The organism is Pseudomonas sp. KH_046_2, from assembly GCF_057838985.1.
On record NZ_CM174480.1, the window covers coordinates 397,522 to 511,846 of the forward strand.

Below are 114,325 nucleotides of genomic sequence, written 5' to 3' on the forward strand. Positions count from 1 at the left end.
TGATCCGTCGCCGCACCTGGTCCGGTCGTCAGCCAGTGACTGCTGCTCGCTTGATCCACCCCGGTTCCCGTCATCGTCTGGAAGGTCGGTTTCATAAATGAATCAGTTGAAGGTTTTACGCGCCAAAGATTACCCGCGCATGCCGTGGAAAAACGGCGGCGGCAGCACCGAAGAAATCACCCGTGATGCCGGCACCGGCCTGGATGGCTTTGGCTGGCGCCTGTCGATTGCCGATATTGGTGAGTCGGGCGGGTTTTCCATCTTTGCCGGTTACGAGCGGATCATCACCGTGCTGCAAGGCGAGGGCATGACCCTGACGGTTGACGGCCAGGTTACGCGGCCACTGTTACCGCTGGACCCGTTTGCCTTCAGCGGTGAAAGCAAGGTTTCCTGCACATTGCTCGGCGGTCCGATTCGCGATTTCAACCTGATTTACGCGCCGCAGCGTTACGCTGCGCGGTTGCAGTGGTTGAGTGGCGAGCAGCGGTTCTTCAGCTCGGCGGGTACGGTGTTAGTGTTCAGCATCAGCGAAGCACTGGAAGTGAAGGTCGGTGACAGCGCTTCAAAGCTTGGTCGCCATGATTGCCTGCAACTCGACGGTAACACTGGCCTGCTGGAAGTCTCCGGTAACGGGCCATGCTGTGTGATTGAACTGTCCGCACACTGATTATCAGGCCAATGAGCCTCTCTGTGGCGAGGGGGCTTGCCCCCGTTGGGCCGCGAAGCGGCCCCAAAGCCTGCGGCCGAGTGTTTTCAGATACACCGCACAAGTCGGTTTTGCGACTGCTTCGCAGTCGAACGGGGGCAAGCCCCCTCGCCACAAAAAAGCAGTAACTCTTCGTTTCCCATCGCGCACCAACTTGTTACCGAACGCCCCAGTGTGGCGCAAAACCACGCTCCAGTAACAACATCCCACCGTCACAAAAAAATCCCCGCGAAAAATTTCATCTTCGCCAGAACCCTTGTTCCAGGCGCTCTCCAGCCGTTTCAGAATTTTTCTTGAATGCTCATCCAGCAAGTTGGCCGCTTGATTGCATATTCTTGTATGTACAAGTAAAGACGTATGCGTATGAGTCACGAGGACTCAACCATCGTCCACTGATTCGCCGGTGTGCATTGATGCCCATTGGCTTGCTCGCCCACTGCCTGGGTTGGTTTGGATTGATTGCTGAGGAGTCTTTTTCGTGACTGACATTAAACCTACGAAGTTTCGTGACGTTGAAATCCGTGCCGCACGCGGTAACAAGCTGACCGCCAAGAGCTGGCTGACCGAAGCGCCGCTGCGCATGCTGATGAACAACCTCGACCCTGAAGTCGCCGAGAACCCTAAAGAACTGGTGGTTTACGGTGGTATCGGTCGTGCGGCGCGTAACTGGGAATGCTACGACAAGATCGTCGAAAGCCTGACCAACCTGAACGACGACGAGACCCTGCTGGTGCAATCCGGCAAGCCGGTCGGCGTGTTCAAGACCCACAGCAACGCCCCGCGTGTACTGATCGCCAACTCCAACCTGGTGCCACACTGGGCGAGCTGGGAACACTTCAACGAACTGGACGCCAAAGGCCTGGCCATGTACGGCCAGATGACCGCCGGCAGCTGGATCTACATCGGCAGCCAGGGCATCGTCCAGGGCACCTACGAAACCTTCGTCGAAGCCGGTCGCCAACACTACAACGATGACCTCAAAGGCAAGTGGGTACTGACCGCTGGCCTGGGCGGCATGGGTGGCGCACAGCCGCTGGCTGCAACCCTGGCCGGCGCGTGCTCGCTGAACATCGAATGCCAGCAGGTCAGCATCGATTTCCGTCTGAAAAGCCGCTACGTCGATGAGCAGGCTACCGACCTCGACGACGCTCTGGCCCGCATCGCCAAATACACCAAAGAAGGCAAGGCGATTTCCATCGCCCTGCTGGGCAACGCGGCTGAAATCCTGCCGGAACTGGTCAAGCGCGGCGTGCGCCCGGACATGGTCACCGACCAGACCAGCGCCCACGACCCTCTCAACGGTTACCTGCCGGCCGGCTGGACCTGGGACCAGTACCGCGCTCGCGCCAAGACTGAACCAGCCGCTGTGATCAAGGCTGCCAAGCAATCGATGGCAGTGCACGTCAAAGCGATGTTGGACTTCCAGAAAATGGGCGTACCGACCTTCGACTACGGCAACAACATCCGTCAGATGGCGCAAGAAGAAGGCGTGGAAAACGCATTCGACTTCCCGGGCTTCGTACCGGCCTACATCCGTCCGCTGTTCTGCCGTGGCATCGGCCCGTTCCGTTGGGCTGCACTGTCGGGCAACGCCGAAGACATCTACAAGACCGACGCCAAGGTCAAAGAGCTGATCCCGGACGACGCCCACCTGCACAACTGGCTGGACATGGCCCGCGAGCGCATCAGCTTCCAGGGTCTGCCGGCCCGTATCTGCTGGGTTGGCCTGGGCCTGCGCGCCAAGCTGGGTCTGGCGTTCAACGAAATGGTGCGCAGCGGTGAGTTGTCCGCGCCCATCGTGATCGGCCGCGACCACCTGGACTCCGGTTCGGTTGCCAGCCCTAACCGCGAAACCGAATCGATGCAGGACGGTTCCGACGCAGTGTCCGATTGGCCACTGCTCAACGCCCTGCTCAACACCGCGAGCGGCGCGACCTGGGTTTCCCTGCACCACGGTGGCGGTGTCGGCATGGGTTTCTCCCAGCACTCGGGCATGGTGATTGTCTGCGACGGCACTGACGAAGCGGCCGAGCGTATCGCTCGCGTGCTGCACAACGACCCGGCGACCGGCGTCATGCGTCACGCCGATGCCGGTTATCAGATCGCCATCGACTGCGCCAAGGAACAAGGGCTGAACCTGCCGATGATTACCGGCAAGTAATGCTTGCCCTGTAGGAGCGAGCCCGCTCGCGATGATGGCGACACATTCAGCACTTTTGCTGACTGACACGCCGCCATCGCGAGCAGGCTCACTCCTACAAGAGCCAACAACAAAAACAAACAATCCATAGAGGTTGAACCATGGCTGTTAACAGCGAACGTGCAGGCAACAAACCGTTGATCGAGAAACGCTCGATCGACTACATCCCGGAAGCGGAGAGACACGGTCGTCTGTTGAGTCAGTTCACTCTGTGGATGGGTGCCAACCTGCAAATCACCGCGATTGTCACCGGGGCTTTGGCCGTGGTGCTGGGCGGTGATGTGTTCTGGTCGTTGATCGGTCTGTTGATCGGTCAATTGCTCGGTGGTGGCGTGATGGCGCTGCATGCCGCGCAAGGCCCCAAGCTGGGTCTGCCGCAGATGATCTCCAGTCGCGTGCAGTTCGGCGTTTATGGCGCGGCCATCCCGATCGTGCTGGTGTGCCTGATGTACCTGGGTTTCACCGCAACGGGCACGGTACTTTCCGGCCAAGCGCTGGGCCAGTTGTTTGGCGTCAGCGACACCGTCGGTATCCTCCTTTTCGCCAGTGTCATCGTGCTGGTCACGGTGCTCGGTTATCGGGTGATCCATTGGATCGGCCGTGTTGCCAGTGTCATTGGCGTGATTGCCTTTGTTTATCTGTTCAGCCGCCTGATGAGCCAGGTTGACGTTGGCGCCCTGTTGGAAATTCGCCACTTCAGCTGGAGCAGTTTCCTGCTCGCGGTCTCGCTCGCGGCGTCCTGGCAGATCGCCTTCGGCCCTTACGTGGCTGACTATTCCCGTTACCTGCCGAGCAAGATTTCCTCGGTGAAAACCTTTTTTGCCGCTGGCGCAGGTTCGGTCATTGGTGCACAGGTGGCGATGGTCCTGGGCGTGTTCGCTGCCGCTTCGGCCAACGGGCAATACGCCGGCCACGAAGTGGCCTACATCGTTGGTCTGGGTGGTACCGGTGCCACCGCTGCGCTGCTGTACTTCAGCATCGCGTTCGGCAAGGTCACCATCTCCACGCTGAACTCCTACGGCAGCTTCATGTGCATCGCGACCATCATCAGCGGTTTCCGTGGTGACCTGAAGGTAACGCGCTTGCAGCGTCTGGTGTTCGTGCTGGTCATCGTCGGTGCTGCGACCCTGATGGCGTTGCTCGGTCAACACTCATTCCTCGGTGCGTTCAAGTCCTTCATCCTGTTCCTGCTGGCGTTCTTTACGCCATGGAGCGCGATCAACCTGGTGGACTACTACTGCATCACCCGCGAACGCTATGACGTGCCGGCGCTGGCCGATCCGAACGGTCGCTACGGCCGCTGGAACATTCTCGGGATCAGCGTCTATGTTTTTGGTGTGTTGGTGCAGCTGCCGTTCATCTCCTCCAAGTTCTATACCGGTCCGCTGGTGGATGCCCTGGGGGGGGTGGATATTTCCTGGATCATCGGTCTGGTGCTTCCCGCAGCCCTGTATTACCTGTGTGCGAAAAAATGGCACGGCACAGTGCCTGATCATTTGATCCTGCCGATCGAGCAGGACGCCGTCATCGAACAAGAGCTGAGTACCGGTCGCGCTGCGGCGCAGGCCTGACTGGACGTGGACAGGGCTGGATGCCTTTTTGACTGCCGTAAGCCAATTCATGATTAGGAGCGTCACAACAATGAAATCGAACAAGACCCTGCTGACCACATTGCTTTCCATGGGCCTGCTGGCCAGCGCTGGCGCCACTCAGGCGGCGGGTTGGTGCGAGTCGGGCAAACCGGTGAAATTCGCCGGTTTGAACTGGGAAAGCGCCATGCTGCTGACCGATGTGATGCAAGTCGTGTTGGAGAAAGGCTACGACTGCAAGACTGACAGCCTGCCGGGCAACTCCATCACCATGGAAAACGCCCTGAGCAGCAACGATATTCAAGTGTTTGCCGAAGAATGGGTCGGCCGCAGCGAAGTCTGGAACAAGGCCGAGAAGGCCGGCAAGGTTGTCGGTGTTGGCGCTCCGGTCGTTGGCGCGATCGAAGGCTGGTACGTGCCGCGTTACGTGATCGAAGGCGACGCCAAGCGTAAGCTGGAGCCTAAAGCCCCGGACCTGAAAGCGATCGCCGATCTGGGCAAATACGCTGCAGTGTTCAAGGATCAGGAAGAGCCATCCAAGGGCCGTTTCTACAACTGCCCGGCCGGCTGGACCTGTGAGCTCGACAACAGCGAAATGCTGAAAAGCTACGGCCTGGAAAGCACCTACACCAACTTCCGTCCGGGCACCGGTCCGGCACTGGATGCTGCGGTGCTGTCGAGCTACAAGCGTGGCGAGCCGATCCTGTTCTACTACTGGTCGCCAACCCCGCTGATGGGACAGGTTGATCTGGTGAAACTCGAAGAGAAACCAGGCGTGGACAAGAGCGTGACCATCAAGGTCGGCCTGTCCAAGACCTTCCACGAGCAAGCCCCGGAACTGGTGGCGGTGCTGGAGAAGGTCAACCTGCCAATCGACTTGCTTAACCAGAACCTCGGGCGCATGGCCAAAGAGCGGATCGAATCACCAAAACTGGCCAAGATCTTCCTGAAGGAACATCCTGAAGTCTGGCACGCGTGGGTGAGCGAAGACGCAGCCAAGAAAATCGACGCGGCCTTGTAGGTTGAGCCTCTCTGACTGCCCTGAGCGGCAGTCGGATGCTTGATCGCAACCCCTTGATTGAGAGTCTCTTATGTTTCCCGAAAGCTTTACCTTTTCCATCGCCGACTGGGTCAACGGTTGGGTCGATTCGCTGGTGACCAACTACGGCGACGTTTTCCGCAGCATCTCCGACACCTTGCTGTGGGCCATCGTCAATCTTGAAGGCCTGCTGCGCGCTGCACCCTGGTGGCTGATGCTGGCGATCGTGGCCGGTGTGGCCTGGCACGCGACCCGCAAGGTCGTGACCACCGCCGTCATCGTCGGTTTGCTGTTCCTGGTGGGTGCGGTCGGCCTCTGGGACAAGCTGATGCAGACCCTGGCGCTGATGATGGTGGCGACGATCATTTCGGTGTTGATCGGCATTCCGCTGGGCATCCTCTCGGCCCGCAGCAACCGCCTGCGCTCGATACTGATGCCGTTGCTGGACATCATGCAGACCATGCCGAGCTTCGTGTACCTGATCCCGGTGCTGATGCTGTTTGGCCTGGGCAAGGTCCCGGCGATTTTCGCCACGGTGATCTACGCCGCGCCGCCGCTGATCCGCCTGACCGATCTGGGCATTCGCCAGGTCGACGGCGAAGTGATGGAAGCGATCAACGCCTTCGGTGCCAACCGCTGGCAGCAACTGTTCGGCGTGCAACTGCCGCTGGCCCTGCCGAGCATCATGGCCGGGATCAACCAGACCACCATGATGGCCCTGTCGATGGTGGTGATCGCCTCGATGATCGGTGCCCGTGGCCTGGGTGAAGACGTGCTGGTGGGGATTCAGACCCTCAACGTCGGACGTGGCCTTGAAGCCGGTCTGGCGATCGTGATTCTGGCTGTGGTGATCGACCGTATTACGCAAGCGTATGGTCGGGCGCGGCATGAGGTGAGCAAATGAACGACGCAACCGTGAGCAAGATCGAAGTCAAGAACGTCTTCAAGATATTCGGCAACCGTGCCAAGGACGCGCTGGCCATGGTCGGCCAGGGCAAGACCAAGGACCAGGTGCTGGCCGAAACCGGCTGCGTGGTCGGCGTGAACGACCTGTCGCTGAGCATCGGCAGCGGCGAGATCTTCGTGATCATGGGCCTGTCGGGTTCCGGCAAGTCGACCCTGGTCCGCCACTTCAACCGCTTGATCGACCCGACCAGCGGCGCGATCCTGGTGGACGGCGTGGACATCCTGCAATACGACATGGAAGCCCTGCGCGAATTTCGTCGACGCAAGATCAGCATGGTGTTCCAGAGCTTCGGCCTGTTGCCGCACAAGAGCGTGCTGGACAACGTTGCCTACGGCCTGAAAATCCGTGGCGAAACCAAAGCCATGTGCGCCGAGCGTGCGCTGCACTGGATCAACACCGTGGGCCTCAAGGGCTACGAAAACAAATACCCGCACCAGCTCTCCGGCGGCATGCGTCAGCGTGTGGGCCTGGCCCGCGCCCTGGCGGCGGACACCGACATCATCCTGATGGACGAAGCCTTCAGTGCCCTCGACCCACTGATTCGCGCCGAGATGCAGGACCAGTTGCTGGAACTGCAAAAGACCCTGCACAAGACCATCGTCTTCATCACCCACGACCTCGACGAGGCCGTGCGCATTGGCAACCGCATCGCGATCCTCAAGGACGGCCGCCTGATCCAGGTCGGCACGCCGAGAGAGATCCTGCATTCGCCGGCGGATGAGTATGTCGACCGCTTTGTGCAGCGTCGGGCGGCGGTGGTTTAAGAGAATTGTGGTGGCTGGGCCGGCCCCTTCGCGGGCAAGCCCGCTCCCACAGGTTCAGCGCTATCCCTTGTGGGAGCGGGCTTGCCCGCGAAGGCGCCAGTGAAGCTGCATCAATATTCAGGTTTGTACGCAGAGGTTGAAGATGTCCCAGGCTGAAAAAATCGTTATCACCGAAGCGCAGGTCACTTGGCAGGACGTGGTCGCCGTGGCCCGCGATGGCGCACAGCTTGAGCTGTCGGCGCCGATCTGGGCACGCATCGAAAACGCGCAGGCCATCGTCCAGCGCATCGTCACCAGCGGCGAACGTGCCTACGGCATCAACACCGGCCTGGGCGCGCTGTGCAACGTGTCGCTGCAGGACGAACAACTCAGCCAGTTGTCGCGCAACACCTTGCTCAGCCACGCCTGTGGCGTTGGCGCGCCACTGACCAACGGGCAGACCCGCTCGATCATGTGTGCCGCCGTCGTCAACTACAGCCATGGCAAATCCGGCCTGCACCGTCAGGTCGTCGAAGCACTGCTGGCGTTGCTCAACCGTGGCATCACCCCGCAAGTGCCGTCCCAGGGATCCGTGGGTTACCTGACCCACATGGCCCACATCGGCATCGCGCTGCTGGGTGTCGGCAATGTCAGCTATCGCGGGCAGATCGTTTCCGCGCAGCAAGCCCTGGCCGAAGAAGGCCTGCAACCAGTCAAGCTCGGCGCCAAGGACGGTTTGTGCCTGGTCAACGGTACGCCGTGCATGACAGGCCTGAGCTGCCTGGCGATTGCCGACGCCACCCGTTTGCTGGAATGGGCCGACGTGATCGGTGCCATGAGCTTCGAAGCCCAGCGCGGGCAGATCGACGCCTTCGATGCCGAGATCATCGCGCTCAAGCCGCACCCGGGCATGCAACAGGTCGGGATCAACCTGCGGGCCTTGCTCGACGGCAGCGAAGTGATTGCCCAGAGCAAAGGCATCCGTACCCAGGACGCCCTGAGCATTCGCTCGATCCCGCAGGTGCACGGTGCCGCTCGTGACCAATTGGTACATGCGATCAAGCAAATTGAAACCGAACTCAACGGCGCCACCGACAACCCGCTGGTGCTGGGCACCGCGGACAATTACCGCGTGGTGTCCCAGGCCAACCCCCACGGCCAGTCCGTGGCGATGGCTGCGGACCTGCTGGCGATTGCCATGGCGGAAATCGGCTCCATCGCCGAGCGTCGCCTGGACCGCTTGATCAACCCGCACGTCAGCGGCCTGCCGGCGTTTCTGGTGGCCAATCCGGGGGTGAACTCCGGGATGATGATCGTGCAGTACGTCGCCGCTTCGCTGTGCGCGGAAAACCGCCAATTGGCGCAACCGGCAGTGCTGGATAACTACGTGACTTCCGGTCTACAGGAAGACCACCTGAGCCTGGGCACCAACGCGGCGTTGAAGCTGCACCGCGCGCTGGAAAACTGCACGCAGATCCTCGCCATCGAGTACTTGCTGGCGGCCCAGGCGTTTGAGTTTTTGAAAGAACAACGCTTCGGCGCGGGCACCGATGCTGCCTGGCGTCTGCTGCGCGAGCACGTTGCCCCCTACGACCAGGATCGCTGGTTGGCACCGGACATCGCCGCCGCTGCCGCGGTGTTGAAAGACCCGATTTTGCTGCACAACGCTTTTCCTGACCTGAACTGATTTCAACAACACCAGCGTGCCAAGGCGCGTCTCCCCAAAAGGCAGACGCGACGGACAACGGACATCTCCGGAGCGTCTGGTGAGTTAATAACTAACTCTCAAAAGGAGCACAAAATGACTGCGCTAAACCTGATCCCAGGCCAACTGACCCTCGCCCAACTGCGTGACGTCTATCAGCAGCCGGTTAAAGTCACCCTCGACCACAGCGCCTCGGCCCAGATCGAAGCCAGCGTTGCCTGCGTGGAACAGATCCTCGCCGAGAACCGCACCGCCTATGGCATCAACACCGGTTTCGGCCTGCTGGCCTCGACCCGCATCGCCAGCGAAGACCTGGAAAACCTGCAGCGCTCGCTGGTGCTGTCCCACGCTGCCGGTGTCGGCCAGCCGATCAGCGATGAGCTGGTGCGTCTGGTCATGGTGCTCAAGGTCAACAGCCTGAGCCGTGGTTTCTCTGGCATCCGCCGTGTGGTGATCGACGCGCTGATCGCCCTGATCAACGCCGAGGTCTACCCGCACATTCCATTGAAAGGCTCGGTCGGTGCTTCCGGTGACCTGGCGCCTCTGGCCCACATGTCGCTGGTGCTGCTGGGCGAAGGCAAGGCGCGCTACAAAGGCGAGTGGATGGAAGCCACCGAAGCGCTGAAAGTTGCTGGTCTGGCCCCGCTGACCCTGGCCGCGAAAGAAGGCCTGGCGCTGCTCAACGGCACTCAGGTGTCCACTGCGTTTGCCCTGCGCGGCCTGTTCGAAGGTGAAGACCTGTTCGCCGGTGCCTTGGCACTGGGCGGCCTGACCGTGGAAGCGGTCCTGGGCTCGCGCTCGCCGTTCGACGCCCGCATCCACGCTGCCCGTGGCCAGAAAGGCCAGATCGACGCCGCCGCCGCTTACCGCGATCTGCTGGGTGAGCGCAGCGAAGTCTCCGACTCCCACGAAAACTGCGAGAAGGTACAAGACCCGTACTCCCTGCGCTGCCAGCCACAAGTCATGGGCGCCTGCCTGACCCAGTTCCGTCAGGCCGCCGAAGTATTGGCGATCGAAGCCAACGCCGTATCGGACAACCCGCTGGTGTTCGCCGCTGAAGGCGACGTGATTTCCGGCGGCAACTTCCACGCCGAGCCGGTGGCCATGGCCGCTGACAACATGGCTTTGGCCATCGCTGAAATCGGTTCCCTGAGCGAACGCCGTATCTCGCTGATGATGGACAAGCACATGTCGCAACTGCCGCCGTTCCTGGTGGCCAACGGTGGCGTGAACTCCGGCTTCATGATCGCCCAGGTGACCGCAGCGGCACTGGCCAGCGAGAACAAGGCGTTGTCCCATCCGCACTCGGTGGACAGCCTGCCGACTTCCGCCAACCAGGAAGACCACGTATCGATGGCTCCGGCGGCTGGCAAGCGTCTGTGGGAAATGGCCGAGAACACCCGTGGGATTCTCGCCGTTGAATGGCTGGCGGCAGTGCAGGGCCTGGACCTGCGCAACGGCCTGAAGACTTCGCCAAAACTGGAAAAGGCCCGTGCCATTCTGCGTAACGAAGTGCCTTTCTATGAGAAAGACCGCTTCTTCGCGCCGGACATCAATGCGGCGTCTGAATTGTTGGCCTCGCGCTGCCTGAACGAGCTGGTGACGACGAAGTTGCTGCCTAGCCTGTAATGGCCCCTTCGCGAGCAGGCTCGCTCCCACAGGGTGCATGCACTCCAGCATGGGGGCGAGTTCGCTCGCGATTCGATTTTGCGTCGAATAACAATAATTAGGGACGAGAAATGCAACAGCCAGAAAAAGGTTTGAAACGCGGGCTCTCTGCCCGACATATTCGCTTCATGGCGCTGGGGTCGGCGATCGGCACCGGGCTGTTTTATGGATCTGCCTCGGCCATTCAAATGGCCGGGCCTGCGGTACTGCTCGCTTACCTGATCGGTGGCGCGGCCGTGTTCATGGTCATGCGCGCCCTCGGTGAGATGGCGGTGCACAACCCGGTGACCGGCTCTTTCGGCCAGTACGCCAGCACCTACCTGGGGCCGATGGCGGGCTTCATCCTCGGTTGGACCTACGCATTCGAAATGGTCATCGTCGGCATGGCCGACGTCACTGCATTCGGTATCTACATGGGCTTCTGGTTCCCGGAGGTTTCCCGCTGGATCTGGGTGCTGGGTGTCGTTTCCATCGTTGGCGGCCTGAACCTGTGCAGCGTCAAAGTCTTCGGTGAAATGGAGTTCTGGCTGTCGCTGCTCAAGGTCGCGGCCATCGTCGCGATGATCCTGGGCGGTTTCGGCATCATGTGGTTCGGCATCAGCTCGGCCCCAGGGCAAGCGACCGACATCAGCAACCTCTGGAGCCACGGCGGTTTCATGCCCAATGGGATGGGCGGTCTGATTGCTTCGTTCGCGGTGGTGATGTTTGCGTTTGGCGGTATTGAAATCATCGGCGTAACGGCAGGTGAAGCCAAGGACCCGCAGCACGTGCTGCCCCGGGCGATCAATGCCGTACCGTTGCGGATCCTGCTGTTCTACGTGCTGACGATGCTGGTGCTGATGTCGATCTTTCCATGGCAGCAGATCGGCAGCCAGGGCAGCCCGTTCGTGCAGATTTTCGACAAGCTGGGAATCAGCTCGGCGGCCACCATCCTCAATATCGTGGTGATCACGGCGGCGATTTCGGCGATCAACAGTGACATCTTCGGCGCTGGCCGCATGATGTTCGGCCTGGCCCAGCAAGGGCATGCACCCAAGGGCTTCGCCCGCCTGTCGCGCAATGGCGTGCCATGGATGACGGTGGTGGTGATGAGTGCCGCGCTATTGCTGGGCGTGTTGCTGAACTACCTGATCCCGGAAAACGTGTTCCTGTTGATCGCTTCCATCGCGACCTTTGCCACGGTGTGGGTCTGGCTGATGATTCTGGTGACCCAAGTGGCCATGCGCCGCTCCATGAGCGCCGAGCAGGTTGCACAACTGAAATTCCCGGTGCCGCTCTGGCCCTATGCGCCGGCGGCGGCGATTGCCTTCATGCTGTTCATCTTCGGCGTGCTGGGCTATTTCCCGGACACCCAGGCAGCGCTGATCGTCGGCGTGGTCTGGATCGTGTTGCTGGTGCTGGCTTACCTGACGTGGGTGAAACCGGCGGCGGGCCAGGCAGCCCTGGTGACGCAGGATCCTACTTTTTCTCATCGATAACCTAATGGAGGCCAAGGATGAAAACTCTCTGGCAACACTGTCACGTCGCAACCATGGCACAAGGCGTCTACTCGATCATCGAGGACGCGGCCATCGTGACGTCAGGAGCGCACATTGAGTGGATCGGCCCGCGCGGTGAGTTGCCGGCGGGCGAGTACCCGGCCGTCAATGATTTGAACGGGGCCTGGGTCACGCCGGGCCTGATCGACTGCCACACTCACACGGTGTTCGGCGGTAACCGCAGCGGTGAATTCGAACAGCGCCTGCAAGGTGTCAGCTACGCGCAAATCGCCGCCAGCGGTGGCGGCATCGCCAGCACCGTGCGCGCCACCCGCGCAGCCAGCGAAGACGAGTTGTTCGCCAGTGCCGCCAAGCGCCTGACAAGCCTGATGCGCGATGGCGTCACCAGCATCGAAATCAAGTCCGGCTACGGCCTGGACCTGGCCAACGAACGCAAGATGCTGCGCGTGGCCCGTCGCCTCGGCGCCGAACTGCCGGTCAGCGTGCGTAGCACCTGCCTGGCGGCTCACGCCTTGCCGCCGGAATACGCCGATCGCGCCGACGACTACATCGATCACATCTGCGCCGACATGCTCCCGGCCCTGGCTGCCGAAGGGCTGGTCGACGCGGTGGATGCATTCTGCGAGTACCTGGCGTTCTCCCCGGCGCAGGTCGAGCGGGTGTTCATTACCGCCCGGAAACTGGGCCTGCCAGTGAAGCTGCACGCCGAGCAATTGTCGTCGCTGCACGGCTCGAGCCTGGCGGCGCGTTATCATGCGTTGTCCGCCGATCACCTGGAGTTCATGACCGAGGACGACGCCATTGCCATGGCCAAGTCCGGCACGGTTGCGGTGCTGTTGCCCGGCGCCTTTTACTTCCTGCGCGAAACCCAATTGCCGCCGATGGAAGCCCTGCGCAAGCACGGCGTGAAAATCGCCATCGCCAGCGACCTCAACCCGGGCACCTCACCGGCACTGTCGTTGCGCCTGATGCTGAACATGGCCTGCACCTGCTTCCGCATGACTCCGGAAGAAGCCCTGGCCGGCGCGACGATTCACGCCGCCACCGCGCTGGGCATGGCCGACACCCATGGTTCGCTGGAGGCCGGCAAGGTCGCGGACTTCGTGGCCTGGCAAATCGATCGTCCGGCCGACCTGTGTTACTGGCTGGGCGGCGACCTGGAAAAACGCGTCGTGCGCCACGGCGTCGAATCAAGTCTGTAGGAGATCTGTTGTGGATAAGGTTCTGAACTTCAAACAAGGCCGCGTACCGCTGCTGATCAGCATGCCCCACGCTGGCGTGCGCCTGACCCCGGCAGTCGAAGCCGGGTTGATCCCTGACGCGAAAAGCCTGCCGGACACCGACTGGCACATCCCGCAGCTGTACGACTTCGCCGCTGAACTGGGCGCCAGCACCCTGGCGGCCGAGTATTCGCGGTTTGTCATTGACCTGAACCGGCCTTCCGATGACAAACCGTTGTACGTGGGTGCGACCACTGGTCTGTACCCGGCCACACTGTTCGACGGCATACCGTTGTTCCGTGAAGGGTTGGAGCCGTCTGCCGATGAGCGCGCGACTTATCTGGAGCAGATCTGGACGCCGTACCACAGCACCTTGCAGCAGGAACTTGCGCGACTGAAGGCCGAGTTCGGCTACGCGCTGCTGTTCGATGCCCACTCGATCCGCTCGATCATCCCGCACCTGTTCGACGGCAAGCTGCCGGACTTCAACCTCGGCACCTTCAACGGCGCCAGTTGCGATCCACAGCTTGCGACCCGACTGGAAGCGATCTGCGCGCTTCACGACAACTACACCCATGTGCTGAACGGGCGCTTCAAGGGCGGGCACATTACCCGTCATTACGGCAACCCGGCAGAAAACATTCATGCGGTGCAACTGGAGCTGGGGCAGTGCACCTACATGGAAGAGTTCGAGCCGTTCCGCTATCGCCCGGACCTGGCGGAGCCGACGCGGGTGGTGTTGAAGGAGTTGCTGCAAGGGTTGTTGGCCTGGGGTGAGAAGCACTACGGGCATTAAGGCTTGGTGCGGTCTCTGTAGGAGCGAGCTTGCTCGCGAAAAACCAGAGAATGTCGCGGGGTGTCTGACTGGGCGCGTTACCGTTCACGACCATCGCGAGCAAGCTCGCTCCTACAGGTTAGGCTGACAGTCGCCACCGTGCAAAACACGGTCGCCACAGTTCGCTTTCACCGCTCGTCTGCTGCGTAATGTTCTGCCCACGGTGCGCAAAGACACCGGCCGACAATAATCCGCTGCCGCACGAGAATGCTCTCTATGACAAGCCCCAAAGGTCTGTTCACCCGCTGTCTCTCAATCTTCTGCGGCACCGCTCTGTTGAGCGCCGGCGCCATGGCCGCGGACGATGCCTCCTGCAAAGCCGTGCGCATGGGCGTGGTCAACTGGACCGACGTGATCGCCACCAGTGGCATGGCCGATGTGCTGCTCAACGGTCTTGGCTACGAAAGCAAGCAAACCAGCGCCGTGCAGCAAATCATCTTCGCCGGCATCCGCGACAAGCGCCTGGACATCTTCCTCGGCTACTGGAAACCGGCGATGGATAAAAACATCGCACCGTTCGTGGCTGCCAATCAGGTGAAGGTCATGGACAAGCCGAGCCTGGCCGATGCCCAGGCCACCCTCGCTGTCCCGGACTATGTGGCAGCGGCCGGTCTGAAAACCTTCGCCGACATCGCCAGGTTCAAGGATCAGCTCGGCGGCAAGATCTACGGCATCGAGCCGGGCAGCGGCGCCAACACCACGATCAAGACCATGATCGAAACCAATCACTTCGGCCTGAAGGATTTCAAACTGATCGAGTCCGGTGAGGCCGGGATGCTGGCGGCCGTGCAGCGGGCGGTGAATCGCAAGGAATTCGTGGTGTTCGTCGGCTGGACCCCGCACCCGATGAACATCAACATGAAAATCGCCTACCTGACCGGTAGCGAAGATGTCTACGGGCCGAATGAAGGTGCGGCGACCGTTTCCACCGTAACCGCACCGGATTACGCCCAGCGCTGCCCGAACGTCAATCGCCTGCTGGAAAACCTGACTTTCAGCGCCGCCCAGGAAAGTCAGTTGATGGTGCCGATCATGGAGCGCCAGACGGCTCAGGACGTCGCGAAAAAATGGCTGCGTGACCATCCGGAGGACTTGCAGCGCTGGCTGGCGGGTGTCAGCAGTTTCGATGGCAAGGATGGCGTAGCCACGGTTCAGGCCAGTCTGAATCACTGACAGTAAAACCTGTAGGAGCGAGCCTGCTCGCGATAGCGGTAGGACATTCAGAATTGATGTCGACTGACACGCCGCCATCGCGAGCAGGCTCGCTCCTACAGGGGATCTCACCCACTTTCCTGAACGAGCACCAGGCTCATGGCTCCATACCCGCTTTCCAAACAGATGACGGCGTTCGTCGACAAAACCCTGAGTTTCAACAGCACCGACAGCAGTATCACCGGGTTGCGCCAGGCCTACAGCGAGATGTGCCGGGCGTTTACCCCGGCACGCCCCGCCGGGTTGCACGTGGTCGATTTCGAGTTGGCCGGTGTTGCTGTTCGTTCCTATCAGCCACCGGCCAGCGGCGCGACGTGCATCGTTTATCTGCATGGCGGCGGCTGGGTGGTGGGGGACCTCGATTCCCACGATTTCATCTGCGCCGAATGGGCATCGACACTCGGTGTACGGGTGATCGCCGTCGATTACCGACTGGCACCGGAGCATCCGTTTCCCGCCGCGTTCGATGACTGCCTGAAGGTCTGGCGAGCACTGCGCACCGGACCGTTCAAACTCGACCCTGCGCGTACGCTGGTGGCCGGCGACAGTGCCGGTGGCAACCTGGCGGCGGCGTTGTGCCTGGCGCTGCGCGATGCCGGCGAGCCGGTGCCGTGTGCGCAGGTTCTGATCTATCCCGGGTTGGGCGGCGATCACCGGTTGCCGTCGCGCAGTGAGTGCATCGACGCGCCGTTACTCGGCAGCAGTGACGTCGATTGCTATCACGCGCTTTACCTGCAAGGTACCCGCCATCCGAACGCCTATGCCATGCCATTGCTCGCTACGGATTTCAGCGGACTGCCACCGGCATTGATCGCCGTGGCGCAATTCGACCCGTTGCGTGATGACGGCGTGCTGTATGCCGAGCGACTGAATGCCGCGGGCGTTGCTGCCACACTGTATGTCGGCGAGGGTTTGGTCCATGGCTGTTTGCGGGCCCGAGGGCAGGCGGCCGAGGTCGATGCGCTGTACGAAACCTTGTTCGGATATCTGTTGGCAAAACTCTGACTCTGCATGGGCATGCTCATTGACGTAATTCGGGTTTATGATGCCGGACGGCAGAATAATAGAAGTCCCCCCAGGGATGACCTCGACCCCTTACGGAGTGCGCAATGCAGACTTTGTACCCGCAGATCAAACCCCACGCCCGGCACGATCTGGCCGTCGACGAGACTCACACGCTGTATGTCGACGAAAGCGGTTCACCGGAAGGTTTGCCGGTGGTGTTCATCCACGGTGGCCCCGGTGCCGGATGTGATGCCCAGAGTCGTTGCTTCTTCGATCCCAACCTTTATCGCATTGTCACCTTCGATCAGCGCGGATGTGGTCGCTCCACGCCCCATGCCAGCCTGGAAAACAATACCACCTGGGATCTGGTCGCCGACCTCGAGCGGATTCGCCAGCACCTGGGCATCGACAAATGGGTGCTGTTTGGCGGCTCCTGGGGTTCGACCCTGGCGCTGGCCTACGCACAAACCCATCCTGAGCGGGTACACGGTCTGATCCTGCGTGGGATCTTTCTCTGCCGTCCGCAGGAAATCGAATGGTTCTACCAGGCCGGCGCCAGCCGCCTGTTCCCCGATTACTGGCAGGACTACATCGCGCCGATCCCGCTGGACGAGCGCGACGACTTGCTCACCGCATTTCACAAACGCCTGGTTGGCAACGACCAGATCGCCCAGATGCATGCGGCCAAGGCCTGGTCCACCTGGGAGGGCCGCACTGCGACCCTGCGTCCCAACCCGCTGGTGGTCGATCGCTTCTCCGAACCACAACGTGCGTTATCGATTGCTCGCATCGAATGCCACTACTTCAGCAACCACGCCTTCCTGGAGCAGAACCAGTTGATCCGGGACATGGGCAAGATCGCCCATTTGCCTGGTGTGATCATCCATGGTCGCTATGACGTGATCTGCCCACTGGATAACGCCTGGGAATTGCATCAAGCCTGGCCGAACAGCGAACTGCAGGTCATCCGCGATGCCGGTCATGCCGCTTCCGAACCGGGCATCACCGACGCGCTGGTACGCGCCGCCAATCAGATGGCCCGGCGTCTGCTCGACCTGCCGCCTGAAGAAGCATGAAGGGGCTGCTGCAACGGGTGCGCGGCGCGCGAGTCGAGGTCGCGGGCGAGATCGTGGGTGCCGTCGATCAGGGATTGCTGGTCCTGGTAGCCGTCGAGCCCGACGACACGCGGGCCAGCGCCGACAAACTGCTTAATAAACTGCTTAACTATCGGGTGTTCAGTGACGCTGAGGGCAAGATGAATCTGTCCTTGGCGGATGTGGGCGGCGGGCTGCTGCTGGTCTCTCAGTTCACCCTGGCTGCCGATACCAAAAGCGGGCTGCGTCCGGGTTTCTCGACCGCTGCCCCTCCGGCATTGGGCGAGGAGTTGTTCGACTATCTATTAAGCAAAGCGAAACAGGTGCATGGCACTGTGGCATCAGGTAGATTCGGCGCGGATATGCAGGTGCACCTGGTCAATGATGGCCCGGTAACCTTCCTGTTACAGACCTGAAAGCGCTTGAAACAAGTTTTTACGCTCATTTCGACTGAAAACAGGGCTTTTACGCGATAAATACTTTGTTACCCCTGATGCGTTGTAACGCTGCCTACTAGATAATCCCGCGCTACGGGGATCAGCGTTCGTTGGTCCATTTTGACTTAGGTAGAGACTTGTCCGGATCCGATTGGGGAATCATTTCGCCCCAGCGGAGTCGGAACAATGCTCGCCAACTTGGCAAGAGTGGTTTGCAAGGACGGTTTTTTCATACCGTACACCGTGCAGGCCCTTTAACTGGCCGTTGGTTTTTTGATCTGTTTTCGGCGAGGGTTGCTCGTGATTGTTAGTCCCTGTAACGCACCAAAATTGTCTGCCAAACGGTTACGCAGCGCCCTGGTAGCGGGCTCTGCACTGCTCTGCCTGCTCAGCGCCGGTCAGCTTTGGGCATTCAGTCTGGATGATGTATCGGCCAAGGCAAAAGAGCTGGCCGCGCAGAAATACGAAGCGCCGCGCAGTAACCTGCCGAACGAGTTCCGCGACATGAAATTCGCGGACTATCAGAAAATTCGTTTTCTGACGGAAAAAGCCGAGTGGGCTGATCAGAAGACGCCGTTCAAGCTGTCCTTCTATCACCAGGGCATGCATTTCGATACGCCGGTGAAAATCAACGAAATCACCGCGAACACCGTCGAAGAGATCAAATACGACCCGAGTCGTTTCGACTTCGGCGACATGCAGTTCGATCCCAAGGCCACCGAACAACTGGGTTATGCCGGTTTCCGTGTGCTGTACCCGATCAACAAGGCCGACAAGCAAGACGAAATCATGACCATGCTCGGCGCGAGCTACTTCCGCGTCGTCGGCAAAGGGCACGTCTATGGTTTGTCCGCTCGCGGCATGGCGCTGGATACCGCATTGCCGTCCGGCGAAGAATTCCCGCGTTTCCGCGAGTTCTGGATTCAGCAGCCCAAGCCAGGCGACAAGCACCTGGTGATCTTCGCCCTGCTGGACTCTCCTCGTGCCACTGGCGCCTATCGCCTGACCCTGCGTCCGGGCAGCGACACCATCGTCGACGTCAAGGCGCAGATGTTCCTGCGTGACAAGGTCGGCAAACTGGGCATCGCTCCGTTGACCAGCATGTTCCTGTTCGGCGCCAACCAGCCGTCGAAAGTACTGAACTACCGTCGTGAGCTGCACGACTCCAGCGGTCTGGCGATCCATGCCGGCAACGGCGAGTGGATCTGGCGTCCGCTGAACAATCCGAAGCACCTGGCCGTGAGCAACTTCAGCGTAGAAAATCCGCGCGGCTTCGGTCTGCTGCAACGTGGCCGCGACTTCAGCCACTATGAAGATCTCGACGACCGCTACGACAAGCGCCCAAGCGCCTGGATCGAGCCGAAGGGTGACTGGGGCAAGGGCACCGTCGACCTGGTCGAGATTCCGACCGCCGACGAAACCAACGACAACATCGTTGCCTTCTGGAACCCGGAAAAATTGCCGGAACCTGGCCAGCCGCTCGATGTCGCTTATCGTATGCACTGGACCATGGATGAAGCCTCGATTCACGCGCCGGACAGCGCCTGGGTCAAACAGACCCTGCGTTCCACCGGTGACGTCAAGCAGTCCAACCTGATTCGTCAGCCGGACGGCAGCGTTGCCTACCTGGTGGACTTCGAAGGCCCGTCCCTGGCGGCATTGCCGGCCGATGCGGAAGTTCGCAGCCAGGTCAGCGTCGGCGACAACGCCGAGCTGGTGGAAAACAGCGTGCGCTATAACCCTGAAACCAAGGGCTGGCGCCTGACCCTGCGGATGAAGATCAAGGATCCGAGCAAGTCCACCGAGATGCGTGCCGCACTGGTGCAGAACATCGTGCCGGCGGACCTGGCCAAGACTTCGATTGCGTCGTCGAACTCGTCGGTTGCCAAGGCCGACAAGGTTGCCGCCAAGCAACAAGAGAAGGCGGACAAGGAAGCCAGGCAAGCGGAGGCCAAACAGGCCGAAGCCAAGCCTGTTGCAGATGCCAAGGACAAGGCCAATAAAGACGCCAAGCAGCCTGTCGCTGCCGACGCGGCCCCAGCCACACCGGAATCGGCCCCGACTGAAGAAGTCCTGACCGAGACCTGGAGCTATCAGTTGCCTGCCGATGAGTAACTCTCAAGTACGGCCAGAAACTCTTTCCGAGTATCTGGCGCATCTGCCGATGACCGACGAGCAGCGCGCGGAACTCGCGGGCTGCCAGTCTTTCAGCGAATTGCATGAACGCCTGTCGTCATCGACGTTCGACGCCCCGACCGAGGCCGCCCAGGCTTCGGTCGGCAAACGCCTGACCCTGAGCACTGCCGAAGAGCTGCAGGACGCGGAAATGCTGGTGCTCGACGCCAACGGCCGGGTCTGCCTCAAGGCGACCCCGCCGATCCGGCGGACCAAGGTCGTGCCGGAGCCGTGGCGCACCAACATTCTGGTGCGTGGCTGGCGTCGGATGACCGGTCGGACCAACCCGCCGAAGCCGCCGAAGGACGAACGTGTCCTGCCGGCGGCGCGCTGGCGCACGGTCGGTTCGATCCGTCGCTACATTCTGTTGCTGCTGATGCTCGGCCAGACCATCGTCGCCGGCTGGTACATGAAAGGCATCATGCCGTACCAGGGCTGGTCGTTCGTCGACCTCAACGAAGTGCTGCACCAACCGCTGCTGCAAACCGCCACGCAAGTGCTGCCGTATGCCTTGCAGACCAGCATCCTGATCCTGTTCGGGATTCTGTTCTGCTGGGTATCGGCCGGTTTCTGGACCGCGCTGATGGGCTTCCTGGAGTTGCTGACCGGCCACGATAAATACCGTATCTCCGGTAAAAGTGCCGGCAACGAGCCGATACCGAAGGATGCGCGCACCGCCCTGGTGATGCCGATCTGCAACGAAGACGTGCCACGGGTATTCGCCGGTCTGCGGGCGACCTTCGAGTCGGTGGCGGCCACGGGTAACCTGGACCGCTTCGACTTCTTCGTCCTCAGCGACAGTAACGACGCCGATATCTGTGTCGCCGAGCAACAGGCCTGGCTGGACGTCTGCCGTGAAGCCGGAGGCTTCGGCAAGATCTTCTATCGCCGTCGCCGCCGTCGCGTTAAGCGTAAAAGCGGCAACCTCGACGACTTCTGCCGTCGCTGGGGCGGTGACTACAAGTACATGGTCGTACTCGACGCCGACTCCGTGATGAGCGGCGAGTGCCTGACCAGTCTGGTACGCCTGATGGAAGCCACGCCGGACGCCGGGATCATCCAGACCGCGCCACGGGCGTCGGGCATGGACACCCTGTATGCGCGCATGCAGCAGTTCGCGACCCGCGTGTACGGCCCGCTGTTCACCGCCGGCCTGCACTTCTGGCAACTGGGCGAGTCGCACTACTGGGGCCACAACGCGATCATCCGCATGAAGCCGTTCATCGACCACTGCGCCCTGGCGCCGTTACCCGGTAAAGGCGCGTTCTCCGGCTCGATCCTGTCCCACGACTTCGTTGAAGCCGCGTTGATGCGCCGTGCAGGCTGGGGCGTGTGGATTGCCTACGACTTGCCAGGCAGCTATGAAGAACTGCCGCCAAACCTGCTGGACGAACTCAAGCGTGACCGTCGCTGGTGCCACGGCAACCTGATGAACTTCCGGCTGTTCCTGGTCAAGGGCATGCACCCGGTGCACCGCGCGGTGTTCCTGACCGGCGTGATGTCTTACCTGTCGGCGCCGTTGTGGTTCTTCTTCCTGGTGCTGTCGACCGCGCTGCTGGCGGTCAACACGCTGATGGAGCCGCAGTACTTCCTCGAGCCGCGCCAGCTCTATCCGCTGTGGCCTCAATGGCACCCGGACAAGGCGATTGCGCTGTTCTCGACCACCATCGTGCTGCTGTTCCTGCCGAAGCTGCTGAGCATCATCCTGATCTGGGCCAAGGGCGCGAAAGAGTTCGGCGGCAAGTTCAAGGTGACCCTGTCGATGCTGCTGGAGATGCTGTTCTCCATGCTGCTGGCGCCGGTGCGGATGATCTTCCACACCCGTTTCGTCCTCGCCGCGTTCCTCGGCTGGGCCGCGACCTGGAACTCGCCACAGCGTGACGACGACTCCACGCCGTGGAGCGAAGCGGTCAAACGCCACGGCCCGCAAACCCTGCTGGGCTTCTTCTGGGCGATGCTGGTGATCTGGCTGAACCCGAGCTTCCTGTGGTGGCTGGTGCCGATCGTCGGTTCGTTGATGCTGTCGATTCCGGTATCGGTGATCTCCAGCCGCGTCGGCCTGGGCCTGAAGTCCCGCGACGAGAGCCTGTTCCTGATCCCTGAGGAATACAATCCGCCGCAGGCCTTGCTGGCCACCGACCAGTACACCCACGAAAACCGCTGGCACGCGCTGAACGACGGCTTCGTCCGTTCGGTGGTCGATCCACAGCAGAACGCCCTGGCGTGCTCGCTGGCGACCTCCCGGCACAATCAGGCCGAGCCGATTGAGTGGCTGCGGATCGAGCGGGTTCGCCATGCGATGAAGGTCGGTCCGCAAGGGCTGACCAACAACGAGAAGGTGCAACTGCTGAGCGACCCGGTGGCATTGGCCCGCTTGCATGAGCAGGTCTGGAGCGAAGGTCACCCTGAGTGGCTGGGCGCCTGGCGCAAGTCGGTCAAGGCCGACCCCCACGCGCCGCTGCTGCCGCTCAAGCCATTGAGCGTGCAGGCCCAGCCGGCCTGATGAAAGCCCCCCGCTCCGACTCTGGGGCGGGGGTGTTGATCAAGAAAGATCGCGGTCTTCGGTCGCTCCTGCAGGTGTACGCAAACCCTGCAGGAACAGCCGAAGGCCGCGATTTTTTGCTTTGTACCCCTCAAGTCAAAGAACGCTGCAGCAGTGTGCCCGCTGCTTACTGACCAGACCTGGCCAGGTTCAACGCAATGCATTGCTCAACAATGCCCGTATCCTGAAAGAAGTCGGCGTTGATGATGTTGAACACCTGATGTTGCGGGTGGAACACCTCTGCCCACACCCTGGCATCACGCTTGAGGCGTACGGGCCCTCCGGTGGGGTCGTAAACGGTAGCCGACAGGGATGTCATGGCTGAGGTCGAGACCTCTTTCCTGGCGGTGTTCACAATAAAACTTTCGAGGTCTGACCGGAGCGTGATGTTTTTGCCGGTCCACAAATGCCTGATGTTGTTCCAGTAGGCTCCGCCGTTCCAACAAATGATTACATTCTTGTTGGGATAATTCCGCTTGATTTCGGCCAGGGTAAGTTGGCTGGCGGCCGGAGGAATAAGCAAATGATTGAGTTGGCTTAACTTGTTTTTGAAACGTTCCAGGCTGTTTTTCAAATTTCTGCCTGTGTCGAAACGGTGGATGTCGAGTATCACCAGTTCACCGCGATTGTTTTCTGCGAAAGAGCGGACAGCTGAAATGCATTGGTCGATATTTCTGCCGTCGAGTACATGATTGCATTGAAATAATTCAGTGAATTTGTAGCTCGGCATTTTTCCTCCGCCAGTATCCTTGTTGTAGCTATTGTCGACAATGCGCAAATCCAGAACGCGGGCGCCCTGGTTGAGTTGAGTCAGGAAAATATTATCCTGGCAGGCCGCCCAATGCCCGCCAATGGGGTCCACCGAACCGCGGTCCACGCCGGAATTATGCGCGGAAGGTAATGCGAGTTGATGAACCCGCATGTTTTTGATTTTTTCGTAAATGGATGTCATCCAGGCGTTGTTGGGGATGTTGTTGGAGACGCTGGGGTAGATGTTCATGTTTCACTCCTTGTGAAATAAATCGATCATGCCCGCTGCTGGTTAGTTGGTTAGTTGGTTAGTTGTCAGTCGGGATAAAGAGTCAGATCGATGTTTTTAGTTGAGGAGTTAACTTGGCATGCAGATATTGGTGTTGTGAGATGGTTAGTTTTTCTTAATGTTTGAGTGGCGGTTTTTTGTGGTGCTAAAAGAGTGTTGCGAAGAAATTTATAGAAGTTCGAGTTTAAAGTCGATGCGTTTGTGCGGAACTTGCGGATAGGGTCAGGAGTCCTGTTGTGGCGGGATTTACAACTATCCGGGTCGTTAGTTGTAAAGGATAGTTGTGCCGGGTGGTTATCTGGTTGGACATGGCAAATTTGACTTGTGGTCTGGAAAGTCTATTTATCCGTCTATACACATTTAAAAAACGGCCGGCGCGGGGAGCGCCGACCGGCTCATATCAATACGTGGCGAAGCTGCAAGGTTTTTAAACCTTGAACCGCCCTACCAGCATCTGCAAATGCGTCCCCAACCGTGCCAGTTCAACGCTGGAAGCCGCGGTCTCTTCACTCGCCGCCGAAGTCTGATCCGACACATCCCGCACGTTCAGCACACTACGGTTGATCTCCTCAGCCACAGCACTTTGCTGCTCGGCAGCCGCAGCAATCTGCTGGTTCATCGCCTGGATCGCCGACACCGTGCGGGTGATGCTTTCCAGTGAACCACCGGCGCGGCGGGTTAGTTCGACGCTGCTGTCGGTCAGGGTGCGGCTGTTGTCCATGATGGTCGCCACTTGCTGGGTGCCGTTTTGCAGGCCGACGATCAGCTCTTCGATCTCTTCGGTGGACTTCTGGGTGCACTGGGCCAGGCTGCGGACTTCGTCGGCGACCACGGCAAAGCCACGCCCGGCTTCACCGGCGCGGGCGGCTTCGATGGCGGCGTTGAGGGCCAGCAGGTTGGTTTGCTGGGCCACGGACTTGATCACGTCGAGCACGCTGCCGATCTTGTCGCTTTCGCGTTTGAGCTCGCCCATGGCCTCGGTGGAGTGAGCGACTTCCGCGGCCAGGCGTTCGATCTGGGCGATGGCTTCACCGACCACCTTGTCGCCTTCGCGGGCCTGTTGGTCGGCGGCGACGGCGGCTTCGGAGGCTTCTTCGGCGTTGCGCGCAACTTCCTGCACGGTGGCGGCCATTTCGTTCATGGCGGTGGCAACCTGATCGGTCTCGACCTTCTGGCTGTTGACCCCGGCGCTGGTCTGCTCGGTGACGGCAGACAGTTCTTCGGCGGCGCTGGCGATCTGCGTAACGCCATCGCTGATGCCGCCGATCAGTTCGCGCAGGCCCTGGGTCATGCTCTGCATGGCACGCTGCAACTGGCCGAGTTCGTCGTGGCGCTGCGACGTCAGGTTGTGGGTCAGGTCGCCACTGGCGACGCGCTCAGCGACAGCCAGGGTCTGGTTCAACGGAATGATGATCTGCCGGGTGATTGCCCAGGCGGCCAGCAGGCCGAAAGCGATGGCCAGCACAGTGGCGAGGGTCAGCATGTTCTTGGCGTTGGCGGCAACGGTGTCACGCACGACGGTTTGCGAGACGGTGAGTTTCTGGCTCATGTCCAACAGGATTTCGCCTTGGGCAGACATGCGTACCAGGGCCTTGGCGCTGGCCATCTGGGAGTCGCGGAACTGGCTGACAGCGGCGCGGTAAGCCTTCAGCGAATCAGTCGCCTGTTGCAGGCTGGCGATGTGTTCTTCAGGCAGTTTGGCCGGCAGGCTCTGGAGGTTCTTCAGTGCGTTGTCGATCGCGTCGAGGGCCGGCTGTTCGGCTTCGCTCTTGCCGCTGTAGGTGTAGCCGCGAACCTGGAAACGCGCCTGCTGGATCAGTTTACTCAGGTCGATCACGCTGTTGAACGCTGCCACGCTGTCACCTTGCAGCATTGATTTTTCCACTTCGGCGACGCGGGCTACGGCGTTGTCGGCGGTGGCGCCGAGTTTGCTGCGGGCGTCTTCACGCTGGGCGCCGGCCTGGGTCATGTCGTTGAAGGCGCGACGGTATTCGGCGACAGCGGCCAGTTGTTGATCGACCATGGCTGTATCGGCCGGTTGCTCGATCAGGCCGCGGGCGGTCTGCAGTCCGCTTTCGAGTTTGCCCAATAGATCGTTGACGGCGCCGGGGCCTTGTTCGCCGCGACGCATCTCGTAATCGAGGCGTGCAATGCGCAGGTCTTTGGTCAGGTCGTTGAGACTGGCAATGAACCCCAGTTTATCGCCACGGCTGGTCACACCGCTCAGGCCGTTCCAGCCGGTGAAGGTGATCAGCAGGGTGAGTAACAGCACCAGGCCGAAGCCGATCCCCAGCTTGCGTTTGACGCTGACATTTCCCAGATTCTCGGCTAGCCATTGGTACATGCTGAAACTCCCCGGACCACTATTTGGTTTTATGGGGGGTGTATCGGCAGGGGAGCCTGAATCTGTAGGCACTACTCGACGTACGGCCAGGCAAAAAATCCTGTGGCGAGGGAGCTTGCTCCCGCTCGGCTGCGAAGCAGTCGTAAAAACGCCGGACGCAGTCTTGCGGGTAAAAGCGGTGGCCGCTGCGCGCCCAAGCGGGAGCAAGCTCCCTAGCCACAGAAGCGGTACAGAGTGTTAGAAAAGTCGTGCCAGCAGCGCGGTCACGGCGGTTTCGACGCGCAGGATGCGCTCGCCCAGTTGTACCGGTTGCAGGCCGGACTTGCCCAGCAGGTCGATTTCGTAGGGAATCCAGCCACCCTCGGGGCCGATGGCCAGGGTCACCGGTTCGCTGAGTGCGCGAGGGCAGGGCGGGTAATTGCCGGGATGTCCCACCAGGCCGAGGGTACCGTCGGTGATTGCCGGCAAACGGTCTTCGACGAACGGTTTGAAGCGCTTTTCGATGACGACTTCCGGCAGCACGCTGTCCCGGGCCTGTTCGAGGCCTAGGATCAACTGCTCGCGAATCGCCTCAGGCTCCAGGAACGGGGTCTGCCAGAAGCTCTTCTCGACGCGATAGCTGTTGACCAGCACGATCCGTGGCACACCCATGGCCGCCACGGTCTGGAACACCCTGCGCAGCATCTTGGGGCGTGGCAGGGCCAATATCAGGGTCAGTGGCAGCTTGGCGGGCGGCGGTTGGTCGAGGGTGACGCGCAATTCCGCTTCATCGGCGTCCAGGCGCAGCACTTCGGCCGAGCCCATCAGCCCGCCGATCCGTCCGACGCGCATGCTGTCACCGACTTCGCAGCGGTGGACTTCCTGCATGTGCGTGAACCGGCGATCGCGCAGGATCACCCGGTCGGCCGCAATGAAGTCGGCCTCTTCGAGGAGCAGCAGGTTCACGCTTGAGTCGCTGGCGGCTGGTCGTTGTGATCGTCAGCCGGTTGATCGTCCGGGTGTTCGCCACGCTTGCTGATCAGGCTGCCAAACAGGATGCCGACTTCGAACAGCAACCACATCGGTATGGCCAGCAGGGTCTGCGAGAAGATGTCCGGCGGCGTCAGGATCATGCCGACCACGAAGCAGCCGATGATCACGTACGGGCGGATCTTCTTCAGGTATTTGACGTCGACCACGCCGATCCACACCAGCAACACCACGGCCACCGGAATTTCGAACGCCACGCCGAACGCAAAGAACAGCGTCATGACGAAATCGAGGTAGCTGGTGATATCGGTCATCATTTCCACGCCGGCCGGGGTGGCGGCGGCGAAGAACTTGAAGATCAGCGGGAACACCAGGAAATAGGCGAACGCCATGCCGGCGTAGAACAGAAAGATGCTGGAGACCAGCAAGGGCACGGCGATGCGCTTTTCATGCTTGTACAGGCCCGGGGCGATGAAACCCCAGATCTGGTGCAGGATCACCGGGATGGCCAGGAACAGCGAGACCATCATGGTCAGCTTCAGTGGCGTCAGGAACGGCGACGACACGTCGGTGGCAATCATCGTCGCGCCAGCGGGCAGGTAAGCGCGCAGCGGCGTCGAGACGAAGGTGTAGATCTGCTGGGTGAAGGCGAACAGCCCGGCAAAGATGATGAAGATCGCCGCTACGCAGCGCAGCAGGCGGGTACGCAACTCGGTGAGGTGCGAAACCAGCGGCATGTGCTGGTCGTTTTCAGGAAGATCGCTCATGGGGCTCGCGGCGGCAGTGATGGGTCATGAGGGGCCGGCGCAACGGGCGCAGCCGCGGGTGTAACGGGTTCAACCGGAGTGGCTGCAACAACAGGCGCAGGTTCGACAGGCGCGACAACGGGAGCAGGTGTCGAGTCGACGGCAGCGGCAGGCGCATGAATCGTCTGCGCTCCTACATGCTCCACCGGCGTCGGCTCCTGCTGGGTCGGCGTGAAGATCTTCCGCGCTTCCTGCTCAAGCGACAGGATGTGCTCGTTGTGCAGTTGCCGACGGATTTCGTCGGCACCGATTTCACGTTCAACTTCCTGTTTGATTGCGTTGAAGCTGCGCTTCAGACGCCCGACCCACAGGCCAGCGGTGCGCGCAGCGCCCGGCAGGCGCTCGGGACCCAGCACCAGCAGGGCAACGAGGCCGACGAGCAGCAGTTCAGAGAAGCTGATACCAAACATTAGTCAGTGCTCACACGTCTTTGCGGATCGGCTCTTCGACTTTCTGTGCCTGCACGTCGATGGTGTGCGGCTGGTTTACAGAGGCCTGAGGCTGTACCGGAGGAACCGGTTGGGCCGGGGCGGCATTCGGATCGGCCGGCTTTTCGTCGTCGTTCATGGCTTTCTTGAAGCCCTTGATCGATTCGCCGACGTCGGTGCCGAGGTTTTTCAGCTTCTTGGTGCCGAATACCAGTACCACGACCACCAGGATGACGATCCAGTGTTTCCAGTCAAAAATGCCCATGCTGCTGCTCCTCTCTAATAGTTATTCAGGCGGACGGGCGCGAGGCTTTCTCGGCGTGTCCGGAGAGACCGAAACGACGGTCCAGTTCATCGAGTACAGCCTGCGGATGCTGCCCCAATTGGGCGAGCATGACCATGCTGTGGAACCACAGATCGGCGGTTTCGTAGATCACATCGCTGCAGTCGCCGCTGATGGCGGCGTCCTTGGCGGCAATGATGGTTTCGACCGACTCTTCGCCGACTTTTTCCAGAATCTTGTTCAAGCCCTTGTGGTACAGGCTGGCGACGTACGAGCTGTCGGCGGCGGCGCCTTTGCGCTCCTCCAGTACCTCGGCGAGGCGGGTGAGAGTGTCACTCATGTTTGTGCCCTGCGGAATAGATGGCGTGCGGATCTTTCAGGACCGGGTCGACGGTTGTCCAGTCGCCGTTCTCATAGACGCGGTAGAAGCAGCTCTGGCGGCCGGTATGGCAGGCGATGTCGCCGATCTGCTCGACCATCAGGATGATGACGTCGGCATCGCAGTCCAGGCGCATCTCGTGCAGGGTTTGCACATGGCCGGACTCTTCGCCCTTGCGCCACAGCTTGCCACGGGAGCGTGACCAGTAAATGGCACGGTTCTCTGCAGCGGTCAGTTCCAGTGCTTCGCGGTTCATCCAGGCCATCATCAGGACGCGCCCGGTCTTGTGATCCTGGGCGATGGCCGGCACCAGGCCGTCAGCGTCCCACTTGATCTCGTCCAGCCAGTTTTTCATCTTCGACTCCGACAGCGGGCTCGACACTTCATTAGCCGAGCTCAGGCGTTCAAACAGTGTGCCAGTCGTTCACACAACTGGCTATCGGCGCACGACCAGATACAAACCGACCGCCATCATGATTCCCGCCGGCCAATAGGCCAACTGGTTCAGCGGTCCTCCAGCGGCAAGGACGGCGCCACCGGCCAGATGGGCCGTACCGAGCAGGCGCAGGAACCAGTCGTCACGGCGTCGGTGCCACGCAGACGGCGGGTTGAGGGCATGGGGTTGGGACATGCGCTCGAGCAGGTCGCGGGCCATGTTGGCCAGGTGCGGGATCTGCTCGAACTGGCTGTGCACGTTGCCGAGCAGGGCTTTGGGGCTGACCCGCTCGCGCATCCAGCGTTCGAGGAACGGCTGCGCGGTGTTCCACAGATCGAGGTCCGGGTACAGCTGGCGGCCCAGGCCTTCGATGTTCAACAGGGTTTTTTGCAGCAGGACCAACTGTGGCTGCACTTCCATGTTGAAGCGGCGTGCAGTCTGGAACAGGCGCATCAGCACCTGGCCGAAGGAAATATCTTTTAACGGTTTTTCGAAGATCGGCTCGCACACGGTACGGATCGCTGCTTCGAATTCGTTGAGTTTGGTTTCCGCCGGCACCCAGCCCGAATCGATGTGCAATTGCGCCACTCGACGGTAATCGCGCTTGAAGAAGGCGAACAGGTTGCGTGCCAGGTAGTCCTGGTCTTCCGGGGTCAGGCTACCGACGATGCCGCAGTCGATCGCAATGTACTGCGGGCTCCACGGATTCACGGTGCTGACGAAAATGTTGCCGGGGTGCATGTCGGCGTGGAAGAAGCTGTCGCGGAACACCTGGGTGAAGAAAATCTCCACGCCACGCTCGGCGAGCATTTTCATGTCGGTGCGCTGGTCGGCCAGGGTCGCCAGATCGGTGACCTGAATGCCGTAGATGCGCTCCATCACCAGCACTTTCGGGCGGCACCAGTCCCAATAGACTTGCGGCACATACAGCAGCGGCGAGCCGTCGAAGTTGCGCTTCAACTGGCTGGCGTTGGCCGCCTCGCGCAACAGGTCGAGTTCGTCGTAGATGGTTTTTTCGTAATCGCTGACCACGTCCACCGGGTGCAGCAGGCGCGCATCGGCCGAGAGTTTTTCGGCGGCGCGGGCGAGGATGAACAGCCACGCCAGGTCCTGGGCGATCACCGGCTTGAGGCCCGGGCGGATCACCTTGACCACCACTTCTTCGCCGGTTTTCAGTTGCGCGGCATGCACCTGCGCCACCGACGCCGAGGCCAGTGGTTCGACGTCGAAACGGCTGAACACTTCGCTGATTTTCTTGCCCAGCTGTTCTTCGATCAGCTTGACCGAAACCTGCGAGTCGAACGGCGGCACGCGGTCCTGCAACTTCATCAGTTCGTCGGCGATGTCTTCGGGCAGTAGGTCGCGACGGGTGGACAGGATCTGCCCGAACTTGATGAAGATCGGCCCCAGGTCCTGCAATGCCAGGCGCAAACGCGCGCCACGGCTCAGGTCCAGGGTCTTACGCGGGAACCAGCGCCACGGCAAGGCATAACGCAGCGCCCGCAAGAACCAGGGCAGCGGCAGGGCGAACAGCAGGTCATCGAGGCGGTAGCGGATCACGACGCGCTGGATGCGCAACAAACGGCGGACGGCAAGCAGCTTCATGCGTTATCGCTTGGGTCGAGGGATCGGGAAAGGCGCTCGAATCGCGCCTCGAGACGTTCCAGATCGAGCTTGATCTGGTCCAGTTCACTGAATCGGGCTTCGGCTTCGCGCTGACCGACGAGGGTGCGCGATTCTTCGGCCAGGTACTCGCCCAGGTTCTGGCCCAGGCTGGCGAAGCCTTGCTGATACCAGCGGGCGCGGCTGCGCAGGTGACCGCCGACCAGTTGCGTGGCCACCGGCCCCAGCCAGCGCGAGAGTTCATACTCCCAGTCCAGCTCAAGGTCCTGGAGGATCGCCGCCAGCTCCAGCAGCACGCCGCTGTCGCCGTCGAGTTCGACTTCAGGGCTGTGCAGGATCGAGGTCTTGTCCTTGCTCATGGCCAGTTTCAGCAGGCTCGAAGCCGGTGCACGCAAGGTGCAGTCGGCGCCGGTTTCCCACTGGGAGGCGAGCATCAGGCCTTCGTCGCTGGGCAGGATGAACAGTTGCAGCGCCGGGCTGCGGCAATCGACGGCAATCACTTTGCCGGTCAAATGCGCCAGCCGCGGCAGCGCCGTGCTGTCGAGACGCAGCACCCGGTTCAGGCCGAGTTCAACGCTGGCGAGCAGGCCGGCGAGCAGCATCAGGGCTTGATGCCGCGGTGCAGGGCAACGATGCCTGCGGTCATGTTGTGATAGGTCACGCGGTCGAAGCCGGCCTCGACCATCATCGACTTCAGGGTTTCCTGGTTCGGGTGCATGCGGATCGATTCGGCCAGGTAGCGGTAGCTTTCCGAGTCGTTGGTGATCAGCTTGCCCATCAGCGGCATGAAGGCGAACGAGTAGGCGTCGTAGGCCTTGGACATCAGCGAGTTGGTCGGCTTGGAAAACTCCAGCACCAGCAAGCGGCCGCCAGGCTTGAGCACACGCAGCATCGAGCGCAGGGCATCTTCCTTGTGGGTCACGTTACGCAGGCCGAAAGCGATGGTCACGCAGTCGAAATGGTTGTCCGGGAACGGCAGTTTTTCCGCATCGGCCTGGACGAATTCGACGTTGCCGGCCACACCGAGGTCCAGCAGGCGGTCACGACCGACCTTGAGCATGGATTCGTTGATGTCGGCCAACACGACCTGGCCGGTCGGGCCTACCAGGTGCGAGAACTTGCGGGTCAGATCGCCGGTACCGCCGGCGATGTCCAGCACGCGGTTGCCGGTGCGCACGCCCGACAGTTCGATCGCAAAACGCTTCCACAGACGGTGCATGCCGCCCGACAGAAGGTCGTTCATCAGGTCGTACTTGGCGGCTACCGAGTGGAAAACCTCAGCGACTTTTTCCGCTTTCTGGCTTTCCGGAACGTTTTTGAAGCCGAAGTGAGTGGTGGGTTCGGCATCGCTGCCTTTGCGCTGATCAGTCATATCGCTGTCACCAAAAGAGAATGCGCGACATTCTAATCCCCAAGGCATGCTTTGTCTTGGCAAGGCTGAAGGTAAGATGGGCAACCATCGGGACGTTTTGACGCAGCAGAGGTCAAGATGCCTCGGGAAAGCATCCATAAAGCAGGAGTCATTCGATGGCCCGTATTAGTGTTGAACGTGCCCACGGCCTGGGTAAGGAAGCGGCTCGCGAAAAGGCCGACAAGCTGGCGCAGAAACTTTCCGACCAGTATGGCCTGGAGCCGCAGTGGTCCGGCGACACCCTGAACCTCAAGCGTTCGGGCGTGAAGGGCGCGGTGCATGTCAGTGAAGATTCGATCAAGGTCGATGTGGAGCTGGGCCTGATGATGTCGGCCATGAGCGGCATGATCAAGGCGGAAATCGAGAAGGCGCTGGATAAAGCGTTGGTCTGATTTCCGATTGAAATCACATCCCTTGTAGGAGTGAGCCTGCTCGCGATAGCGGTTAAACAGACAACATTGATGTTGGCTGACACTCCGTCATCGCGAGCAGGCTCACTCCTACATTTTTTATGTGGCGCGCCCGACGATTTATGTCAGTTGTTAGGGTGCCGTTTCTAATTTTTCACCCTACTTTGTGCCAGAGCCCGACACTTACCCGGGCAGTTCCTCAAACCTTCTGCGCGTGAGGTGCACCATGGCCAAAGTTATTTTGAAGAAAAAAATCGACCCGTCGACCGGCACGCTGGGCGACGTCAAATCCTATGCCCGCAAGATCTGGCTGGCAGGCCTGGGTGCCTACACCAAGGTCGGCCAAGAGGGCAGCGAATACTTTCAAGAACTGATCAAGGCTGGTCAGGTTGTTGAAAAGAAAGGCAAAAAGGTAGTTGCCGAGAAACTTGAAGCGGCCAATGCCGAGATCGATGAAGCCAAGAGTGAAGTCAGCACTTTCAAAGGCCGCGTCGAAGTTCAACTCGACAAGGTCGAGAAGGCGTTCGACACGCGTGTCGCAAGTGCCTTGAATCGTATCGGCATTCCGTCTAAACATGACGTTGAGGCACTCTCTGCTAAGCTCGATGAGCTGACGGCATTGCTCGAACGTGTCGCGCGTAAATCTTAAGGAGAACGGGATGGCTGTTAAAAAGAAAACCGAAAAAGAAGGCAGCTCGTGGATCGGGAAGGTTGAAGATTACTCCCGAAAAATCTGGCTGGCTGGTTTAGGCGTGTACTCGAAGATCGACACTGACGGCAGCAAACTCTTCGATGCATTGGTCAAGGACGGCGAGAAAGCCGAGAAGCTCACCAAGAGCGCTGTTGGCAAGACTGTCGACGCCGCCAAGGACTCCGCTTCTTCGGCCAAATCGCGCATCAGCGAAGTGAAAGATCGCGCACTGGGCAAGTGGGATGAGCTGGAAGGTGCTTTCGACAAGCGTCTGAACAGCGCCATTTCGCGTCTGGGCGTACCGAGCCGCAACGAAGTCAAGGCACTGCACAGCAAGGTCGAAACCCTGACCAAGCAAATCGAAAAACTGACCGGTGCCAAGGTTGCGCCTGTTGCGGCGAAAACCGCGGCGGCCAAGCCTGCTGCCAAACCGGCCGCCAAAACCGCAGCCAAGCCACTGGCAAAAGCAGCGGCTAAACCTGCTGCCAAGCCTGCGGCTAAAACTGCTGCCGCCAAACCGGCAGCGGCCAAACCCGCGGCCAAACCGGTTGCTGCAAAAGCCGCCGCTAAACCAGCGGCTAAACCGGCCGCCAAGCCTGCAGCGAAAACTGCAGCGGCCAAGCCAGCAGCCAAACCTGCTGCTGCGAAAAAACCAGCGGTGAAAAAGCCGGCAGCCCCAAAAGCCGCCGCGCCAAAACCAGCAGTAGCAGCTGCCAAACCGGTAACCCCGGCAGCAGCTCCGGTCAGCGCATCGAACTCCGCGACCGCGCCAACCCCTGCTGTCACCCCGACTGCCGCGCCAGCTCCATCGACGCCAACCAGTCAGTCCTGATTTTCAGGGCTCAAAAAAACGCCCGGCCTGTGAAGGTCGGGCGTTTTTGTTTGTGCGCGAATCTCTGAGCGACGCAGACCCACTGTAGGAGCGAGCTTGCTCGCGATGGTATTGCAGGCGCTGAGTAGCGTCGGCTGTACCTTTTTCGCGAGCAAGCTCGCTCCTACAGGGGGGCGTTGTGGCCAGAGTTATTCGTGGTCTTCCAGATACTCCATCGCCATCTGTTCGGTCGCCGCCTTCATCGACGGCAGCAGGTGCGGCGCCACCAGCATCATGATCTGGTAAACCACCAAGCGCACCTCGCCCTGACGATCAAGAATCCGCTGGTAATCCAGTGAGAACAGCAGCGTCATGGTGATCTGCTCCACCAGTTGCCCCAGTGCCTGGGTATCGCTGACCAGTAGCCCTTGTGCCTTCAGTCGTGCCAGCAGCGACGCCAGTGTGCGCTTGAGTGCGTTGAGCAGATTGCGAATGCCCTTGGCCAGTTTCGGCAGGCGTCCGGCGAGGTTCGACAGGTCCTGGAACAGAAACCGGTAGTGGGACAGGCGTTCGACGATCAGGTGCAGGAACAGCCAGTATTCTTCGGGCGCCAGTTCGGCATCGGCCGGTGGATCGAGCAAGGGTGCCAGCTCGCCCTGGAAGCGTTCGAACAGCCCGAGAATCAGCGGTTCCTTGCCGTGGAAGTGGTAGTAGAGGTTGCCGGGGCTGATGCCCATTTCATTGGCAACTTCCATGGTGGAGACATTCGGTTCGCCCTTTTGATTGAACAACTGCAGGGCACATTCGAGGATCCGGTCGCGGGTTTTCATCCAGTCTTCTTAATGATCGGGTCTTGCCACAGCCGACAGCGGCCGTGGCTCGTTGAACGTCAGCGCACGCGCACGTAAGTACCGGGTGCTGCCTCCATCGGTGGATAGTTCTGGTTGCCGAGCGCCATGTGGGTTTCCTTCTGCGCGCCGGAGCGTTCCTGAATCCAGCCCAGCCACTGGGTCCACCAACTGCCGTCGACATGCTTGGCGTCGTAGTACCAGGCGCGGGGGTCGCTGCTCAGTTTGCCGTTCTCGACGTAGTTGGCTTTCGGGTTGCTCGGCGGGTTGAGGATGCTCTGCACATGACCGCTGTTGGACAGCACGAAGCGGCGCTCGCCACCGAGCAGCAGCGTCGAGCGATACACTGCGTCCCACGGCGTGATGTGATCGTTGATGCCGGCGACGCTGAAGCTGTCGACGGTGACCTTCTGCAAATCGATCGGTGTGCCACACACTTCCAGCCCGCCCGGGTGGGTCAGCGGGTTGTGCTTGAAGAAGTCCAGCAGGTCGCCATGCAGGGCGGCCGGCAGGCGCGTGTTGTCGTTGTTCCAGTAGAGGATGTCGAACGCCGGTGGCTCCTTGCCCAACAGGTAGTTGTTGACGAAGTAGCTCCAGATCAAATCGTTGGGGCGCATCCAGGCGAAGACCTTGGCCATGTCGCGGCCGTCCAGTACTCCCCGCTGATAGGAGCGGCGCTTGGCGGCTTCGAGGGTCTGTTCGTCGGCGAAGAGCGAGGCCGGACTGTCCAGCTGGCTGTCGAGCAGGCTCACCAGATACGTCGCGCTGGACACCCTGCGCAGCTGCCGTTTGGCCTGCAAGTGGCCTTGCAGCGCGGCAATGGTCAGCCCGCCGGCGCAGGCGCCCATCAAGTTGACCTCCCGTGCGCCGGTTATCGCCCGGCAGACATTCATGGCCTCTTCCACGGCCTCCACGTAGGTCGATAGCCCCCATTCGCGGTGACGCACATCCGGGTTGCGCCAGCTGATCATGAAGGTTTGCAGGCCGTTTTTAAGGGCGTACTGGACGAAGCTGTTGTGGGGGCTGAGGTCGAAAATGTAGTACTTGTTGATTTGCGGCGGCACCACCAGCAGGGGCTTGGAATACTGCTTTTCGTTCATCGGCTTGTACTGGATCAACTCCAGCAGCTCGTTGCGAAACACCACTGCACCGGTGGTAGTGGCGACTGTCTTGCCGACCTCGAACGCTTGCTTGGTGACTTGTCGGGGCAGGCCATCGTTGTGCAGCAGATCGTCCACCAAATGGCTGATGCCACGCACCAGGCTGTTGCCACCGGAGTTGAAAATCTCCTTGACCGCCATTGGATTGAGCAAGGTGTTGGAGGGCGACACGGCGTCGTTGAGCAAGGTGAATGCGAAGTGGGCGCGGGCACGGTCGTCCGGGCTCATGTTGCTCTCGTCGATCCAGCTTTTGACTTGTTTCTGCCAGCTCAGATAGGCCTGCAGGCTGCGCCGATAAAACGGGTTGAGGCTCCATGCCGGGTCGGCGAAGCGGGCGTCGTGCGGGTTGGTCGGGTGCAGGGTTTCGCCCAGTAGCACACGGCCAAGCTGACCACCGAGTTTGAGGGCATGTCGGGCGCTGTGCACCGGATTGCGCAAGCCATGGGCGGCCACACTGCGCAGGGTCGACAACAGATCCCGGCCGCGCAGGCCGGTAATCGCACTCTGTGCATTGATGAACGCGGCGGGAGTCGGTAAGGAATCCCTCGCTGGTTTCTCGCGCATGAGTCAACACTCCTTCGTCTTCAGGCTAAAAACAAACATACCGAACCAGAACACCATAGACGCTCTAACGGGTTGTTGCGCGGCGTGGCGTCCTGCCGACCGCTGATGCAGCGGTCTAGCCGCCCAATGGCGCCGGACGCGGATGCATCACCGCGCGTTGGCGCTCCTCTTCCAGGAATTTCATGATGATCGGGGCCACAGCTTCGGCCCGGGTAATCAGGAACAGATGCCCGTCATCGATGATGTGCAACTGGGCGTTGGGAATCCGCCAGGCCAGCAAGCGCATGTTGACCAACGGGATCAGTGGGTCATCGTCACCGGCCAGTACCAGGGTCGGCTGGCGGATCTTGTGCAACCAGTGAATGCTGGTCCATCCGAGACCGGCGAACAGCTGCCAGTAGTAACCGAGCTTGCCCGCTGAACGCACCTTGGCCGCATGGCTGGCGGCCAGCGTCGGGTCGCGACGGAAAGCACCGCCGTAGATCATCGGCGCAATGCGAATCACGTGGGATGGCTGGATGTAGCGCCGAGGGCTGGCCATCATCCACAGCACCTTCGGCTTGCCCGGCACCATCACCGCACCCGCTGCCGTCGCGGCCAGCACGAGTTTCTTGCAGCGCTCCGGATAGTCATAGGCAAACTGCTGGGCCAGGGCGCCCCCCCAGGACACACCGATGACGTTGACCTGCCCGTAGTCGAGATAGTCGAGCATGCGTGCCGTGAGTTTCGCCAAGCCCGGAAAGCGATACGGCCTGTTCGGTGTCGACGAACCGCCGACGCCGGGTACGTCGAAGGCGATGACTTCCAGGTCCGGGTCCAGTGCCGCGATGAACGGGAACACCAGCTCCAGGTTGGCGCCGATGCCATTGAAAATCAGCAGGGGCGTCAAGTGAGGCTTGCCGGGGCGTACCGCCGTGCGGAGCGTCTGGCCATCCAGATCGACGGTACGGAATATGAAGGGTTGCGGCATGCTTCTGGCCCTGTGGGTCGCTTTCTCAAATTCTTCCCCGATCCCCTGTAGGAGCGAGCTTGCTCGCGAAAAACGTGAGGGCAACGCGTTATCCAGGTAGTACGCGTTATCGTTGACGTCCATCGCGAGCAAGCTCGCTCCTACAAGGGGCGAGGTGTGTCAGTTACCGCTCGTGTACATAAGTGCCCGGTGCGGCTTCCCCCGCTGGATAGGCCTTGTTGCCCAATTTCAACGGAGCTTTTTTCAGGTTACCCGAACGCTGTGCCTGCCACGCCTGCCAGTGCAGCCACCAGGAGTCGGCGTGCTTGGTCGACTCTTCCTGCCAGTCATCAGCATTGGCGGGCATTTCGGTGCTGGTCATGTAGCGCGATTTCGGATTGCCCGGCGGGTTCAGAATGCTCTGGATGTGCCCGCTGCTGGACAGCACGAATTCAACGTTGCCGCCGAACAGTTGCGCCGACTTGTAGCAGGAGCGCCATGGAGTGATGTGGTCAGTGGTACCGGCCAGCGAGAAGATGTCGGCGGTGACCTTCTTCAGGTCGATCGGCGTGCCGCACACTTCCAGTGCATCGGCACGGGTCAACGGATTACTTTTGAACATCTCGATCAGGTCGCCATGGAACGCGGCGGGCAACCGGGTGGTGTCGTTGTTCCAGAACAGGATGTCGAATACCGGCGGCTCGTTGCCCAGCAGGTAGTTGTTGACCCAGTAGTTCCAGATCAGATCGTTGGGGCGCATCCAGGCGAAGACTTTCGCCATGTCGCGGCCTTCCAGCACACCGGCCTGGTAGGACTGGCGCTTGGCGGCTTCCAGGGTTTGCTCGTCGACGAACAGGGCCACATCGCTGTCCAGGGTGGTGTCGAGCACGCTGACCAGCAGGGTCAGGGCGTTGACCTTGTTCTCGCCGATTGCAGCGTAGTGGCCCAGCAGCGCGGTGCAGGTGATGCCGCCGGAGCAGGCGCCCAGCATGTTCACGTCTTTACTGCCGGTAATGGCGGTGACCACATCGACCGCTTCCTTGAGTGCTTCGATATAGGTCGACAGGCCCCACTCGCGCTGCTCCTTGGTCGGGTTGCGCCAGCTGACGATGAAGGTCTGCATGTTGTTGCGCAGGCAGAACCGCGCCAGGCTTTTTTCCGGGCTCAGGTCGAAAACGTAGAACTTGTTGATCTGCGGCGGTACCACCAGCAGCGGGCGTTCATGCACCTGCTCGGTGATCGGCTTGTACTGGATCAGCTCCAGCACGTCGTTGCGAAAGACCACCGCACCCTCGGTCACGCCAAGCGTCTTGCCGACCTCGAATGCGCCCATGTTGACCTGGCTCGGCATGCCGCCGTTATGCACCAGGTCCTTGGCCAGATGCGAGAGGCCATCGAGCAGGCTCTTGCCACCGGTTTCGAAGAAGCGCTTGACCGCCGCCGGGTTGGCCGCCGTGTTGGTCGGGGCGAAGGCCTCGGTCATGAGGTTGATCACGAAGTGCCCGCGGCTGACGTCCTTGGCCGGCAGGTTACTGTCGTCGATCCAGTCGTGGAGTTCCTTGCGCCACGCCAGGTAGGTTTGCAGATAACGTTTGTAGAGCGGGTTCTGGCTCCAGGCCGGATCCGCGAAGCGACGGTCATCGCTGGTCGGTAGCAGCTCGGATTTGCCGAGCAGCACGTTCTTGAGTTCAAGGCCGAAATGAGCGACATGCCTGGCGCTGTGAATCGGTTGTTTGATGGCCTGCCTGAGCACCATGCGAGCAGAAGCCAGTAGATCCTTTCCACGCAGTCCAACGACAGGATTCAGCCCCAAGGTGTTTTCCGAGGCTTGACTCTTCAAGTCATCGTTATTCTTGTTACTCATCTACGACGCTCCATTGTCCTGAGACGAGTACCGGGTCCTGCTGTGTAGTCACACAGCCAATGCCAGGTACTGCTGCTCGGGGTGACCGTTAATACTGCATCGCTGCTTTTTTAATGCAGAGAGCACTGCAGGGAACTTGCCAGTTCCATTGGTTACCCGAGTTTAATTTTTTTCGCAAGCAGGCCAATCGGCGGCCCTGGAGCGGAGCATTCAAACAGATGAAATTAGAAAATGCCCTCTAAAGAGCAAGAGGCTCGGATTAGAGCATCAGCCTGACGACGGATTCGTTCGGATCGCGGGTTTTTCCGGCGGCTTTTAGCTCGGCCAGATAATCATCCCAGAGTGCGTCATAACGTCGCCCCAGTTCGTACAGATATTCCCAGGTGAACAAGCCGCTGTCGTGGCCGTCGTCGAAGGTCAGTTTCAGTGCGTACTGACCGGCCGGTTCTACCTTGGTCAGTCCTACGTTGATCTTGCCAAATTGCAGGATGGGTTTGCCGTGGCCCTGGACCTCGGCGGAGGGAGAGTGCACGCGCAGGAACTCGGCGGGCAGGGTGTATTCCTCGCCGGACGCGTATTTGAGCGACAGGGTTTTCGAGGCTTTGTGCAGTTTGATGTCGGTGGGAAGTTGGGTCATGGCCTGAGTTCCGTTATGGGTGGAACCCTGTAGGAGTGAGCCTGCTCGCGATGGTGTGTCAGGCAACATCAATGTGACTGACCGACCATCGCGAGCAAGCTCGCTCCTACAAGTATGGCTTACAGGATATAACGGGACAGGTCTTCGTTCTGCGCCAATTCGCCCAGGTGGCTGTTGACGTAGTCGGCGTCGATCTGGATCACCTTGTCATCATGGGCGCTGGCCAGGTCGCCGGCGCTGAACGACACCTCTTCGAGCAGGCGCTCGAGCAGGGTGTGCAGGCGACGGGCGCCGATGTTTTCGGTTTTTTCGTTGACCTGCCAGGCGATCTCCGCGATGCGCTTGATGCCGCTCGGCTGGAACTCGATGCCCAGGCCTTCGGTTTTCAGCAGTGCGCAGTATTGCTCGGTGAGCGAGGCGTGAGGCTCGCTGAGGATGCGTTCGAAGTCCTCAGGGCTCAGGGCCTTGAGTTCGACACGAATCGGCAGACGGCCTTGCAGCTCGGGCACCAGGTCGCTCGGCTTGCTCAGGTGGAACGCACCGGAAGCAATGAACAGGATGTGGTCGGTCTTGACCATGCCCAGCTTGGTGTTGACGGTGCAGCCTTCGATCAGCGGCAGCAGGTCGCGCTGCACGCCTTCGCGGGACACGTCGACGCCACCGGAGTTACCACGCTTGGCCACCTTGTCGATTTCGTCGATGAACACGATTCCGTGCTGCTCGACCGCTTCCAGGGCCTTGGCCTTCAACTCTTCATCGTTGACCAGGCGGCTGGCTTCTTCGTCGCGTACCAGCTTGAGCGCTTCCTTGACCTTGAGCTTGCGGGCTTTCTTCTTGCCCTTGCCCATGTTGGCAAACAGGCTTTGCAACTGGTTGGTCATTTCTTCCATGCCCGGTGGCGCGGAGATGTCGACACCGGCCATTTCGGCGACTTCGATTTCGATCTCCTTGTCATCCAGCTGACCTTCGCGCAGGCGCTTGCGGAACAGCTGGCGGGTGTTGGAGTCGGCCGTCGGGGCATCGTCGTTGCTGAAGCCCATGCGCGCCGGTGGCAGCAGGGCATCGAGGATGCGCTCTTCGGCGGCGTCTTCGGCGCGGTGGCGAACCTTGACGATTTCCTGCTCGCGCAACAGCTTGATCGCGGCATCGGCCAAATCACGAATGATCGATTCGACGTCGCGGCCGACATAGCCGACTTCGGTGAACTTGGTCGCTTCGACCTTGATGAACGGCGCATTGGCCAGTTTCGCCAGGCGACGGGCGATCTCGGTTTTGCCGACACCGGTCGGGCCGATCATCAGGATGTTCTTTGGCGTTACTTCAACGCGCAGCTCTTCTGGCAGCTGCATGCGGCGCCAGCGGTTGCGCAGGGCAATGGCGACGGCGCGCTTTGCATCGTCCTGGCCGATGATGTGGCGGTTGAGTTCGTGGACGATTTCACGGGGAGTCATGGACATAATATTCAGTGGACCTCAAGCAAGAATGAGCCGTGGTGCGGTGGCTGCACGGGCTTACTCGGCGCAGTCCTGCTCCTCAATGGTCTGAGTGTGATTGGTGAATACGCAGATGTCGGCGGCGATGCCGAGGGCGGTTTCGACGATTTCCCGGGCCGACAGATCGGTTTTCTTCAGCAGCGCGCTGGCAGCGGCCTGGGCGTAACCGCCGCCGGAACCCATGGCGATCAGGCCTTCTTCGGGTTCAACCACATCGCCGTTGCCGGTGATGATCAGGGACGCGTCTTTGTTGGCCACCGCGAGCATGGCTTCAAGGCGGCTCAGGGAGCGGTCGGTGCGCCATTCTTTGGCGAGTTCGACGGCGGCGCGCACCAGGTGGCCCTGGTGTTTTTCAAGTTGGCCTTCGAAACGTTCGAAGAGGGTAAAGGCGTCGGCGGTGGCACCGGCAAAACCGGCAATGACCTGACCGTGGTACAGGCGGCGAACTTTTTTCGCGTTGCCTTTCATCACGGTATTACCAAGGGAAACCTGGCCGTCGCCGCCCATGACGACTTTGCCGTGGCGGCGAACTGAAACGATGGTGGTCAAGGGAAGAGTCTCCACGCAGCGGGGCGAAAATGCCTTATGCCCATTCATATGGGGGTGCTGGAGTGGATTTCAACTGTAGGACAGGAGAGGGGACGAGTGGTGTGTTTGACTGATGCAAATCACTGTGGCGAGGGAGCTTGCTCCCGCTGGGCTGCGAAGCAGCCCCAAAGCCTGATGTCTCGGTGAGTCAGGTGAACCCGATTGCCGGGTTTTGGGAGTGCTGCGCACTCCAGCGGGAGCAAGCTCCCTCGCCACAGGGAGCGTTATCGGCTTTGGCGTTGTTGTAACAGCAAGTTGCTAAAGCCTGCGCCCGCCAATTGTTTCTGCGCGGTGGTCAGTTGCTCACGGTTGCTGAACGGTCCGACCAATACCCGATACCAGGTTTCGTCCTTCACCGTACCGGACTCGACCGCCACAGCCTGGCCCAGCAGGATTATCTGCGCCCGCACCTTGTCCGCATCGGTCTCTTTGCGGAACGAACCCGCCTGCAGGAAAAACTTTGTCACAGGCGCAGCCTTGACCGGTGGCGCAGGAGGCGGAGTAATCCCGGCCAAAGCAGCCTGGGCACGCGCGGTGTCGATCTTCGCCGCTTCGGCCGGGGTGACCGGCGTGGTCGGGATGGCCGGCACTTGCGGCGTCGGCAGGGTTTTCTCCGGCACGGCATCCGGTGGCACGATGACTTCCGATTCCGGCAGCAAGGTGTAGAAGTCGTATTTCGGCTTCACCGGTTGCGTCGGGCTCGGCGGGGTCTTGTTGGCCTCGGCGATCTTGCTGGCTTTCTGCTGTTGCTCGACTTTCTCACGCTTGACCGTGTCGCTGCCCTTGCCCGGCTCCAGTTTCATCAAAAACACAAGGAAGGCGCCGACCGTGAGGCCGATGACCATCCACAACCAACCCGGAATCGGTTGCTTTGCAGGGGCTTGGTAACGGCTGGCGCCACGCTTGGGTGCAGGTTTTTTCTTGGCAGCCAACTTACATACGCTCCAGAGTTTCCAGGCCCAATAGTTCCAGGCCTTGCTTGAGGGTGCGTCCGGTCAGCGCGGCGAGGCGCAGGCGGCTCTGCATTTGTGCCGGGGTATCGGCGGCGAGGATCGGGCAGTTCTCGTAGAAGCTGGAGAACAGGCCGGCGACGTCGTACAGGTAAGTGCAGAGGATGTGCGGGGTGCCCTTCTCGGACACGTTGTTCAGGATTTCACCGAACTGCGCGAGCTTCGCCGCCAGTTCGTGTTCGTGCGCCGCTTCGAGCACGATCTGGCCGTCGACTTCGCTGAAGTCCTTGCCGAGCTTGCGGAACACGCCGGCCACGCGGGTGTAGGCGTACAGCAGGTACGGTGCGGTGTTGCCTTCGAAGTTGAGCATCAGGTCGAAGTTGAAGCTGTAGTCACTGGTGCGGTGCTTGGACAGGTCGGCGTACTTCACTGCGCCGATGCCCACCACCTTGGCGATGTTGCGCAACTCGGCTTCGGCAAGTTCCGGGTTCTTGTCCTTGACCAGGGTGTAGGCGCGCTCCTGGGCTTCGGTCAGCAGGTCGATCAGCTTCACGGTGCCGCCATCACGGGTCTTGAACGGACGGCCGTCAGCACCGTTCATGGTGCCGAAGCCCATGTGTTCCATTTCCATCGGATGGGTCACGAAACCGGCCTTGCGCGCCACGGCGAACACTTGCTGGAAGTGCAGGGCCTGACGCTGGTCGACGAAGTACAGCGCGCGATCGGCCTTGAGCTTGCCGCTGCGGTAGCGCACGGCCGCCAGGTCGGTGGTGGCGTAGAGGTAGCCGCCGTCGGCCTTGACGATGATCACCGGCAGCGGGTCGCCGTCGGCATTCTTGAATTCGTCGAGGAACACGCACTGGGCGCCGTTGCTCTCGACCAGCATGCCCGCGGCCTTCAAGTCGTTGACCACGTTGATCAGGTCGTCGTTGTAGGCGCTTTCGCCCATCACGTCGGCCATGGTCAGTTTGACGTTGAGCAGTTCGTAGATCTTCTGGCAGTGAGACAGCGAGATGTCCTTGAACTTGGTCCACAGCGCCAGGCAATCGGCGTCGCCGGCCTGCAACTTGACTACCAGGCCACGGGCGCGGTCGGCGAACTCTGCGGATTCGTCGAAGCGTTGCTTGGCGGCGCGGTAGAAGTTTTCCAGGTCCGACAGCTCGTCGCTGGTGATCGGGTTTTCCTGCAGGTAAGCCATCAGCATGCCGAACTGGGTGCCCCAGTCGCCGACGTGGTTCTGACGGATCACGGTGTCGCCGAGGAACTCCAGCACGCGGGCCACGCCGTCGCCGATGATGGTCGAGCGCAAGTGGCCGACGTGCATCTCCTTGGCCAGGTTCGGTGCCGACAGGTCGACCACGGTGCGCTGTACCGGGCCGGTCTTGCGTACGCCGATGTGGGCGTCGGCCAGGGCAGCGTCCAGGCGGGTCGCCAGGGCGTCGGTGTTCTGGAAGAAGTTCAGGAAGCCCGGGCCGGCGATTTCCGTCTTGGCGACGTTTTCGTCAGCCGGCAACGCGGCGATGATTTTTTCCGCCAGATCGCGAGGTTTCATGCCGGCTGGCTTGGCCAGCATCATGGCGATGTTGCTGGCGAAATCGCCGTTCTTCTTGTCGCGGGAGTTTTCCACCTGGATCGCCGGCGACAGGCCTTCAGGCAACACACCTTCGTTGACGAGTTGGGTGATGGCTTGTTGGATCAGCTGGCGAATGGTGTCTTTCATGGTCTTCTCTTTCGACCGCAGGCGCGGCGGCGCATCATGCGCTGGTGGAAAAACTGGGCATTATCCGTTGCGAAGACGGGCTTGCCAACCTTAGCAGGCAGGATGTGGATGTGTGGTGACAATTCGACCGCTTTCGCGAGCAGGCTCGCTCCCACAATGGTTCAGCTGTGTTCACACATTTTGCTATCGACACAAAACTCCTGTGGGAGCGAGCCTGCTCGCGAAGGCGATCTTCAGATCAATATAAATCTACGGGATCTACATCCAAAGACCAGCGCACCGCCCGCCCGCTCGGCATCTGCTCCAGCACCAGCAACCAACTGGCCAGCAATCGATGCAAGGGGGCTCGCGCCGTGGCCTGCAACAACAACTGAGCACGATAACGCCCGGCCCGGCGCTCCATTGGTGCCGGGACCGGTCCCAATAACTCGATCCCGGTCAGATTCTGCTCGGCCAGCAAACGTTCCGCCTCGCTGCAGGCCTCATCGAGGAAGCCTTCGGCCTGACCCGGTTTGTGCGCCTCGGCCCGTAGTAGCGCCAGATGCGCAAACGGCGGCAATCCGGCCGCACGGCGTTCGCTCAAGGCCTGTTCGGCGAAAGCGAAATAGCCTTGCTCGGTCAATTGCACCAGCAGCGGATGGTCGGCCAGGTGCGTCTGGATAATCACCTTGCCCGGCTCTTCGGCGCGACCGGCGCGGCCGGCGACCTGGACGATCAGTTGAGCCATGCGCTCGCTGGCGCGGAAGTCGCCGGAGAACAGGCCGCCGTCGGCGTCGAGGATCGACACCAGTGTCACCCGTGGAAAGTGGTGACCTTTGGCAAGCATCTGCGTGCCGATCAGGATGCACGGCTGGCCTTTTTGAATGGTCGCGAACAATTGGTTCATCGCATCCTTGCGCGATGTGCTGTCGCGGTCGACCCGCAGTACCGGATAGTCCGGGAACAGAATCGCCAGGCGCTCCTCGGCCCGTTCGGTGCCGGCGCCAACGGGGCGCAGATCGACCTTGTTGCACTTCGGGCACTGGCGCGGTACGCGTTCGACGTAGCCGCAATGGTGGCAGCGTAATTCACCGTGGCGCTGGTGCACGGTCATCCGCGCATCACAGCGCTGGCATTCGGACATCCAGCCACAGTCATGGCACAGCAGGGTCGGGGCGAAGCCGCGGCGGTTGAGGAACACCAGTACCTGCTGCCCGGCGGCCAGGGTCTGGCCGATGGCTTGTTGCATCGGCCCGGAAATGCCGCTGTCCAGCGGGCGGCTTTTGACATCCAGACGCAGGAAGCGCGGCTGCTTGGCACCGCCGGCACGCTCGTTCAAGCGCAGCAGCCCGTAGCGGCCGGTGTAGGCGTTGTGCAGGCTTTCCAGCGAAGGGGTGGCGGAGCCGAGGACAATCGGGATGTTTTCCTGTCGCGCCCGCACCAATGCCAGATCGCGGGCGTGGTAGCGCAAACCTTCCTGCTGTTTATAGGAGCCGTCGTGCTCTTCGTCGATGATGATCAGGCCGGGGTTCTTCATCGGTGTGAACAGGGCCGAGCGGGTGCCGATGATGATGTCGGCCTCACCGTCCCGGGCGGCCAGCCAGGCCTCGAGACGTTCGCGGTCATTGACCGCCGAATGGATCAGCGCGATACGGGCATTGAAACGCTGCTCGAAGCGCGCCAGGGTCTGCGGGCCGAGGTTGATTTCCGGGATCAGCACCAGCGCCTGCTTGCCGGCCTCGAGGGTTTCGCGGATCAACTGCAGATAGACTTCGGTCTTGCCGCTGCCGGTGACACCGGCCAGCAGGAACGCGTGATAACTGTCGAAGCCGGCGCGAATCGCCTCATAGGCGGCGCGCTGCTCCGGGTTCAGCGGGAGTTCCGGTTGCGCCAGCCAGTGTTCGTGGCGTGCACCCGGGGCGTGCCGGCGGATCTCGACCTGCACCAGATCCTTGGCCAGCAGCAAATCCAGGCTGTCCTTGCTCAGCATCAGTTTGCTCAGCAATTGATGGGCGACGCCGTGGGGATGCTGGGCCAGCGTGGCCAGGGCTTCACGCTGGCGCGGGGCGCGGGCGATGCGCGGATCATCGAGGCTGGCCCCCGGCGCGGCGGACCAGAAACGCTCCTGGCGCGCTTCGGCCAGTTCGCCCTGGCGCAGCAAGACCGGCAGCGCCCAGCTCAAGGTGTCGCCGAGGCTGTGCTGGTAGTACTGGGAGGTCCACAGGCACAGCTTGAACAGCGCGGGAGGCAGCGGGGGTGTAGCGTCAAGCAGGGCCAGGGCCGGCTTGAGCTTCTCGACCGGCACTTCGCTGGTGTCGGTGACTTCCACCAGAATCCCGATCATCTCGCGTCGGCCGAATGGTACCCGCAGGCGCATGCCAGGGTGCAGATGGGCGCGCAGGACGCCGGCCGGAGCGCGGTAGTCGAACAGGCGGCGCAGCGGCGAAGGCAGGGCGAGGCGCAGAATGGCGTCGGGCACGCGGGGATCTCGATCAACAAACAATAGGGGGCGTGACATATAACCTGTAGGAGTGAGCCTGCTCGCGATAGCAATCTTGCAGTCAACATTGCGGCGACTGGCAGACCGCTATCGCGAGCAGGCTCACTCCTACAGGGGATCGCGTATTGGGCCGGGAGCCTAGCAGACGGTCGGTCTCAGGGACAGCTTGCGTGAATGGGATTGTCTGGTAGAATCCGCGGCCTAATTACGTGCGGTATTCAACAATAGTGTTGGGTGGCGGCACGCTAGCCTGAGGAAGACACCATGAAAGCTGATATCCATCCAGAATACCCAGCAGTTGCTGTTACCTGCAGCTGCGGCAACAAGTTCGAAACCCGTTCGACCTTCGGCAAAGCCCTGGCGATCGACGTTTGCAACGAGTGCCACCCGTTCTACACCGGTAAGCAGAAGACTCTGGACACTGGCGGCCGCGTTCAGCGCTTCGCCGACCGTTTCGGTGCTTTCGGCGCGAAAAAGGCCTAAGGCCGATCAACTTGGGAAGCCGTTCCGGTTTTTCCATGCTGATGAAAAAGGCGTCCCTCGCGGGCGCCTTTTTTATGTCCGCGATTTGGCTATCCGGCGCCCAGGCGTTTTGCCCGGCACCCAGCGGCCTGGCGTCCGTCGCGGTGCAGCGGGTGGTGGACGGCGACACCCTGCGCCTGAGCGATGGCCGCAGCGTGCGCATGATCGGCTTGAACACGCCGGAACTGGGCAAGAATGGTCGTTCCGACGAACCGTTCGCCGTGGTCGCACGCAAGCGACTCGAAACCCTGGTGGCGGCGAGTGACGGGCAGGTTGGTTTGCTGCCAGGCAAAGAAAGCAAAGACCATTACGGTCGCACCCTGGCCCATGTCTACGGTGCCGATGGCGCCAACCTCGAAGCGCAAATGCTCGCCGAAGGCCTGGGGTTTCAGGTGGCGGTGGCACCGAATGTCGATCTGGTCGCCTGTCAGCAAGCCGCAGAAAACAGCGCTCGGCAGGCCGGGCTCGGTGTGTGGCGCCAGTCGCCTGTACTGAAGGCGGAGCAGATCAGCACTTCCGGCTTTGCCGTGCTCAGCGGTCGTGTGAGCAAGGTGCAACGCAATCGTGGCGGGGTTTGGATCGAATTGCAGGATTCGGTTGTATTGAAGGTTGCGCCCAATCTCCTGGGACGGTTCGATGCGGCCTCGCTGGAACGGCTCGAAGGCAAGCAGATCGAGGCGCGCGGCTGGGTCCTGGATCGTTCGCGACGTGGCGGACTGAAAGAAGGTCAGGCGCGCTGGATGTTGCCCTTGACCGACCCGGCGATGTTACAAGTCGTGCAGTGATAAATAATTGTAGACATTTTTTCTGCCGATTGTGAACAGTATAACCCTTGTGTGCCGTGGCTCTTGGCCCAAAGTCGTAGGGCCGGGCGCTTGACAGGGGTGACCGGTCAGTCTTGTGGGGACTTTGCGAGGCGCGTATCCTCGCTGACCAGTCTGTCCAACAGTAAAAGCGGAATGCCAAAATGTCTGATCTGAAAACTGCCGCTCTCGAATATCATGCCAATCCTCGTCCAGGGAAGCTGAGTGTCGAGCTCACCAAGGCCACTGCTACCGCTCGCGACCTGTCGCTGGCGTACAGCCCGGGCGTAGCCGAACCAGTACGCGAGATCGCCCGCGATCCTGAACTGGCCTACAAGTACACCGGCAAAGGCAACCTGGTTGCAGTCATTTCCGATGGCACCGCGATTCTCGGCCTGGGTAACCTCGGCCCATTGGCTTCCAAGCCAGTGATGGAAGGTAAAGGCGTACTGTTCAAGCGCTTCGCCGGCATCGACGTTTTCGACATCGAAGTCGACTCCGAAAGCCCGCAAGCCTTCATCGACACCGTCAAGCGCATCTCCATCACCTTCGGTGGCATCAACCTGGAAGACATCAAGGCGCCAGAGTGCTTTGAAATCGAACGCGCTCTGATCGAGCAGTGCGATATTCCGGTATTCCACGATGACCAGCACGGCACCGCTATCGTGACCGCCGCCGGCATGATCAACGCCCTGGAAATCGCTGGCAAAACCCTGCCGCAAGCCAAGATCGTCTGCCTGGGTGCCGGCGCTGCCGCTATCTCCTGCATGAAGTTGCTGGTGAGCATGGGCGCCAACATCGAAAACATCTACATGGTCGACCGTACCGGCGTGATCCACTCCGGCCGTGACGACCTGAACCAGTACAAGGCTGTGTTTGCTCACGCGACCGACAAGCGCACCCTGGCTGACGCTCTGAAAGGCGCTGACGTGTTCGTTGGCCTGTCCGGCCCGAACCTGCTGAGCGCTGAAGGCCTGCTGTCGATGGCGCCGAACCCTATCGTGTTCGCCTGCTCCAACCCTGATCCGGAAATCTCCCCGGAACTGGCGCACGCTACCCGTAGCGACGTGATCATGGCCACCGGTCGTTCCGACTACCCGAACCAGGTCAACAACGTACTGGGCTTCCCGTTCATCTTCCGCGGTGCCCTGGACGTTCGCGCCAAGCGCATCAACGAAGAAATGAAAGTGGCTGCGGCCAACGCCCTGCGTGAACTGGCCAAGCTGCCAGTACCTCAGGAAGTGTGCGACGCCTATGGCGGCATCAAGCTGGAATTCGGTCGTGAGTACATCATTCCGAAGCCAATGGATGCCCGTCTGATCACCCTGATCTCCGATGCCGTGGCTAAAGCCGCCATCGAGACCGGCGTGGCAACCCTGCCGTATCCGAAGAACTACCCGCTCAAAAGCGTGGATGACGTGTTCAACGGCTAAGCCGTTGTAGCGCTTCAACGAAAAGCCCCGGCTTGTGAGAGTCGGGGCTTTTTTTGTGCCTGAGGGTTTTGGGCTGGCTTTCAGGTTGCTATCGCGAGCAGTCTCGCTCCTACGTTGGAATGCGTACCCCTGTAGGAGCGAGCCTGCTCGCGATGGCGGTGTTACAAGAAACCCGGATATCAAAAAGCCCCGCCTTCCAAAGAAGAGCGGGGCTTTTTGCCTTGCGTCCGATCAGAACAAATCGATCGGTGCCGCTTCATCCGCTGGCAGCGGGCTGCCAGGTGCCAGGCCGTTGCCCAGTTCGTTCCCCGACGGTGGCGTATCTTCGACCTTGAACAGTTCGAAGTAGGCCCCCGGGGTGCCCGGGCTGGCCGCGCGGCCGCTGATCGGATCGACTCGCAGGCTGAGGATGCCTTCGGGCTCCGATTGCGTATGCGGCGGTTTGCCTTTGAGCGCGGCGCCCATGTAGTTCATCCAGATCGGTAGCGCGACGGTGCCGCCGAACTCCTTGCGACCCAGGCTTTCCGGTTGATCGAAACCGGTCCACACGGTCGTCACGTAATCGGCGTTGTAGCCGGAGAACCAGGCGTCCTTGGATTCGTTGGTCGTACCGGTCTTGCCGGCAATGTCAGGGCGGCCCAGGGCCAGTGCGCGGCGACCGGTGCCGAGCTTGATCACGTCCTCAAGCATGCTGTTGAGGATGTACGTGGTGCGCCCGTCAACGATGCGTTCGGCCACGGCGGGGGCTTGTGGCGTAGGCGTAGTGCCCGGGGTATCGCCTGCCGTCGCGTTGACGGTGAAGGCTTGAGGGACAGCTGGCGCGGCAATGCCATCGCTGGCCGCGCCGCCCTGAGGCACGCTCGGCGGGTTGGCGACGAACAGCGTATCGCCGTTGCGGCTTTCGATCTTGTCGATGATGAACGGGGTGATCTTGTAGCCGCCGTTGGCAAAGGTGCTCCAGCCGGTGGCGATTTCCATTGGCGTCAGGGTCGCGGTACCCAGCGCCAGGGACAGGTTGGGCGGCAGGTCCTGTTTGTTGAAGCCGAAGCGCGTGATGTAGTCGATGGTCTTGCCGACGCCCATCGCCTGCAGCAAGCGGATCGACACCAGGTTGCGCGACTTGTACAGGGCTTCACGCAGGCGAATCGGGCCGAGGAAGGTGTTGGTGTCGTTCTTCGGGCGCCAGACCTTGTCCAGGTACTCGTCGACGAACACGATCGGTGCATCGTTCACCAGACTGGAGGCGGTGTAGCCGCTATCCAGTGCGGCGGCGTAGACGAAAGGTTTGAAGCTCGAGCCCGGCTGGCGCTTGGCCTGCAATGCGCGGTTGTAGTTGCTCTGCTCGAAGGCGAAACCGCCGACCAGCGAACGAATGGCGCCGTTCTGTGGGTCCAGGGACACCAGCGCGCCCTGGGCCTGCGGGATCTGGCTGAATTTCAGCGAATTGTCCGGCTGACGCTGCACGCGAATCAGATCGCCGACCTGGGCCACGTCCGAGGGTTGTTTCGGGTTGGCGCCCATGCTGTTGGTGTTCAGGAACGGACGGGCCCATTTCATGGTGTCCCAGTTCACGTGTTCCTGGCCGGTGCGGGTCAGCACTTGCAGACCGCTCTTGTCGACCAGAGTCACGATGGCCGGTTCCAGGCCGCTGATGGTGCGTTGTTTGGTCAGCTCGGTTGCCCAGGCTTCGCGAGTCTTGCCCGGCAGCCGCGACTCTGGCCCGCGATAGCCGTGGCGCTGATCGTAGGTCATCAAGCCTTCGTGGACCGCATTGTTGGCCATTTCCTGAAGGTCGCTCGGCACCGTGGTGGTGACGCGGAAGCCTTCGGTATACGCGTCGCTACCGTAACGCCCGACCATTTCGGCACGGGCCATTTCGGCGATGTACGGGGCACTCACTTCCGGAGTCGGCACGTGATAGCTGGCGTTCAGCGGCTCGTTGACCGCAGTGGTGTAGTCGGCCTCGCTGATTTTTCCGAGCTTGTACATGCGCCCCAGGATCCAGTCGCGACGCTCCTTGCTGCGCGCCGGGTTGGCCAGCGGGTTGAAGCGCGACGGCGCCTTGGGCAGGCCGGCAATCATCGCCATCTGCGCCAGCGTGACGTCGCGGATCGATTTGCCGTAATAGACCTGCGCTGCCGCCTCGATGCCATAGGCGCGGTTACCCAGGTAGATCTTGTTGACGTACAGCTCGAGGATCTCGTCCTTGGTCAGCTGGCGTTCGATCTGCAGGGCCAGGAGGATCTCGGTGGTCTTGCGCGAAAAGCTGCGTTCGCTGGTCAGGAAGAAGTTCTTCGCCACCTGCATGGTGATCGTGCTGCCGCCGGACTGGATGTGTCCGCTTTTGACCAGTTGGGTCGCGGCGCGCATCAGGCTGCTCGGATCGACACCGTAGTGGTTGGCGAAATTGTCGTCTTCAGCACTTAGTAACGCATTGATGAAATTGGGGGGAATGTCGGCGAAACGGATCGGTGTACGGCGCATTTCGCCAAATTCTGCGATCAACTTGTTATCGCTGCTGTAGACCCGCAAAGGGATCTGCAACTGGATGCTTCTCAGCGCCTCCACGGACGGAAGTCCGGGACTAAGGTAGAGGTACGCCCCGCTCAGACCCAGAAGGAGTCCGCAGAAAACCGCGACGATGGACCAACCGAAAAACTTCAGCAGACGAATCAAGGCTTTTGGATATCCAGGGCAAAAATGAATTGGGCAACAGGGTTCAGGCTATATGAGAACGACCCGCGCTTGAGCAAATGCGGAAAAAAACGCTGGGCATTATAAGCATTTTTCTGATCGGGAGCGTGGCTGGCGCTGCTGTCAAGACGGGCGGATTGAACGCAATGGACATTGCAGAGTCCGTAACTCACGGAAAGTCATAGGGAATTGGTAGTGCCAGGACTCTTCAACAAAAAATCCAATACGCTGCTGGGAATCGATATCAGCTCCACCTCGGTGAAACTTCTTGAGTTGAGCCGTCAAGGTGGGCGTTTTCGAGTCGAGGCCTATGCGGTCGAACCGTTGCCGGTCGGCGCGGTGGTCGAAAAGAATATCGCCGAGCTCGAAGGCGTGGGGTTGGCCCTTGCGCGTGCGCTGGCCAAGGCCAGAACCGGCCAGAAGAACGTGGCCGTGGCCGTGGCAGGCTCGGCGGTGATCACCAAGACCATCGAGATGGAGGCCGGTCTTTCCGAGGACGAGATGGAAAGCCAGCTGAAGATCGAGGCCGATCAGTACATTCCTTATCCCCTGGACGAAGTCGCGATCGACTTTGAAGTCCAGGGCACCTGCGGGCGCAATCCCGAGCGCGTCAACGTGCTGCTCGCCGCTTGTCGCAAGGAAAACGTCGAAGTCCGCGAGGCCGCCCTGGCCCTGGCGGGGCTGACCGCCCGCGTGGTCGATGTCGAGGCCTACGCGCTGGAGCGTTCATTCGAATTGCTGGCCAGCCGGCTCGCGGTTTCCGGGGGGGCTTCGACGGTCGCAGTGGTGGACATCGGCGCCACCATGACCACCCTGAGCGTGCTGCACAACGGGCGGACCATCTACACCCGCGAACAACTGTTCGGCGGTCGGCAACTGACCGAGGAAATCCAGCGGCGCTATGGCCTGACGCTGGAGCAGGCGGGGTTGGCGCAAAAGAAGGGTGGTTTGCCGGATGGCTATGTCGGTGAGGTCTTGCAGCCATTTCGCGAAGCGCTGGTGCAGCAGGTGTCGCGCTCGTTGCATTTTTTCTTTGCTTCCGGCCAGTACAGTGCCGTCGACCATGTCCTGCTGGCCGGCGGTACGGCGTCGATCCCGGGGCTGGACCGTTTGATCGAGCAGCAATTGGGTACGCCGACCCAGGTCGCGAACCCTTTTTGCGAAATGACTCTGGGCAGCAAGATCAATGGTGCTGCCCTGGCGAGTGATGCGCCGGCGTTGATGATCGCCTGTGGTCTGGCCCTCAGGAGCTTCGACTGATGGCGCGGATCAACCTTTTACCCTGGCGCGAGGAGCGGCGTGAAGTCCGTCGCAAGCGCTTCCTGCTGGTCCTGGTGGCCGTGATGGTGGGCACGATGGGCGCGGTGCTGTTCGCCAACCAGGTCATCAGCGGCGCCATCGACCGGCAAGTCGCCCGTAACGATTACATCGGCAAGCAAGTCGCCGTGGTCGATGAGCGGATCACACAGATCAATGATCTCAAGGCGCGCCGTGAGCAACTGGTCGAGCGCATGCGCATCATCCAGGACCTGCAGGGCAATCGCCAAATCAGCGGGCGAGTATTTGACCAGTTGGCGCGTGCCTTGCCCGACGGCGTGTATTTCACCGAAGTGAAAATGTCCGCAAAGACTTTGTCCATCACCGGCGCTGCGCAATCCAACAACCGTGTTTCAGAATTGATGCGCAGCCTCGAGGCATCAGACTGGTTCGATGCGCCGAGCCTGACCGAAGTCAAGGCCACGGCTGCCGGGCAGGTGGCGCAAGCCAACGTCTTCCAGTTGACCGTTCGCCAGACTCAACCCGCAGCACCGGAGCAGGGTAAATGAGTCCATCCAAATGGTTCGAAGGGCTGCGCAGGATCGACATCAATGAGCTCGATACCAGCAACATGGGTTCATGGCCGCCGGCGATCAAGTTCCTGGTGGCCGGTTTGCTCATGCTTCTGGTACTGGCCCTGGGCTACAACTTTTCCACCCGCGACCTTGTGAGCCAGCTCGATCTCAAGCGCGAGGAAGAGTCGACACTCAAGGAACAGTTCGCTGGCAAAGCCCGCATGGCGGTGAACCTGGATCTATACACCCGGCAGTTGGAGGAGATGGAGAATTCCTTCGGTGTGCTGCTGCGGCAACTGCCCGGCGACACCGAAGTCCCCGGCTTGCTGGAAGACATCACGCGTACGGGCCTGGGCAGCGGCCTGGAGTTCGAAGAGATCAAGCTGCTGGCGGAGGTCGCCCAGCCGTTCTACATCGAACTGCCGATCCAGATCACGGTCACCGGGGATTACCACGACCTGGCGACCTTCGTCAGTGGTGTGGCCGGATTGCCGCGAATCGTTACTTTGCACGATTTCGATCTTGTCCCCGTCAGCCCCGAGGGTGGTCCGAAGCTGCGCTTGACCATCCTCGCCAAGACCTACCGCTACAGCGACAAGGGGCAGCATCAATGAGTTCGGCACGTTGTTTTTCGGTGGTGGTGTTGCTGTCTGCCCTGTCCGGTTGTGGCGCAGGCGATGACTACACCGATCTGGACGCGTTCATGAACGAAATGCGCCTGCGCGGGCCGGGGAGGATTGAACCAACGCCGGTATTCCGGTCTTACCCGGCATTCACTTACAACGCGGCGAATCTGCGCAGCCCGTTTTCACCGCAGATCAGCACTGATCTGGCGGCCCGGCGGCGGGGTTCGCATAACGTCAAGCCCGACCCGGGTCGGGTCAGGCACTACCTCGAAGGCTTCAACATCGAGCAGTTTGAAATGGTCGGTACCCTTTCCAATGCAACGGGCTCCTATGCCTTGCTGCGCGGGGCGGGTGGGGTGCACCGGCTGAAAGTCGGCGATTACCTGGGGCGTAACGACGGACGGATCGTTGCGATCAGCGGCTCGCAAGTCGATGTGGTTGAAATTATCCCTGATGGTCAGGGTGCTTGGCTGGAGCGTCCCCGAATCATTCCTTTGAAAGAGCACTCATAGTGGAACTCCAATAATGAACAGGATTCTCTCCACCGTCGGCCTTTCGCTATGGATAGCGTTGTTGTCGCCGATGGTACAAGCGGCCAATCTCAAGGCGCTGGATGTCGCTGCGCTGCCAGGAGACCGTGTCGAGTTGAAGTTGTCGTTCGATGCGCCGCCCCCGGCGCCCCACGGCTATACGACGGATTCACCGGCCCGGATTGCCCTGGATTTGCCGGGCGTCACCAGTCAGCTGGCCAGCAAGACCCGCGATCTCGGCAGTGGAAATGCCCGCAGTGCAACGGTGGTGGAGGCCCGGGACCGTACGCGACTGGTCATCAACCTGACCCAGCCGGCCCCGTACGACTCGCGAATTGAAGGCAATAATTTGCTGGTTGTTGTCGGGCAGGGGGTAAAGCCGTCGACATCCCGGCCGGCGGCTACAGCAACGCCGGTTCCGGCACGAGCCGCCGCGACGGCAGGCAAGGCCATTCGGGGTGTGGATTTCCAGCGGGGAACCCAGGGTGAAGGCAACGTGGTGATCGACTTGTCGGATCCATCGATTGCGCCGGACATACAAGAGCGTGAGGGCCGGATCATCGTTGGGTTCGCCAAAACCCGATTGCCCGAACCGTTGCGCGTGCGTCTGGACGTGAAGGATTTCGCCACGCCCGTGCAGTTCGTCAATGCCAGTGTGAGTGGTGATCGAGCCGTCATCAGCATTGAGCCCGGCGGCACGTTCGATTACTCGACCTATCAGACTGACAATAAGCTCACGGTCAGCGTTCGCCCGGCGACGGTCGACGAGCTGCAAAAGCGCAATGCCGGGCAACAGGCCTACAGCGGCGAGAAGCTATCGCTGAATTTCCAGGACATCGATGTGCGCTCGGTGCTGCAACTGATCGCCGATTTCACCAACCTCAACCTGGTGGCCAGCGACACGGTCCAGGGGGGGATTACCCTGCGCCTGCAGAACGTGCCATGGGATCAGGCGCTGGATCTGGTGCTGAAAACCAAGGGGCTGGATAAGCGAAAGGTTGGCAATGTCCTGCTTGTTGCGCCGGCCGATGAAATTGCTGCCCGTGAGCGTCAGGAGCTCGAATCGCAGAAGCAGATTGCCGATCTGGCGCCATTGCGCCGGGAGCTGTTGCAGGTCAATTACGCCAAGGCGGCGGACATCGCCAAGCTCTTCCAGTCGGTGACCAGTGCCGAAGCGAAACCCGACGAACGGGGGTCGATCACCGTCGATGAGCGCACCAACAACATCATTGCCTACCAGACCCAGGACCGGCTGGACGAGCTGCGCAGGATCGTCACGCAGCTGGATATCCCTGTGCGTCAGGTGATGATCGAGGCGCGCATTGTCGAAGCCAACGTCGACTATGACAAAAGCCTCGGGGTGCGCTGGGGCGGTTCGATACAGAACAAGGGCAACTGGAACACCTCCGGTGTCAGCAACGGACTCAATGGGTCATCGACCATCGGCACGCCCGGCAGTACCAGCACCAACTCACCGTTCGTCGACATGGGCGTAGCCAACAACACCTCGGGAATCGGCATCGCGTTCATCACCGATAACGTCTTGCTGGACCTGGAGCTGACGGCCATGGAGAAAACCGGCAACGGGGAAATCGTCTCGCAGCCCAAGGTGGTCACGTCCGACAAGGAAACCGCGAAAATCCTCAAGGGCACCGAGATTCCCTATCAGGAAGCCAGCTCCAGCGGTGCGACTTCGGTGTCGTTCAAGGAGGCTTCGCTGTCGCTGGAGGTGACGCCGCAGATCACGCCGGACAACCGGATCATCATGGAGGTCAAGGTCACCAAGGACGAGCCGGACTATCTGAACAAGGTCCAGGATGTACCGCCCATCAAGAAAAACGAAGTCAACGCCAAGGTCCTGGTCAACGATGGCGAGACCATCGTCATTGGCGGTGTTTTCTCAAATACTCAGAGCAAGGTTGTAGATAAGGTGCCATTTCTTGGCGATGTGCCGTATCTTGGCCGCCTTTTCCGGCGTGACGTGGTTTCGGAGAAAAAATCCGAGCTGTTGGTATTCCTCACTCCGCGTATCATGAATAATCGGGCGATTGCTGTGAGTCATTGATTCTGTGCGAAATTTGATTCTTGTTGGACCGATGGGCGCTGGAAAAAGCACCATCGGCCGGTTGCTGGCCAAAGAGCTGCGCCTGCCATTCAAAGATTCCGATAAGGAAATTGAATTGCGTACGGGCGCCAATATCCCTTGGATCTTCGATAAGGAAGGCGAACCGGGCTTTCGTGATCGCGAGCAGGCAATGATTGCCGAGCTGTGCGATTGCGACGGTGTGGTGCTGGCGACAGGCGGCGGCGCGGTCATGCGTGAGGCCAATCGTCGGGCACTGCATGCCGGTGGGCGTGTGGTTTATCTGCACGCGTCGGTCGAGCAGCAGGTCGGCCGCACGTCCCGCGACCGCAATCGGCCATTGTTGCGTACTGCCGATCCGGCCAAGACCCTTCGGGATCTGCTGGCGATCCGCGATCCGCTTTATCGGGAAATTGCCGACCTGGTGGTCGAAACCGATGAGCGGCCGCCACGAATGGTCGTACTCGACATTCTGGAGCGTCTGCAGCAGCTGCCACCCCGTTAAAGCGCCGCGCGAAATGCGCTATTCTCGGCGTCCCGCCATGACCACTCTAGGTTGTGGCGGATGGCTACCGAACGGCGTCACACCAGCTGAGGCCGTGGATATTCGTTAACTCAGGGCAGAACGCCTGATTCCATCTTCACTGTGGGGACACATGCAGACACTCAAGGTCGATCTAGGCGAGCGCAGCTACCCGATTCATATTGGCGAAGGTTTGTTGGATCAGCCTGAGCTGCTGGCCCCGCACATTCGCGGACGGCAAGTAGCGATCATCTCCAACGAGACTGTTGCGCCGCTCTATCTCGAGCGTCTGACCCGCAGCCTGGCGCAGTTCTCGGTGATTTCCGTGGTACTGCCCGACGGTGAAGCCTTCAAGACTTGGGAAACCCTGCAACTGATTTTCGACGGTCTGCTGACTGCTCGGCATGACCGCCGTACCACGGTGATCGCCCTCGGTGGCGGTGTGATCGGTGACATGGCCGGCTTCGCCGCCGCCTGCTACCAGCGCGGCGTCGATTTCATCCAGGTTCCGACCACGCTGCTGTCGCAGGTCGACTCCTCGGTGGGCGGCAAGACCGGGATCAACCATCCGATGGGCAAGAACATGGTCGGCGCCTTCTATCAGCCGAACGTGGTGCTGATCGATACCGCCAGCCTCAATACCCTTCCGGCACGCGAGCTGTCCGCCGGGCTGGCCGAAGTCATCAAGTACGGGCTGATCTGTGATGAGCCGTTCCTGACCTGGCTCGAAGACAACGTCGACCGCCTGCGCAATCTGGACCAGCAAGCCCTGACCTATGCCATCGAGCGTTCCTGCGCGGCCAAGGCGGCGGTAGTCGGTGCCGATGAGAAAGAGACGGGCGTTCGTGCCACCTTGAACCTGGGCCACACGTTTGGCCACGCCATCGAAACCCACATGGGCTATGGTGTATGGCTTCATGGTGAGGCAGTGGCTGCTGGCACCGTAATGGCGCTGGAAATGTCCGCGCGACTCGGCTGGATCAGCGAACAGGAGCGCGATCGCGGCATTCGTCTGTTCCAACGTGCGGGGCTGCCGGTCATTCCGCCAGAAGAGATGACAGAAGCCGATTTCCTCGAACATATGTCCATTGATAAAAAAGTGATCGACGGTCGTTTGCGCCTGGTGCTGCTGCGCCACATGGGCGAAGCGGTGGTGACCGACGATTATCCGAAAGAGGTTCTACAGGCCACGCTGGGGGCAGACTACCGCGCCCTGGCCCAGCTTAAAGGTTAATAAGAACACGATGACTAGTTTGCATGCCGACGAGGCTTTCCTCGGCCATTACCAGTTGAGTCATGACCCTTTTGCTCCACGGGTGCCTGGCTTCAAATTTTTCCCGGCCCAGCGCAAGCCCGTGCTGGGGCAACTGCATCACCTGGCCCGCTACAGCCAGTTGCTGCTGGTGGTCACCGGCCCCGAGGGCAGTGGCAAGACCCTGTTGCGTCAGGCCCTGGTCGCCAGCACCAACAAGCAATCGGTACAAAGTGTGGTGGTTTCTGCCCGCGGCGCCGGCGATGCGGCCGGTGTGCTGCGCCAGGTGGCCCAGGCGCTGAACGTCGGCCAGGCTGATGCCGACGCGATTCTGGCCCAGGTGGTGCAGCTTGCACTGACCGGGCAAGAAGTCTATTTGCTGGTCGATGACGCCGAACAACTCGACGAGTCCGCCCTTGAGGCTCTGATGGTCCTGGCTGCCGGCGCGCCGGAAGGCCGCCCGCATGTGTTCCTGTTCGGTGAGACCTCGCTGATCGGTCAGCTTGAGGCTTTGCATCTCGAGGAAGAACGCTTCCACGTCATCGAGTTGCAGCCCTACACCGAAGAAGAAACCCGCGAATATCTGGAGCAGCGGCTCGAAGGCGCGGGTCGCGGTATCGAACTTTTCACCGCGGATCAGATCTCTGATATTCACGAAAGCTCCGAAGGCTGGCCTGGCAGCATCAATCAGGTCGCCCGCGATGCAATGATCGAAGCCATGATCGCCAGCCGCTCAGCGGTCAAGCGTCCAAAAATGGGGTTCAATATGCCAAAGAAACACGTATTGGCGATTTCCGCCGTTGTCGTGGTCGCGGTAGCTGCCGCCTGGTTGATTCCGGGTCGCAACAAGGCACCGACCACCGGTGCACCGGCCAATGAGCAGGCGCAACTGCCGCTTGGCCAGGGCCAGCCAACCGCGAATGGCGGTGCTCCGGCCGTCGAATTCGCCGGTAACACGCAACCGATGCCATTGCCGTTGGTCGGTAACTCGCAACCGGTCATGCGCGCCCCGCTGGCTGAAGCCGCAGGCGGCATCACCGAAGGCGATGATGGCGTTCCGGTCGAAGGTTCCAGCGCTACGCCACCGACCGTTACCACTACTGCACCACCTGCGGGCGTTCCTGCCGGCCCTGCGCCGACGCCAACGCCGACGCCAGCGGCCAAACCGACACCAGCGCCGACACAGGTCGCCGCCGCCAAGCCCGCGCCTGCTCCAGTGGCCAAGCCTGCTCCGGCGCCAGCCAAGCCAGCCGTTGCTGCGGCGGCCAAGCCTGCCGAGAAACCGGCTCCGGTGGCCAAGGCTGCTGGCGGTACCTGGTACGCCGGTCAGGCGCCGGGCAACTACGTGGTACAAATCCTCGGCACCAGCTCCGAAACGGCCGCACAAAGCTTCGTCAAGGAGCAGGGCGGCGAGTACCGTTATTTCAAGAAAGTCCTCAATGGCAAGCCGCTCTACGTGATCACCTACGGCAACTTCGCCAATCGTGATGCAGCCGTTTCCGCCATCAAGGCCTTGCCAGCGAAGGTTCAGGCTGGTAAACCTTGGCCTCGCACTGTCGCCAGCGTCCAACAGGAACTGGCAACAACTCGCTGAAGATTCGGCGGCCTTACCCAGGCCGCCTCTCCAAGCACCTCAAAATTTCTACAAGTGCGCGCCGCCTTCCGGGCTGCGTGCCTTGTGGTGTCTGCGTCACAGTAGTCTTTGAGTCGTTGCGGTCAAAATTAAAAAAAGTTTTGACTAGCACAGCAGATCGCTTTAAACCTTTCACAAATGCGACATAGATTTGCGACATTTCGTCGTCAAATTTGTGAGCCTCCGTGTCGGTGTGTACAATGACCTCCCTTTTGCCCCCGCAAAGCTGGCGTACGTTCGGCGCGGTTGGTAAGTGGTTGAATTGAAAAGAAATTTGCTTCGAGAGAAGCAGCCTGGTGAGAAAGTGTCTATGAAAGCAGGTCTGTACCAACCAGATGAATTCAAGGATAACTGCGGTTTCGGCCTGATAGCCCATATGCAGGGCGAGCCCAGTCATACCCTTTTGCAAACGGCCATCGAGGCCCTGACCTGCATGACCCACCGCGGTGGGATTAATGCCGACGGCAAGACCGGTGACGGTTGCGGTCTGCTGATTCAAAAGCCGGACGTGTTCCTGCGAGCCATCGCCCAGGAAACCTTCGGCGTCGAAATGCCCAAGCAATACGCCGTGGGCATGGTTTTCTTCAACCAGGACCCGGTCAAAGCCGAAGCCGCTCGCGAGAACATGAACCGCGAGATCCTTGCTGCCGGTCTGCAACTGGTCGGCTGGCGCAAAGTGCCGATCGACACCAGCGTCCTCGGCCGCCTGGCCCTTGAGCGCCTGCCGCAGATCGAGCAAGTGTTCATCGGCGGTGAAGGCCTGGGCGATCAGGACATGGCCGTCAAATTGTTCACTTCTCGTCGTCGCTCGTCCGTGGCCAACGCCGCCGACACCGATCACTACGTGTGCAGCTTTTCCCACAAGACCATCATTTACAAAGGCCTGATGATGCCGGCGGACTTGACCGCCTTCTATCCGGACCTGAGCGATGAGCGCCTGCAAACCTCGATTTGCGTGTTCCACCAGCGCTTCTCCACCAACACCCTGCCGAAATGGCCGCTGGCTCAACCGTTCCGCTTCCTGGCGCACAACGGCGAGATCAACACCATCACCGGCAACCGCAACTGGGCCGTGGCCCGTCGCACCAAGTTCACCAACGATCTGATGGACCTGGAAGAGCTCGGCCCGCTGGTCAACCGCGTGGGTTCCGACTCTTCGAGCATGGACAACATGCTCGAACTGATGGTCACCGGTGGCATCGACCTGTTCCGTGGCGTGCGGATGATCATTCCGCCTGCGTGGCAGAACGTCGAGACCATGGACCCGGATCTGCGTGCGTTCTACGAATACAACTCGATGCACATGGAACCGTGGGACGGCCCGGCCGGCGTGGTAATGACCGACGGTCGTTACGCGGTGTGCCTGCTCGACCGTAACGGTCTGCGTCCGGCGCGTTGGGTCACCACCAAGAACGGTTTCATCACCCTGGCTTCGGAAATCGGTGTCTGGAACTACCAGCCTGAAGATGTGATAGCCAAGGGCCGTGTGGGCCCGGGCCAGATCTTTGCCGTGGACACCGAAACCGGTCAGATCCTCGACACCGACGCCATCGACAACCGCCTGAAGTCCCGTCATCCGTACAAGCAATGGCTGCGCAAGAATGCCCTGCGCATCCAGGCGACCATGGAAGACAACGACCACGGTTCGGCGTTCTACGACGTCGATCAGCTCAAGCAATACATGAAGATGTACCAGGTCACGTTCGAAGAGCGCGACCAGGTGCTGCGTCCGCTCGGCGAACAGGGCTACGAAGCCGTGGGCTCGATGGGCGACGATACGCCGATGGCCGTGCTGTCCCAGCGCGTGCGCACGCCGTACGACTATTTCCGCCAGCAGTTCGCGCAGGTCACCAACCCGCCGATCGACCCGCTGCGTGAAGCCATCGTCATGTCGCTGGAAATCTGCCTCGGTGCCGAGCGCAACATTTTCCAGGAGTCGCCGGAACACGCTTCGCGCGTGATCCTCAGCTCGCCGGTCATTTCCCCGGCCAAGTGGCGCTCGCTGATGAACCTTGATCGTCCGGGCTTCGAGCGCGCGATCATCGATCTGAACTACGACGAGAGCGTCGGCCTCGAAGCGGCGATCCGCAACGTCGCCGATCAGGCTGAAGAAGCCGTGCGCGCTGGTCGTACCCAGGTTGTGCTGAGTGACCGTCACATTGCCCCGGGCAAGTTGCCGATCCACGCTTCGCTCGCCACCGGTGCTGTGCACCACCGCCTGACCGAGAAAGGCCTGCGTTGCGACTCCAACATCCTTGTTGAAACCGCGACCGCACGTGACCCGCATCACTTCGCCGTGTTGATCGGTTTCGGCGCCTCTGCCGTCTATCCGTTCCTGGCCTACGAAGTGCTGGGCGACCTGATCCGTACCGGTGAAGTACTGGGCGACCTCTATGAGGTGTTCAAGAACTACCGTAAAGGCATCACCAAGGGCCTGCTCAAGATCCTGTCGAAGATGGGCATCTCGACCATCACGTCGTACCGTGGTGCGCAGTTGTTCGAAGCCATCGGCCTGTCCGAGGAAGTCTGCAACCTGAGCTTCCGTGGCGTGCCAAGCCGTATCAAGGGTGCGCGTTTCGTCGACATCGAAGCCGAGCAGAAAGCCCTGGCCACCGAAGCCTGGAGCCCGCGCAAGCCGATCCAGCAAGGCGGCCTGCTGAAGTTCGTCCACGGTGGTGAATATCACGCGTACAACCCGGACGTGGTCAACACCCTGCAAGCCGCTGTGCAGCAGGGCGATTACAGCAAGTTCAAGGAATACACGTCGCTGGTGGACAACCGCCCGGTGTCGATGATCCGCGACCTGCTGAAAGTCAAAACCCTCGACACTCCATTGGATATGAGCGAAATCGAGCCGCTGGAATCGGTGCTCAAGCGCTTCGATTCCGCCGGTATCTCGCTGGGCGCCCTGTCGCCGGAAGCTCACGAAGCCCTGGCCGAAGCCATGAACCGCCTCGGTGCGCGTTCCAACTCCGGCGAAGGCGGCGAAGACCCGGCGCGCTACGGCACCATCAAGAGCTCGAAAATCAAGCAGGTTGCCACCGGCCGCTTCGGGGTGACCCCGGAATACCTGGTCAACGCTGAAGTGCTGCAGATCAAGGTCGCTCAAGGCGCCAAGCCGGGCGAAGGTGGTCAACTGCCAGGCGGCAAGGTCAACGGTCTGATCGCCAAGCTGCGTTACGCAGTGCCGGGCGTGACCCTGATTTCGCCACCGCCGCACCACGACATCTATTCGATCGAAGACTTGTCGCAGCTGATTTTCGACCTGAAACAAGTCAACCCGAAGGCACTGGTCTCGGTGAAGCTGGTAGCGGAAGCGGGCGTCGGCACCATCGCCGCCGGTGTGGCCAAGGCCTACGCGGACTTGATCACCATTTCCGGCTACGACGGCGGCACCGGTGCATCGCCGCTGACCTCGATCAAATACGCGGGCGCTCCGTGGGAGCTCGGCCTGGCCGAAACCCACCAGACCCTGCGCGGCAACGACCTGCGCGGCAAAGTCCGGGTACAGACCGACGGCGGCCTGAAAACCGGCCTCGACGTGATCAAGGCGGCGATCCTCGGCGCCGAAAGCTTCGGCTTCGGCACCGCACCCATGATCGCCCTGGGCTGCAAATACCTGCGCATCTGCCACCTGAACAACTGCGCCACCGGCGTCGCGACTCAGAATGAGAAGCTGCGCAAGGATCACTACATCGGTACCGTCGACATGGTGGTGAATTTCTTCACCTACGTCGCCGAAGAAACCCGTGAGTGGTTGGCCAAGCTCGGCGTGCGCTCCCTCGAAGAGCTGATCGGCCGTACCGATCTGCTGGAAGTCCTCGAAGGCCAGACCGCCAAGCAGCATCACCTGGACCTGACCCCGTTGCTGGGCAGCGATCACGTGCCGGCGGACAAGCCGCAGTTCTGTGGTGTTGAGCGCAACCCGCCGTTCGACAAGGGCCTGCTGGCCGAGAAAATGGTCGACTTGGCCACCTCGGCGATCAACGACCTGAGCGGCGCCGAGTTCGCCCTGGATATCTGCAACTGCGACCGTTCGATCGGCGCGCGGATCTCCGGTGAAATCGCCCGTAAGCACGGCAACCAGGGCATGGCCAACGCACCGGTCACGTTCCGCTTCAAAGGCACGGCCGGGCAGAGCTTCGGCGTGTGGAACGCCGGCGGCCTGCACATGTACCTGGAAGGCGACGCCAACGACTACGTCGGAAAGGGCATGACCGGCGGCAAGCTGGTGATCGTTCCGCCGAAAGGCAGCGTCTACCGCACCCAGGACAGTGCCATCATCGGCAACACCTGCCTGTACGGCGCCACTGGCGGCAAGCTGTTCGCCGCCGGCACCGCGGGCGAGCGTTTCGCCGTGCGTAACTCCGGTGCCCACACCGTCGTGGAAGGCACTGGCGATCACTGCTGCGAGTACATGACCGGTGGTTTCGTCTGCGTATTGGGCAAGACCGGTTACAACTTCGGCTCTGGCATGACTGGCGGTTTCGCCTACGTGCTCGACCAGGACAACACCTTCGTTGACCGGGTCAACCACGAACTGGTGGAAATCCAGCGGATCAGCGGCGAGGCGATGGAAGCCTACCGCAGCCACCTGCAGCGCGTGCTGAACGAGTACGTCGAGGAGACCGACAGCGAGTGGGGTCGTGAACTCGCCGAGAACCTCGATGATTACGTGCGTCGTTTCTGGCTGGTCAAGCCCAAGGCTGCCAACCTGAAATCGTTGCTTTCCAGCACCCGTGCCAACCCGCAGTGATATGCGCCTGAAGAGTTTGATGAGGTTTTAAAATGGCTGAACGTCTGAATAATGACTTCCAGTTCATCGAGGTCGGGCGCAAGGATCCGAAGAAGAAACTGTTGCGTCAACGCAAGAAAGAGTTCGTGGAGATCTACGAACCCTTCAAACCCCAGCAGTCGGCCGACCAGGCCCACCGCTGCCTGGGTTGCGGTAACCCGTATTGCGAGTGGAAGTGCCCGGTGCACAACTTCATTCCCAACTGGCTGAAACTGGTGGCCGAGGGCAACATCCTCCAGGCCGCCGAACTGTCGCACCAGACTAATACCCTGCCGGAAGTCTGCGGCCGGGTTTGCCCGCAGGACCGTCTGTGCGAGGGTGCCTGCACCCTTAACGACGGCTTCGGCGCGGTGACCATCGGTTCGGTGGAGAAGTACATCACCGACACCGCGTTCGCCATGGGCTGGCGCCCGGACATGTCCAAGGTCAAACCGACCGGCAAGCGTGTCGCGATCATCGGTGCCGGGCCTGCGGGCCTGGGTTGTGCCGACGTGCTGGTGCGCGGCGGCGTGACCCCGGTGGTGTTCGACAAGAACCCGGAAATCGGTGGCCTGCTGACCTTCGGTATTCCCGAGTTCAAGCTGGAAAAGACCGTGCTGAGCAATCGTCGCGAAGTCTTCACAGGCATGGGCATCGAGTTCCGCCTCAACACCGAAGTGGGCAAGGACGTGACCATGGAGCAACTGCTCGAAGAATACGATGCCGTATTCATGGGCATGGGCACCTACACCTACATGAAGGGCGGTTTCGCCGGGGAAGACCTGCCGGGCGTGTACGACGCGCTGGACTTCCTGATCGCCAACGTCAACCGCAACCTGGGCTTTGAAAAGTCGCCGGAAGATTTCGTCGACATGAAGGGCAAGAAGGTTGTGGTACTGGGCGGCGGCGACACGGCGATGGACTGCAACCGTACGTCGATCCGCCAGGGCGCCAAGTCGGTGACCTGCGCCTATCGTCGTGACGAAGCAAACATGCCGGGCTCGCGCAAAGAGGTGAAGAACGCCAAGGAAGAAGGCGTGAAATTCCTCTACAACCGCCAGCCGATCGCCATCGTTGGCGAGGACAAGGTCGAAGGTGTGAAGGTGGTCGAGACCCGTCTCGGCGAACCGGACGCTCGTGGCCGTCGCAGCCCCGAGCCGATCCCGGGCTCCGAAGAGATCATCCCGGCCGACGCCGTGGTCATCGCCTTCGGTTTCCGTCCAAGCCCGGCGCCGTGGTTCGAGCAGTTCGAAATCCAGACCGACAGCCAGGGCCGTGTTGTGGCGCCTGAGCAAGGTCAGTACAAGCACCAGACCAGCAACCCGAAAATCTTCGCCGGTGGCGACATGGTGCGCGGTTCGGACCTGGTAGTGACGGCGATCTTCGAAGGCCGTAATGCGGCGGAAGGGATCCTGGATTACCTGGGCGTGTAACCAAGCGACACAAAACCTGTAGGAGCGAGCCTGCTCGCGATAGCGGTGAATCAGTCACAGTTGGAATGACTGACACTCCGCCATCGCGAGCAGGCTCACTCCTACAGTTGTTTCTCGGCGTTGCAAAAATCAGTATTTCATTGCGACAAATTGACCCGATAGACAAAAGGCTGACCTGCAACCGTGCCTTTTGCGTCCGGCTCTGAGAAAATGCCCTCACTTTTTTTCCGGATGCCGACATGACTGCCCTGAAGAACGACCGTTTCCTGCGCGCCCTGCTCAAGCAACCCGTAGACGTCACCCCCGTGTGGATGATGCGTCAGGCCGGTCGCTACCTGCCTGAATACCGCGCCAGCCGTGCCAAGGCCGGCGATTTCATGAGCCTGTGCATGAACCCGGCGTTCGCTTGCGAAGTCACAATGCAACCGCTGGACCGTTATCCGCAACTGGATGCGGCCATTCTCTTTTCCGACATCCTGACCATCCCCGATGCCATGGGCCAGGGCCTGTATTTCGAAACCGGCGAAGGTCCGCGCTTCAAGAAAGTCGTCAGCACCCTGGCCGACATCGAAGCCCTGCCGATTCCTGATCCGCACAAAGACCTGGGCTACGTGATGGATGCGGTCAGCACCATCCGTCGTGAACTGAACGGCCGTGTGCCGCTGATTGGTTTCTCGGGCAGCCCGTGGACCCTGGCCACCTACATGGTCGAAGGCGGCTCGTCGAAAGACTACCGCAAGACCAAAACCATGCTCTACGACAACCCGCAAGCCTTGCACCTGCTGCTGGACAAGCTCGCGCAGACGGTCACCAGCTACCTCAACGGCCAGATCATGGCCGGCGCACAAGCGGTGCAGATCTTCGACAGCTGGGGCGGCAGCCTGTCGGCTGCGGCGTACCAGGAGTTCTCCCTGGCCTACATGAAGAAAATCGTCAGCGGTCTGATCCGCGAGCATGAAGGTCGCAAGGTGCCGGTGATCCTGTTCACCAAGAACGGCGGCCTATGGCTGGAAAGCATCGCCGATACTGGCGCCGACGCACTGGGCCTGGACTGGACCTGCGACATCGGCAACGCCCGCGCCCGTGTCGGCGACAAGGTCGCGCTGCAAGGCAATATGGACCCGACCGTGCTCTACGCAAAACCGGAAGCCATCCGTACCGAAGTCGGGCGCATCCTGGCCAGCTACGGCAAAGGCAGCGGCCACGTGTTCAACCTCGGCCATGGCATCACGCCGGAAGTCGATCCGGAACATGCTGGTGCATTCCTGCGCGCGGTGCATGAGCTGTCGGCGCAGTATCACGAATAGCGATTGCCCGTTTAAAAAAACCTGTCCCGCCTCGTGCCGGACAGGTTTTTTTTGCGCCGTTTAGAAGCTCAATCGATGTAAGAATGTTTTCTTTCTTTGTCGGAGCGAGGAATGGAGAGACTGTTCCTGCCTCACGCGGTGATTACTCCTACATAGAATTTTCTTCCATCCCCGTAAGGTTCCAGGCTCTTGTCCGGCGTATCGCCGAACAGTCACGAAGCGAACATGGGCGCCCACAAGGCGCCCTGTTTTCGATAAGACGTCTGGAATACATCATGAAAATTAAATTTGATAAGAGGAGTGCATTAACCGCCTGCACTTCATCGATGATCCTGTTATCGGCAATGCTGGCCTCTCAAACCGTTTCCGCCCATGGCTATCTGGAAGTGCCGCCTTCGCGCGCTTTGGCTTGCCAGAAGGGATTGAACACCAACTGCGGTGGTGCCCAGTACGAGCCGCAGAGCGTCGGTGAAACCTTCAAAGGCTTTCCGGCGGGCGTCGGCGGTGCTCCCTTGCAGGGGCCGGTCGATGGCAAGATCGCCAGCGGTGGTCACTCGCTGTTCTCTGCCATGGATGCACAGTCCGCCACCCGTTGGCACCTGACGGAAATCAAGGACCGCAACATCGATTTCAAGTGGCATTACACAGCGGTTCACCCGGCCACCAAACACGAGTATTTCATCACCCGCAACGGCTGGAATCCGAACGAATCGCTCAAGCGCGCCACTTTCGAAAGCGCGCCGTTCTGCACCATCGACGGTGGCAATCAGCGTCCTGAGTCCAGCGACAAGCACAACTGCAACATTCCGGCAGACAAGTCCGGGCACCACGCCGTCCTGGCCATCTGGACCGTCGGTGACACCGATGCAGCGTTTTACAACGTGGCAGACGTGAACATCCTGGCCGAACCGGATCTGCCGGGCGGCTGGTCCTCGGTAGGCGGCATTGCTCCATCGACCGCGTTGCTGGTGGGTGACAAGGTCAAGGCCCGCGCGTTCTCCGCCAATGGCGAGAGCCCGGACTACAGCGTCGAAATCAGCATCGATAACGCTGAAGAAGGGTCAGCGCAAAACTGGTCGTTCAAGTTGGCGGAAAAAATCAACGCGACCCACAAGCTCATCCGTGCCGGCATTCGTGATGAGAACGGCAACATCGAACCGATCCGGGGTAACAACACGCTGTACGCACAAAAAGAAAGCGGTGTAACCCGCTACGAAGTGCAGCTGGACATGAAGGAAGACACCGCTGCGCGCATGTCGGTGGCCTCGCAGCAAGCCGAATACGTTCTGGATAAAGGCCGGGCCAAGGTCGAGTTCAGCATGATTGCGAACCGCTCGATGAACGTCGAAGCCACCTTGCTCGATCAGAACAACAAACCGGTTGGCACCGCGTCGGCACAGGTGGCCAGTGGCTCCACCTCGCTGTCCATGGATGTGCGCAGCAACCCGGGCGCACACACTCTGACCCTGGTTGGCACCACCCTGGATGGCCGCACCACCCGTCAGGATACCCAGACCTCCAAACTGACCGGTGAAGGCGCCAGCATCGAGTACGACTTCGTGTTCCCTGAAGGCATCAGCGACTACACCGCCGGCACCAAGGTGCTGCATCCGAAGACCAACGAAGTCTTTGAGTGCAAGCCATTCCCTGAGTCGGGTTACTGCAAGCAGTACAGCCCCACCGCCAACGGCTTCGAACCGAGTGTCGGTGCTCACTGGCACATGGCGTGGAACAAGTTGTAAGTCCCCCTTGTAGCACTTCAGGCGATCGGTAACCGATCGCCTGAAGGTTTACATCCTCTGATGTCGATCGAGTTGAAAATGGCGCTTTCAGGTTGTTCAAGGCAGCGTGTAATGCTGCAGCGAATGTCTTTTCGGCTGTGCGGCGAGCGACTTGAGTGAGCCCAAGATGATGTTTTCGCGCGAGCGTTTGAGCTGGCTTGCTTTGCGTCTGTGCAAAGGTTGCCTGCTGGTTGTGCCGCTGGTCTACGGGGCATTTCTGGGTTGGCAGGAGTGGCGCTATCGCGAACAGTTGGTGTTACCAACACCGGTCGAAACATCGCGAACCGCTCCCGCGCGCCCTCAAGCGCTCGATGCAACGGCGGTTGCAACAGTGCTCGGCCTGACGACTGACGCCGACCGGCTGCCAAGTGCCGAACCCTTGACCCTGCAAGCGAGCTTCGTTGTCACCCACGGTTTGTCCCGGGTGTTGTTGGCGGACTCGCAAGGCGCGCGTATCTACCAGGTCGGCGAGCGATTGCCCGGTGGCAGCGTCTTGCGTCGCGTCGAGCCAGATCACGCGGTTTTGTGGAGCAAGGGCCGAGAGGAACTGTTGACACTCCAGCCTCCCGTCACGGGTTTTCTGCAACGGCTCGACCCCGACGGCAAGTCGACTGTCCCCAGTGCTTCACCGCGTTTTTTGCGCCCGCTTGCCGGGCAGTCAGAGTGATCATGTCCATGAATAGCTTTCCCGGTGCACGCGCCCTGCGGTCTGTGCTTTTTTCCGTCGCCATGGCGCTAACGCTCAACCACGGCGCACTTCTGGCCGCCGAAGAAAAATGGCAACTGGCGATGAACAACGCAGAGCTGCGCGACATCGTCGAAGAGATCTCCAGCATTCTGGGGACCACCGTGGTGCTGGACCCCAAAGTCTCTGGTCGCGTCACGGTCATGTCCCGGCAGGCCCTCGATCGTGAAGGCGTGCGCCGGTTGTTCTATTCGGTGCTCGACGCCCACAACTTCACGGTGATCGATGAGGGCGATCGGATCCTCATCACCCCCGTCGCCGAGGCCAAGACCCGGGCCGGCCAGGGCACGGTAAAAACCACCACGGCGTCGCAGTTCGTGACCGAAGTCATCGGCTTGAACACCAGTAGCGCTTCCGATATTGCCGGGCTGGTGCGGCCATTGGTTTCTGCCAGCGGTTATGTCGGCCCTTCGGTGTCGGCCAACGCGTTGGTGCTGACCGATACGGCTGCCAATGTGACGCGCATCGCCCGGGTGATCCGCGAACTGGACTCCGGTCAGAACAACCTGCACGCGGTGGTCCAGCTCAAGCATGCCCTGGCAGGCGATGTCGCGCCGGTGATCGAGGCATCCATGGGCAAGCGCAATGCCGAGTCAGCGATACAGGTACTGGCCGACACCAGGACCAATCGCCTGATTTTCATTGGCCCGCCAGTCGTTCGCCAGCGCTTGATCGAGCTGGCCCGAGGTCTGGATACGCCGGCCACCACGACCCTCGACAATGCCCGTGTGATTCGCCTGCGCCACAGTGATGCCAAGCAGTTGGCCGAGATTCTGGAATCGATGGGGCAGGGCAGAAAGCAGGCGCCCACCGTCGGCAGCGCCAAAGATTCGTCCGGCGGTGCAAGCTTCATGATCAAGGCCGACGAAAGCCAGAACGCGTTGGTGCTGATTGCTGAACCGGCGCAGGTGCGGACCATCGAAAACATCGTGCGTCAGTTGGACCAGCCACGGGCCCAGGTGTTGATCCATGCCGCCATCGTCGAAATCTCCGGCGACATCGCCGAGGCCGTCGGGGTGCAGTGGAATCTCAACACGGGCGACGCCAAGGGTTTCATCAACTTTCCCGGTACCGATATTCCGATCGTCGGCGGGTTGAAGTTCGACGAGAAAAGATCGGCGCCGGAAGGGGCGATCCTGCAACTGGGCAGTGACCGCTTCGGTGCGCTGATTTCGGCCCTGGCCAGCAATACCCACAGCAACTTGCTGTCCACGCCGAGCCTGTTGACCCTGGACAATCAGGAAGCCGAAATAATTGTCGGCCAGAACGTACCGTTCAAGACCGGCTCCTACGCCACCAACAGCAACGGCGCGGAGAATCCGTTCACCACCGTCGAGCGCAAGGACGTCGGCATCAGCCTGAAGATCAAGCCTTACATCAACGAAGGCTCGACGTTGCGCCTGGAGGTCGAGCAGGAGGTCTCGGACATCGCACCGTCGGTGTCAGGCATTGATTCCTCGGATCTGATCACCAACAAGCGAGCGCTCAAAAGCACCATCCTCGCCGACGATGGCGAAATCATCGTGATCGGCGGCTTGATCCGCGACAGCGTGCGCACCCAGAAAAGTGGCGTGCCGCTGTTGCGGGACATTCCCTACCTCGGTGCGATATTTCGCTGGAGCCGCGACACCCAGACCAAAAGCAACCTGATGGTGTTCTTGCGCCCGACTATCGTGCGCAGCAAGGAAGATCTGTCCCAGGTCAGCCAGCAGCGTTACAACGCGTTGCGTGACTTGAGCAAATCAGGGGCGGGGGAAAACAACTCGTTGTTGCTGCCATCCGAGGCGCGCGGGTTGTTCGAACCGACCAGCGACGCGCCGGTGTTCGATTTGCGCGGCAAGGCGCAGTGAATCCATGAGCGAACTCTGCGAGCAATTGCCCTTCGGCTTCGCCCGGCGTTTTGGTGTGTTGCTGGAGCATGACGGCGACGGCCTGCGCCTTGCCCTGCGCAGTGATGCGCCGCTCACCGCATTGGCGGAAGCGCGCCGGGTGTGCGGGCGGGCGTTGCCGTTTCAAATCGTCGGGGCCGATGAGTACGCCTCGCGCCTGGCGGCGGCCTATCGCGAGGGACACAGTGCGGTGGAGCAGGTTGCCCAAGGGCTGGACGAAGAACTGGACTTGCTCAGCCTGGTCGATCAGGTCCCGCAAACCGCCGACCTGCTGGAGCAACAGGGCGACGCACCGATCATTCGCCTGATCAACGCGCTACTTGGTGAAGCAGTGCGCGAGCATGCCTCGGATGTGCACCTGGAAACCTTCGAGCAATACCTTTCGGTGCGCATGCGGGTGGATGGCCAACTGCGTGAAATGCTCAGGCCCAAGCGCGAACTGGCGACCCTGCTGGTGTCGCGGATCAAGGTCATGGCGCGCCTGGATATCGCGGAAAAACGCGTGCCCCAGGATGGGCGAATGGCCTTGCGCCTGGCCGGGCATGAAGTCGATGTGCGGGTCTCGACGCTGCCTTCGGCCCATGGCGAACGGGTGGTGCTGCGCCTGCTCGACAAGCAGGCCGGGCGCCTGAACCTGCACCGGCTGGGCATGCCGGACGATACCCTCGCGGCCCTGCGCCATCTGTTGGGCAAACCCCACGGCATTCTGCTGGTGACCGGACCGACCGGCTCCGGCAAGACCACCAGCCTGTACGCCGCGCTGAGTAGCCTGAATGACCAGACCCGCAATATTCTCACGGTCGAAGACCCGATCGAATATCACCTGCCGGGTGTCGGCCAGATGCCGGTCAATCCGAAAGTGGACATGACCTTTGCCCGAGGCCTGCGGGCGATTTTGCGCCAGGACCCGGACGTGGTGATGGTCGGCGAAATCCGCGACCGCGAAACCGCCGAAATCGCTGTGCAGGCGTCCTTGACCGGGCATCTGGTGCTTTCGACCTTGCACACCAACAGCGCGGCCGGCGCCGTCACACGGCTGGTGGACATGGGTGTCGATGCCTACCTGCTGGCGTCCTCGCTGGTGGGCATTCTGGCCCAGCGCCTGCTGCGCACCTTGTGCCCCCATTGCAAGGTTTCGTACATCGCCGAAGCGGCGGCCTGCCAGCGCCTGGGGCTCGACACGGCCACGCCGCACACTCTGTTCAAAGCCTCGGGCTGTGAACAGTGCCAGCACGGCTATCGCGGGCGCATCGGCATTTACGAACTGATCAGCGTGACCCCCACTGTCTCGGCGCTGATCCATCAGGGCGCCAGTGAGCAAATCCTCTTCGACGAAACGCGCAAGGTCTCGCGCAGCCTGTTCCAGGACGGGCGTCAGCGGGTGCTGGAAGGATTGACCAGCCTCGATGAGTTGCTGCGCGTGACGCAGGAGAACTGACCGGTGCCGACCTTCGACTACCGCGCCCACGATTCCCTGGGACGATCCTGCAAGGGGCGACTGGAAGCCAATGGAGCCCGCCATGCGCGGCAACTGCTGCGTGAACGTGGCCTGTGGCCGCGAGCATTGAACGAAGTGAACGTCAGCAACGGCTCGGGCAAACAACCCCGTGGTCGGCGTTTGAGTGCGGCTGATCTGGCACTGCTGACCTTGCAACTGTCAACGCTGGTTCAGGCCGGACTGCCCCTTGAGGAAGCGCTCGATGCGGTGGCCAAACAAAGCTCGAAGCGCAAGGTCGCGGGCCTGCTCTCGGCGGTCAGGAGCCGGGTGATGGAAGGTCACGCCCTGGCCTCGGCGCTGGGGCAGTTTCCCAGGGCCTTCCCCGAGCTGTTCCGCGCCACCGTGGCCGCCGGCGAACGCTCGGGGCATCTGGGCCATGTGCTCGAGCAACTGGCGGCTTACACACAGGCCCGCCAGGCCTCTCGGCAAAAGATCCAGATGGCCCTGGTGTACCCGTTGATCCTGATGTTGGCCAGCGCAGCAATCGTCGGTTTTCTGCTCGGCTATGTGGTGCCGGATGTGGTGAAGATCTTCGTCGACAGCGGCCAGCCATTACCCTGGCTGACCCGGGCGCTGATCGGCGTGAGCGATGGCCTGCGCAACCACTTCCTGTTGTTGATGGGCGTGCTGGCGACGCTGTTCGGCCTGTGGCGCTGGAGTTGGCAGCAGCCGCAATGGCGCCTGCGCTGGCACCGTTGGGTGCTGAATGCGCCAGTCATCGGTGAAGTGCTGCGTGCCATGGAAGCCGCGCGGTTTGCCAGCACTCTGGCAATCCTCGGCAAAAGTGCCGTGCCGTTGGTGGACGCACTGGAAATTGCCGCCGCGGTCATCGGCAACCTGACCATTCGCGCGCGGATGGTCGATGTCGCCCGCTCCGTCCGTGAAGGCGGAACGCTGACCCGTGGCCTGGAACTGAGCGGGGACATCCCGCCGATGATGCTGCACATGATCGCCAGCGGCGAACGTGCCGGCGAGCTCGACCGCATGCTGGCCCGGGCCGCCGAACAACAGGAAAGCAGCCTCGCCGCGCGCATTGCACTGGTGGTGAGTCTCTTCGAGCCGGCCATGCTGGTGTTGATGGGCGGCGTCGTGCTGCTGATCGTCATGGCCATCCTGCTACCGATTCTCAGCCTCAACCAATTGGTGAATTGATCCATGCAACCTGTCCGCAAAACCCTTTCCCGCGCGCAACGCGGTTTTACCCTGATCGAAATCATGGTGGTGGTGGTCATCATCGGCGTGCTGGGGGCCATTGTGGTGCCGCAGTTCATGAGCCGTCCTGATCAGGCGAAGGTCACCGCCGCCAGAATCGATATCCAGGCCATCGCCACCGCCCTGGAGATGTATCGCCTCGACAACGCCCATTACCCTTCGACCCAGCAAGGCCTGGAAGCGTTGGTCAAACGTCCCTCCGGACTGCCTGCGGCACGGGGCTGGAACCCTCAGGGTTACCTCAAGAGCATGCCGGTCGACCCGTGGAACACGCCTTATCAGTACCTCAATCCGGGTGTGCGATCGGTAGATGGCACTTACGACCTGTACTCCCTGGGCGCCGATGGCGTAGCGGGCGGCGAAGGGTTTGCAGCCGAAATCGGCAATTGGGGCCATTGATCCGTGGGCTACCGCTGTCGGGGGTTTACCTTGCTGGAACTGATGATCGTGATGGTCCTGGTCGGCGTTTTGCTGGGCATGGTGAGCCTTGCCAGCGGGGGCAGTCCGGGGCGGGAGGTGAAGCAGGAAGCCGAGGCGATGATGCAGGTGATCCATCAGTTGCGTCAGCGCGCCGTGTTCGAAGGTCAAGAGTACGGCCTGAGGCTGAGTACCGATGGCTACCGGGCGATGCGCCTGGAGCTGCGCGGGTGGGAGCCGGTGGCGGCGCTTTCTCGCTGGCCCCTGAGCGTGCGAGTACGTTTTCAGCAGGACGGCTATGCGGTAGAGCTGGACGCTGACGAAGGACCGCCGCAGTTGCTGATATTCAGTAACGATGAAACCAGTGCCTTCACACTGACATTCGAGTCCGGCAACAGGACTTGGCTGAGCCTGTCCGGCGATGGCCTCGGCGAGGTGACGATCGATGGCTAGCCCGCGATCCTTGTCGTCCATGAGGGGGTTCACGCTGCTGGAGATCATGGTGGCCCTGGCGGTCTTCGCGACACTGGCGGCAGCCGTGCTGTCGGCCAGTCAATATGCGGTGAAGCAGCGCGGCGCCGTTGAGAATCGCCTGTTCGCGGCGTGGCTGGCGGACAACCGGTTGAACGAATTGCGCCTGCAATCCGGCCTGGTAGCCGGCCAGCAACAACAGATCGTGTCTATGGATCAGCGCGACTGGGTGCTGCATCAGCACATCAGCGCCACCCGTGATCCGCGCTTGCTCCAGGTCGACATTCTGGTCAGCCCGGCGAACAGTGCTCACGGTTTGTATCGTGCCAGCGGCTGGATACTCGCGGTTCATGAATAAGCAGCGCGGGTTCACCTTGCTGGAACTGGTTATCGCCATGGCCATCTTCGCCGTGCTGGGGCTGGCCAGTTGGGGCATGTTCGATAGCGTGCTGCGAGTGCAACAGGGCGCGACGGCTCACGAGCGAGAACTCAGAAGCCTGCAACGAGCCGTGGCGGTGATCGAGCGGGATCTGCTGCACATCACCGTACAGCCGATGGTGCTCGCACCGGCGCTTTTGCAGTTCCAGCGCAGTCACTGGCGCAATCCTCTGGACCAACCGCGCAGTGAGCGCCAGGCGCTGACCTATCGACTCGATGGCGGCGTGCTGTGGCGCGAAAGCCAGGGCGAAGGTACGGAGTTCGTGCAGCGGCAAAAACTGCTGGAAGGTGTGCGCGAGTTGAGCTGGCGTCTGTTCGACAACCAGTCCGGCTGGGTCGCCCTTTGGCCGGCAGGGCAGGATGCAAAGACGCCCTTGGCGTTGGAGGTGCAAGTCTCTGTCGGGCGCTTCGAATCGATCCGTCGGGTGTTGCCAGTGCCGGGTGCATTGCCATGAACGGGCACCAACGCGGCATTGCGTTGATCAGTGTATTGCTGGTCATGAGCCTGGCACTGCTGATCACCGGTGGCTTGTTGCGCAGCCATCACCTTGCGCTGCAAAGCAGTGGGCAACAGTTGCAGCAGATACAGCTGCGGCAACTCGCATCGGGCGGGGAAACCTGGGCGTTGTTGCTGTTGCGCGACGCGTTGCAGGACGCGAAAAAACCCGTCGAGCGGATTCAAGGCTGGACGGCCATGGCGCCGGGTTTCGAGGTTGAAGATGCGCAGATCCGCATCGATATCGACGACCTCGCCGGGCGCTTCAATCTCAATGCTTTGTTACGTCAGGGTAAGGTGGATCAGGTCACCCTCAATCGTTGGGCGCGCCTGCTCGAGCTGCTCGAACTGCCTCCCGTGCAACTTAGCCAGGTCGGGCCGCTGGTGGAACTGAGTCAGCTGCGCTTGCTGCCTGGCATTGACGCTCGCCTGCTGCAGCGACTGGAGCCCTGGGTGGCGCTGCTGCCCACCGACACCGCCTTGAACATCAACACCGCGCCGGCGCTGCTGTTGAGAACGCTCGGCGAGGTGGACGCCGCGACTGCCGAGGCGCTGGCCCGTCAGGCGGTAACGACGCCCTGGGCGAGCGTCCAGGCGTTTACCCAGGACTCGTTGCTCTCCGGGCAGGGCTTGAACAGCCACGGACTTGGCACCCAAAGCCGCTGGTATCGGATCAGCGTGCAGGTGACCCGGGACGGGCGCGAACTGCTCCTGGCCACGGATGTCGGGCACGACCCCAAGACTCGACAACTGACGGTGCTGCAACGACGTTTTCTTCCCATGAGTAGCCACGAGAGACCGCGATGAACACTTGGCTTTACCTGACCGCAGAGGGCCAGGATGCGCCATCCAGCCGCTGGCCCTGCGTCCTGTGGTCGCCAACCCTTCAACGTCAGCCGATGCCGTTGAATCAGGCGGCCTCGGCATTGCAGGGGCAGGCGGTCGATGTGCTGCTGCCCATGGAAATGTGCAGTTGGGTTCGCAGCGAGCCATGGCCGGCGCGACGCAGGCCCGAAGCCCAGGCCATGGCCTACGCCGTGGAAGATCAACTGAGTGAAGCGCTGGAGGTTGTGCATCTGAGCGTTGGCGCTCGTGATCGTGACGGCTGCTACCCGGTCATGGTCATTGGCCGTGAACGGTTGGCCGACGTGCTCGACTTGCTGCGCGAGGCAGGTATTGAGGTGCGCGGGGTGTTCGTCGATGCCGATGTGTTGTCCGGCGATCAGCCGTGCGGCGCATGGTGGTTCGGTCGCTGGTTGTTGGGTGCAGGCCTGTCGGCGCGCCTGGCGATTTCGCAAGACGACCTGGCGCTGCTCACTCCGTTATTGCCCAAGGACATGCAATGGCTGGACGAGCGTGAGGCCCCTGCAGTCGTCGACCAATGCCTGACCCACCGCCCAACCCGGGCCATCAACCTGCTGCAAGGCGCATTCGCCCCACGGGGCAAGCGTCTGCCCTGGCGTGCCGGCGGGTGGGCGCTGTTGATGCTGGCGCTGTTGACCTGGGGGGCCAGCGAAACGCGGATCCGCTTCCTCGACAGCGAAGCCCGCCGCCTGGCCACCCAAAATGAACAGCGATTCAAGGCGCTTTACCCCGAGCAAAGCCGCATCGTCGATATTGCAGCGCAACTCAAGGCCCTGCAAAGCCAGCCTGTGGATTCGCAAAACACCCGCATTGCAGGGCTGGTCCAGTTGATCGAGCAGGTGATTGGCGCCAGCCCGGTCGAAGTCCGGCGCATCGAGTTTCGAGCAGGCGAAGGCTGGAAAATCCAACTGACCGCCAGCGGCTTTACCGAGCTGGAGCAATTGCGTGAACGCGGACGACAACAAGGCATGCCCGTCCGGCTCGATAGCGCAAACAAAGCCGCTGACCGGGTGCACGCCACCCTCACCGTGGAGGACGGGGCATGAAGCAGGCATGGCGGCGCATGTCCGCGCGCGAACAACGGCTGTTGCAGGTGTCGGGGGCTTTTTTGTTGGCGGTCGTGGCTTTCAGCCTGATCTGGCAACCGACCCGGCAGCGGCTGGAAACTGTCGAGCGACAATACCAACAGCAGGCGGGGCTGGCCGCGCAACTGCAACGGGCGTTACCGCGCAGCCATGTCCCCGTCGACAGCGAAAAACCGCTATCGCTGCGCATCAGCGAAAGCGCCGCGGCAGCAGGGCTGGAAATCCGTCAGATGGAGAGCGACAGCGATCTGCTGCGCCTGACCCTCAATGGCAACGCACAGCCGTTGATGCAGTGGCTCGACGGCATGGAGCGCAACGGTGTCGCGTTGCAATCGCTGACCCTGGAAAAACGTGACGGTGCCCTGGAGGCGCGGCTGGTGCTCAGGTAGTCGAGGTGTACTGTGGCAGCAACGGCAACTTCGCCAGCTTCAACGCGATCAGCAGTGCAATCACCAGCAGCGTGCCGATGAACAACCCTATCCCGTTCCAGCCGCCCATATGCCAGAAAACGCCACCTGCCGTTCCGGCGATGCTCCCACCGGCGTAATAGCTGAACAGGTACAGCGACGACGCCTGCCCCTTGGCCCTGGTCGCGCGGCGGCCGATCCAGCTGCTGGCCACCGAGTGGGCGCCAAAGAAGCCGAAGGTGAACACCAGCATGCCGATGATCACCAGCGGCAATGGTGTGAACATCGTCAGGGCGAGACCTGCGATCATCAGCGCGATGGTGCTCCAGAGCACTTTGCGGCGACCGAGTTTGTCGGCCAGCGAGCCGATTTTCGCTGAGCTGTAGATGCCCGACAGGTACACCACCGACAGCAGCCCGACGAAGGCCTGTTCCATATGGTACGGCGCGGCCAGCAGGCGATAGCCGATGTAGTTGAACAACGTGACGAACGCGCCCATCAACACAAAGGCTTCAAGAAACAGCAGCGGCAGGCCGGCGTCGCGAAAGTGCATGGTGAAACCGTCGAGCAGGCTGCGCGGGTGCAGCGAGCGGGCGCGGAAGTTGCGCGATTCCGGGAGGATTTTCCAGAACACCGCTGCAGCAATCAGCGCCAGGCCACCGATCACCAGCATCGCCGTGTGCCAGCTGACGAAGTCGATCAATACCCCGGTGATCAAGCGTCCGCTCATCCCGCCAATCGCGTTGCCACCGATGTACAGACCCATGGCGAGGCCGATGTGCTGTGGGTGGATCTCTTCGCTCAAGTAAGTCATCGCAACCGCGGCCAGACCGCTCAACGACAATCCAATCAGCGCACGCATCAGCAGCACGCCGTGCCAGCTCGGCATCATTGCACTGGCCATGGTGCACAGCGCAGCGGCGAACAGCGCGGCCACCATCACCGGTTTACGCCCGATACGGTCGGAAATGGGGCCGGTGATCAGCAGGCCGATGGCAAGCATGCCGGTGGCGATAGACAGGATCAGGCTGCTCTGCGCCGCGTTGATGGAATACTCGTCGGACAGCAGCGGCATCATCGGCTGCACGCAGTAGAGCAGGGCGAAAGTCGCGAAGCCGCCGCAGAACAACGCCAGCACCGTGCGCATGAACGCCGGCGTGCCTTTTTCGATGTAGATCTCCGCCAGCTCAGCGGCGATAGCGTCCGGCGCTGAAGGTGAAACTTCATGGGCGAGTGGGGCGACAGCAGTTTTCACGGGGGACCTCGGAGGGCGCAGCCGGTCAGGCAATGAAAAAAGCATATAGCTGGCTAATGATTCAATCCAATATATTGTTCGACCTGTTTGATAGCTTTAACGACCTAATGGGGTTTCCATGGAATTGCGTCATCTGCGCTACTTCATCGCCGTCGCCGAAGAACTGCACTTCGGCCGCGCCGCACAGGTGCTGGGCATCTCGCAACCGCCGTTGAGCCAGCAGATTCAAGCGCTGGAACAGGAAGTCGGCGCACGGCTGTTCGAACGTACCAATCGTCGGGTCGAGCTGAGCGAGGCCGGCCGGCTGTTTCTGGAGGAGGCGCGGCTGGTGCTGGCGCAGGTCGACAAGGCGGCGGATGTCGCGCGACGGGCGCAATTGGGCGAGCTGGGTGAACTGAAAATCGGCTTCACCTCGTCGGCCCCGTTCAACTCGACCATTCCCCAGGCGATTTTCTCTTTTCGCCAGCGCTTCCCGGCGGTGCACTTGAACCTGCGGGAAATGAGCAGCACCCAGGTGGCCGATGCGCTGGTGGACGAATCGATTGAAGTCGGCATCATGCGCCCGCTCGGGTTGCCGGATTGCCTCAGTGTGGTCGAATTGATGCGCGAGCCGCTGGTCGCGGTGCTCAGCTCCAAGCACCCGTTGGTAGAGGGCAGCGAGGAGGGTTTGTTTCTGTCAGCCCTGGCGCTTGAACCCTTTGTGTTTTTTCCGCGCAGCTACGGCAGCGGTCTCTACGCTCAGTTGCTCAGCCTGGCCCGGGACGCCGGATTCAGCCCGCACTTCGCCCAGGAGGCCGGAGAGGCGATGACCATCATCGGGCTGGTGGCGGCGGGGCTCGGCGTTTCGGTGCTGCCGGCGTCTTATCAGCGGATGCGCATCGACGGTGTGGTCTACCGCCCGCTGCTCGATCCGGCGGCGGTGTCGGCGGTATGGCTGGTGCAGCGCAAGGATCAGAAGTCGGCGATGGCGCGGGCGTTTGTCGAACTGCTGACGAGGAAGGTTGAGCCGTTGCAGGCGTGACTATTTTCAATGGTTGGCTCTGACTACCGAACATCGAATGATCAGAAATCCGGATTGAGCGGGTGTAGCTCAAGCGCTACACTTCGCGCATGACGGAGATCCTTCGAAGTTCTACATTCTCAGGCTGGCTAACAAAGCTGGCCGATAGCCGCGCCAGGATGCGTATTCAGGTGCGGATTGACCGCATGGCTGACGGGCATTTTGGAGATGTCAAAGATATCGGAGAAGGATTGAGTGAAGCACGAATCGACTATGGTCCTGGGTATCGGATCTATTTCATGCAACAAGGCCGTCAGTTGATCATTCTCCTGTGTGGTGGAGACAAAAGCAGCCAACCTCGTGATATCAAACAAGCCAGGCTTATTGCGAAATCCTGGCAGGAGCAAAACCCATGACCGAACAATTCACTCGCTGGGACTCTGCCGAGTACCTCAAGACCGAAGAGGACATGGCAAATTATCTGGACGCTTGCATGGAAGAGGCGGGGGATGATCCGGCGTTCATCGCCAAAGCTCTCGGGACCATTGCACGAGCTCGCGGCATGACTCAGGTCGCGCGCGATGCGGGGCTTTCTCGAGAAAACCTTTACCGTGCATTGTCGGGTGATGGGAATCCAGAGTTCGGCACCATACTGAAAGTCATCAAGGCTTTGGGACTCAAGTTACATGCCAGTACGTGAAGGATTGAATCAAATACCAAGACAATCAATCTGCGAATGGGCGCCCAAAAGGCGCCTTATTCATTTCAGTTGGCCACACCAATTGGCATTGGTGAGCGTTTTGTTCGAGTGGATTTTGAGTGGTGGCCTTTAGCCTTGATCGGGTCGGCCGATAATTGTTTCTGCATTCATCAAACTATGGAGAAACAGGATGTTCAAGCAGTTAACCTTCACCGCTTTGCTGGCACTGACCGCTCTGACTGGTGGTTGTGCTTCGGTAAAAATGGCCGATGAAAGCCAGGACGCCCAGGCTAAAACCTTCCAGGTCGCTCCAGACAAAGCCCACATCTACGTGTATCGCAACGAAAGCATGGGCGCAGGCGTGAAAATGCCGGTTGCCCTTAACGGCAAACCCGTCGGCGAGACAGTCGCCAAGTCCTACCTGATGCTGGCCGTCCCGGCCGGTCAGCAGACCTTGGTGTCTTCCGCGGAAAACGATTCGGAACTGAAACTCACCGCTGAAGCGGGCAAAAATTACTTTGTCTGGCAGGAAGTGAAAGTGGGTTTCATCAAGGCGCGTAACAGCCTGCAAGTCGTCGACGACCAGACAGGCCGCGCCGGCGTCGCTGAAAGCAAACTGATCCAAGCTCAGTAAGCGTTCCGACAACCCCCGCACACAGCGCGGGGGTTGATTCGCTTCGTCCGAGAGAACACCAAAAAGCCCACCTGTACGGACCCGGAATGTCCAACCCAGCAGGAAGCTTCACCCCCAATCGTGGGACATTTCCGAAATCTCTCGGACAGGCTACAGTGCCTTGCGACGTTGCCTGCAACTACTCCAGAATCCGCCGGCTTGTGCGCTTTGAGGGCCATCGCTAACTTGATTCGTGTCACTGATGGTCAGTGATCGGGTTTAGCAGCCCGTGTCCACAATGAAGCGCATTTGCGCTCCTGATAGGCAGGTATATCCATACCTGCTTTTGACGGTAGCTGTGCGCAGGGCGCCTTCGGGCGCGCCGGTTTCATCGTGGCCCGGTCTGCTAACCTGCGTACAGCTGCCACCCTTTTGATTCGTAGCGACTCGGTGTCGGCTCCACTTGTCTGGGCACTGAATCATGACCAATAAAGCAAAAAATCCGCCGGACACTCCACGCCAATCCAGCAATATCTTCTTGATCGCCCCAGATATCGACAACCACACTCTGCTGGAGTACGCATGTGTGTCACTGGCATCAGCCAATGTCATGGCGAGTGATTTCGCGAGGAGTTTGAACGGATCACAGAGCAACACCCTGCTGGGCATTCAGCAGTCGATCATGCTGGGGGAAATGGCGGTGAATCGGGTGCTGGATAACCTCGACCCACCGTAAACCTCTGTAGGAGCAGCCGGTCGACGCTCGATTGCTCGCGAAAAACGTCCGGGCAGCGCGTTCATTCAGGCAGCACGCGTTATCGTTGACGTCCATCGCGAGCAAGCTCGCTCCTACAAAGGTTACCGCCAGCGCTTGAAGATCAACGAAGTATTCACCCCGCCAAACGCAAAATTATTGTTCATCACGTACTGGTTGCTCATCTGCCGAAACTCGCCGCGCAGGTAGTCGAGCTTGCCGCAATGCGGGTCGACGTCGTCGAGGTTGAAGGTGTGGGCGTACAGGTCGCGGTTCATCATTTCGATGCTGAACCACGATTCCAGCGCACCGCAGGCGCCGAGGGTGTGGCCGAGGAAGCTTTTCTGCGAGCTGATCGGCATGTGTTCGCCGAACAGGCTGCTGGTGGCCAGGGTCTCGGCGATGTCGCCCTGTTCGGTGGCGGTGCCGTGGCCGTTGACGTAGCCGATGTCCGACGGTTTCAGTCCAGCGTCTTCCAGGGCCAATTCCATGGCCCGGCGCATGGTGATTTGTTCGGGACGGGTGGTGTGCTGGCCGTCGGCGTTGCTGCCGAAACCGACGATCTCGGCATGGATGCGGGCGCCACGGGCCAGTGCGTGTTCCAGTTCTTCGAGCACCAGCATGCCACCGCCTTCGCCGATCACCAGGCCGTCACGTGCGCTGTCGTAAGGGCGCGGGCTGCGTTGTGGGGTGTCGTTTTTCAGGCTGGTGGCGTAGAGCGCGTCGAAGACCATGGCTTCGGTCGGGCACAGCTCCTCGGCACCGCCGGCGAGCATCAGCGGCAGGCGCCCGAACTTGATGGCCTCGTAGGCATAGCCGATGCCCTGGCTGCCGCTGGTGCAGGCGCTGGACGTCGGGATCAGGCGGCCGGTGAGGCCGAAGAAGATGCTGATATTGGCTGCCGTGGTGTGCGGCATCATGCGCACGTAGGAGTTGGCGTTCAGGCCCTCGGCCACCGAATTGAGCAGCATGTTGCCGAATGCCTTGATCTCGTCGGTGCTGCCGGTCGAGGAGCCGCAGGCAACGCCCATGCGTCCGTCCTTGATCGACTCGTCGCCCAACAGGCCGGCGTCGGCCAGTGCCATCTCCGCCGCACCCACAGCAAGTCGTGAAACCCGGCCCATGCTGCGCAGTTGCTTGCGAGTCCAGTGGCTCGGCACCTTGAAGTCATCGATGGGGCCAGCCAGGCGCGTGTTGAGCTCGGTGAAACGGTCCCACTCGTCCATCCGGCGGATGCCGCTGCGGTTGGCCGCGAAGTTGCCGGCGATGGTGTCCCAATCGCTGCCCAGTGAGGTGATGCCGGCCATGCCGGTGACGACGACGCGCTTCATCAGCACAGGCCTCCATTGACGGCCAGAACCTGCCGGGTGATGTACGAGGTTTCCGCCGACATCAGGAAATTCACCGCGCCGGCCACCTCTTCAGGGGTGCCCATGCGTTGTGCGGGGATCATTTTCATCAGTTCTTCCACCGGCACGTTCTCGTCGAGCATGGCTGTGTCGATCAGGCCGGGTGCGACACAGTTAACCGTGATTTTGCGCTTGCCCAGCTCGATCGCCAATGCCTTGGCCGCGCCGATCAAGCCGGCCTTGGAGGCACTGTAGTTGACCTGGCCACGGTTGCCGATCAGCCCCGACACCGAGGTGATGCAGACAATCCGCCCGGCGGCGCGACGACGGATCATCGGCATCATCACCGGGTGCAGCACGTTGTAGAAACCGTCGAGGTTGGTGCGCATCACCACATCCCAATCCTCCTCGCTCAGGGCCGGAAAGGCCCCGTCGCGGGTCAGGCCGGCATTGAGCACCACGCCGTAATAGGCGCCGTGGGTTTCCACGTCAGTTTCGAGAATTTCCTTGCAACGGGCGCGGTCGGACACGTCGAACTGCAGGATACGCGCACGACGGCCCAAGGCCTCGACTTCAGCCTTGACGGCTTCGGCGTCCGTCAGGCCGCTGCGGCAATGCAACACGATGTCGTACCCGGCCTGGGCCAGGCGCAAGGCGATGGCGCGGCCGATGCCACGGCTGGAACCGGTGACCAGTACGGATTCAGTCATGACTGGACTCCTTCGGGTTCATGGAGATATTGAGCGGCCTGGGGTGGTCGGAACACATTCAGACGGGCGGTGGCGTGAATGCCGGGGGCGTTGATGTGGCATTCGAACACGCCCATGCCGTTATCGTCTTCCAGGGAGCGAATGCCGTGGATGGTCAGCTCGGTACCGGCCGGAAAGCTTTCGACGTTGCATTCGAACTTTCGGCTGCCGAGCAGGAAGCCCAACTCCACCGCATCACCGCGCTCGCGCGCATGGCAACCGGCGAAGGCGGCCACGCTCTGGGCCATCAGTTCGATGCCGACCCAGGCCGGCAGGCTGCCATCGGGGAGGTTGAACAGGCCATCGGGCTTGACGGTAAGGCGCGTGTGGATCTGCTCTTCATCGAACGCCAGGATCTGATCGATAAGGATCATGTCGCCAGCGTGGGGCAGCAATTCGGCGAGCGGCCAGTCAATCATGGGGCGTCTCCGATAATCAGGCTGACGTTGTTGCCACCGAAGGCAAAGGAATTGCTCATCAGGTAGCGGGGTGCAATGGACGTCAGGCGAGTGACCGGGGTCACCCATTGCAGCGGCGGCAATTCGGGATCCGGCTGTCCGTCCCAGACGTGGGGCGGCAGGGCATGCCCGCGATTGTCCGGGCTCAGGCTCAACCAGCAGAACGCCGCCTCCAGCGCCCCGGCGGCACCGAGGGTGTGACCGGTCATGGGTTTGCTCGACGAGCAGGGTACGCCGGCCGGGAACAGCGTCGCCACGGCCTGGCTTTCCATGGCGTCGTTGTGTTGGGTGGCGGTGCCGTGCAGGTTCAGATAGCCGATCTGCTCCGGTTGCAGGTTGGCGCGGCCCAGGGCTTTGCGCATCGCCTGCAGGGCGCCACGACCGGTCGGTTCCGGGGCGGAGATGTGATGCGCATCGGAACTGGCGCCGCTGCCGAGCAAGGCAATCGCTTGGCTGTCGCCTGCACGTCTGGTCATCAGGAACAGCACGGCCGCTTCGCCAATGTTGATGCCATTGCGGTTCACCGAAAACGGATTGCAACGCTGTTCCGAGACCGCTTCGAGCGCCGAGAAACCGTTGAGGGTCAGCTTGCACAAAGTGTCGACACCGCCACACAGCACCGCGTCGCAAATGCCCAGGTCCAACAGGCGCTGGGCGCTCATCAAGGCCCGGGCGCTGGAGGTGCAGGCCGTGGAAATGACATAGGCCGGCCCGCTCAATTGCAGCCACTCGGCGAGGAAGTTCGCCGGTGCCCCGAGTTCCTGTTGCTGATAGTCGTACTCGGCAGGGAACTGCTTTTCGCGCAGGTAATGCGACAGGCCCTGGCTGGCCTCGTCGATGCCCGAGGTGCTGGTGCCCAGCACGACACCGATGCGGTCGCGGCCGTAGGTCTGGATCGCGCTGTCGATGTCCGGGCGGATTTGCAGCGTGGCTTCCAGCAACAACTGATTGTTGCGACTGTGATGGCGCGACATCTCGGCTGGAATGCTTGCCAGTTTGCCCTGGACCGCACCGACCGGCAGCGTGCGTTGCGGCACCCAACCGGTTTGTTCGCGCATGCCGCCGCAGTCGCCGGCAAACAGGTTGCGGGCAACTTCCTGCTTGTCGCGGCCCAGCGCGCAGACCAATCCGAGGGCGTTGAGGTAGGCCGTCATGGCGTTTCACCGCTCAGGGAGGTGACTTGATAGGCCGGACCATTTGGAAGCTTCAATTCAAAATTCTGCGGTTGTGCGTAGCGGATGTCCCAGCGCTCGGGCAGGGACCGTTGTCTGCCGTGCTGCCAGGCGCCGGGATAGTTGGCCGCCAGTTCATCTTGCGGCGTCAGCGCAAACAGCAGCGCCGCGAACAGCTCCCGGGCTTGCGGATTGGGCGGCAAGAAACCATCGGACTCCCAGGTTTTATCGATCAACTTCTGGCGGGCCTGGGGAATGCCCAGCAGGTCCATCATCGACCAGCGAATGCCAGCCTCTTCACGCTGGATCACCAGCACCCAGTCCTGGCGGTCGTCGGGCTGTAAGAGCTGGATGTGCAGTTGCAGCGGCAACGGCAGATCCGGATTTTGCTCGGGCAGTGGCGCCCGGCTGGTGCAGGCGCTCAGCAGCAGGGCCGCGGCGACTAGTAGAAATCGTAAAACACCCGCGGTCCTTGTAGGAGTGAGCCTGCTCGCGATGACGGCGATACAGTCGACATTGATGTTGACTGGCCCACCACTATCGCGAGCAAGCCCGCTCCCACAGGTTGGGTATTTCAAGCGGTTGGCAATAAACATCACACAGTTCCTACAAAAGGTTTGCGCGCCACCACATTGACCAGGGTTTCTTCCCGTTGGCCAAAGGGTTTTGGCTTGCACACACCCAAGTGTTCGAGCAGGCCGAAATCCTTGGCGCGACTCCACCACAGGTACGGATAAGACACGTTTTGCACGGTAAATTCGAAGCCCTGCTGGCGAATCATTTGCAGGTACTGCGCCGCGCTTTTCTGCACGTGCATCGGGTGGCGGAACAGCCAGCGGATCACCCAGGTATCAATGTAAGCCTCGGTGGATTCGGCGAAAAGCAGATAACCGCCGGGTTTGAGTACACGGTAGAACTCGGCCAGTGCCTGTTCCTGCTCCACCAGATGATGGAAGGTCTGGTGACAGAACAGCAGGTCGATACTGGCGTCCGGCAGGTTGAGGCTGGCACAGTCGCCGCCGATCAATTCCACTTCCATGCCCTGGCGGGCCGCCTCTTCAGCGCTCATGGTCAGGCTCTGCGGGTCGGCATCGACGCCAATCAGACGAGCGGGCGAAAAGGCCTGGCGCAGCAGCGGGAACGACTTGCCCTGACCACAACCGGCATCCAGCAGCACAGGGCTAACCGGTAGCGCTTCACTGAACAGGTTGCGCAAATCGTTGACCGCCAACCGCAGCACATAGTGTTGCCAGATCCGGCTGCGCAGGAACCACAAACCGAAACGGGTTTCTTCTACGTACTTGTCGCTCAAGTAGTTCATGACGCATCCCTTGCACAGAACTCCGATATCACCTTCAACCGGCGCCTGGCTTCGCTGACGAACGGGTTGCTTGGGTCCCAGGCATATCCGGCAAGAATGGAACTGATCATTCCGCGGATTTCCGGCGAGCTGCCCTCATGGAAAATCACGTCCTGGAAGGTCCCGGCGTACCAGCCTTCGACGTAGCAACGGAACGTGTCGACGCCGCGCTTGAGCGGTTCGGCGAACTCGGTTTGCCAGTCGACGGCTTCGCCTTGCAGCTGACGGTGCAAGACCCCGGCGGCCATGCTCGCCGAACGCATGGCGATGGTCACGCCGGAGGAAAACACCGGGTCGAGGAATTCCGCGGCATTGCCCAGCAGTGCGAAGCCCGGGCCGTGCAGGGTTTTGACGTTGGCCGAGTAACCGCCGATGGTCCGGGCCTCGGTGTCCCACTGTGCATTTTGCAACACGCTGGCCAGGCTTGGCGTCTCGGCGATAAAGCTGCGCAGGCACTGGTCCAGATTGTCGCTGCGGCCGGCGAAACGTTCCTCGGCGGCGACCACGCCGACCGAGCAGCGCCCGTTGCTGAAGGGGATGGTCCAGAACCACACGTCGCGCAGGGTCGGATGAGTGGTCACGAGGATCTTGCTGCGGTCGAAGGCCGGGAGGTCGATACGGTCTTCGACGTGAGTGAACACGGCCTGACGCACCGGGAAGTTCGACGGCGCCTCGAGGTCGAGCAAGCGCGGCAGCACACGGCCGTAACCACTGGCATCGAGCAGGAAACCGGCTTCGACGCGATACTCGCTACCGTCTTCGCGGCGCACGCCGAGCTGCGGTTTTCCGGGGGTGATGTCGACACTGACGATGGTTTCGCCATAGCGGATCTCCACGCCTTGCGCCGTGGCCTGATCGGCCAGCAGCTTATCGAAATCAGCGCGCTGGACCTGAAAGGTCGTCGATTTGCCGTCGCTGGACGTCTCGCCGAAATCGAACGCGCTGTAGCGCTCGCCCCAGGCAAACGCGGCACCGGTTTTCAGCTGGAAGCCAGCGGCGTTGACGGCGTCGAGCATGCCCGCTTCTTCGACGAAATCCAGGCAATGGGCCAACAGGCTTTCACCGATGGAAAACCGTGGAAAATGCTGGCGCTCGATCACCAGCACATCGTGCCCCTTGCGCTTGAGCAACGCGGCGGCGATGGCACCGGAAGGACCGGCGCCGATGACCACGACCTGGCGACATTCCATTTCAACGGTTGGCATGAGGGTTCCTTGCCGGGACAGCGGTTTTCAGGGGGATTCGGTGCATGCCGGTCAGGGCTGGCAGCAGTGTAGCGATCAGGCCCATCAGCATCAGGGCAAAGTACAGTGGCGGGCTGATGAGTTGCTGTTGCAGTAGCAGGTTGAGAAAGACGATCTCGCTCAAGCCGCGGATGTTCAGCAGCACACTTTCCCGCCAGCGGCTGGCGCCTTGAAACGAGGCCCCGGCCCAGCCGAGGCCGAGCCAGTTACCCAGCAGTTTGCTCAGCATCGGCAACAGCAGCAGGGCCAGCAGTTGCACCCAGCCGAGGCTGTTGATCGCGCTGTGCACGTTGATCTGCACGATGCCGAACGTGAGGATCAGCGGGATGGCGATGTACGTCTGCAAGCGGCTCATCCACACGGCCGGCAGCGGCAGGACCAGTGGGGCTTTCAGCGCGGCCATGATCAACACATAGCCGATGCCGAAAATCAGCGCGTTGAGCTTGTAGTGTTCAGCGACGACCAGCAGGGCGAAAAAGCACAGGCTGTAAAGCCATGTCTGGCGCAAACCGAGCAACCGCAGCAGTACCGGCAGGCACGCGCCGGCCAGAGGCAGCAACAGGCTGCCCAGGTGCAGGCTGCCTTGGGCGATGCCGAACAGGGTCCAGCAGGCGAGGTCGATGAGGATCGCGGTTTGCACCAGACGTCGGGTAGCGGCAGGTGGGTAATCGATGTGCCGCAGGTACAGGTACAGCACCGGAATCGCGGTGATGGCGAACAACAGGCCGACGGCCAGCGAGCTGATCCACGGTTGCGGTGGCAACAACCAGACGGCCGTGGCGAGGCCGCAGGCAAACGGAATGCAAAAGCTGGGCAGGGCGATTTTCAGGCTTTGGCGATCCAGTTGCAGGTCGATCACATCGCTGAGGATGTAGCCCAGCAACAGGGCAAAGCCCAGGCTGTAGAGGTTCTTCAGCCAGCCCGGCGCCACCAGCAGCGCACCGCTCAATTGCCATTGCGGCTCGATCCAGAAATACATCAACAGCGGCAAGCCGAGGGTCGCCAGCAACAACTGGCTGACGATGGGAATCAGGCCGAAATGCCGGCCGACACTGGTCGCCACGGCGAACAACACCAGCGCCATCGCCCAGAACAGAACGACCATCATGTTGCCCGCTCCACGGCCGTGGGCTCATGCACCTGGCGACCGGCCCACGGCGCGAGCAGGAAGCTGAAGATCAGGCCCAGGCTCACCGACAGTCCGAAGTTGCTAACCGCCGGGGTGCTCGACACCGCCAGCAGGCCGAACGACAGCCAGGTGGTCAACGCCGCCAGCAAAGTGCCCAGCAGGCTCACTGCCGCGCCGCCGACCTGTTCTCGCATCAGGATCGCGTAATCGACGCTGATCGCCGTCACCAGCAGCAGGCCGAACAGACTGAACAGGGTCAACGGCTGCCCCAGCCAGCCGAGGCTGGCCAGGCTGCACAACGCCGCCAGCAGGGGCAGGGACACGATACGCAACGCGCCGCCGAGGCCGAATGGCAGGATCAGCACCAGCACGATCAGCACGCAGGAGGCGAGTTTCAGTTCCGCGGCACTGATTTGAGTGGCCGCGAAGACGTTGTTCAATTCGCCCAGTCGATCCACCAGTGTCACGCCGGGTAAATCCTCACCCTGGAGCCGCAGCAGGGCCGGGTTGTTGATGCCTTGCAGGCTGACCATCGCCGCCACGCCGTCATCGGTCGGCCCCAGCCACAGAGGCCGGTAGGGTTCTGCCAACGGGCCGCTGAGCGCTGCGTCGATGTCCACGGTCGGCAATGTCTGTAGCTTCGTCAGCTCCGCTTGCAGCGCCTCGGCCGGTACGCCGATGTCGAGCAAGGGTTGCCAGAACGAAGGCAGTTTGCTCAACGCTTCGCGCACCTGTTGCTGTTCGTTCGGCGGGCTGACCAGTTGATTGAGCGACAGATAACCCTGGAGCTTTTCCAGGCCAATCAATTGATCCAGTCGCTCTCTCAGGGCGGTCTGGCGTTCGAGCAGTTGCTGCTGATTGGCGGCGCGTATCAGGAAGAACTGGCTGGTGGGTTGATAGCCGGTGATCCGCGCAATGGTTTGGGCTGCGTCGGTCAATTGTTGCGGCGCGCTGATCCACTGGCGGATGTCGTTTTTGCTGCCCAGCTGCAACAGGCCGCCGACACAAAAGGCGATCAACAGCGCCAGCAAAACAGGCGTTTTCAGCTGTTTGAGCAGCGCTTCACGACAGCCCAGCAATACCTCGCAAACGCGCAATGGCCATTGCGCCGGGCGCAGCTCTACGCCCTTGAGCAATGCCGGCAGCAGGCACACGGCGGACAAATAGGCGCCGAGCAAACCGGCGGCAGAGAACGCGGCAATCTGGGTCAGCGCCGGGAAGGGTGTCCAGGCCAGGGCCAGGTAGCCGATGCCGCTGGTGATCAGGCTCAGGGTCAAGCCGGGCAAGGTCAGGCGCAGGGCTGGCCAGCTGTGCCAGGGTTTCAGGCTCCAGCTCTTGGACAGGTAATGCAGTGGGTAGTCAACCGCGACACCGATCAGGCTCGAGCCCAGCACCAGGGTCATCACGTGCATATGGCCGAACAACGCCACGCAGGCCACCGCACCGAAGAGCATGCCCACCAGCACCGGCACGAACGCCAGCAATACGCGCCAGCGCCGGAAGGCCAACAGCAGCAGCAACAAAATCCCGACGGTGGCACCGCCGCCAACCCAGGTCATCTCCCGGGCGGCCTGCCGCTGCCCGCTGGCTGCGTACAACAGGCCGCTGGCGGCGAGCAGTTGCACGTCGTGCCGGGCGGCTTCTTCGCGGCTTTGCTCGAGCAGGTCGGCCACTTGCAGCGGCAGGTTCATGTCGAAGGCGTTGCCGGTGGTGCGCGCGCGCAGCAACACCCAGCTCTTGCCATCGGCATCGGCGACCAGGGCGCCGCTGCCAATGTCCAGTTGCACTGCACCGCGTTGCGGCTGACTGTTCTGGATGCGCCCGGTCAGGCCCAGCCAATCGTCTTGGCTCGGCACCAGGCTGTAACTGTTGAACGGGTCGAACAACGCCTGCACCCGTTGCTGGATAAAGGTGTCGGGGTGCTCGATCAGCAGTTGTCGGTCCGCCGCCGAGAGCATCGCCAGGCGACCTTGCAGCAGTTGCGTGCGCAGTGCCGGCAAGTCGGCTTGCAGGGTCCACTGGACCTTTTCGAACAAGCCGCTGGCCTGCCATTGCTCGCCGAGTGTCTGCGCCATGGCGACGGCCTGCTGGCGATCGGTGTGGCCGACCAGCACCAGCATTTCGCGGTTCAGTGGTTCTTGCATGCGTTGTTCGGCGCGCAGTTCGAGGGCGTCGGGCGCCGTGCCGGGCACCAGGTCCATCAGGTTGGCCGACAGCGGCGCGGCGTCACGCCATTGCCAACCGGCGAGCGCCAGTACTGCCAGCAGCAGGATCAGGAACAGCCGTGGCAACCACCGTTCACTCGGCAAAGTCATGTTGCTCCGCGTCGCTCAATGGTTGGGCGCTGGTGCTGTCCTGCATGCGCAACAACGTACTGTCGCCCTGGGTCTCGAGCAGTTCGATGCTGTGCACCAGTTCTGCGCCGGTAATGTTGATCTGGTTGAACACCTGCTTGAGCAGCATCGAGCGCGGCAGCAGCGTGAGCTTCCAGTTCTGCGCGTCGCCGCTCAGGGACAGCTCGAAATCCCGTTGCAGGCCACTGCTGTCGCCTTGCAGCACGGCGAGGAACAAACGGTTCTGCTCGGCACCGGCGCTTTTGCCCGGCAGCATTTGCCAGACACTGCCGTCACGCCGGGCAATGCCTTTGGCGGTGATGCGATAGTCCTGTTGCAACGGCGTTTTCAGCAGCCATAACAGGCCGTGGTTTTTTGCCAGCACGAACGTGCCCTTGCTGGTCAGCGGCTGGGGCAGGGCGCGCAGGTGTTTTTCCTGGATGAAATGGCCGTGGATCACCTCGGGCCTGGCCAGTTGATCGCTGAGTTGTTGCAGGTCGAAGGCGTTGGCCAGCCCTGGAATGCCCAGTAACACGCAGAACACTGTAGGAGCGAGCTTGCTCGCGAAAAACCTGAGAAAGCCGCGGGGTGTCAGGTGCCCAGTGTCATCGTTAACGACCATCGCGAGCAAGCTCGCTCCTACAGGGGAGCGGGAGGGGCAGAAAATCATCGCAGAGCTCTCTCTACGGCGTTGGTGAAGACCTTCGGCGAGACCAGTTGCATCTCGCGGCTGGCGATGTCGACGGCGACCTGTACCGACATGGCCCGGGTCAAGCGCTCACCGGTTTGCAGGTCGCTGATCAGGTAGTTGATCTTCAGGCGGTTCTCCCACTCAACCAGGTTGGCGCGCACATTGAGTTTCTGGCCGAACACCGCACCGCGCACGTAGCGCAATTGCAGGTCGATCACCGGCCACGCATAGCCGGATTCGTTCATCGCCGTGTAGTTGTGGCCGATCTTGTCCAGCAGCGCGCAGCGGGCGACTTCCAGGTACTTGACGTAATGGCCGTGCCAGACCACATGCATGCTGTCGACGTCAAAGAACGGTACGACGATTTCCGTGTCGGTGTAGAGAAATCCCTTGCTACGCATGCAGCCTCCAGTGTTGTTCGGCGATGCGTTGCAGGCACAGGCGCAATTCGCCTTCCAGCGCGCGGTCTTCGATGACCGGTGGGAAGTCCTTGGCCAAGGCTTCATGCATGGCGGCCAAGGCGGGTGGCAGTGGTCGTGCATCTTCGGCCTGGCCGCGTAGCCAGACGCCCTGATTGGCCGCCAGCAGCGTAGCGGCCGCCACCTGTTCGGTGAGTTCCAGCACGCGGATCGCATCCCGGGCGGCGATGGTGCCCATGCTGACTTTGTCCTGGTTGTGGCATTCGGTGGAGCGCGAGAAGACGCTGGCCGGCATGGTGTTCTTCAGCGCTTCGGCGGTCCAGGCACTGGTGCCAATCTGCACCGCCTTGAAGCCGTGATTGAGCATGGCGCGGTCAGCCGTGGCGCCCGACAGGTTGCTCGGCAAGCCATGGTTATAGCGCTCGTCCACCAGCAGCGCGAGTTGCCGATCCAGCAGGTCGGCGACGTTGGCCACGAGGTTTTTCAGGCTGTCCATGGCGAACGCGATGTGCCCGCCGTAGAAGTGCCCACCGTGCAGCACGCGCTCGGCTTCGGCGTCGATGATCGGGTTGTCGTTGGCGCTGTTGAGCTCGATCTCGATGAACGAACGCAGCCAGTTCAGGCTGTCGGCCAGTACGCCCAGCACATGGGGCGCGCAACGCAGGGAATAGCGGTCTTGCAGGCGATGCAGAGGTGCGGTCGGCGCGTCGATGGCCAGATCCTTGCGCAACCACGCGGCTACCTGCATCTGCCCCGGGTGCGGCTTGGCGGCGAACAGGCGCTCATCGAAGTGCTCCGGGTTGCCTTGCAGGGCGACCACGTTCAATGCAGTGATGCGCGTGGCCAGATGCAGCAGGTAGTCGGCGCGGGCGTACGCCAGGCAAGCCAGGCCGGTCATCACCGCGGTGCCGTTCATCAATGCCAGGGCTTCTTTCGGACGCAACACCAGTGGCTGCCAGCCGAGTTCGCGGTGCACATCGGCAGCCTGTCGGCGCTCGCCGCGGAACATCACTTCGCGTTCGCCGGACAGCGTGGCGGCAACGTACGAAAGCGGCGTCAGGTCACCGCTGGCGCCCACCGAACCTTCCTCCGGTATCAGCGGCAGGATGTCGTGCTCAAGGAACGCCTGCAGGCGCTCCAGCAGTTCCACGCGCACCCCGGACACGCCGTGGCACAACGACTGCAAACGCGCGGCCAATACGGCGCGGGTGGCCTGGGCGTCGAGCAGTTTGCCCAGGCCGCAGCCGTGGAACGTGTACAGATGACGGGGCAGCGCCTCGACGTGATGCAGCGGCACCGCGACCACGCAGGAATCGCCATATCCGGTGGTCACGCCGTAGATCACGCCTTCCTTGTCCAGCAGCGAGTCGAGAAAACGCGCGCCCTTGGCGATGCGCTCGCGGTAGGCGGGATCGCTTTGCAACTGCGTCGGCACCTTGCGGTTGGCCAGTGCCAGCACGTCTTCAATGCGCAAAGGGCGTTCGCCGAAGGTTACCGGCTCAAGCGTTGGCGTCGTCATCGGTTTTCCAGAAAGGGTAAAAGTTGAACCATTGTTGGGGCGCTTCGAGGCAATAGTGACCCAAGCGTTCGGCGTAGCGGGAGGCCCACTGATGAATGACCTGTTCGCGGTCGCTGCGCTTCCAGGTGATTGCCTCAGCGAAGGGTTCAATGGTCAGTCGATAGTCGCCGTCGGGCTTTTTCAGGCACAGCAGCAGGTTGACCGGGCATTTCAGCAGGCCGGCCAGCAGCCACGGGCCCTGGGGGAACCTGGCCGGATGACCGAGGAAGTCCACGGTCGCGCAGCGTCCGCCATGTAGCGGCACGCGGTCGCCGGCAATCGCCAGCCACTCGCCACGCTCCAGGCGCTCGCTCAGTTGCAGCATGATCCCAGGGTCCAGTTCGCTGACCTGTATCAGGCGCAAATTGGTCGCCCCGGCTTCGCCCAGCAAGCGGTTGAACTGTTCGGCGTGCTTGGTGTGCACCAGTACGTTCATCGTGACTTTCTCGCCGATTTCCGCCAGTGCGCGGCAGACTTCCAGATTGCCCAGGTGCGCGCCCACCAGCATCTGCCCGCGGGCACCGCGCAACTGGTCGCGCAGCAGCGCCGGGTCGATGATTTCGATGTGTTCGATGCTCAGCTTGCCGTTCCAGACGTCGAGTTTGTCGAGCATCGAATCGGCGAAAGCCATGAACTGGCTGAACACCCGCCAATGGCTCGGGCGCAGTTCGCTGCGGCCGCTCCAGTCGGTCAGGCGTTGCTGGTATTGCCAGGCACTGTGTCGGGCGCTGCGGCCGAACAGGAAAAAGTACAGGACGATGCCGTACAGCACTGGGCTCAGTACTCGACGGCCCAGCACTTTGGCACCGAACGCGGTGAGTTTCATCAACCAGAAACTGCCCCGTTCTTCGCGGTCGGCCCAGTGTTGCTTGTCTGCACTCATGCCCGCCACCGTCGCCAGAGGATCACTGGCGCACGCAGCAACATGCCGAAGAACAGCCGCGTGTGCATGCTGGAAATCAGCACGTTGTCGTGGAACATCCGAAAATGCGAAACGCCGTCCAATGGATAGTGGACTTTGGTTTGCAGCCATTGCATCGGCTGATTGCGCCAGGCCAGACGTACCAGGATGTCCGAGTCGAAGTCCATGCGCTTGCCGATTTTCGCTGACTCGATCAACGCCAGGACCGGTGGCAATGGGTAGACCCGGAAACCGCACATGGAGTCGCGAATCCGCAGCGACAGGGTGTTGATCCAGACCATGACGTGAGTCAGGTAGCGCGCATACAAACGGCCTTTCGGTACGCTGGCGTCGTATTGCGGATAACCGCAAATCACCGCCTGTGGGTAGCGGCGTGACTGTTCGATGAAGCGTTTGACGTCCTGCAAATCGTGCTGGCCGTCGGCATCCACCTGCAAGGCATGGCTGAAACCCAGGCGCGACGCTTCGCGCAAACCGGTCATGACCGCGCCACCCTTGCCCTGGTTCTCGGCGAGGCGGATCAGGTAAACCATTTCACGTTGGGCCAGGCGATCCAGTACACGGGCACAGCGCGGGCTGCTGGCATCGTCCACCAGAATGCACGGCAGATGGCTGGCGATCAGCGCATCGACCACTGTGGTAATGGCTGTTTCGTGGTTGTACACCGGGATGATGGCGCAGGGGCTATGCATGCGCCGCCTCCAGCAAGATCCGCCCGCTGGAGCAGGTGGCGGTTTCGTTGCGATAGGCGAAATACAATTTGCCGCGCGCCGGATCGAAGCGCAGGTGCAGCTGGATTTCGTCTCCCGGGCGCACCAGTTGCTGGAACTTCAAGACTTCCATGCCGGCGAATTTTTTCGGCAGGTTCATCAGTTGCTGGCCCAAGCTCAGCGCCCAGTCCACCTGCACTACGCCCGGCAACACCGGCACCTTGGGGAAATGACCGCTGAAATAGGCCAAGTCCGGTGGCACGGCCAGTTGCAGGCTCCACTCGCCATTGCATTCGACTTGCTCCAGCACCTCGGGCGCTTTGGGGCGCGGCGCCAACAGCAGGGCCTCGACGTCGGACTGTGGCAGTTTGCCCTGAGTGTTCAGCGGCAGTTGTCGCAGCAGGCGCCAGCGTCTTGGCAGGGCCAGCACTTCGCAGTGTTGGCTCAGGTGCTGGCGCAATTGCTCGGTGAGGCTGCGTCGACCCTGATTGCGCAGCACATGCAAACCGGCCTCGCTCAGCACCAGCAACGCGCCCAGGGAGGCGCGGTTTTCCTGAACGACACCGAGCCGCGCTTCGATGACCCATTCATGGGCTGCCAGCGCCTGTTCCAGCATCGGCAACGAGATGCGCTTTTCTTCCAGTTTGACGATCCGGTCCAGTCGCCCAAGCAACTCGAAGCGCCCATCGACGGCGATGCGGGCTGAATCGGCAGTGTGTTCGACATGGCCATTGGGCAAATACGGCGAAGCGATCAGCAGCGCACCCTCGCTGTCCTGGGTCAGCGAGACATCGGCAAAGGGTTGCCAGAGTTCCGCGCCCTGACGCCAGGCGATGCCACCGGTTTCCGAACTGCCGAAGATTTCCGTTGGCCATTGCCCCAGGCGCTCATGCAGGCTCTGTGCGGCCTCGACCGGCAATGCGCCACCGGAGGAAAACACCCGGCGTACGGCGCTCAGGGCAGACCAGTCGAGGTTGTCGCCCATACGCTTGAGCAGCGCCGGGCTGGCCACCCAGGCGAAGGCCGGGTGCTCGCGGCTGGCGCGTTGCAGGTCTTCCGGAAAGGCCAACTGTCGACGTACGAACGGGCGCCCGGCGCACAGCGGCCACAGCACCCGAAACAGCAGACCGTAGATGTGCTGGGTGGCGACGCTGCCAATGATGCACGCCGGGCCCAGGTCGGCGCCCCACAGCTGTTCCAGGGCTTCGACTTCATTGGCCAGTTGGCGCAGGTTTTTTTCGATGCGCTTGGGTTCGCCACTGGAGCCGGAGGTGCACAGGCTGAGTCGGCAGTTATCCAGGTCCAGCGCGGCGGCACTGAGCGGCGAGTGTTGGAGGTCGCCAAGGTGCGCATCCTCGGGCTGATCGCTCAGCCACAGGTCAACTTCGCCTGACCAGCGTTGGCGGGTCTGGGGTTGCAGGTCGGACGGCAGAAGCACGCTGACCCCGGCACGCCAGGCGCCGAACAGGGCAATCGCCAGGTCGGCGGTATCCTCAAGGTGCACGGCCATCTGCCGCACACCCCGGGCTTGCAGGCCGGCGGCCAGGCGCAGCGCCTGTTCGCACAGTCGGGCGTGATCCAGTGCCGGAGCGGTCGTTACGGCGCGCTCCGGCTGAGCCTTGAGCAGCAGGTGCTCAAGTTTTATCCAATTCATGGGCGGCCTCGTACCCTTTGTCGTATGAGCCATTCAATGGCAAACATCAGGCCTATCAATCCGTAGGAAATCAGGCCGGTGTACAGCGTCCACCAGCTCAGCGGCGCCCAGAGGGTCAGGGCGGCGGCACACAAACCGTTGCATAGAAAAAAAACGCTCCAGGCGATGGTCACCTGACGGGTATAGCGAATGCCCTCGGCCGGCAATTGCGGCTCGCGTACCCGGGCCAGGCGTTCAACGATCGGTGGGCCGAATGTCAGGCTCGATCCGAACAGCACCAGCATGAAGCTGCTGATCAACACCGGATACCAGCGCAACAGCGCCGGGCTGTCGAACAGCGCCAGCAACAGACAGAACACAATCGCCACCGTGGCCATCCACAGGCTGCCAGGCCGTCGTTTGCCGGTCAGTGCCCGGGCCAGCCACAGCCCGCCCAGCAGCAGCCCGAACTGCCACGGGGCGAAATGCTCCATGCCGAAATACACCGCAAAGGGATACAAAAGGCCTGCCAGCAGCAGGCCGAGGCCAATCAGTCGATTCATGCGGCCGGTTGAACCAGACGGTAGACCGCCTCGACCACGTCACTGACGGTGCGCACCGACTTGAATTCTTCGGCGGCGATTTTCTTGCCGGTCTGACGTTTAATGTGATCAATCAGGTCGACCGCGTCGATGCTGTCGATTTCCAGGTCCTGGTACAGGTTGGAATCCAGGCTCACACGCTCTGGGTCCAGTTCGAAAAGCTCGACCAAGGCATCGCGCAGGGTGTTGAAAATGTCGTCACGAGTTTGCATGGTCCGGTCTCAAGCTGCCTGTTTTGCGGTGACGAACGCCGCAAGGCTCGCCACGTTACTGAAGTGATTGCGTGTGTCCTTGGCATCGGCGTCGATCTTGATGCCGTACTTTTTCTGGATGGCCAGGCCCAGTTCCAGGGCGTCCACCGAGTCCAGGCCCAGGCCTTCGCCGAACAGCGTCTGCTCGTTGCCGATGTCGTCGGCACTGATGTCTTCGAGGCCAAGGGCGTCGATGATAAGCATTTTGATATCACGGTGCAGATCGCTCATCTTCGGCGAGCTCCTTAATAAAGTAAGAATGTAGATAATCGTTGAGCTTGCGCGAGGCCTGTGGAGCCGGCCCCTGCGTGGCGAAAGTCTGTGGGTCTATATCGGCCCCAACCCGGAAACTGAAGTGCACGCGCCGTTTGGGGATGCGATACCAGGGCTCGGCCTTGGTTAGCGTGGTCGGGTTGACCTTGATAATGACCGGGGTGAGGATTTTCGCACCACGCAGGGCGATTGCCGCGCCGCCCCGATGAAAGGCCGGCGGCTGGCCGGGTTGGGTGCGCGTACCTTCCGGGAAAATGATCAGGGTCTGGCCGTCTTTCAGCGCGTCGGCAGCCGCGTCGAGCATGTCCATGCTGCCGTCGTTGCTGATGTATTCGGTGCAGCGCAGCGGCCCGCGGGTGAACGGATTTTCCCAGAGGCTTTGCTTGACCACGCAGTTGGCGTGACGCACCAGGCCGATCAGAAAGACCACGTCGATCAGCGATGGGTGATTGGCAATGATCATTTGCCCGGGCCGACCGAGTTTTTCCGCGCCATCAATGGTGTAGGTCAGCACGCCGGTACGGGCCATGAAACGCACAAAAATCCAGAAACAGCGACTGACCGTTTGCCGGGCTCGCAGCCGATGGGTCCGGGCGTCGCCCGGCAGGCAGTTCAGCAAAGGGAAAATCACGAGGCGCAGGCACAGCCCGCCCAGCCCGAACAGGGCAAAGCTCGCGGCGGTGGCCAGCAAGCGCCAGTAGTAGGCGTCGCGTTTTTTCTCGGTCACGGGTTGCGTTGCCAGGTCCATACACGATTTTTCCAGGCATGTTGGCAGGTGGTTTGCTGGCCGAGCAGCGCACACAACAGATTCAGCGCGTGGGGCCAGCGGGATTTGGACAACGCATCCGAGGGGCTGTTCAGGGACAACTGCCAGTCGGTGCCAGGCGTGATCAGCAGGCCGACGGCATAAGGGAACGGCACGTCGTCGATCCAGGTCGAGTATGCCTCGGGCGGCCGCTCTTCGGTGATCACCAGCAATACCGCGGCAGCGCCTTCGGCCAGCAGTGCGGCAGCTTCGAGCATGCCATGCTCCAGGCCATCGCCTGCGGCGGCCAGGGCCGTCATTTCACTGGTTTCACCGCGCATGATCGACCACAAACCAATGATCGCGTTATGCACAGACAAACTGAACTGGGTAGGTGACAGCGGCTGATCGCTGGCCAGATCACTGAGTATGTCGACCGTGCGGGGCGTTTCGCCGTGACGGGAAACAAAGACCAATGGCAGATCCTGCCGGCCTTCGGCCAATGGCCAGCCGACACTGAATGCCATGCGCGCCAGACGGCTGAGCCGCCGGCGCTGCATGGCCGGCAGAAACGAAACGTCGGGAGCGGCATCGCTGTCCGGCAGCACGACCGGTTGTCGGCTCCAGGCCTGCCAATCGTTCACGCTTTCAAGCCCCGGAGCCCAGGCGCGCCATTGGGCGATGTTGAAGTTGATCACAGACATTCATCCCACCCTCACGGGCTTACTTGACGCGGGGAGTGGCCGAGAGCCGAGACTTACCCTGCGTGGCGTTTGGCGCCGAGTGGCGCGCATTATCCCGGTGCCGGGAACCTGTAGCAAATGCTGGTTACATTTTGCTCAGCAAGAGAAAGTGGCTGCCTCGCAAAAAATTGAACGATTGGTAATTATTCACAGAATTATTACCCCGTCTGTCGGTTCTGGCGTCAAACCGCCGGGCCGTTCAGGGCTTTTCATGCAAGAGAAGGCAACTGACTGTGTAGTCCTTGCACTGGTGAGGTAGCGTAGCCATGCCGGGGACCACTACACTCGGTCATTCTTTGATACACGGAGGTTTTGACATGCGGCGCGTGGTGTTCAATCAGAAAGGTGGCGTTGGCAAATCCAGCATTGCCTGCAATCTGGCGGCAGTCAGTGCCAGCGAGGGTTTTCGCACCTTGTTGGTGGATCTCGATGCCCAGGCCAACTCCACTCAGTACCTGACGGGGCTCACCGGTAACGACATCCCGATGGGCATCGCCGATTTCTTCAAGCAGACGCTGTCTTCCGGACCGTTCTCCAAAAAAAATCAGGTCGACATCTACGAAACCCCGTTCGATAACCTCCACGTTATTACCGCCACCGCCGAGCTGGCGGACTTGCAGCCAAAGCTTGAAGCCAAACACAAGATCAACAAGCTGCGTAAGTTGCTGGAAGAACTGAGCGAAGACTACGACCGGATTTACCTCGACACCCCGCCAGCGCTGAATTTCTATGCGGTTTCAGCGTTGATTGCCGCCGATCGTGTATTGATCCCCTTCGATTGCGACAGCTTTTCGCGTCAGGCGCTGTACGGGCTGATGGCGGAAATCGAAGAGTTGAAGGATGACCATAACGAAGGCCTGGAAGTCGAAGGCATCGTCGTCAACCAGTTCCAGGCCCGCGCCAGCCTGCCCCAGCAAATTCTCGATGAGCTGATCGCCGAAGGCCTGCCGGTGTTGCCGGTGTACCTGGCCAGCTCGGTACGCATGCGCGAATCCCACCAGGCCAACACGCCGCTGATCCACCTCGATCCGCGGCACAAGTTGACCCAGCAGTTCGTAGAGCTGCACAACCTGCTGGAAAACGCCTGATCTTCCAGGCGACGCAAAACCTTGTGGGAGCGGGCTTGCTCGCGAAGAGGCCGTTACATTCAACATCTAAGTTGACTGACGCGACGCCTTCGCGAGCAAGTCGGAACGCCGCACCGCCGCTCCCACATTGATTTGTGGTGGCTTCAGATCCCCTGGCTACGCAACCAGCTCATCAGCTGCGGTAACGGGAACGCCCCGCTCTGCCGGGCGACTTCCCGGCCGTTCTTGAACAGGATCAGGCTCGGAATCGAGCGAATCCCCAACTGCGCCGACAACTGCTGGTTCGCCTCGCTGTCCAGCTTGGCCAGTCGGCACTTGCCCGCCAGTTGCCCGGCTGCCTGCTCGAACACCGGTGCAAACGACTTGCACGGCCCGCACCAGTCCGCCCACACATCCACCAGCAGCGGCAGATCGCCCTTGATCTGGCTGGCGTAGTCGCCTTGCTTCAATTCGAACGGTTTGTTCAGCAGGACTTCGGCCTTGCAGCGCCCGCATTTCGGGTGGTCGTTGAGACGCTCCGCCGGGATGCGGTTGAGGCCGTTGCAGTGGGGGCAGGGAATGAGGAGTGGGTCGGTCATGACAAGTCGTCCAGTCGAAAGCGAATGATCCTTATCTGGAGACATGACTCCAGATTTTCAATTGTGCAGTGCCTCACGACGAACAACTGATCTCCAGATGCTTGCCCCATTCCGGCGGTCTCTCTGCGTAGCTTTCCATCCCCGGTTGTTCCTCGAACGGGTTGCTCAGCACTGCGTGTAGCCGACGGACTTCCGAGTAGTCGCCGTTCTGCGCCGCATCGATGGCCTTTTGCGCCAGGTAGTTGCGCAGGATGTACAGTGGGTTGACCGCGTGCATCCGCTGGCGGCGCTGTTCTTGATCAAGCGTTCCTTCACGGGCGACCCGGGCGACGTAGCGCTCGCCCCAGGCATCAAAGCCTTTGAGGTCGACGAAGTCATCACGCAAGCGGGTGATGGTCTGTTCCGGTGCTTCATCACCCAAACGACGGAAAAACAGGCTGTAGTCGACGCCGCTGTTTTGCATCAGTTGCAGCAGGTTCTCCAGCAGTTTCTGGTCGTCATCCTCGGCGGTGGTCAGGCCGAGGCGGCGGCGCATCAGGTCCAGGTAATGGGCCTGGAACAGCGGCAGGTACAGGCCGAGGGTTTCGCGCAGGGCTTCGACGCTGATGAACGGCGTCAGGGCCTGGGCCAGGGCGCTGAGGTTCCACTGGCCAATCGGCACCTGGTTGCTGAAGGAGTAACGGCCCTGGTCGTCGGAGTGGTTGCAGATGAAGTTGGCGTCGAAGTCGTCGAGGAAGGCGAACGGGCCGAAATCGAAGGTGATGCCCAGGATCGACATGTTGTCGGTGTTCATCACCCCATGGCAGAAGCCATAGGCCTGCCATTTGGCGATCAGTTCGGCATTGCGCTCCACCACTTCGCGGAACATCGCCAGGTACGGCTCCGGTTGTTCCAGGCACTGCGGGAAGTGCATGGCCAGCACGTGATCACCCAGCTCTTTTTGCTGCTCGGGGCGCTTGGTGTAGTAGAAATATTCGAAGTGCCCGAAGCGCACATGGCTCGGCGCCAGGCGCAGGACCATGGCCGCGCGCTCCTGTTTTTCACGCCACACCGGGGTGTCGGAGCCGATCACGCACAGGGCGCGGGTGGTCGGGATGTTCAGGGCATGCAGGGCTTCGGAAGCGAGGAATTCGCGGATCGACGAACGCAGTACCGCCCGGCCATCGCCCATGCGTGAAAACGGCGTCTGGCCGGCGCCCTTGAGGTGCAGGTCCCAGTGTTCGCCGGCCTCGTTGTACACCTCGCCGAGCAACAGGCCGCGACCGTCGCCCAGTTGTGGGTTGTAGGAGCCGAACTGATGCCCGGAATAGACCATCGCCCTTGGGATTGCGTCGGCCCAGAGCTTGTGGCCGCTGAACAGTTCGGCGAACTCCGGGGTTTCGGACACGGCCGGGTCGAGGTCGAGCAGCGCCATGGCGGCGGGGCTGGCCACCACCAAGCGTGGGTTATCGATGGGCTCAGGCAGCACATGGGCGGAAAACGCATCGCCCAGGCGGTCGAAGCGATTATCGAAAGTGAGTTCGTCGAGGGCTTTCAAGGGCCGGCTCCAGCAGAATGTCCGAGCATTCTGCTGGGGAAAGGCCGGTTAGTCGAGTTTGGCGGCGGGCGGTTCTTGCGCCGGCTTGCCGTCGACGATCGGCACGATGGTTTTCGCTTCCGGCTCGATCGGCACCATCTTGTATTCCTGACCGTGCAGGTTCTTGAGGTAGACCTCCATCTGCCGGAACGAGATGTTGATGTGCTGCTTCTTGAACTCGCGGTTGATGAAGCGGTTGACCTCATCGAGTACCGGGTTACGGTCGCCAAGGTCGCGCACGTGCATGCGCAACTCGTGGTCGAGTGTGCTTTCGCCGAAGTTGAGGAAGTACACGTGTGGTTCCGGGTCTTTCAGGACGCGCGGGTTATCGCGTGCCGCCTTGAGCAACAGTTCTTTCACCAGATCAAGGTCCGAGCCGTAGTCGACGCCGAGCTTGAGGGTCACCCGGGTGATGGTGTCCGTCAGCGACCAGTTGATCAGTTGCCCGGTAATGAACGTCTTGTTCGGGACGATGATGTCCTTGCGATCGAAGTCGGTGATGGTCGTGGCACGGATGCGGATCTTGCTCACGGTGCCCGACAGGTTGCCGATGGTGATGGTGTCACCGATCCGCACCGGGCGTTCGAACAGGATCATGATGCCGGAGATGAAGTTGGCGAAGATCTCCTGCATGCCGAAACCGAGGCCGACCGAGAGCGCCGCCACCAGCCATTGCAACTTGTCCCAGCTCACGCCGAGGGTCGACAGCGTCGAGACGAAACCGACGCCGGCAATCACGTAGGACAGCAACGTGGTGGTGGCGTAGGCGCTGCCCTGGGCAAGATTCAGCTTCGATAGCACGAACACTTCCAGCAGGCCGGGCAAGTTACGCGCCAGGGCGAAGGTGATGCCGATGATGATCAGCGCGCCGAGCATGTCGCCGATGCTGATCGGCACCATGCTCATGTTGGCGCCGGTGCCGCTGGTGTATTCGTAGAGGGTGACGTTGTCCAGGTACGAGAACACCGTGATCAGGTCGGCCCAGACCCAATACAGCGCCGCCATGAAGCCGCCGAGCAGCGCCAGGCGAATCAGGCGAAGGGACTGTTCGTTGACCTTCTCGATGTCCATCGTCGGTTCTTCGATCACGGCTTCGCCATCGCCGGCCTCCTTGGCGGCCAGTCGTTTGGCCCGGGCGCGCTGGTAGGCCAGACGCCTGGCCGCCACGCTGAGACCGCGCACGAAAGTGGCTTCGATCACCAGCCAGAACATCAGCAGGTACAGGGTGTTGATCAAGCGGTCGCTGAGCTTCAGCGCGGTGTAGTAGTAGCCGAAGCACACCGCCACGAACAGCGCGACGGGCAGGGCGGTGAACAGGATCCCCACCAGTTTGCGGAACAGCGAGGCGTTCTCGTGGGTCGGGCTGCTGATGAGCAAGCGGCTGAGCAGCAAAGTCATCAAGGCGTAGCAGATGAGCACCACCGGCATGCCGATCACGTCATCGGCCAGCGCCGCCGGTTGCTGTTCGGCAACGGCCACTACGGTCACCAGTGCCATCACCACAATGCCGAGGCGGCGGACCCATCTGCGCAGGAATTCAACCTGGGGCTTTTCCCAGCGGAAATGCAGTTCTGCCACGCCACCCGGCGCGAGGATCCGGTAGGCGGTGTAGAACACCAGCCAGGCCCCGGCCATTTGCAGCAGCGCCGCACCCATATTGGCGTTCTGCCCACGGGCGTCGATTCGCAGGGCCAGCCCGCACAGGGCGAGGCCCAGGGAAACCGGCATCGCCAGCAGAATGTTGATCAGAATCGCCTGCGGCGTGTGCCACTGGCTATCGCGTTTGAAGTGACCGATGTCCTGGTGAACCTTGTTCAGTCGCGCGTACAGATTCTTGCGGCGCCACAGCAGCGCACCGATCAGCAGCGCCAACGGCAGGAACAGCAGCGGTCGCTGGGTCAGGCCGTCGGTCAGTTCGCTCAGGCTTGAAAGTACCGGTAGTGAATCGAGTTGGCGCTGGAGGCGATCCGGCACACTGCGAATCCACTCCAGCTCCAGCGGCTTGTTGCTGGGAATCCAGAACATCTGCTCATCAAGCGTCGCCCGCAGGCTTTGCGCCGTGCTGAGCAGTTGCTTCTGGTTCAGTTGCAGGGTGATGGATTCATTGAGCACCGCGCTCAGTTCGCGATTGAGACGCTCCAGCAGGTCGGCGCGGGTGGTGGCCAGCTCCATCAGGCTTTTGCGCAACTGCGGCGTGACTTGCTCAGGGGGTTGGGTCGACAGCAGGTTTTCGACGTAGGTGGTCGGATTGCTCAGCAACTCCCGTTGCTGGCTGACTTCGAACTGATACAGGCGAATGTCGGCGATCTGGTCGGCCAGGTTACGGTCAACCCTGAGGCGCGGCAGGGCCTGCTTCTGTTTGTAGAGAATCTTGGAGAGCAGCAGGCTGCCTTTGAGCACGTTGATTTGCTCGTCCAGCGCCGAATCGCTCTGGGTCAGGCTGTCCAGCTGTTGTTTGGTCTGCAGGTTTTGCTGGGTGACTTCGTTGAGGCGGTCGGTGCTTTTGAGCAGGTAGTCCGAGAGCTTCAGGTTGGTCGCGCTCTCAGTGGCCAGCAGGCTGCTGCCGCCAGCCTTCTGCGCCTCGATGGATTGCTGGGTGACCGTTTCCTGGGACAGCGCCAGACGCTTCTGGTTGATCAGGGTTTGCAGTTCCTGGATCTCCCGATCCAGGCGGTCGGACCGCTCCGACAACAGGTCATGCTGGCTGTTGCCCAGGTCCTGCAATTGGGTATTGCCGGCCAGCTCCTGGCGCCGCAGCGGGATCAGGGCGTTCAGCGCCGCCAGCTCGGCATTGAGCTGGTCGCGCTGCTCGGCGCTCAAGGTCTTGCCGCCGTCCTTGCCGTTCTTGAGGGTGGTGTTGATCTGCTGAATGCGCGTCTGGCTGCTGGAAATCTCCGCCTGGGCGCGCTCGGGGCGGGTCTGGGCGGTGATGATCAGGCTGTTGGCATCGCTCAGGGCTTTTTGCAGATCGCTTTGCTGGGTGGAGCGCTCGGTGAGCATTTGCTCCAGCTGCTGGATCGGTTCTTTGGCGAAGCGCTGCGCCACCGGCACCACGGTGCTGGCCTTGAGGCGGGTCAGTTCACGCTGGTTCTCGACCGTCTGCTTGGGCGCAGAGCTCAATAGTTGCTTGAGATCGACCAGCTTCTGCTCGTAATCACGCTTGTTGTTGAGCTGGTTCAGCGTGTTTTGCAGGACGGTTTGCAGGGCCTTCTGATCGGCTTCCGGCAGTTTGCGGTCGGCGATCTTGTTCAGGCTCGCTTGCACGGCTTCGCTGGAAGGCGGTTCGGCCGCTTGCAAAGTACTGACAGAGAGACTCAAGCCCAAAAGGGCAATGGCGAAAATGGAGCGCAGGTTAGGCATAAAGACCGGTCAAGCAAGTGATAGTGGAAGCAGTTTAGAGGAAGAGTCCGGGACCCGGGCGACTTCCTTCGGGGAATCTGACGCCCACTTTACCGATCTTGTTCCCGTCCATGACGGCCACGGTCCAAATGGTGTTGTTCCATTCCACCTGGTCACCCACCACGGGCGCGCCACCGACTTTCTGGGCAATGAAGTGGCCCAGGGACATGTCCGGATCGATGCCTTCGACCTTCAGGCCATACAGGGCTGCAACCGCGGCCAGCTGGGCGTCTCCTTCGAGAACGAAGTCGCCGAAGAAGCGCAGATCGAGGCCCCGTTGAGGTGCCTGACTGAAGAGTTTTCCGAGGGCCGGCAGGTTGTGTTCATGGCCGATGACACAGAGCAAATCATCGACTTCGAGCACCGTACTACCCGACGGATGGAGCAATTGTTGACCGCGAAACAGGGCGGCGATACGGGTGCCTTCGGGCATTTTCAGCTCGCGCAGGGGCGAACCGATGCACCACTTTTCCGCGCCGAGGCGATAGACGAACAGCTCCCACTCGCTGGTGACGTGTACTTCCAGGGCCGAGCGGGAGATGGGCGCAGGCTCCGGGGGCACCGTCACCTTCAGCAGCTTGGCCACCCACGGCAGGCTCGTGCCCTGAACCAGCAGAGAAACCAGCACGATAAAGAACGCGAGGTTGAAGTACAGCTGGGCGTTGGGCAGGCCGGCCATCAGCGGGAACACCGCGAGAATGATCGGGACCGCGCCACGCAAGCCGACCCAGGAAATGAACGCCTTCTCGCGACCATGGAATGCCTTGAACGGCAGCAGGCCAACCATCACCGACAGTGGCCGGGCAAACAGAATCATCCACAGCGCCAGGGCCAGTGCCGGCAAGGCGATAGGCAGCAGGTCGTGGGGCGTCACCAGCAGCCCCAGCACCAGGAACATGCCGATCTGCGACAGCCAGGCCATGCCGTCGAGCATGTGCAGGATGCCGTGGCGGCTGCGCACCGGACGGTTGCCAATCACCAGGCCGCAGATGTACACCGCCAGGAAGCCGCTGCCGTGCAGGGCGTTGGTCAGGGCAAACACCACCAGGCCACCGGCAATCACCAGAATCGGATACAAACCGGTGGCCAGATTGATGCGATTGACCAGTTGCAGCATCAGCCAGCCACCGCCCAGGCCAATGACGCCACCGATACCGAATTCGCGGATCAGGTGGGTCAGCAGGCTCCAGTGCAGGCCGGTCTGGCCGCTGGCGATCATGTCGATCAGGGTGACGGTGAGAAACACCGCCATCGGGTCGTTGCTGCCGGATTCGATTTCAAGGCTGGCGGTTACCCGTTCGTTCAGGCCCTTGCCGCCCAGCAGCGAGAACACCGCAGCGGCGTCGGTGGAGCCGACGATGGCGCCGATCAGTAGGCCTTGAATCAGGTTCAGGTCGAACAGCCATGCGGCCGCCATGCCGGTCAGTCCGGTGGTAATCAACACGCCGACCGTGGCCAGCGAGAGCGCCGGCCATAACGCCACGCGGAAGCTCGACACCCGGGTGCGCAAGCCGCCATCGAGCAGGATCACAGCCAGCGCGAGGTTGCCGACCAGATAAGCCGTAGGGTAGTTATCAAAAAGAATGCCGGCGCCATCGACACCGGCCGCCATGCCGACGGCCAGGATAATCACCAGAATCGGGATGCCGAGACGTGACGAAAGTGAGCTCACCAGAATGCTCGCACCTACCAGCAACGCGCCGATCAAGAACAGGCTGTTGATGGTCGTCGCATTCAAAGGCAGTACTCCAGAAAGCTGAAAGGCGGGCGCAAACTGACCATGCAGTCTGCGTGCCAGCGATTCTAACCTGTTGAAATGTGATGCTGTCAAAAAGCTTTTGTCGCTTGCACAGGGAGAGGGACCGCACAAACGCCACGGCGACGAAGTGCAGGAACCAGATCGGGCAATCACAGTCTCTACAGTTCGCGAGAAAGGTCACTCGTCAGCTAAATCAAGGCTTTGCGCCTGTATAACCCTGGCATCCAGGGTGACTTTTCTTTATCGTACGCGCCCTTTGAAAAAGCCCGGAAAATCAAAATGTTGGAAGCATCCCTAAGCCAATTGGAACAACTGGTAAGCGACCTGGTGCAACAGAACCAGAACCTGACCGCGGAACTGGCCCAGGCCAAAGATGAAAACGAAAGCCTGCAACTGAGCCTGATGGAATACGAAGAGAAGCAAGGCGCCACGGCGGCTCGCATCCAGGCCCTGGTTGAGCGCGTCAGCGCAGGCCCTGTCAGCGCATGAGTTACAACGCCGCAGGGGTAAAAGTCGTCTCGATCCTGGGGGAGGACTATTCGATCAAGGCACCGGCCGGGGAAGAACAAACCCTGATGGACGCCGCGATGATGTTGAAGGCAGCCCTGGCCGAAACCAAGAGGAAGTACCCGACGCTGATCGGTGACCGACTGCTGGTGCTGGCGGCGATGAATCTGTGCTCCCAGCAGATTGAAATGCAGAAACAGCACAAGCTCGAACTCGACCGTTACCAAGAGCAAGTCAGCGCCACGGTTGAAGTGATTTCCAAGACGATCAATCAGGCCTGATCGGCTTTGCGCACAACCAAAGAATAGATTGTCGGTTGCGCTGTATACAATCGGCACGGCTGTTGCAGTGTTTCAGCCTCTTATTCTTTGGGGGTGCTCCATGCAGTTCTGGCGACGCAGTATTCAATGGCAGTTGATCCTGAGCATGGGCACCGCTCTGCTCGTCAGTATCCTGATCGTGGTTGGCATTTATACCCTGGTGGTCAACCGCCTCGCCCAGAGCTATCTGGTCGAGCAGGCCTTGCCATCGAGCATCGAAGCGATGCGCAACGACATCGAGCGCATCCTCGTTCAACCCCTCACCGCCGCCAAGGACATCGCCAGCAACAGCATGGTGCGCGACTGGCTGGCCGGAGGTGAAGACAGTGCCCAGGCCGGCACCTTTACGACCTATCTCGAAGGCATCCGCGCGGAGCACAAGGCCTTTACCGCGATTATTGTCGGCACTGCGTCCAACCATTACTTCACCGAAAAAGGCCTGGACCGGACCCTCAGTCGTTCCAATCCGAAAGACGCCTGGTTCTACTCGTTTCTCGACAGCAACCAGCCGCGCACGCTCAATATCGATAACGACACGGCCACCGGAGAATTGGCGCTGTTCATCGACTTCAAAGTCGAGCAGGCCGGTAAAATCGTGGGCGTTGCCGGGCTTGGGCTGAGCATGAAAGAGCTGTCTGAGCTGATCCACAATTTCAGCTTCGGGGAGCGCGGCAAGGTCTATCTCGTGCGTTCCGACGGTTTGATCCAGGTCCATCCCGAAGCGCAATTCAGCGGCAAGCGCACCTTGACCGAGCAGATTGGTGCTACGGCAGCGCAAGCGGTGATGGGTCAACTCTCTACCTCCAAAGCGTCCGCCACCAACAGTGGCTTCCAGCGCGATGGCGAAGATTATCTGGCGTTGAGCTTGCCGCTGCGCGATCTCGGCTGGACCCTGGTGGCCGAAGTGCCACAGTCGCAGATCTACGCCGAAGCCCGACGCGCCATGTGGATGAGCAGTGGCATCGGCCTGGCGGTGGCCCTGGTGTGCCTGTTGCTGGTGGTGTTGCTGGCCCGTGGGCTGGTACGGCCGATTCGTCAGGTAACAGCGGCACTGGTTGCCATCGGTAGCGGTGGTGGAGATTTGACCCACCGGTTAGATTCCGGCCGCGCCGATGAGCTGGGTGATCTGGCTCGTGGGTTCAATCGCTTTCTCGACAGCCAGCGCGACATGATCGGCGAAGTGCTGACCACCAGCGAGCGACTGCGCACCGCTGTCGGCCAGGTTGCACGGGTTGTGGATAACACCGCTGAGCGCTCCGGCCGCCAGCAGGAAATGACCGACATGGTGGCCACCGCTGTCCATGAAATGGGCCTGACTGTTCAGGAAATCGCCCAGAACGCCGGCAACGCGGCGGTCGCGTCACAAACGGCTCGGGATGAAGCGATGCAGGCACGGGAGGTGGTTGGCGGATCGATTCGGCACATTGAAAGCATGTCCGACGAAATCGGTGTCGCGGCCAGCGCTGTGGGTGAATTGGCCCATCAAGTGGCGTCGATCGACCAGGTGCTGGCGGTGATCCGCGGGATTTCCGAGCAGACCAACCTGCTGGCGCTCAACGCCGCTATCGAAGCGGCGCGGGCCGGGGATATGGGGCGCGGGTTTGCCGTGGTGGCCGATGAGGTGCGGACTTTGGCGCGGCGTACGCAGGCGTCCACCGATGAAATCCAGCAGATGATCGGCAGCCTCAAGCAAGGTGCGGAAAACGCAGTGTCGTCGATGCATTCCGGGCAGGCCGCTACTGGCACGGGGGTCGAGTCGAGCCAGCGCACCGGTGCCTCGTTGACCGCGATTACCGGGCAGGTGGAGCGCATCAGCGATATGAACCATCAGGTGGCGACGGCGACGGAAGAGCAGTCGGCGGTGACCGAAGAGATCAACCGTAACGTGCAGGGCATTTCCGACCTGGCGCGGGCGACGGCCGGGGAGGTCAGGGCTTGCCTCGAGGACTGCCAGACATTGCAGCGGTTGGCGGATGATCTGGCGCGGCAGGTAGGTGGGTTCAAGCTGAAGTGATGTGTTGTTTGTTCTGACGCCATCGCGAGCAGGCTCGCTCCCACAGAGTTTAGTGTTGAACACAAGATTTGTGAACAACAGAGATACCTGTAGGAGCGAGCCTGCTCGCGATTGGATTTCAGCTACACCATGGATCCGGAATCAGAACCACTCAT

103 protein-coding genes and 3 pseudogenes (2 of these 106 running past the window's edge) are annotated in these 114,325 nt (G+C 61.1%); 57 read left to right on the forward strand and 49 right to left on the reverse strand.

Features of this window, described 5'->3' with window-relative positions; genetic code table 11:
* The 18 genes and pseudogenes from hutC to mdoH all read left to right on the forward strand — a co-directional run.
* Nucleotides 1-101: the 3' end of a histidine utilization transcriptional repressor HutC gene (gene hutC, locus AC3IX1_RS01840; RefSeq protein ID WP_162135916.1), read on the forward strand. Its footprint begins 610 nt before the window's first position; 101 of the gene's 711 nt are visible here — the last part of the coding sequence; its start codon lies off the left edge, out of view; it ends in the stop codon at nt 99-101.
* The gene (locus AC3IX1_RS01845) at nt 98-667 is read left to right on the forward strand and encodes a HutD/Ves family protein (protein WP_489386903.1); all 570 of its coding nucleotides are present in this window, start codon (nt 98-100) and stop codon (nt 665-667) included. The genes hutC and AC3IX1_RS01845 overlap by 4 nt, the downstream gene beginning before the upstream one ends.
* 517 nt (nt 668-1,184) lie before the next feature.
* Complete coding sequence (gene hutU / locus AC3IX1_RS01850; protein WP_489386904.1) at nt 1,185-2,867, forward strand: urocanate hydratase; 1,683 nt, start codon at nt 1,185-1,187, stop codon at nt 2,865-2,867.
* A 140-nt stretch (nt 2,868-3,007) separates the two neighbouring features.
* Nucleotides 3,008-4,477 (forward strand): purine-cytosine permease family protein, encoded by a 1,470-nt coding sequence (locus tag AC3IX1_RS01855; RefSeq protein ID WP_489386905.1) that lies wholly within the window; start codon nt 3,008-3,010, stop codon nt 4,475-4,477.
* Nucleotides 4,478-4,547: 70 nt separating this feature from the next.
* Nucleotides 4,548-5,516, forward strand: coding sequence for an ABC transporter substrate-binding protein (locus tag AC3IX1_RS01860; RefSeq protein ID WP_489386906.1), 969 nt, complete (start codon nt 4,548-4,550; stop codon nt 5,514-5,516).
* Between the two features lie 70 nt (nt 5,517-5,586).
* A complete protein-coding gene (locus AC3IX1_RS01865; RefSeq protein WP_150726542.1) occupies nt 5,587-6,438 on the forward strand; it encodes an ABC transporter permease in 852 nt (283 codons plus the stop codon).
* Nucleotides 6,435-7,265: a quaternary amine ABC transporter ATP-binding protein gene (locus AC3IX1_RS01870; protein ID WP_489386907.1), complete on the forward strand. Its 831-nt coding sequence runs from the start codon at nt 6,435-6,437 to the stop codon at nt 7,263-7,265. The genes AC3IX1_RS01865 and AC3IX1_RS01870 overlap by 4 nt, the downstream gene beginning before the upstream one ends.
* A 142-nt stretch (nt 7,266-7,407) precedes the next feature.
* Nucleotides 7,408-8,931, forward strand: a complete 1,524-nt coding sequence (gene hutH, locus AC3IX1_RS01875) for a histidine ammonia-lyase (protein ID WP_489386908.1) — start codon at nt 7,408-7,410, stop codon at nt 8,929-8,931.
* A gap of 114 nt (nt 8,932-9,045) precedes the next feature.
* Complete coding sequence (hutH, locus tag AC3IX1_RS01880; protein ID WP_489386909.1) at nt 9,046-10,578, forward strand: histidine ammonia-lyase; 1,533 nt, start codon at nt 9,046-9,048, stop codon at nt 10,576-10,578.
* Between the two features lie 110 nt (nt 10,579-10,688).
* Nucleotides 10,689-12,095: an amino acid permease gene (locus AC3IX1_RS01885; protein WP_489386910.1), complete on the forward strand. Its 1,407-nt coding sequence runs from the start codon at nt 10,689-10,691 to the stop codon at nt 12,093-12,095.
* Between the two features lie 17 nt (nt 12,096-12,112).
* Nucleotides 12,113-13,318, forward strand: a complete 1,206-nt coding sequence (hutI, locus tag AC3IX1_RS01890; protein WP_489386911.1) for an imidazolonepropionase — start codon at nt 12,113-12,115, stop codon at nt 13,316-13,318.
* Nucleotides 13,319-13,328: 10 nt separating this feature from the next.
* Entirely contained in the window at nt 13,329-14,132 is an 804-nt protein-coding gene (hutG, locus tag AC3IX1_RS01895; protein WP_489386912.1) for an N-formylglutamate deformylase, read from the forward strand.
* 255 nt (nt 14,133-14,387) lie between these two features.
* On the forward strand, nt 14,388-15,344 hold the full coding sequence (locus tag AC3IX1_RS01900; protein ID WP_489386913.1) for a choline ABC transporter substrate-binding protein: 957 nt from the start codon (nt 14,388-14,390) through the stop codon (nt 15,342-15,344).
* A gap of 138 nt (nt 15,345-15,482) precedes the next feature.
* Complete coding sequence (locus AC3IX1_RS01905) at nt 15,483-16,388, forward strand: alpha/beta hydrolase (RefSeq protein WP_489386914.1); 906 nt, start codon at nt 15,483-15,485, stop codon at nt 16,386-16,388.
* Between the two features lie 104 nt (nt 16,389-16,492).
* Complete coding sequence (pip, locus tag AC3IX1_RS01910; protein ID WP_150726550.1) at nt 16,493-17,464, forward strand: prolyl aminopeptidase; 972 nt, start codon at nt 16,493-16,495, stop codon at nt 17,462-17,464.
* The gene (gene dtd / locus AC3IX1_RS01915) at nt 17,461-17,898 is read left to right on the forward strand and encodes a D-aminoacyl-tRNA deacylase (protein ID WP_008047807.1); all 438 of its coding nucleotides are present in this window, start codon (nt 17,461-17,463) and stop codon (nt 17,896-17,898) included. Before pip ends, dtd begins: the two co-directional genes overlap by 4 nt.
* Nucleotides 17,899-18,219: 321 nt before the next feature.
* Entirely contained in the window at nt 18,220-20,034 is a 1,815-nt protein-coding gene (locus AC3IX1_RS01920) for a glucan biosynthesis protein G (protein ID WP_489386915.1), read from the forward strand.
* Nucleotides 20,027-22,614, forward strand: a pseudogene (gene mdoH, locus AC3IX1_RS01925) (glucans biosynthesis glucosyltransferase MdoH); the annotation flags it as partial. The gene AC3IX1_RS01920 and the pseudogene mdoH, both read left to right, overlap by 8 nt.
* 149 nt (nt 22,615-22,763) lie before the next feature.
* Here mdoH and AC3IX1_RS01930 read toward each other — a convergent pair.
* From AC3IX1_RS01930 to ubiE, 12 genes and pseudogenes are all read right to left on the reverse strand, one after another.
* Nucleotides 22,764-23,636: a PI-PLC domain-containing protein gene (locus AC3IX1_RS01930; RefSeq protein WP_489386916.1), complete on the reverse strand. Its 873-nt coding sequence runs from the start codon at nt 23,634-23,636 to the stop codon at nt 22,764-22,766.
* Between the two features lie 466 nt (nt 23,637-24,102).
* Nucleotides 24,103-24,975 carry a methyl-accepting chemotaxis protein gene (locus AC3IX1_RS01935; protein WP_489388674.1) on the reverse strand — a complete coding sequence of 291 codons (873 nt, stop codon included), beginning with the start codon at nt 24,973-24,975 and terminating at the stop codon, nt 24,103-24,105.
* Nucleotides 24,958-26,019, reverse strand: a pseudogene (locus tag AC3IX1_RS01940) (methyl-accepting chemotaxis protein); the annotation flags it as partial. The pseudogene AC3IX1_RS01940 and the gene AC3IX1_RS01935, both read right to left, overlap by 18 nt.
* Nucleotides 26,020-26,256: 237 nt before the next feature.
* Nucleotides 26,257-26,964 carry a 16S rRNA (uracil(1498)-N(3))-methyltransferase gene (locus AC3IX1_RS01945; RefSeq protein ID WP_489386917.1) on the reverse strand — a complete coding sequence of 236 codons (708 nt, stop codon included), beginning with the start codon at nt 26,962-26,964 and terminating at the stop codon, nt 26,257-26,259.
* Nucleotides 26,961-27,755, reverse strand: coding sequence for a twin-arginine translocase subunit TatC (gene tatC, locus AC3IX1_RS01950; protein WP_489386918.1), 795 nt, complete (start codon nt 27,753-27,755; stop codon nt 26,961-26,963). Before tatC ends, AC3IX1_RS01945 begins: the two co-directional genes overlap by 4 nt.
* Entirely contained in the window at nt 27,752-28,204 is a 453-nt protein-coding gene (gene tatB, locus AC3IX1_RS01955) for a Sec-independent protein translocase protein TatB (protein ID WP_489386919.1), read from the reverse strand. Before tatB ends, tatC begins: the two co-directional genes overlap by 4 nt.
* A 10-nt stretch (nt 28,205-28,214) precedes the next feature.
* Nucleotides 28,215-28,487, reverse strand: coding sequence for a twin-arginine translocase TatA/TatE family subunit (locus AC3IX1_RS01960; protein ID WP_489386920.1), 273 nt, complete (start codon nt 28,485-28,487; stop codon nt 28,215-28,217).
* Between the two features lie 25 nt (nt 28,488-28,512).
* On the reverse strand, nt 28,513-28,845 hold the full coding sequence (locus AC3IX1_RS01965; RefSeq protein ID WP_008047820.1) for a phosphoribosyl-ATP diphosphatase: 333 nt from the start codon (nt 28,843-28,845) through the stop codon (nt 28,513-28,515).
* Complete coding sequence (hisI, locus tag AC3IX1_RS01970) at nt 28,838-29,239, reverse strand: phosphoribosyl-AMP cyclohydrolase (protein WP_007989281.1); 402 nt, start codon at nt 29,237-29,239, stop codon at nt 28,838-28,840. The genes AC3IX1_RS01965 and hisI overlap by 8 nt, the downstream gene beginning before the upstream one ends.
* A gap of 81 nt (nt 29,240-29,320) precedes the next feature.
* The gene (gene ubiB, locus AC3IX1_RS01975; RefSeq protein ID WP_489386921.1) at nt 29,321-30,925 is read right to left on the reverse strand and encodes a ubiquinone biosynthesis regulatory protein kinase UbiB; all 1,605 of its coding nucleotides are present in this window, start codon (nt 30,923-30,925) and stop codon (nt 29,321-29,323) included.
* The gene (locus tag AC3IX1_RS01980; RefSeq protein WP_489386922.1) at nt 30,922-31,545 is read right to left on the reverse strand and encodes a ubiquinone biosynthesis accessory factor UbiJ; all 624 of its coding nucleotides are present in this window, start codon (nt 31,543-31,545) and stop codon (nt 30,922-30,924) included. Before AC3IX1_RS01980 ends, ubiB begins: the two co-directional genes overlap by 4 nt.
* Nucleotides 31,545-32,315, reverse strand: a complete 771-nt coding sequence (gene ubiE / locus AC3IX1_RS01985; protein WP_489386923.1) for a bifunctional demethylmenaquinone methyltransferase/2-methoxy-6-polyprenyl-1,4-benzoquinol methylase UbiE — start codon at nt 32,313-32,315, stop codon at nt 31,545-31,547. The genes AC3IX1_RS01980 and ubiE overlap by 1 nt, the downstream gene beginning before the upstream one ends.
* A 155-nt stretch (nt 32,316-32,470) precedes the next feature.
* Here ubiE and AC3IX1_RS01990 point away from each other — a divergent pair, with 155 nt between their 5' ends.
* The 3 genes from AC3IX1_RS01990 to AC3IX1_RS02000 all read left to right on the forward strand — a co-directional run bounded on the left by AC3IX1_RS01990 (nt 32,471) and on the right by AC3IX1_RS02000 (nt 34,287).
* A complete protein-coding gene (locus AC3IX1_RS01990; protein WP_015093124.1) occupies nt 32,471-32,746 on the forward strand; it encodes a polyhydroxyalkanoic acid system family protein in 276 nt (91 codons plus the stop codon).
* A gap of 244 nt (nt 32,747-32,990) precedes the next feature.
* Nucleotides 32,991-33,413, forward strand: a complete 423-nt coding sequence (locus AC3IX1_RS01995; RefSeq protein WP_489386924.1) for a phasin family protein — start codon at nt 32,991-32,993, stop codon at nt 33,411-33,413.
* A gap of 10 nt (nt 33,414-33,423) precedes the next feature.
* Nucleotides 33,424-34,287, forward strand: a complete 864-nt coding sequence (locus tag AC3IX1_RS02000) for a phasin family protein (RefSeq protein ID WP_489386925.1) — start codon at nt 33,424-33,426, stop codon at nt 34,285-34,287.
* Between the two features lie 188 nt (nt 34,288-34,475).
* On the opposite strand, the gene AC3IX1_RS02005 is transcribed toward AC3IX1_RS02000, so the two are convergent.
* The 10 genes from AC3IX1_RS02005 to AC3IX1_RS02050 form a co-directional block, all read right to left on the reverse strand.
* Nucleotides 34,476-35,096, reverse strand: coding sequence for a TetR/AcrR family transcriptional regulator (locus AC3IX1_RS02005; protein WP_057712365.1), 621 nt, complete (start codon nt 35,094-35,096; stop codon nt 34,476-34,478).
* A gap of 59 nt (nt 35,097-35,155) precedes the next feature.
* Complete coding sequence (gene phaC / locus AC3IX1_RS02010) at nt 35,156-36,838, reverse strand: class II poly(R)-hydroxyalkanoic acid synthase (protein ID WP_489386926.1); 1,683 nt, start codon at nt 36,836-36,838, stop codon at nt 35,156-35,158.
* 115 nt (nt 36,839-36,953) lie between these two features.
* Nucleotides 36,954-37,808, reverse strand: coding sequence for a poly(3-hydroxyalkanoate) depolymerase (phaZ, locus tag AC3IX1_RS02015; RefSeq protein WP_347910147.1), 855 nt, complete (start codon nt 37,806-37,808; stop codon nt 36,954-36,956).
* A gap of 163 nt (nt 37,809-37,971) precedes the next feature.
* Entirely contained in the window at nt 37,972-39,651 is a 1,680-nt protein-coding gene (gene phaC / locus AC3IX1_RS02020; RefSeq protein ID WP_489386927.1) for a class II poly(R)-hydroxyalkanoic acid synthase, read from the reverse strand.
* A 259-nt stretch (nt 39,652-39,910) separates the two neighbouring features.
* Nucleotides 39,911-40,288 (reverse strand): gamma-butyrobetaine hydroxylase family protein, encoded by a 378-nt coding sequence (locus AC3IX1_RS02025; RefSeq protein ID WP_489386928.1) that lies wholly within the window; start codon nt 40,286-40,288, stop codon nt 39,911-39,913.
* A gap of 119 nt (nt 40,289-40,407) precedes the next feature.
* Nucleotides 40,408-41,745 carry an ATP-dependent protease ATPase subunit HslU gene (gene hslU / locus AC3IX1_RS02030; RefSeq protein WP_489386929.1) on the reverse strand — a complete coding sequence of 446 codons (1,338 nt, stop codon included), beginning with the start codon at nt 41,743-41,745 and terminating at the stop codon, nt 40,408-40,410.
* A gap of 54 nt (nt 41,746-41,799) precedes the next feature.
* On the reverse strand, nt 41,800-42,330 hold the full coding sequence (hslV, locus tag AC3IX1_RS02035; protein WP_046031180.1) for an ATP-dependent protease subunit HslV: 531 nt from the start codon (nt 42,328-42,330) through the stop codon (nt 41,800-41,802).
* Between the two features lie 263 nt (nt 42,331-42,593).
* Nucleotides 42,594-43,301, reverse strand: a complete 708-nt coding sequence (locus AC3IX1_RS02040) for an SPOR domain-containing protein (RefSeq protein WP_150726570.1) — start codon at nt 43,299-43,301, stop codon at nt 42,594-42,596.
* A 1-nt stretch (nt 43,302) separates the two neighbouring features.
* Nucleotides 43,303-45,039, reverse strand: a complete 1,737-nt coding sequence (gene argS, locus AC3IX1_RS02045; protein ID WP_489386930.1) for an arginine--tRNA ligase — start codon at nt 45,037-45,039, stop codon at nt 43,303-43,305.
* Between the two features lie 238 nt (nt 45,040-45,277).
* A complete protein-coding gene (locus AC3IX1_RS02050; protein ID WP_489386931.1) occupies nt 45,278-47,497 on the reverse strand; it encodes a primosomal protein N' in 2,220 nt (739 codons plus the stop codon).
* A gap of 285 nt (nt 47,498-47,782) precedes the next feature.
* Between AC3IX1_RS02050 and rpmE the strand changes: the two genes are divergently transcribed.
* The 3 genes from rpmE to AC3IX1_RS02065 all read left to right on the forward strand — a co-directional run bounded on the left by rpmE (nt 47,783) and on the right by AC3IX1_RS02065 (nt 50,276).
* On the forward strand, nt 47,783-48,001 hold the full coding sequence (gene rpmE / locus AC3IX1_RS02055; protein ID WP_008047849.1) for a 50S ribosomal protein L31: 219 nt from the start codon (nt 47,783-47,785) through the stop codon (nt 47,999-48,001).
* 35 nt (nt 48,002-48,036) lie between these two features.
* On the forward strand, nt 48,037-48,825 hold the full coding sequence (locus AC3IX1_RS02060) for a thermonuclease family protein (protein WP_489386932.1): 789 nt from the start codon (nt 48,037-48,039) through the stop codon (nt 48,823-48,825).
* A gap of 182 nt (nt 48,826-49,007) precedes the next feature.
* Nucleotides 49,008-50,276 (forward strand): malic enzyme-like NAD(P)-binding protein, encoded by a 1,269-nt coding sequence (locus AC3IX1_RS02065; RefSeq protein WP_489386933.1) that lies wholly within the window; start codon nt 49,008-49,010, stop codon nt 50,274-50,276.
* 231 nt (nt 50,277-50,507) lie between these two features.
* On the opposite strand, the gene AC3IX1_RS02070 is transcribed toward AC3IX1_RS02065, so the two are convergent.
* Nucleotides 50,508-52,949 (reverse strand): penicillin-binding protein 1A, encoded by a 2,442-nt coding sequence (locus AC3IX1_RS02070; RefSeq protein ID WP_489388675.1) that lies wholly within the window; start codon nt 52,947-52,949, stop codon nt 50,508-50,510.
* 216 nt (nt 52,950-53,165) lie between these two features.
* Between AC3IX1_RS02070 and AC3IX1_RS02075 the strand changes: the two genes are divergently transcribed.
* From AC3IX1_RS02075 to AC3IX1_RS02185, 23 genes are all read left to right on the forward strand, one after another.
* Entirely contained in the window at nt 53,166-54,230 is a 1,065-nt protein-coding gene (locus AC3IX1_RS02075; protein ID WP_489386934.1) for a pilus assembly protein PilM, read from the forward strand.
* The gene (locus AC3IX1_RS02080; RefSeq protein WP_489386935.1) at nt 54,230-54,796 is read left to right on the forward strand and encodes a PilN domain-containing protein; all 567 of its coding nucleotides are present in this window, start codon (nt 54,230-54,232) and stop codon (nt 54,794-54,796) included. The genes AC3IX1_RS02075 and AC3IX1_RS02080 overlap by 1 nt, the downstream gene beginning before the upstream one ends.
* On the forward strand, nt 54,793-55,416 hold the full coding sequence (locus AC3IX1_RS02085; RefSeq protein WP_489386936.1) for a type IV pilus inner membrane component PilO: 624 nt from the start codon (nt 54,793-54,795) through the stop codon (nt 55,414-55,416). Before AC3IX1_RS02080 ends, AC3IX1_RS02085 begins: the two co-directional genes overlap by 4 nt.
* On the forward strand, nt 55,413-55,940 hold the full coding sequence (locus AC3IX1_RS02090) for a pilus assembly protein PilP (protein WP_489386937.1): 528 nt from the start codon (nt 55,413-55,415) through the stop codon (nt 55,938-55,940). The genes AC3IX1_RS02085 and AC3IX1_RS02090 overlap by 4 nt, the downstream gene beginning before the upstream one ends.
* A gap of 13 nt (nt 55,941-55,953) precedes the next feature.
* Entirely contained in the window at nt 55,954-58,023 is a 2,070-nt protein-coding gene (locus AC3IX1_RS02095) for a type IV pilus secretin PilQ (RefSeq protein WP_489386938.1), read from the forward strand.
* 4 nt (nt 58,024-58,027) lie between these two features.
* Nucleotides 58,028-58,546, forward strand: coding sequence for a shikimate kinase AroK (gene aroK, locus AC3IX1_RS02100; RefSeq protein WP_057712350.1), 519 nt, complete (start codon nt 58,028-58,030; stop codon nt 58,544-58,546).
* A 151-nt stretch (nt 58,547-58,697) separates the two neighbouring features.
* Nucleotides 58,698-59,798, forward strand: coding sequence for a 3-dehydroquinate synthase (gene aroB / locus AC3IX1_RS02105; RefSeq protein WP_489326528.1), 1,101 nt, complete (start codon nt 58,698-58,700; stop codon nt 59,796-59,798).
* Nucleotides 59,799-59,808: 10 nt separating this feature from the next.
* Nucleotides 59,809-61,410: an AAA family ATPase gene (locus tag AC3IX1_RS02110; protein ID WP_489386939.1), complete on the forward strand. Its 1,602-nt coding sequence runs from the start codon at nt 59,809-59,811 to the stop codon at nt 61,408-61,410.
* 349 nt (nt 61,411-61,759) lie between these two features.
* On the forward strand, nt 61,760-66,205 hold the full coding sequence (gene gltB / locus AC3IX1_RS02115; RefSeq protein ID WP_489388676.1) for a glutamate synthase large subunit: 4,446 nt from the start codon (nt 61,760-61,762) through the stop codon (nt 66,203-66,205).
* Between the two features lie 32 nt (nt 66,206-66,237).
* Nucleotides 66,238-67,656: an FAD-dependent oxidoreductase gene (locus AC3IX1_RS02120; protein ID WP_007975602.1), complete on the forward strand. Its 1,419-nt coding sequence runs from the start codon at nt 66,238-66,240 to the stop codon at nt 67,654-67,656.
* Between the two features lie 239 nt (nt 67,657-67,895).
* Nucleotides 67,896-68,963 carry a uroporphyrinogen decarboxylase gene (gene hemE / locus AC3IX1_RS02125; protein WP_489386940.1) on the forward strand — a complete coding sequence of 356 codons (1,068 nt, stop codon included), beginning with the start codon at nt 67,896-67,898 and terminating at the stop codon, nt 68,961-68,963.
* A gap of 275 nt (nt 68,964-69,238) precedes the next feature.
* Nucleotides 69,239-70,705: an N-acetylglucosamine-binding protein GbpA gene (gene gbpA / locus AC3IX1_RS02130; RefSeq protein WP_489386941.1), complete on the forward strand. Its 1,467-nt coding sequence runs from the start codon at nt 69,239-69,241 to the stop codon at nt 70,703-70,705.
* Nucleotides 70,706-70,871: 166 nt separating this feature from the next.
* Nucleotides 70,872-71,411, forward strand: a complete 540-nt coding sequence (locus tag AC3IX1_RS02135; protein ID WP_489386942.1) for a hypothetical protein — start codon at nt 70,872-70,874, stop codon at nt 71,409-71,411.
* Nucleotides 71,412-71,419: 8 nt separating this feature from the next.
* On the forward strand, nt 71,420-73,339 hold the full coding sequence (gene gspD / locus AC3IX1_RS02140; RefSeq protein WP_489388677.1) for a type II secretion system secretin GspD: 1,920 nt from the start codon (nt 71,420-71,422) through the stop codon (nt 73,337-73,339).
* Between the two features lie 4 nt (nt 73,340-73,343).
* Entirely contained in the window at nt 73,344-74,816 is a 1,473-nt protein-coding gene (gene gspE, locus AC3IX1_RS02145; RefSeq protein ID WP_489386943.1) for a type II secretion system ATPase GspE, read from the forward strand.
* Nucleotides 74,817-74,819: 3 nt separating this feature from the next.
* Nucleotides 74,820-76,028, forward strand: coding sequence for a type II secretion system inner membrane protein GspF (gene gspF / locus AC3IX1_RS02150; RefSeq protein WP_489386944.1), 1,209 nt, complete (start codon nt 74,820-74,822; stop codon nt 76,026-76,028).
* 3 nt (nt 76,029-76,031) lie between these two features.
* Entirely contained in the window at nt 76,032-76,487 is a 456-nt protein-coding gene (gene gspG, locus AC3IX1_RS02155; RefSeq protein WP_489386945.1) for a type II secretion system major pseudopilin GspG, read from the forward strand.
* Between the two features lie 3 nt (nt 76,488-76,490).
* Complete coding sequence (gene gspH, locus AC3IX1_RS02160; RefSeq protein ID WP_489386946.1) at nt 76,491-76,958, forward strand: type II secretion system minor pseudopilin GspH; 468 nt, start codon at nt 76,491-76,493, stop codon at nt 76,956-76,958.
* On the forward strand, nt 76,951-77,334 hold the full coding sequence (gspI, locus tag AC3IX1_RS02165) for a type II secretion system minor pseudopilin GspI (protein WP_489386947.1): 384 nt from the start codon (nt 76,951-76,953) through the stop codon (nt 77,332-77,334). Before gspH ends, gspI begins: the two co-directional genes overlap by 8 nt.
* On the forward strand, nt 77,327-77,869 hold the full coding sequence (locus tag AC3IX1_RS02170) for a type II secretion system protein GspJ (protein ID WP_489386948.1): 543 nt from the start codon (nt 77,327-77,329) through the stop codon (nt 77,867-77,869). Before gspI ends, AC3IX1_RS02170 begins: the two co-directional genes overlap by 8 nt.
* A complete protein-coding gene (locus tag AC3IX1_RS02175) occupies nt 77,866-78,717 on the forward strand; it encodes a type II secretion system protein GspK (RefSeq protein WP_489386949.1) in 852 nt (283 codons plus the stop codon). The genes AC3IX1_RS02170 and AC3IX1_RS02175 overlap by 4 nt, the downstream gene beginning before the upstream one ends.
* Entirely contained in the window at nt 78,714-79,820 is a 1,107-nt protein-coding gene (gspL, locus tag AC3IX1_RS02180; protein WP_489386950.1) for a type II secretion system protein GspL, read from the forward strand. The genes AC3IX1_RS02175 and gspL overlap by 4 nt, the downstream gene beginning before the upstream one ends.
* Nucleotides 79,817-80,248, forward strand: a complete 432-nt coding sequence (locus AC3IX1_RS02185) for a type II secretion system protein M (protein WP_489386951.1) — start codon at nt 79,817-79,819, stop codon at nt 80,246-80,248. Before gspL ends, AC3IX1_RS02185 begins: the two co-directional genes overlap by 4 nt.
* On the opposite strand, the gene AC3IX1_RS02190 is transcribed toward AC3IX1_RS02185, so the two are convergent.
* The gene (locus AC3IX1_RS02190) at nt 80,241-81,521 is read right to left on the reverse strand and encodes an MFS transporter (RefSeq protein WP_489386952.1); all 1,281 of its coding nucleotides are present in this window, start codon (nt 81,519-81,521) and stop codon (nt 80,241-80,243) included. The genes AC3IX1_RS02185 and AC3IX1_RS02190 overlap by 8 nt on opposite strands.
* Before the next feature lie 118 nt (nt 81,522-81,639).
* On the opposite strand from AC3IX1_RS02190, the gene AC3IX1_RS02195 reads away from it, so the two are divergent.
* The 5 genes from AC3IX1_RS02195 to AC3IX1_RS02215 all read left to right on the forward strand — a co-directional run bounded on the left by AC3IX1_RS02195 (nt 81,640) and on the right by AC3IX1_RS02215 (nt 84,570).
* A complete protein-coding gene (locus AC3IX1_RS02195; RefSeq protein ID WP_489386953.1) occupies nt 81,640-82,542 on the forward strand; it encodes a LysR family transcriptional regulator in 903 nt (300 codons plus the stop codon).
* 89 nt (nt 82,543-82,631) lie between these two features.
* The gene (locus AC3IX1_RS02200) at nt 82,632-82,937 is read left to right on the forward strand and encodes a type II toxin-antitoxin system RelE/ParE family toxin (RefSeq protein WP_489386954.1); all 306 of its coding nucleotides are present in this window, start codon (nt 82,632-82,634) and stop codon (nt 82,935-82,937) included.
* Nucleotides 82,934-83,221, forward strand: coding sequence for an addiction module antidote protein (locus AC3IX1_RS02205; RefSeq protein ID WP_007974639.1), 288 nt, complete (start codon nt 82,934-82,936; stop codon nt 83,219-83,221). The genes AC3IX1_RS02200 and AC3IX1_RS02205 overlap by 4 nt, the downstream gene beginning before the upstream one ends.
* A gap of 190 nt (nt 83,222-83,411) precedes the next feature.
* Nucleotides 83,412-83,855, forward strand: a complete 444-nt coding sequence (locus AC3IX1_RS02210) for a DUF2846 domain-containing protein (protein ID WP_489386955.1) — start codon at nt 83,412-83,414, stop codon at nt 83,853-83,855.
* A gap of 460 nt (nt 83,856-84,315) precedes the next feature.
* Nucleotides 84,316-84,570: a DUF6124 family protein gene (locus AC3IX1_RS02215; RefSeq protein ID WP_489386956.1), complete on the forward strand. Its 255-nt coding sequence runs from the start codon at nt 84,316-84,318 to the stop codon at nt 84,568-84,570.
* Between the two features lie 122 nt (nt 84,571-84,692).
* On the opposite strand, the gene AC3IX1_RS02220 is transcribed toward AC3IX1_RS02215, so the two are convergent.
* Genes AC3IX1_RS02220 through AC3IX1_RS02315 form a run of 20 tightly spaced genes read right to left on the reverse strand, consistent with a single transcriptional unit; the run spans nt 84,693 to nt 102,890 of the window.
* On the reverse strand, nt 84,693-85,919 hold the full coding sequence (locus AC3IX1_RS02220; protein WP_489386957.1) for a beta-ketoacyl-ACP synthase: 1,227 nt from the start codon (nt 85,917-85,919) through the stop codon (nt 84,693-84,695).
* Nucleotides 85,919-86,647: a 3-oxoacyl-ACP reductase FabG gene (gene fabG, locus AC3IX1_RS02225; RefSeq protein ID WP_489386958.1), complete on the reverse strand. Its 729-nt coding sequence runs from the start codon at nt 86,645-86,647 to the stop codon at nt 85,919-85,921. The genes AC3IX1_RS02220 and fabG overlap by 1 nt, the downstream gene beginning before the upstream one ends.
* Nucleotides 86,644-87,105 carry a hotdog family protein gene (locus AC3IX1_RS02230; protein ID WP_489386959.1) on the reverse strand — a complete coding sequence of 154 codons (462 nt, stop codon included), beginning with the start codon at nt 87,103-87,105 and terminating at the stop codon, nt 86,644-86,646. Before AC3IX1_RS02230 ends, fabG begins: the two co-directional genes overlap by 4 nt.
* Nucleotides 87,102-88,298 (reverse strand): beta-ketoacyl-[acyl-carrier-protein] synthase family protein, encoded by a 1,197-nt coding sequence (locus AC3IX1_RS02235; RefSeq protein ID WP_489386960.1) that lies wholly within the window; start codon nt 88,296-88,298, stop codon nt 87,102-87,104. The genes AC3IX1_RS02230 and AC3IX1_RS02235 overlap by 4 nt, the downstream gene beginning before the upstream one ends.
* The gene (locus AC3IX1_RS02240) at nt 88,295-88,912 is read right to left on the reverse strand and encodes a hypothetical protein (protein WP_489386961.1); all 618 of its coding nucleotides are present in this window, start codon (nt 88,910-88,912) and stop codon (nt 88,295-88,297) included. The genes AC3IX1_RS02235 and AC3IX1_RS02240 overlap by 4 nt, the downstream gene beginning before the upstream one ends.
* Nucleotides 88,912-89,637 (reverse strand): class I SAM-dependent methyltransferase, encoded by a 726-nt coding sequence (locus AC3IX1_RS02245; RefSeq protein WP_489386962.1) that lies wholly within the window; start codon nt 89,635-89,637, stop codon nt 88,912-88,914. The genes AC3IX1_RS02240 and AC3IX1_RS02245 overlap by 1 nt, the downstream gene beginning before the upstream one ends.
* Nucleotides 89,634-90,881 (reverse strand): NAD(P)/FAD-dependent oxidoreductase, encoded by a 1,248-nt coding sequence (locus tag AC3IX1_RS02250; protein WP_489386963.1) that lies wholly within the window; start codon nt 90,879-90,881, stop codon nt 89,634-89,636. The genes AC3IX1_RS02245 and AC3IX1_RS02250 overlap by 4 nt, the downstream gene beginning before the upstream one ends.
* Nucleotides 90,868-92,028 carry a sodium:proton antiporter gene (locus AC3IX1_RS02255; protein WP_489386964.1) on the reverse strand — a complete coding sequence of 387 codons (1,161 nt, stop codon included), beginning with the start codon at nt 92,026-92,028 and terminating at the stop codon, nt 90,868-90,870. The genes AC3IX1_RS02250 and AC3IX1_RS02255 overlap by 14 nt, the downstream gene beginning before the upstream one ends.
* On the reverse strand, nt 92,025-94,364 hold the full coding sequence (locus AC3IX1_RS02260; protein ID WP_489386965.1) for an MMPL family transporter: 2,340 nt from the start codon (nt 94,362-94,364) through the stop codon (nt 92,025-92,027). The genes AC3IX1_RS02255 and AC3IX1_RS02260 overlap by 4 nt, the downstream gene beginning before the upstream one ends.
* Nucleotides 94,348-95,052 carry an outer membrane lipoprotein carrier protein LolA gene (locus AC3IX1_RS02265; RefSeq protein ID WP_489386966.1) on the reverse strand — a complete coding sequence of 235 codons (705 nt, stop codon included), beginning with the start codon at nt 95,050-95,052 and terminating at the stop codon, nt 94,348-94,350. Before AC3IX1_RS02265 ends, AC3IX1_RS02260 begins: the two co-directional genes overlap by 17 nt.
* The gene (locus AC3IX1_RS02270) at nt 95,049-95,474 is read right to left on the reverse strand and encodes an acyl-CoA thioesterase (RefSeq protein WP_489386967.1); all 426 of its coding nucleotides are present in this window, start codon (nt 95,472-95,474) and stop codon (nt 95,049-95,051) included. The genes AC3IX1_RS02265 and AC3IX1_RS02270 overlap by 4 nt, the downstream gene beginning before the upstream one ends.
* Nucleotides 95,467-97,011, reverse strand: a complete 1,545-nt coding sequence (locus AC3IX1_RS02275; protein ID WP_150754755.1) for an HAL/PAL/TAL family ammonia-lyase — start codon at nt 97,009-97,011, stop codon at nt 95,467-95,469. Before AC3IX1_RS02275 ends, AC3IX1_RS02270 begins: the two co-directional genes overlap by 8 nt.
* Nucleotides 96,992-97,933, reverse strand: coding sequence for a lysophospholipid acyltransferase family protein (locus AC3IX1_RS02280; protein WP_489386968.1), 942 nt, complete (start codon nt 97,931-97,933; stop codon nt 96,992-96,994). Before AC3IX1_RS02280 ends, AC3IX1_RS02275 begins: the two co-directional genes overlap by 20 nt.
* Nucleotides 97,930-98,664: a glycosyltransferase family 2 protein gene (locus tag AC3IX1_RS02285; RefSeq protein WP_489386969.1), complete on the reverse strand. Its 735-nt coding sequence runs from the start codon at nt 98,662-98,664 to the stop codon at nt 97,930-97,932. Before AC3IX1_RS02285 ends, AC3IX1_RS02280 begins: the two co-directional genes overlap by 4 nt.
* Nucleotides 98,657-100,336 carry an ApeI family dehydratase gene (locus AC3IX1_RS02290; RefSeq protein ID WP_489386970.1) on the reverse strand — a complete coding sequence of 560 codons (1,680 nt, stop codon included), beginning with the start codon at nt 100,334-100,336 and terminating at the stop codon, nt 98,657-98,659. Before AC3IX1_RS02290 ends, AC3IX1_RS02285 begins: the two co-directional genes overlap by 8 nt.
* Nucleotides 100,333-100,878, reverse strand: a complete 546-nt coding sequence (locus AC3IX1_RS02295) for a COG4648 family protein (RefSeq protein WP_046039701.1) — start codon at nt 100,876-100,878, stop codon at nt 100,333-100,335. The genes AC3IX1_RS02290 and AC3IX1_RS02295 overlap by 4 nt, the downstream gene beginning before the upstream one ends.
* The gene (locus AC3IX1_RS02300; protein WP_008025124.1) at nt 100,875-101,129 is read right to left on the reverse strand and encodes an acyl carrier protein; all 255 of its coding nucleotides are present in this window, start codon (nt 101,127-101,129) and stop codon (nt 100,875-100,877) included. The genes AC3IX1_RS02295 and AC3IX1_RS02300 overlap by 4 nt, the downstream gene beginning before the upstream one ends.
* A 9-nt stretch (nt 101,130-101,138) precedes the next feature.
* Complete coding sequence (locus AC3IX1_RS02305) at nt 101,139-101,399, reverse strand: phosphopantetheine-binding protein (RefSeq protein WP_108216271.1); 261 nt, start codon at nt 101,397-101,399, stop codon at nt 101,139-101,141.
* Entirely contained in the window at nt 101,380-102,189 is an 810-nt protein-coding gene (locus AC3IX1_RS02310) for a lysophospholipid acyltransferase family protein (RefSeq protein WP_489386971.1), read from the reverse strand. The genes AC3IX1_RS02305 and AC3IX1_RS02310 overlap by 20 nt, the downstream gene beginning before the upstream one ends.
* Complete coding sequence (locus tag AC3IX1_RS02315) at nt 102,165-102,890, reverse strand: beta-ketoacyl synthase chain length factor (protein ID WP_489386972.1); 726 nt, start codon at nt 102,888-102,890, stop codon at nt 102,165-102,167. Before AC3IX1_RS02315 ends, AC3IX1_RS02310 begins: the two co-directional genes overlap by 25 nt.
* Before the next feature lie 356 nt (nt 102,891-103,246).
* Here AC3IX1_RS02315 and AC3IX1_RS02320 point away from each other — a divergent pair, with 356 nt between their 5' ends.
* The gene (locus tag AC3IX1_RS02320; protein ID WP_008016979.1) at nt 103,247-104,017 is read left to right on the forward strand and encodes a ParA family protein; all 771 of its coding nucleotides are present in this window, start codon (nt 103,247-103,249) and stop codon (nt 104,015-104,017) included.
* 143 nt (nt 104,018-104,160) lie between these two features.
* Here AC3IX1_RS02320 and trxC read toward each other — a convergent pair whose 3' ends face one another.
* The 4 genes from trxC to AC3IX1_RS02340 all read right to left on the reverse strand — a co-directional run bounded on the left by trxC (nt 104,161) and on the right by AC3IX1_RS02340 (nt 111,308).
* Nucleotides 104,161-104,595, reverse strand: a complete 435-nt coding sequence (gene trxC / locus AC3IX1_RS02325) for a thioredoxin TrxC (RefSeq protein ID WP_030129872.1) — start codon at nt 104,593-104,595, stop codon at nt 104,161-104,163.
* A gap of 73 nt (nt 104,596-104,668) precedes the next feature.
* Nucleotides 104,669-106,132 carry a protein adenylyltransferase SelO gene (selO, locus tag AC3IX1_RS02330; RefSeq protein ID WP_489386973.1) on the reverse strand — a complete coding sequence of 488 codons (1,464 nt, stop codon included), beginning with the start codon at nt 106,130-106,132 and terminating at the stop codon, nt 104,669-104,671.
* A gap of 48 nt (nt 106,133-106,180) precedes the next feature.
* Entirely contained in the window at nt 106,181-109,531 is a 3,351-nt protein-coding gene (mscK, locus tag AC3IX1_RS02335; protein ID WP_489386974.1) for a mechanosensitive channel MscK, read from the reverse strand.
* Between the two features lie 34 nt (nt 109,532-109,565).
* Nucleotides 109,566-111,308 (reverse strand): potassium/proton antiporter, encoded by a 1,743-nt coding sequence (locus AC3IX1_RS02340; protein ID WP_489386975.1) that lies wholly within the window; start codon nt 111,306-111,308, stop codon nt 109,566-109,568.
* Between the two features lie 300 nt (nt 111,309-111,608).
* Here AC3IX1_RS02340 and AC3IX1_RS02345 point away from each other — a divergent pair, with 300 nt between their 5' ends.
* From AC3IX1_RS02345 to AC3IX1_RS02360, 4 genes and pseudogenes are all read left to right on the forward strand, one after another.
* The gene (locus AC3IX1_RS02345; protein WP_489386976.1) at nt 111,609-111,818 is read left to right on the forward strand and encodes a hypothetical protein; all 210 of its coding nucleotides are present in this window, start codon (nt 111,609-111,611) and stop codon (nt 111,816-111,818) included.
* Nucleotides 111,815-112,117 (forward strand): cell division protein ZapA, encoded by a 303-nt coding sequence (locus AC3IX1_RS02350; RefSeq protein ID WP_489386977.1) that lies wholly within the window; start codon nt 111,815-111,817, stop codon nt 112,115-112,117. The genes AC3IX1_RS02345 and AC3IX1_RS02350 overlap by 4 nt, the downstream gene beginning before the upstream one ends.
* Nucleotides 112,118-112,262: 145 nt before the next feature.
* Nucleotides 112,263-113,306 (forward strand): annotated as a pseudogene (locus AC3IX1_RS02355) (HAMP domain-containing protein); the annotation flags it as partial.
* A 132-nt stretch (nt 113,307-113,438) separates the two neighbouring features.
* Nucleotides 113,439-114,170 carry a methyl-accepting chemotaxis protein gene (locus tag AC3IX1_RS02360; RefSeq protein WP_489388678.1) on the forward strand — a complete coding sequence of 244 codons (732 nt, stop codon included), beginning with the start codon at nt 113,439-113,441 and terminating at the stop codon, nt 114,168-114,170.
* Nucleotides 114,171-114,311: 141 nt separating this feature from the next.
* Here AC3IX1_RS02360 and AC3IX1_RS02365 read toward each other — a convergent pair whose 3' ends face one another.
* Nucleotides 114,312-114,325 carry the end of an acyl-CoA dehydrogenase gene (locus AC3IX1_RS02365; RefSeq protein ID WP_489386978.1) on the reverse strand. The gene runs 1,789 nt beyond the window's last position, so 14 of the gene's 1,803 nt are visible here — the last part of the coding sequence; the start codon falls outside the window, past its right edge; it ends in the stop codon at nt 114,312-114,314.

Excerpts from the sequence above, each read along its gene's own strand:
- AC3IX1_RS02195 (WP_489386953.1), top strand. The coding sequence starts at position 81,640 with ATGGAATTGCGTCATCTGCGCTACTTCATCGCCGTCGCCGAAGAACTG.
- AC3IX1_RS02295 (WP_046039701.1), bottom strand. The coding sequence starts at position 100,878 with ATGAATCGACTGATTGGCCTCGGCCTGCTGCTGGCAGGCCTTTTGTAT.
- AC3IX1_RS02345 (WP_489386976.1), top strand. The coding sequence starts at position 111,609 with ATGTTGGAAGCATCCCTAAGCCAATTGGAACAACTGGTAAGCGACCTG.
- tatC (WP_489386918.1), bottom strand. The coding sequence starts at position 27,755 with ATGAGCGATCTTCCTGAAAACGACCAGCACATGCCGCTGGTTTCGCAC.
- phaC (WP_489386926.1), bottom strand. The coding sequence starts at position 36,838 with ATGCGCGAGAAACCAGCGAGGGATTCCTTACCGACTCCCGCCGCGTTC.
- gspL (WP_489386950.1), top strand. The coding sequence starts at position 78,714 with ATGAACACTTGGCTTTACCTGACCGCAGAGGGCCAGGATGCGCCATCC.
- AC3IX1_RS02260 (WP_489386965.1), bottom strand. The coding sequence starts at position 94,364 with ATGACTTTGCCGAGTGAACGGTGGTTGCCACGGCTGTTCCTGATCCTG.
- AC3IX1_RS02185 (WP_489386951.1), top strand. The coding sequence starts at position 79,817 with ATGAAGCAGGCATGGCGGCGCATGTCCGCGCGCGAACAACGGCTGTTG.
- AC3IX1_RS02210 (WP_489386955.1), top strand. The coding sequence starts at position 83,412 with ATGTTCAAGCAGTTAACCTTCACCGCTTTGCTGGCACTGACCGCTCTG.
- AC3IX1_RS02200 (WP_489386954.1), top strand. The coding sequence starts at position 82,632 with ATGACGGAGATCCTTCGAAGTTCTACATTCTCAGGCTGGCTAACAAAG.
- hutH (WP_489386908.1), top strand. The coding sequence starts at position 7,408 with ATGTCCCAGGCTGAAAAAATCGTTATCACCGAAGCGCAGGTCACTTGG.
- AC3IX1_RS01860 (WP_489386906.1), top strand. The coding sequence starts at position 4,548 with ATGAAATCGAACAAGACCCTGCTGACCACATTGCTTTCCATGGGCCTG.
- argS (WP_489386930.1), bottom strand. The coding sequence starts at position 45,039 with ATGAAAGACACCATTCGCCAGCTGATCCAACAAGCCATCACCCAACTC.
- AC3IX1_RS02005 (WP_057712365.1), bottom strand. The coding sequence starts at position 35,096 with ATGAAAACCCGCGACCGGATCCTCGAATGTGCCCTGCAGTTGTTCAAT.
- AC3IX1_RS02350 (WP_489386977.1), top strand. The coding sequence starts at position 111,815 with ATGAGTTACAACGCCGCAGGGGTAAAAGTCGTCTCGATCCTGGGGGAG.
- hslU (WP_489386929.1), bottom strand. The coding sequence starts at position 41,745 with ATGTCCATGACTCCCCGTGAAATCGTCCACGAACTCAACCGCCACATC.
- gspD (WP_489388677.1), top strand. The coding sequence starts at position 71,420 with ATGAATAGCTTTCCCGGTGCACGCGCCCTGCGGTCTGTGCTTTTTTCC.
- AC3IX1_RS01900 (WP_489386913.1), top strand. The coding sequence starts at position 14,388 with ATGACAAGCCCCAAAGGTCTGTTCACCCGCTGTCTCTCAATCTTCTGC.
- gspE (WP_489386943.1), top strand. The coding sequence starts at position 73,344 with ATGAGCGAACTCTGCGAGCAATTGCCCTTCGGCTTCGCCCGGCGTTTT.
- AC3IX1_RS02310 (WP_489386971.1), bottom strand. The coding sequence starts at position 102,189 with ATGGACCTGGCAACGCAACCCGTGACCGAGAAAAAACGCGACGCCTAC.
- AC3IX1_RS02120 (WP_007975602.1), top strand. The coding sequence starts at position 66,238 with ATGGCTGAACGTCTGAATAATGACTTCCAGTTCATCGAGGTCGGGCGC.
- trxC (WP_030129872.1), bottom strand. The coding sequence starts at position 104,595 with ATGACCGACCCACTCCTCATTCCCTGCCCCCACTGCAACGGCCTCAAC.
- AC3IX1_RS02360 (WP_489388678.1), top strand. The coding sequence starts at position 113,439 with ATGGTGGCCACCGCTGTCCATGAAATGGGCCTGACTGTTCAGGAAATC.
- ubiE (WP_489386923.1), bottom strand. The coding sequence starts at position 32,315 with ATGACTGATCAGCGCAAAGGCAGCGATGCCGAACCCACCACTCACTTC.
- fabG (WP_489386958.1), bottom strand. The coding sequence starts at position 86,647 with ATGACTGAATCCGTACTGGTCACCGGTTCCAGCCGTGGCATCGGCCGC.
- AC3IX1_RS01845 (WP_489386903.1), top strand. The coding sequence starts at position 98 with ATGAATCAGTTGAAGGTTTTACGCGCCAAAGATTACCCGCGCATGCCG.
- AC3IX1_RS02320 (WP_008016979.1), top strand. The coding sequence starts at position 103,247 with ATGCGGCGCGTGGTGTTCAATCAGAAAGGTGGCGTTGGCAAATCCAGC.
- AC3IX1_RS01965 (WP_008047820.1), bottom strand. The coding sequence starts at position 28,845 with ATGAGTGACACTCTCACCCGCCTCGCCGAGGTACTGGAGGAGCGCAAA.
- AC3IX1_RS02090 (WP_489386937.1), top strand. The coding sequence starts at position 55,413 with ATGAGTTCGGCACGTTGTTTTTCGGTGGTGGTGTTGCTGTCTGCCCTG.
- AC3IX1_RS02240 (WP_489386961.1), bottom strand. The coding sequence starts at position 88,912 with ATGTTTATTGCCAACCGCTTGAAATACCCAACCTGTGGGAGCGGGCTT.
- AC3IX1_RS02025 (WP_489386928.1), bottom strand. The coding sequence starts at position 40,288 with ATGACCCAACTTCCCACCGACATCAAACTGCACAAAGCCTCGAAAACC.
- hemE (WP_489386940.1), top strand. The coding sequence starts at position 67,896 with ATGACTGCCCTGAAGAACGACCGTTTCCTGCGCGCCCTGCTCAAGCAA.
- AC3IX1_RS01995 (WP_489386924.1), top strand. The coding sequence starts at position 32,991 with ATGGCCAAAGTTATTTTGAAGAAAAAAATCGACCCGTCGACCGGCACG.
- phaZ (WP_347910147.1), bottom strand. The coding sequence starts at position 37,808 with ATGCCGCAACCCTTCATATTCCGTACCGTCGATCTGGATGGCCAGACG.
- AC3IX1_RS02215 (WP_489386956.1), top strand. The coding sequence starts at position 84,316 with ATGACCAATAAAGCAAAAAATCCGCCGGACACTCCACGCCAATCCAGC.
- AC3IX1_RS02265 (WP_489386966.1), bottom strand. The coding sequence starts at position 95,052 with ATGATTTTCTGCCCCTCCCGCTCCCCTGTAGGAGCGAGCTTGCTCGCG.
- hisI (WP_007989281.1), bottom strand. The coding sequence starts at position 29,239 with ATGAAAAACTGGCTGGACGAGATCAAGTGGGACGCTGACGGCCTGGTG.
- AC3IX1_RS01935 (WP_489388674.1), bottom strand. The coding sequence starts at position 24,975 with ATGCAGAGCATGACCCAGGGCCTGCGCGAACTGATCGGCGGCATCAGC.
- AC3IX1_RS02135 (WP_489386942.1), top strand. The coding sequence starts at position 70,872 with ATGATGTTTTCGCGCGAGCGTTTGAGCTGGCTTGCTTTGCGTCTGTGC.
- AC3IX1_RS02285 (WP_489386969.1), bottom strand. The coding sequence starts at position 98,664 with ATGCATAGCCCCTGCGCCATCATCCCGGTGTACAACCACGAAACAGCC.
- AC3IX1_RS02275 (WP_150754755.1), bottom strand. The coding sequence starts at position 97,011 with ATGACGACGCCAACGCTTGAGCCGGTAACCTTCGGCGAACGCCCTTTG.
- AC3IX1_RS01870 (WP_489386907.1), top strand. The coding sequence starts at position 6,435 with ATGAACGACGCAACCGTGAGCAAGATCGAAGTCAAGAACGTCTTCAAG.
- AC3IX1_RS02110 (WP_489386939.1), top strand. The coding sequence starts at position 59,809 with ATGACTAGTTTGCATGCCGACGAGGCTTTCCTCGGCCATTACCAGTTG.
- AC3IX1_RS02250 (WP_489386963.1), bottom strand. The coding sequence starts at position 90,881 with ATGCCAACCGTTGAAATGGAATGTCGCCAGGTCGTGGTCATCGGCGCC.
- AC3IX1_RS02060 (WP_489386932.1), top strand. The coding sequence starts at position 48,037 with ATGCTGATGAAAAAGGCGTCCCTCGCGGGCGCCTTTTTTATGTCCGCG.
- AC3IX1_RS02245 (WP_489386962.1), bottom strand. The coding sequence starts at position 89,637 with ATGAACTACTTGAGCGACAAGTACGTAGAAGAAACCCGTTTCGGTTTG.
- AC3IX1_RS02315 (WP_489386972.1), bottom strand. The coding sequence starts at position 102,890 with ATGTCTGTGATCAACTTCAACATCGCCCAATGGCGCGCCTGGGCTCCG.
- AC3IX1_RS01980 (WP_489386922.1), bottom strand. The coding sequence starts at position 31,545 with ATGCTGCTCGCCGGCCTGCTCGCCAGCGTTGAACTCGGCCTGAACCGG.
- hutH (WP_489386909.1), top strand. The coding sequence starts at position 9,046 with ATGACTGCGCTAAACCTGATCCCAGGCCAACTGACCCTCGCCCAACTG.
- AC3IX1_RS02205 (WP_007974639.1), top strand. The coding sequence starts at position 82,934 with ATGACCGAACAATTCACTCGCTGGGACTCTGCCGAGTACCTCAAGACC.
- AC3IX1_RS02305 (WP_108216271.1), bottom strand. The coding sequence starts at position 101,399 with ATGAGCGATCTGCACCGTGATATCAAAATGCTTATCATCGACGCCCTT.
- AC3IX1_RS02230 (WP_489386959.1), bottom strand. The coding sequence starts at position 87,105 with ATGATTGACTGGCCGCTCGCCGAATTGCTGCCCCACGCTGGCGACATG.
- gspG (WP_489386945.1), top strand. The coding sequence starts at position 76,032 with ATGCAACCTGTCCGCAAAACCCTTTCCCGCGCGCAACGCGGTTTTACC.
- tatB (WP_489386919.1), bottom strand. The coding sequence starts at position 28,204 with ATGTTTGGTATCAGCTTCTCTGAACTGCTGCTCGTCGGCCTCGTTGCC.
- rpmE (WP_008047849.1), top strand. The coding sequence starts at position 47,783 with ATGAAAGCTGATATCCATCCAGAATACCCAGCAGTTGCTGTTACCTGC.
- AC3IX1_RS01865 (WP_150726542.1), top strand. The coding sequence starts at position 5,587 with ATGTTTCCCGAAAGCTTTACCTTTTCCATCGCCGACTGGGTCAACGGT.
- AC3IX1_RS02065 (WP_489386933.1), top strand. The coding sequence starts at position 49,008 with ATGTCTGATCTGAAAACTGCCGCTCTCGAATATCATGCCAATCCTCGT.
- phaC (WP_489386927.1), bottom strand. The coding sequence starts at position 39,651 with ATGAGTAACAAGAATAACGATGACTTGAAGAGTCAAGCCTCGGAAAAC.
- AC3IX1_RS01855 (WP_489386905.1), top strand. The coding sequence starts at position 3,008 with ATGGCTGTTAACAGCGAACGTGCAGGCAACAAACCGTTGATCGAGAAA.
- AC3IX1_RS01885 (WP_489386910.1), top strand. The coding sequence starts at position 10,689 with ATGCAACAGCCAGAAAAAGGTTTGAAACGCGGGCTCTCTGCCCGACAT.
- AC3IX1_RS01905 (WP_489386914.1), top strand. The coding sequence starts at position 15,483 with ATGGCTCCATACCCGCTTTCCAAACAGATGACGGCGTTCGTCGACAAA.
- AC3IX1_RS01990 (WP_015093124.1), top strand. The coding sequence starts at position 32,471 with ATGGCCCGTATTAGTGTTGAACGTGCCCACGGCCTGGGTAAGGAAGCG.
- AC3IX1_RS02255 (WP_489386964.1), bottom strand. The coding sequence starts at position 92,028 with ATGATGGTCGTTCTGTTCTGGGCGATGGCGCTGGTGTTGTTCGCCGTG.
- dtd (WP_008047807.1), top strand. The coding sequence starts at position 17,461 with ATGAAGGGGCTGCTGCAACGGGTGCGCGGCGCGCGAGTCGAGGTCGCG.
- AC3IX1_RS02290 (WP_489386970.1), bottom strand. The coding sequence starts at position 100,336 with ATGAATTGGATAAAACTTGAGCACCTGCTGCTCAAGGCTCAGCCGGAG.
- mscK (WP_489386974.1), bottom strand. The coding sequence starts at position 109,531 with ATGCCTAACCTGCGCTCCATTTTCGCCATTGCCCTTTTGGGCTTGAGT.
- AC3IX1_RS02175 (WP_489386949.1), top strand. The coding sequence starts at position 77,866 with ATGAACGGGCACCAACGCGGCATTGCGTTGATCAGTGTATTGCTGGTC.
- AC3IX1_RS01930 (WP_489386916.1), bottom strand. The coding sequence starts at position 23,636 with ATGAACATCTACCCCAGCGTCTCCAACAACATCCCCAACAACGCCTGG.
- AC3IX1_RS02095 (WP_489386938.1), top strand. The coding sequence starts at position 55,954 with ATGAACAGGATTCTCTCCACCGTCGGCCTTTCGCTATGGATAGCGTTG.
- ubiB (WP_489386921.1), bottom strand. The coding sequence starts at position 30,925 with ATGAAGCTGCTTGCCGTCCGCCGTTTGTTGCGCATCCAGCGCGTCGTG.
- AC3IX1_RS01960 (WP_489386920.1), bottom strand. The coding sequence starts at position 28,487 with ATGGGCATTTTTGACTGGAAACACTGGATCGTCATCCTGGTGGTCGTG.
- aroB (WP_489326528.1), top strand. The coding sequence starts at position 58,698 with ATGCAGACACTCAAGGTCGATCTAGGCGAGCGCAGCTACCCGATTCAT.
- gspI (WP_489386947.1), top strand. The coding sequence starts at position 76,951 with ATGGCTAGCCCGCGATCCTTGTCGTCCATGAGGGGGTTCACGCTGCTG.
- gbpA (WP_489386941.1), top strand. The coding sequence starts at position 69,239 with ATGAAAATTAAATTTGATAAGAGGAGTGCATTAACCGCCTGCACTTCA.
- AC3IX1_RS02085 (WP_489386936.1), top strand. The coding sequence starts at position 54,793 with ATGAGTCCATCCAAATGGTTCGAAGGGCTGCGCAGGATCGACATCAAT.
- hutI (WP_489386911.1), top strand. The coding sequence starts at position 12,113 with ATGAAAACTCTCTGGCAACACTGTCACGTCGCAACCATGGCACAAGGC.
- pip (WP_150726550.1), top strand. The coding sequence starts at position 16,493 with ATGCAGACTTTGTACCCGCAGATCAAACCCCACGCCCGGCACGATCTG.
- AC3IX1_RS02300 (WP_008025124.1), bottom strand. The coding sequence starts at position 101,129 with ATGCAAACTCGTGACGACATTTTCAACACCCTGCGCGATGCCTTGGTC.
- AC3IX1_RS02170 (WP_489386948.1), top strand. The coding sequence starts at position 77,327 with ATGAATAAGCAGCGCGGGTTCACCTTGCTGGAACTGGTTATCGCCATG.
- AC3IX1_RS02280 (WP_489386968.1), bottom strand. The coding sequence starts at position 97,933 with ATGAGTGCAGACAAGCAACACTGGGCCGACCGCGAAGAACGGGGCAGT.
- AC3IX1_RS02220 (WP_489386957.1), bottom strand. The coding sequence starts at position 85,919 with ATGAAGCGCGTCGTCGTCACCGGCATGGCCGGCATCACCTCACTGGGC.
- AC3IX1_RS02235 (WP_489386960.1), bottom strand. The coding sequence starts at position 88,298 with ATGACGGCCTACCTCAACGCCCTCGGATTGGTCTGCGCGCTGGGCCGC.
- AC3IX1_RS02080 (WP_489386935.1), top strand. The coding sequence starts at position 54,230 with ATGGCGCGGATCAACCTTTTACCCTGGCGCGAGGAGCGGCGTGAAGTC.
- AC3IX1_RS02000 (WP_489386925.1), top strand. The coding sequence starts at position 33,424 with ATGGCTGTTAAAAAGAAAACCGAAAAAGAAGGCAGCTCGTGGATCGGG.
- AC3IX1_RS02270 (WP_489386967.1), bottom strand. The coding sequence starts at position 95,474 with ATGCGTAGCAAGGGATTTCTCTACACCGACACGGAAATCGTCGTACCG.
- gltB (WP_489388676.1), top strand. The coding sequence starts at position 61,760 with ATGAAAGCAGGTCTGTACCAACCAGATGAATTCAAGGATAACTGCGGT.